This is a genomic window from Thioalkalivibrio sp. HK1 (assembly GCA_000583135.1).
Classification (GTDB): Bacteria; Pseudomonadota; Gammaproteobacteria; order HK1; family HK1; genus HK1.
In genome coordinates this window covers 1-115,343 of the sequence record JFBG01000019.1, presented here as the reverse complement: position 1 = coordinate 115,343, position 115,343 = coordinate 1, and the positions used below count along the sequence as shown (strand labels likewise).

The following is a 115,343-nucleotide window of genomic DNA, read 5'->3' as shown; positions in this document are numbered from 1 at the left end:
CGACATATCGGCAGCGGGAAAGATCCACCCTCGGTCAAGAAAAAAGGATGCAAGAACTCGATGTTCGGCCATCGAAACCTCGCCCGATCGAATTGTCGCTTTGTCCGCTCTTCATGGACGAGGACTCGGATCGAAGCCGAGACGGTCCGCAATTCGGCTCGAGTGAATGCGAGCGATATCGATCCTCGCCCCTTGAATAGCCAGCCGAATCTTAGGCAGATGCGCATCGAGCGGTGTATCCGCATCCGCCATCCATCGAAGGAAGGCCTCGTCATCGACCGGCCGATCCTTTTCATCGACGAGGGATTCGCAAAGGACTGCGAGATCGCGATCGTTCACAAGGCCCGGGCCGGGCTCGGCTTCCAAGATGAGCGAGCCGGTTTCGTCCATCCAAGCGTTGCACACGCAGCTCACCGGCCGACCCGTATGGGTGATCAGCCGGCCATTGCCATCCAACGAGTGAACGAAAGGAGTGCAATCGAGATCGACATAGACTCGCTGCGGGCCATTTTGGAAAAACCATCGTCCTTGCGAATCCGAGCGATAGTTGCGAGAGATATAATCGATAAGGGCGGGGTTGAGCACCCTCGATCCGCGCAAAAGCCATCGACCGCGACGATCCAGCGCGAGCCATCCATGAACCGCCGGTACATCCGGCCATTTCGCCACCGCTCTCGATAGATATTCGTCCACTGTCGATCCCCGAAGGTTTCGCATCCGATTCCCTTGATCGCTTGCCAAAAAGATTTCCATTTAGGAAAAAACGCGAAGCCTTGGAAGAGATCGATTCTCCATAAGAGGATCGCAACCGGAGACAAGGATGTGAGAAAAAGCGATATCGATGCCGAGCAAGTCTTGTCCTTCTGGTTCGAAGATACCACCTCGAATATCGAACGTTTGGAAAAACGAGGCCAGGTATGGTTCGGCGGCGGACCCGATTTCGACCGGCTATGCGCCGATCGGCTCGGACCTGCGCTCGAAGATGCGGCCGACCTTCGACTCGAGGCGTGGGGCGCCACCCCCCGCGGTCGGCTGGCGTTGGTGATCCTGCTCGATCAGATACCGCGCAATGTCCACCGTGCATCGAAGGCGGCGTTCATGCACGATGCCCAAGCCCTCGCCCATTGTCGGGCCGCGATCGAAAGCGCGCAAGATCGCGCCCTGCATCCGATCGAGCGCGTTTTCCTTTATATGCCCATGCAGCATGCCGAGGATATCGAGATACAAAAACTATCCGTCGAGCGCTACACCCTTCTTGAAAGCGAAGCCGACGATTCCTTGGGATTTCTCCTCGAAAAAAGCACCGAGTCCGCTCGTATCCATTTCGATATCATCGAGAGATTCGGGCGCTTCCCGCACCGCAATCGGGTGCTCGAACGCCCGTCCACCCCCGAGGAAATTCACTTCCTCGACGATGGCGGCCCCTCTTTCGGTCAATAGTCCTCGAACGATTCCTTCGATCATGGATATTCGATCATCGATATCCGGGATCGCACTCATCGAATTTTCGAGGGCGAAAAGATCGCTCTTTGTCATCCCTTGATTTGGGACGAGGATTTTCCGGGGCGAGATTTCGCGCCCGTCTTTTTCTCGGTATCGCCTTTCTCGATCGGGCCTTTCTCGATCCGGCTTTTCTCGCTTCGCTTAAGTGCCGGTCGGCGCTTGACCGATCGAGCGGCCTTCTCGCCGGATGGTGAGTCTTGGCGTATCTCGACTTCGTGAATCGGAGCCCCGCATCCGGTATCGTGCTCAATGGCGGCCTCGACGGCACGCCGAGCGATCTCCTCGGCATCGGCTTGCGATTCATAGAGGATATGGGCCGCCCCCAAAGCCAAATGCTCTCCGGATCCGATCGCGCAATATCGCTCGTAGCGAAGCACCGTGAGATCCGGTGCCACCCGGAAGATCCCTTGGGGAGAGACCACCAGAAAATCGTTGTATAGATTCGCAAACGGTGAGTTATGGCCATCGGGCTGGGGCTTGATATAGTGATAATTTTGCAACTCTTTCCAAAATCCGCTGAAAAACTTGAAGACATTCGCTTCGCTATCAAGGGACGGTATCTTGCGGTGGCGGGCGATGACCTCCGGCAAAATATTCGAATAGAGCGCGATGCCGGCATCGGCTATATAGGCCTTGCCGATCGGGATGAACTTCGGCGATGAATTATCCGCCGCCGGCACCCGCATCTCTCCCACGCTGGTCTGACTGTCCGATGCCAGTGCGATTTTCGCGTTCTTGCGCACCGCAATCGCGATGGTCATGATCTTCTCCTTGGTCGATAAGCGAGGGGCGTCGACGGTATCCGAAGCATCGAGATGCACGCCGGGGCCTTGAGAATGCAAGCCTCGAGCGCATGCTCGATCTCATACACCATGGAATCCGGCATCCGGTTTTTGCACTCGATCCGATAGCGTCGCTCGGGGGCGCGGGGCTTCGGCGCATCACTTGGCTATTTCGCACCCATGAGAGCGATCGTAATCGTTGATCGAAGGAGGGCTCCAATCCGCCAAGGCACCCTCTTTCGGGGCGAAGACTTCGACCTGCAAGGGATGGCACCGGGCGGCGTCGGATGAGTGATCGAAGGAGCAATCGCCTCCCGGGCAAGCCGACAGAGCCCCGAGCAGATCGATCTCGGCAAAGAATTCCAAATAATCGCCGGGGCGAACCGGGCTCGCCTTCATGAAATATCGCCCGGTATCGAGCGTAAACCCCGTACACATGAAAACATTGAGCACATCGTGTACATGCAACTCCGCCTCGTCAAGCGAACAATCCTTTCGACGAGCCAAGGCTCTCGTGAGATTCGAATGACAGCAATGATGGTAGGTCGTACCCCGCAGGAGATTCCCGGTGTAGGGATCGCAGCGCGATCCGATCGCATCATGCACCGAAGCCCCGTATTCATCCTTGCCGTACCACGCCAGACTATCCTCGACGATGGTCGCCATCGGGCGCATAAAGGGTAGATTCGACCACATTCGATCCCCGACCGTGATATGGGTACCGTGCAACGCCCGGGTCTTGGACGAATAGAATCGCTCGCCGATATCATGCGCATTCCAAAGATTCAGATCCCCGACCTGCGGACCCTCGATACAGGTGATGCGAAAAAATCGCCCGGCCTCGACCTCGAAACATGCGGCCTGACGGGGTTCGATCACGATCTCATCCGTCTTGTGCGCCCCTTCCCTCGCCCTTCGATATCGACGCAGGTCCGGCTGCGACAGGTTGTCAAGAGGGTAGACAATGACCGGCCGAACCGCCCTTCTTGCGGCGGCATCCGGCGGCTCGATCTTTGATGATTCGATATCCATGATCGCTCATTCCTTTTCTCGTTCTTGCTCGTTCTTGCGCGCCGGCGAGTTCGCCCGGCACCGATACGGCTTCGAGATGATCGGCGATTCGATCTCGCATCGATGCGATTCGATGCGATGCGAGGGTAGGGACGAAGAGGCGCCTTTCGATATAATGTCGAGTCCATTTTGCTTCATTTTGCGAAAAAACCGTATATCCTACCGATCGAGATTCCGATCGAGATTTTGATCGACACTCGATTTATCGTCGCTTTTGTCTTCTCGTCGAGATACCGCCGGCTATCCGTATCCCGGTTATCCGTATCAAGGATATCGACCATCGAAAGATACAAGATATATCAATCGGAAGACCCTGATATCATCGTTCCCTGTCGTATCCCGTCTTATCGCAACCGTGAGCCCTTAGCGATGCCCCTTCCGCCAAGCGAACATATCCACCCGAATCGGGCAGCGCTCGTTTTTTCAATCGCCCTCTCGTTCTTGTGCGCGCTGACACCCTCGACGAGCGAGGCCCAAGGCTCCCGTTCGATACCGGTGGTCTTGGCCGTCGCCGAGCGACGGGTACTCGCTCCCGTGGCCTGGTATCCGGCCACGGTGATCTCTCGCAATCAAGCGCAGATTTCGGCCGAAGCGACGGGGAGGATCGAGCATATCGTCGATGTCGGTACCGTGGTCGAGCCGGAAGAAGAGGTGGCGCGAATCGACGATACCTTGTTGCGAAAACAGCTGATCGAGGAGGAAACGGCGATCGCCCGAGAACAAGCGCGGGTGAATTATCTGGATGCCGAGGTTCGGCGCTTGGAAAGACTCCTTGCCGACAATATCGAAACCCGCAGCCGGCTCGACAAGGCGATATCGGATCGAGAGATCGGTCGCAGCGACCTGCGAGCGGCCAGGGCTCGTCTCGATACGACCCTCGAACACCTGGCTCGCCATCGCATTCGGGCCCCCTTTGCCGGAACGATCACCGAACGCTTGCAGCATCGCGGGGAGTGGGCACTAAGCGGCCAGGCGATGATGCACATCGTCGATACCGAATCGTTGGAAGTGCGAACGCATGCTCCGCTTTCCGCCCTCGACTTCGTGCGCAAGAACGATAGGCTCCAAGTCAAGGCATCCTCGCTCGACATTCCCTCCCGGGTGCGCGCCATCGTGCCCGTCGCCAGAGAGGATCGCTCGGGTATCTACGAGATTCGCCTTTCGATCGAGCCCCCCGATCTCGATATCGGACGACTCGATATCGGACAAAGCGTGCGGGTGGCCCTTCCCACTTCGATCGCCCGCGAGGTGGTGGCCGTTCCGCAAGACGCCTTGATCGTGCGTCGCGAGGGGATCTCGGTTTTTCGCATCGGCGAGGACAATGCGGCGGAGCGGGTGATGGTAACAACCGGGATCGCCGAGGGCGATCTGATCGAGGTCGATGGAGTGGCGGCCGGGGATCGGGTGGTCATCCGAGGCGGCGAACGACTCAAGCCCGGTCAGACAGTGGAAGCGATCGAACTTGGCGACAGGAAAAGACCTCCGGCATGAACCTGACCGGCCTTGCGCTTTCCAATCGCACCGCGACTTTGGTCGCGGTGCTGCTGGTCGTGCTTTTCGGATCTTTGAGCCTTTTGCGCCTGCCGATACAACTCTCCCCCATCGTCGAAAGACCCTCCATCCGCATCGGCACCAGCTGGTCGAAGGCAGCTGCGGAGGAGGTCGAATCGAATATCGTCGAAAGGCAGGAAAAAGCCTTGAGCGGACTGCCGGGCATGACCAAACTCGTGGGCACGGCCTATAACGGTACCGCCAGTTTATCGCTGGAATTCTCGGCGGATCACGATCTCAAGCGTGGGTTGTTGGACGTCATCACCCGCCTCAACGGCATCAGGCTACCGGACGATGCCGGCGATCCGAGGATTTCCACGAGCCGGAGCGGAGATCGGGCGGCCGCTTGGTTCATGGTCACCCCCGAGCCGGGAAACGATCGACCGATCGCCAGTTATCTGAACTATGTCGAAGATATCGTCCTATCCCGCCTCGAACGCGTCCCGGGAGTGTCCAAGGCCCGATCCATCGGTGGAGATTTTCGCGAGGTACGAATCACCTTCGACCCCTATAAAACGGCCATGTCCAAGATCGGTCTTTTGCAGGCGATCGACTCGGTGTCAATCAATCGGGGGGCCTCGGGCGGGAATGTCGATATCGGAAAACGCAGTTATGTATTGCGTTTCAGCGACTCCTTCGATCTCGATGAGTTGGGCGATACGGTCATCGAGTGGCGCGATGGCCGATCGGTGCGACTGCGCGACGTCGCCGATATCGAGATCGGCACCTCCGAAAAGCGCAGCTTCGCGCTCAACAACGGGACGAGGGCGATGGGGATCAACGTCTACCGTGAAAGCGGAGCCAACGTTCTCAAGATGATGAGCGGTGTCAAGGATACCGTCGCCGACCTCGGGCACTCCCTCGCCCAACAAGGAATTCGCCTGAAACAAACCTTCGACGAGACGACCTATATCTATCGCTCGATCGATATGCTGCGCAACAACCTCGGTTTGGGGATATTGCTTTCCATCGCGGCCTTATGGTGGTTCTTGCGCAAATTCTCGGCGACGATGGTGGTGGCGGCCGCCATCCCGATCTCCCTGCTGGCCACTTTCTCGGGACTGGATATCGCAGGACGCTCCCTCAACATCATTTCACTGGCGGGAATGGCGTTCGCGGTGGGATTGACGCTCGATGCCTCGATCGTGGTCTTGGAAAATATCGTGCGCTTGCGAGAGCGCGGCATGGGCATCTCCGAGGCGGTCGCCTCGGGACCCGTGGAGGTTCAAGGAGCGCTGGTCGCCTCGGCCTTGACCACCATCGCCATCTTCCTTCCCGTCATCTTCCTCTCCGACGAGACCGGGCAACTCTTCGGGGAATTGGCCTTGGCCATCTCGGTGGCGGTCGCGGCCTCGACATTGATCGCGCTGACGATGATTCCGGCCGCCGCCTCCCGCTGGCTGAGCGAGGAGAACCTTCGTGATGCCCATCGACACTGGTGGCAGTGGATGACGAGGGTGATCATGCGAGCGACCGATAACCCCATCGGGCGCTTCGGGTGGATCGTCTCGCTCATCGCCACTCCCATCGTCATCGGGGCATTGCTCATCCCGAGACCCTTCTTGGAAAGCATCCCCACGATACAGCGCTTGGCGGCGATCGTGCCCGAATCCCCCTTCGCCCTGCGGGCCGGCTACCTGCCCTCGGGCAAGCGTGAATATGTCTTCGTCAGCATCACCCCTCCGTCGGGGATCAATGCCGAACACTTGGAAAAGGAAGTGATATCGATCGTCGTTTCGCGCTTGCAGCCCTACGTGACGGGCGAAAAAGAGCCGCGGATCGACAACTACCACATGTTTGCCTTCTCCGGCAATATCACCATGGGGGTGCGACCGGGGAAGGGGGTGGATATGAACCGATTGATCTCGACCATCAACCAAGCCTTACGAGGGATCCCCGGCACCAACGCTTTCGTCTACCGAGGCTCTTTGTTGGGAGGAAGTACCGGAAGCAAAAGCATCACCGTCGATATTCAAAGTCGGGATATCGAAAAAGCGGCCGCGGCCGCCCAGCGCGGTGTGGATTTGATCGAGGAGATTCTGCCCGACGCCGATGTACGCCTCTCCTCGAATCTGAACGCTTTCGATCCGGAATTGCGCATGACCCCCGACAAACAACGCTTGATCGAGGTGGGGTTGAGCAGCCAGTCCATGATCCGACTGACCGGATTGCTGGGGGATGGAGAACGCATCGGGGATTATTTCGATGGCGAGGACAGCATTCCGATCTACGCCCGAATACCGGCTTGGAAAACGCTCGATGAATTGGGAGCGATCCCTCTTGCAACGCCCGCAGGCGAGGTGGTTCCGATCGGCGATCTGGTGCGAATCGAGCGCACCACCGGCCCGGCGCAGATCAAGCGCCTTGACTCTCGGCGCACGGTCTCTTTGAGCGTGCGCCCGCCGGATGACATGAATATCGAAGAGGTCATCGAAACCATTCGCACCCGGGCGGAACCCTATATCAGGTTGGAATTGCCCGCTAGCGGAGATGTGCTCTATGGCGATACCGCTTCCAAACTCGAGAATTCGCTTGGCAGTCTAAGCAGCGGTTTCTTGCTGGCGGTCACCATCTTGTTTCTACTGATGGCCGCCCTCTTCCGCTCGTTTTTGGACAGCTTCTATGTTCTTTTGGCCCTGCCTTTGGCCACCGCCGGAGGGTTGATCGCAATCTTGGGGATCAATACCTTGTTCGGTACGAGGCAATCGGTCGATCTGCTGACGATGATCGGCTTTATCATCCTGCTGGGCTTGGTGGTCAACAATGCCATCTTGCTGGTGCTTAGAACCCGGACCCTCGAGCGCGAAGGGCTCGCTCGTCGCGATGCGGTTTCCAACGCCATTTCGGGGCGCTTGCGACCGATCTTCATGAGCACCTTGACCAGCGTTTTCGGAATGCTGCCGCTGCTGATCTTTCCGGGAGCGGGAACCGAGCTCTACCGAGGTCTTGCGATGGCGATCGTCGGGGGGATATGCTTCGGCACCGTCTTCACCTTGATCTTGCTGCCGAGCCTGCTGCGCATCGGCGAGGAAAAAAACTCCGCCTTGGAACCCGCCGTCGCCGCCGGCACCTGAAAATCCCGTCGATCGACGAATACCGAAAAAACGAACCGATCACGATCAAAAGACGAACATGAAAGAACACTACTACTTTGACAACGCCTCGACCAGCTGGCCGAAACCCGAGCCGGTCTACCGCTTCATGGATGAATTCTTTCGCAGCTACGGGGTCAATCCGGGACGCTCCGGGCACTCCCTCGCCGTCGAATCCGAGCGGATGATCTTCGAGACCCGGCGACTGCTGGCGCAATTCTTCGGCTTCGCCGGCGATCCGATGCGGGTGGTCTTCACCCAGAACGTCACCGATTCGCTGAATCTCGCTCTTTTCGGCCTGCTCGATGCCGGCGATCACGTGATCACCACATGCATGGAGCACAATTCCGTTTTGCGGCCGCTCTATCACTTGGAGCGGGATCGGGGCGTTCGGGTGAGCCGGATCGGGGCCGACGATGAGGGCTTCGTGGACTTGGATGCGATCCGAGCCGCTTTGCGACCGGCCACGAAAGCGGTGGTGATCAATCACGGCTCGAATGTATTGGGCTCGGTACAAAATCTGGAGGCCATCTCGGCCATCGCCCGAAAAGCGCAAGCGATATTGATCGTCGACAGTGCCCAAAGCGCAGGGGTTTTGCCGATCGACATGGACGATCTGGGGATCGGCGTCCTGTGCTTTACCGGTCACAAGGGGCTCTTCGGACCGATGGGGGTCGGGGGAATGATCGTTGCCGAAGGGGTCGACATTCGCCACGGTCGGGTCGGGGGCACCGGGGTCGATTCGATCTCCGCCTTCCAGCCCGACACTTGGCCCCATCGTCTCGAAGCGGGTACCGGACCCTTGCCGGGGATCGCCGGGCTCAATGCCGCCCAGAAATGGTTCGCCGCCCTCGGTCGCTCGGTTGAATGCACGGCCGATAGCGAGGCCAAAGACGGCGAAAGCGATGCCGAGACGCTCGATCATGCCTTGGCTTGCCGCCGGGCCTTGGCGCGGATCGAAGCCGTGGAAGTCGAGCATATTCGTCGCTTGCGGGAGGGGCTCGAAGCGATCGACGGCGTCATCGTCTACGGGCCTCGGGGCAATCGCCCGCAACTTGCGACCCTGGCTTTCAATATCGGATCGATCCCCGCCGACCAAGCGGGAGAAATGCTCGATGCCGATTACCATCTATGCGTTCGCGCAGGCCTGCATTGCGCTCCGCTGGTGCACGAGCATCTGGGTACCGCAAAAATACGCGGGGCGGTGCGTATCTCGCCCGGCTATTTCACCGAAGCGGATGAGATCGAGCATGCCTTGACGGCCATCGCCGAGCTCGCCCGATAACCGCAACACCCAAGACTCCAAGCGATCGACGCTCCTTCTCGACAAAGCCTCGATCGAGTCGATCATTCCACCCATCGAGCCCTTCGATTCCTTTCCTTCCTCGGCCCATGTCCACTTCCCTCCCCTCCTTCCGGATCGCCCATCGACGCCCGAGCGTCGCCGTTCGTATCGGAGATATCGCCTTGGGCGGCGATGCCCCGGTGGTCGTGCAGTCGATGACCGATACCGATACCGCCGATATAAAGAGCACCGCGGATCAAGTCGAAGCCCTCGCCCGAGCGGGCTCCGAGCTCGTGCGTATCACCGTCAACACCCTGGAGGCGGCGCGGGCGGTGCCCGCCATCCGCGAGCGGCTCGAAGCTCGCCGGTGCACCGTACCTCTGATCGGGGATTTCCACTACAACGGCCATCGATTGCTCGCCGAGGTGGGCGAATGCGCCCAAGCGCTGGCCAAATATCGCATCAACCCCGGCAATGTCGGCTTCGGCGCCAAACGCGATACGCAGTTCGCTTCGATGATCGAAAGAGCGCTGGAATACGATCGTCCGATACGCATCGGGGTCAACTGGGGCAGCCTCGATCAGAGCCTGCTGGCACGATTGATGGACGAGAACGCCGCCCGCCCCCAACCGCTCGACGATCGCTCGGTGATGCGCGAAGCGCTGATCCGATCCGCGCTGGACAGCGCCTTGGAAGCGGAAAGGATCGGACTTGCCCGAGATCGCATCATCCTTTCGTGCAAGGTGAGCGCGGTGGCGGATCTGATCGCGGTCTATGGCGATCTCGCCTCGCGCAGCGATCACGCCTTGCATTTGGGGCTGACCGAGGCCGGTATGGGCTCGAAGGGAATCGTCGCCTCCACCGCCGGGATCGGAACCCTGCTCTGGCAGGGGATCGGGGATACCATCCGCGTATCGTTGACCCCGGAGCCCGGCGGGGATCGTCGCCAAGAGGTGCTCGTCGCCCAGGAAATTCTGCAAACCATGGGGATTCGCTCGTTCACCCCCCAAGTTGCCGCCTGCCCCGGCTGCGGCCGCACCACCAGCGTATTTTTCCGTGAGCTCGCAGGTCAGATCCAATCCCATCTGCAAGAGCGAATGCCCAAGTGGCGCGAGCGTTTCGCGGGGGTCGAGGATATGCGGGTGGCGGTGATGGGTTGCGTGGTCAACGGACCCGGCGAAAGCCGTCATGCGAATATCGGCATCAGTCTGCCGGGCACCGGCGAGGCTCCTGCGGCCCCGGTTTTCGTGGACGGCAAGAAAACGGTGACCCTTCGAGGCCGAACCATCGCCCGCGATTTTCACCGGATCGTGGACGAATATGTGGAAAATACCTATCCGCCGCGAGAGGGGGGTTCGAATTCGAATTCGAATTCGAAGGAGTCCGTGCCTTGACGATCCCTGTCGGATGCCGCACTTGGGATAGCGCACCGCTTCGATAGATTCGTCATCGATCGACTTTTATCCGGGATCGAACCCGAACCATCGACGAAAGCCCCCCTTGCAAGCCCTGCCCTGCAAAGGCCCTGACCTCCATCGATCCCGCATCGGATAGCCAATCGGATAGCCAAAGAGAGCCGCCATGTTAATTGCCGTTGTCCGCGAATCGCATCCGGAAGAAAGCCGGATCGCGATATCCCCCGACACCGTCGCCCGTTTTCGCGCCCTCGGCCTCGAGGTCGCGGTACAAAGCGCAGCGGGCGAACAATCGGGCTTTTTCGATCCGGCGCTGGAAAAAGCCGGCGCCCGCATCGAGGCCGATGGCGACGCCCTCCTTCGAAAAGCGGATATCGTCCTTGCGGTAAGGGCGCCCGATGCGAAGCGCTGCGAGTCCATCAAACGAGGTGCGAGCCTGATCGGCATGCTCTCCCCCCACGATCACCGAGAGGCGATGCAGGCTTGGGCGGCGGCGGGGATCGACGCTTTCGCGATGGAGTTGATGCCTCGGATCAGCCGCGCGCAGTCGATGGACGCCCTCTCTTCGCAATCGAATTTGGCGGGCTACAAAGCGGTGATCGATGCCGTCGCTCTTTTCCACCGCGCCATCCCGATGATGATGACCGCGGCGGGGACGGTGCCCGCAGCGCGCATCTTCGTTCTCGGGGCCGGGGTGGCCGGACTGCAAGCCATCGCCACCGCCCGCCGCTTGGGAGCGATCGTCAGCGCCACCGACGTGCGGCCGACGGTCAAAGAACAGGTCGAAAGTCTGGGCGCCTCCTTCGTGATGGTCGACGACGACGAATCCGGCAGCGCGGAGACCGCCGGCGGCTACGCCAAGGAAATGAGCGAGGATTACCGCCGTCGACAAGCCGATCTGGTGGCGGAGCATCTGAAAAAGCAGGATATCGTCATCACCACCGCCTTGATCCCCGGCCGTCCCGCTCCGACCCTCATCAGCCAAGAGATGGTTCGAAGCATGGCCCCGGGAAGCATCATCGTGGATTTGGCGGTCGAGCAAGGCGGCAACTGCCCGCTCTCTCGCCCGGGCGAAATCGTCGATCACCAAGGAGTGCGGATATCGGGTCAGGTCAACATGCCAGGCCGCCTGCCCGTCGATGCCTCCGCCCTCTACGCTCGCAACCTCTTCAACTTCATCTCCCCCTTCGTCGACGGGGAAAAGGGAATCGTGCGATTCGACGAAGAGGACGAGCTCGTCATCGGTACCGCCCTCACCCGAAAGGGCAAGATCGTCCATCCGCTCTTTCGAGATGAATCCGAATCCGGATCTTGAACCGGCATCGGACCTCGGCCGGCACCTTGGCATGCACGAATCGATGAAGAACGATCATGGCAAGTGATCATTGCCTGCGATCACGGCGAGCGATCTTTCGAAAAACCATGAACCCCCGCAAGCGATTCCAAGCAGCGAACCATCCATCCTTTGGGTAAAACCCGTCGAACGAGGATTTCCATCATGGCCGAAGCCGCGCAAATCGATCCCTCGATCTTTCGCCTCGCGATTTTCGTGCTCGCGATCTTCGTGGGCTACTACGTGGTCTGGAGCGTCACCCCCGCCTTGCACACCCCGCTGATGTCGGTAACCAACGCGATCTCCTCGGTCATCGTGGTCGGGGCGCTGCTGGCGTTGGCCGTCGAGTCCGGCGATGCCAATTGGCTTTCCCGCGCATTCGGATTCGTCGCGGTGATTTTGGCATCGATCAATATCTTCGGCGGCTTCTTGGTAACCCAAAGGATGCTCGCCATGTACCGCAAGAAATCCACCGGCAACTGATTCGAGGGAGAGTCTTCGCATGTCCGCCAATATCGCCGCTCTCGCCTACCTCGTCGCCGGGGTTCTGTTCATTCTCGCGCTGCGAGGGCTCTCCTCGCCGGAGACGGCGCGGCGGGGAAATCTCTTCGGCATGGTCGGAATGACCCTTGCCGTTTTCACCACCTTGGCCGTCGCCGGGATCGGCGACGGGCTGACGTGGGGGTTGATCGTCCTCGGCGTGGGGATCGGAGCCGCCATCGGCGCCCTGATCGCCCGGCGCATCCCGATGACCGCGATGCCCCAGCTGGTCGCCGCTTTTCATAGCCTCGTGGGATTGGCGGCGGTGCTGGTCGCCGCTGCGGCCCTCGAGACTCCCTCGGCCTACGGCATCGGCAACCCCGGCTCCATTCGGATCGGCAGTTTGGTGGAGATGTCGATCGGCGCCGCCATCGGAGCCATCACCTTCACCGGCTCGGTGGTGGCTTTCACCAAATTGCACGGTCTGGTCTCCGGCAGGCCCATAACCTTCGCCGGTCAGCATCCGCTCAACGGCCTGCTGGGCCTGCTGCTCGTGGGATTGACCGTATGGTTCTGCGGCAGCGAATCCCATCTCGCTTTTTGGCTGATCATCGCCCTTTCCTTCGCCTTGGGGGTCTTGATCATCATCCCCATCGGAGGGGCGGATATGCCGGTGGTGGTCTCGATGCTCAACTCCTACTCGGGGTGGGCGGCGGCGGGGATCGGCTTCACCCTCGAAAATACCGCACTGATCATCACCGGGGCCTTGGTCGGATCTTCGGGGGCGATCCTTTCCTACATCATGTGCAAGGGGATGAATCGCTCGTTCATCAGCGTGATCTTGGGCGGCTTCGGCGGCGAAACGGATCATGCGAGCCAACGCCCCGTCGAGCAACGCCCGATCAAACAAGGCAGCGCCGGGGATGCGGCCTTCATCATGAAAAACGCAGGTTCGGTGATCATCGTGCCCGGCTATGGCATGGCCGTGGCCCAAGCGCAGCACGCCCTGCGCGAGATGGTCGATCGGCTCAAGGCCGAGGGGGTCAAGGTGAGCTATGCCATCCACCCCGTCGCCGGAAGAATGCCCGGCCACATGAATGTCCTGTTGGCGGAGGCGAACGTCCCTTACGATGAGGTCTTCGAGCTCGACGATATCAACAGCCAGTTCGCCCAGACCGATGTCGCCTTCGTGATCGGGGCCAACGATGTCACCAATCCGGCGGCGCATAGCAACCCTCAAAGCCCGATCTATGGCATGCCGGTACTCGATGTGGAGCGCGCAAAGACCGTTCTCTTCGTCAAACGCGGGATGGGATCCGGCTATGCGGGGATCGAAAACGAACTCTTCTTCCGCGACAACACGATGATGCTCTTCTCCGACGCCCGCAAAATGGTGGAAGAAATCATCAAGGGGATGTAAGGGGATGATCAAGGAAATGACGAGGAAAGCGGGTGCGACGAGGGTTTGTTTCCCAATTTGTTGCATAAAAACAACAAAAAATCACTTTTGTGGCATTCATGGCAAAAATATTTTGCCCATCCCCCTTGACTTTGGTAATGTTCGCCCCGCTTCCGACATCGGCTTGCTTGATGTCCAACCGGAGGCTTCGTTGAAACTCCCTCGAAAGCGAGTGACTTTCGAAGGATCGTTTTTCCAATCGCACATCCTGATCAATAAGAGGATCCGATCAATCATGGACAAGAAGCTAATTGCCGCCGCGGTGGCAAGCGCTCTGGCAGTTCCGATGAGCGCCCAAGCAGTCGAGATTTCCGCCTCCGGTCATGTCAACCGGGTCATTCGCCACATCGATGGTCCCTCCATGGACGAAGGCTGGAACCATGACGACAGCGGCGTCTCCGGCTCTCGTTTCCGCTTCACGGGCACCGAGGACATCGCCGGTGATATGAGCGTCGGTGTCAACTTGGAGTTCGCCGGTGCCGGTGATACCAGCAACCGTCATGCCGCGGTCTCGTTGGGCGGCAACTTCGGTATGTTGACCATGGGGCATACCGCCACCGCCACCAACGGCACCACCCATGACGTCAGCAACTCCGGCCTTGCGGTTTCCTTCGGCTGCGGTCATGCGGAAAACAAGGGCATGGCCTGCGCGACCATGACCGAGGGTCGTACCGGCACCTTGCGTTATGACTCCCCCTCCATCGCCGGTGTCGGCTCGTTCAGCATGGCTTTGGCCAAAGATCTGTGGGATGCCAACTTCAAAGCATCGGGGAATCTGGGCAATGGCACGTATTCGGCCGGTATCTACTACGCCGACAACAGCACCCTTGATGACGATATGGGCACCGAAATGATGGACGATGACGTCTATCATGACGAAACTCGCCTGACGATGGGTGCGGGCTACAAGATGGGCTCCGGTACCAGCGTCAGCGTCCTTTGGGGTGATGTCGACAAGGCGGGAGATATGAACGACTTCTCCAACTTCGGCATCAAGGTCGGTCACGACTGGGGCGATAACGGCGTTGCCGTGATGTATCGTCGCACCGACATGAACGACGATATGATGGGCGACCCGAACGCTCTCGTCTTCGGCTTCCAGCACAAGCTGGCGGGCGGAGCGGCCGAGGTGCATGCCGGCTATCACATCGTCGACCCCGACGAAGCGATGAACAACCAGAAGACGAGGACCTTCGCCGTCGGTATGCGGGTGAAGTTCAAGTAATCGCTCTCGGCTTGTCGACCCCGCTTTTTTCGATGGGGTCGAAAGCGATGGCTTCGACCCTCCTCCCGATGCGGGGGGAGGGTCTTTTTATTATCATCCGATCGACTTTTATCGTTCGATCGATAGTGTTCGATCGACGTTCCATCGTTCCATCGTTTCACACCGATCGGGTTCGAGCGATGATTCGATCATCGATTCAATGTGAGTGAGCGAGCGAATCGATCTTCGCTCCCGAAGGAGAACCCGCCGATGGCGAAATCCGCAGGCAATGGCACCGAGTCCGAAGGATCCACCGCCGAAGGGCACCCCCCCCGCTCGGCACCCGATCAACTGCCGGATTCTTCGAACGAGAACTCGACATCCGGAACCGCCCGAAGCGAGCCCGCAGCCGGCCCGCATTTCGCGATCGAGCGGATCTTCATACGCGATCTCTCTTTCGAATCCCCTCGCGCCCCGGATGTTTTCTCCCTTCAAGGTCGCCCCCCCGAAATCAAGCTCGACGTACAAACCCGCGCCCGTCTTACAGAGCCGGTCTCGGGGCAGATGCAAGGGGCGGATCGATTCGAGGTCGTGCTGACCTTGACCCTCAAGGCGACCACCGACAACGAAGGGGAGTTGATGATCGTTGAAGTCCAGCAGGCCGGTCTTTTTCATATCCGAGGGATGGATGCCCCGACCCGACAACGCGTGCTGGCCGTGGTCTGCCCCGCAACCCTCTTCCCTTACGCCCGAGAAGCGATCGACTCCATCGCCGTCAAAGGAGGATTTCCGCCTCCCGCTTTGAATCCGGTCAACTTCGAAGCGCTTTACGCCCGCGCATTGGAAGAAGAGCGAGCGGGCAACGATGAGGCTCGCCCCCCATCTCCTGCCACGCAAGACAACTGAATACCGCATAGTTTCCAACGATATCACCTTCGAATATCACTTTCGAATAGTGCCTTCGACTCCCGGTGCGCCCGATATCGACCTCGAATCAACGCGGTTTTTTCGATCGTCGAATTGTCGGCTATCGGGCTCTTTTCCGCCCCCTTTGCGATTTCAAAAACCCGCAAGCACCGCTAGGCGGCGATGGCTTCGGTCGTTTCGGGCGCGCCCCCATCCCCTCACCCACTCCCCCCCCCCCTTTTTAAGAAAACGACCGGGGTCGATGGGTCTTTTCAAAAAAATCCCGACGAAAAAAAGCCGATAGGGATAAAAACCGATCTCGGGCAAAAACCGCACAAGCGGTGGACAACTCGGCTATCGGGAGAATCCATCGAGAGAAAGCCTTGCCTTCCGCCACGATGTCGCTTGTGGTAAAAAACGAACTCGTATTCCATCGGTTTTCGAACTTGCCAAGCGAGCATCGATGCCCTCGGGCTTCGCCGCCATATTGTTCGTTTGACACTGTCACTGACTTTGTCATTGACACATCGGCCTTGCGATACATCGCCGGAATCGAAAACGCACATCTGCCGGTCAAGAAAAACGATACCCGAGGCGATGCCCATCAAATTTTTGACACCTGCAAGAGACTCGAAAAAAATCATAATTAATGCTTGGACCGACCCGCCGATGCCGACGCAATGCGTCTTCGATGCTTGAGGTGACCTGAAGATTCGGCCATCCGAAACGATATCGGATACGATTTAGGGGTACAAAATCGAGGCGTTTTCGAAGTCGATCGGGCTTTATCGCTCGATCGCTATCCGAAAAGCGGAGGCGATGGCGACCGAAATAGCGCCGAACGGACACTTTCGAGATGATCCCGCTCGATAAGAATCATCGAAGAAAAAGCGAAGGAAAAATGAAAATACCGACGATCGAGACCCTCGATCAATGAAAAACGAGCGAAAACCCGGATGCGATTGACAGTGTAAAATCGACCGGTTCTGGTTTAGAATAACCCGATTGACAGGAGGCGTCGGAGGAGATCCTCCGAGCGAATCTCCCCTAAGGGAAGGAGCGATCACGGCTTTGGCAGAGCTGTCATGATCCCTTGCAAGCCTCCCGCTTGATTCGCATCGTCTCGTACCCGCCGGGCCCTCGGGCCGCTAGTACCATACTGACAAGGAAGTGACCATGGCCAGCCTGATCTCGCTCCCTCTTTCGTTCTTGCGCCGGATCTCCCGCATGAGAATCCCCGGGCTCGCACGAGGCATCGTTGCACCGAGCCTGCCTGCAACCTGGCATGCGCAATCTGCGCAAGACAACGAGGTCCGATCCACCCCCGCTTCGAGGCAATCCGGCACGCCGACGAGATGGCTTCGAATCTCCGGATACTCGGCGATTCTGGCGGCGGGCTGCTTGGCCATGCAAGGGGCCTTCGCGCATTCGGCTTCCACTGTCACCGATCATCATGATAGTGCGGATTCCACTAAAAGCCAGCCTTATGGCTTCGCCGATGCCTTTCCCACGGCGGATGATCGAGCACCCAACCCCGCAGTCCAAAATAGGGGCTGGGGTTGGGGCGTTCGGGCGACGGGCACCATCATAAAAAATCACTGGGATGGCAGCGGTCTGGACGGCATCTACGTCAAAGATGGCGTCGTCAGTCTATCCACCTCATCGGATCGCCCCAGCGCTAACCCTCCGACGGGCTTCAACGAAGCCAAGTCCTTTTCCAGTTGCGTTTGGGATAGCGCGACGACGGCGGGGAATAACAAGGCAAGCAAAGTCTCTCGCTTTTATATCTCGGGTCCCCGTCCCAATAGCAGCGATCCCGACATAGGAGCGCGTTTCGACTGGAATGCCGCCGGCGGAGGCAACGGTCAATTCGAGGGGCTGTTCGCATTCAGCAATACCAGCGAGATGGATTTGGCATTCCGCTTGGATGATGGGCATGACTGGCAAGAAGACGACAAGCTCGTGCTTCGTTGCTACCTCGATCAGCCCTCGAGCTGGGTCTTGGCCATCATGGTGCAAGTCGGTGAGCGGCTCGAAGCCTCTTCCGCCCACGAGGTCGTTTTCTCCCATAACGATTCGGCGAACAACTTCACAAAGGCCGTGGATGTCACTTACCCGACAGACGATCAAAGAGGCGTCGGTATCGGCGACGGCCAATGGAGGATCGTGGCCGCCGGAGACCAACATCAAAGTACCCGCTATATCAAAGGGCTCAACGGTTTCAGCATCGATAATACGAACTCGGTAGCGAAAGCCGTGGTCACGTACTACCGAAAAAGCCCTCCCGGTCTTTATTCCGTCTACAACGCTTTCCACGATCACAACCAAGGGGCGGTAACCGGAGCGACCACCTTCATCATCACCAACGTCGCCGGCAGCGGAGCCCTCACCGTCACCAACTCCGGGGTCAAGGTCGGTGAATCGGATCATCCGATCATCGAACACTCGACCTTTTATAGTCTGGTGACGATCGATATGCACCCCTCCAACCACAACCCGGAATTTCGCAAGGCCCCGGGTGATAGAACCGATACGAATATCGTAGATACGGCCAATAATCCCCCAACGAAGTGGCTTCAGCTGCAACAACAAGCGGTCAAGGTCGCCCGTGTCGAAGGTGCCTTGGTCAACGCCACCAAGAAGAGCATCTACGTCGATAACATCCAATACGAGGAAGGGGTCTACGCAAGCGATGGCACCTACACGAGGCGATCGAATGCGGTCGATCCCGACAACAACCACCTGAATATCCAAAGGTGTTCGGTGCGAGGACCGGGATTCAAGCATCGGGATATCAAAGGCTTCTTCATGGCCGACGATCGGCAAAGCGGCGGCCAACACCGGCGGGGCTCGTACTTCGTCCAGCAGGTCGCTTCCGGCATGGAAGCGGGAGGGCAGTTCACGATTACCGCCAACCCCAACTCGCAATCCGGCACTATTGCGAGGCATGCATCGGGTAACAATACCGATCTGATCTTTCGCCTCGACGATGACCATACCTTCCGCAACGGGGATAAGATCAAAATCTGGTGCTTCGATTCGAGTGATTACGGGGAAGATCGGATATCGGTGGAGTTCAATATCACCGTGCGCGATCTGACGGTGGAGGAAATCCCGGCATTGACCCTCAAAGGGTCCGTCCATCACGATTTTTCTCAATACATCGACGTCAACGGGCTTCGCAGCGAAACGACCTTTTCCGGGCTCGATCAGCTGACGGATTGCGGTGATGATGCGGTATTGAATCTCTCGGTGGATAACAATGTCCTGATCGGTCAGTGCCCCGGTGGACTCACCGACGAAAATCTCACCATCAATGTCGCCCTCAAACAGTGGGAAAATGCCGTTATCGGTGCGACCGTCAGCTCCAATAACCGCCATCCCAACTACTCGCATAGCAACGACACCGCATCCGTTGATGCCGTTTCCGCCACCGATGCGAGCGGCCAGGACCTTAACGACACTCCTGCCGTCAGGGATGCCGTCATCACGAAAACCATCACCCTTACCATCCCTTCGACCCGTCTGGGCACCGGGGACGGTAGCTTGGTGGGCAACAGCATCTATCTGAAAAGCGTCAGCTACAACCCTGCCAACGCCGGGGCGACGAGCTTTCCGAGGCATCAATTCTGCGACATCATCTCCGGTGGCACGAGCGGAATCAAGCATTTCTACCTCGCCAACGCTCGCAACAGCGGAACGGTGAAGCGCGGAGTGCTCTATATCCGGGATAACGCCATGACCGGAAACAGCAACCGTTTCATTCCGGTATCGAGTGACCGGAATACGAGCGATCCGGTTTGGGGGATGAATACGACCGGCACCGAGCTCCTCATCCGCTTGGAAGATGATCATTCATACAGCACGAAAACTTCCATCTACTTCCAATGCGGTAGCGGGTCGCTCACCGATGCCTCCCCCGATGATATCTCGGAGTATTTCGCCTTCGATATCAATCCATTTCGTTTCTCCCTGCCGGCCGGAGATCAGTCGCAGATCGCCTTCGAAAAGAGCGACTACCGCTATACGCTCAACCCCTTGGCCGCCGATCTTTCGGGGCAAAACGGTGCGTTTTTCAGCCTGTCGACGGAAAAAGGGTCCACCCAAGACTCCCTCTCCCTCGACCATACGGTCGGAAACGATGGGTCGGTGACCTTGACCTCCTCTGCTTTCACCGCCAACCAAGTGGGAACTCATACGGTCATCCTCGTCTACAAGGACGATCAAACCTCCTGCGTCGATGACAACGAGGCCAGCGTCAGCTGCACGGACGACGACGCCATGACTCGACCCCCGGTCTACGGCGCTACGTGGAGTTTGGACAGCAACGATCCCAACACATCCGGCAACGACAATCAACGACAAAGCAACGATGAGTTCAGCTTTGTCAACGAAGGATCGTCGGTCGCCGACGACAACGAGGTGGGAGGCTCGGATCACCCCGAGGAAGGCGAAGGGGTGGTGAGAATCGAGTTCACCTTGAGAGTGTTCGATTTCGCTACCGGCGAACAAGCGGCCCTTTGCAGCGACGATAACGGGAGTCCGAACTTCGATCAGCGTGTCGTCAACCGCACCGTCTATGCCCGCGAGATCTTCCGAACCGACGGGAGCGACCGGGTCATCATTCCGCCGCCGCACGATATGCCGAGATTCGTTCTCACGAGCCGCCTCACCTTCACCGGGCTGAGCCGTGGTGAGGTCAGCCTGAATCTCAACGGCGGGACTTTCAATGCTCCGATGACATTGGATCATGCCAAAGTCAAAAAGCTCGATGGAACGGTCAACGAAGGCATCGATATCAGCTTGGAAAGGGGCGGTAACCCGGGAAGCGATTTCGTGGTCTACGGCATCGAGATCAACGACGGCGATGACGTGAAGATGGCAAAGGGAGACTTTTTGGAGTTCACCTTGCCGCCTCTTTCCGGGGTCAGTTTGTTGAATGACAACGATACCGTCACCATCGATGCCTCGGTCATCGCCGTCACCGGCAACTTCCCCGGTGGATCGGGCAGCGTATCCAAGTGTCTAAGCGATCGGCATTCCGGCGGCAAGCCCTGCATCTACGCTCGCTCGATGTCGGTGGCCAGCCTGTCTTTGGGGCCGACCAACAACGGCGGCGGTCAGGAAAACTTGAGCGGTGCCATCGATCCCGACAATCCCGACCGACTCGTCGGTGGCGGGCCGGTGGTGGACATCACGGTTCCGGGTGGATTGGTCGGCGCCTCGACCAGCCAAGTCATCACCGCCCTTCGGGTCGGAGAGGTCGACTACGAATATAAATTCGCCGATCCGATCAACAACCCCGTCACCTTGGAAAATGGCAATATCTGCCTGCCGAACGAACGGGTCGAGCCCCGGGTGGAGCCGATCGGCATTCGGGGCGAGATCATGGGCTTCCGCAGAGGCGATGCCATCAATATCGCGGTTTCACCCGAACCATCGGAGAACAAGGGATTCTTGGTCATGCGCAACATGATCACCCAAGGCGCTCCGATCGTGAGGATGCCCGGTGGTGGAGTCTTTTCGAGAGAGCTCTCGCAAACCGTGTTGGCAAGCGGCAAATGGGAGTTCTTCTTCATCCCGAAAAGCGGGGTCAACCTGCAGTTCGCCGATACTTGGACTTTGAGTGCCGGTCTCGACTTCCTGCACCCCGATTTCACCGATATCGCTTCCTCTCCGATCTCTCGCACGGTCATCATCGGCCATCAGCGCAGCGGCAGCGCCCAAGCGTTGGCATACGCCATCCCGCCTCTTAGCGCCGCCGATGGATCCTTCATCCGGATTCGTTGCGAATTTCCGGATACCACCAACACGTGCCGGATCTCTTTGGAATGCTCGAACCAAAGCGGGGATGAGAGCTGGTTCGGACATGTACAAGATCCCATTCCCTATCACGGCACGACGGTGCTCAACGGTCAGGATATTGCCAGTATCCTCGAACCCTCCGGCTTCGATCCCCAATCGCACTGGGGCGGGGAATACAACGGGCGTCTTGCATGCGAGGTTTTCGTCCGCGAGAACTCGAGGATAACCCTGCAAATGCTGGTGAGATCGGGCGGGATTCTGACCAACAACACCGATGTCAACTGGGACTCCCCGGTTCAGTGATCGTCGGATAAGTTCGTTCGAGTCGAGGGATGTATTCGAGCATCCCTCGACTCGACGAGCCGATGGTCGGATGTGATCTTCAAAACTTCTTCAATCAAGCCTTCGAAAGATACGAAACAAGATCGAAAAAAACATTCCCCTGCCGTTTTTTCGTTTTATGATCTATTTGGAAGAATCGTCGTTCTCCAAGCGTTGTTCCGAAAGCCGTTTTCAAGGAGTGCTCGATGCATCTTGTTATCGCAATCCTCAAGCCCTTCAATCTTGACGATGTACGAGCCTCGCTGGCCGATATCGGGATTCAGGGCATGACGGTGACCGAGGTCAAGGGTTTCGGTCGCCAAAAAGGGCATACCGAGCTCTATCGAGGCGCGGAATACGTCGTCGACTTCCTGCCCAAAGTCAAGATCGAGATCGCGGTCGAAAGCGAGCGTCTCGATGAGGTGGTGGAAGCCATCACCACCGTCGCTCGTACCGGCAAGATCGGGGATGGAAAGATCTTCGTTACCCCCCTTGATAATGTGATCCGCGTACGCACCGGAGAGATGGGCAACGATGCGCTTTGAGCGCTCCCCTCTCTTGACCTTCTGATGCTTGCCGTTTTCCGCCCGGGAAGGCGGGCGAGAAGGCAGGCTTTCATCATCGGCGAAGATATATCGGATCGATCGCATCGGGTATGAGCAAACCACGCACGCTTTTCGAGAAGATCCGGGATTCCCATATCGTCTCGGTCGAGGATGACGGCACCTGTTTGCTCTATATCGACCGTCATCTGACTCACGAAGTAACGACCCCCCAGCCTTACGAGGGCCTGCGACAGGCGAATCGTCGGGTGCGCCGCCCCGACGCCACCATCGCGGTCATCGATCACAATATCGCCACCGATCGAAAGGCCGGCGATCAGGCCGAAGGGATCGAGGACGATTCGAAACTCCAGATCGACACTCTGATTCGCAACTGCGAGGAGTTCGGGATCGAACTCTTCCATTTCAACGATCCACGCAACGGGATCGTTCATATCATCGGCCCCGAACAAGGGTTCACCCTGCCCGGCACCACCATCGTCTGCGGCGATAGCCATACCGCTACCCACGGGGCCTTCGGGGCGCTGGCTTTCGGCATCGGTACCTCCGAGGTCGAGCATGTGCTCGCCACCCAAACCCTGATCCAACCGCCGGCGCGTGCGATGCGCATCGAGGTCAACGGCGATCTTCCCTTCGGCTGCACCTCCAAAGATCTGATCATGGCCATCATCGCTCGTATCGGCACCGGCGGCGGCACCGGGCATGTCATCGAGTACGCCGGACCTGCGATCGAATCGCTGTCGATGGAGGGCCGGATGACGGTCAGCAATATGTCGATCGAAGCGGGAGCGAAGGCCGGGTTGATCGCCCCCGACGAAAAGACCTTCGCTTATCTAAAGGGGCGCCCGATGTCTCCGAAGGGCGAGCAGTGGGAGCGAGCCCTCGCCTATTGGCGCACCCTACCCTCGGATCCGGGGGCACGCTACGCCAAGGAAATCACCCTCGATGTCTCCAATATCGTGCCCCTGACCACTTGGGGGACCAGCCCCGAGGATGTGGTGCCGATCACCGGCACGGTACCGGATCCCGACGAGGCCGACAGCGATGAAAAACGAATCGGCATGCAGCGCTCCCTCGACTATATGGGGCTCGTCCCGGGGACGAGGATGAGCGATATCGCCGTCGATCGGATATTCATCGGATCGTGCACCAATGGCCGCATCGAGGATCTACGCGAGGTGGCCGCCGTCGCCCGAGGGCGCAAGGTCGCCCACGGAGTGCGGGCGATGGTCGTTCCCGGGTCGGGGCTCGTCAAACAGCAAGCGGAAAGCGAGGGGATCGCCGATATCCTGATCGATGCGGGCTTCGAGTGGCGAGAGCCCGGATGCTCGATGTGCCTTGCGATGAACAACGATCGGCTCGAACCCGGCGAGCGCTGCGCCTCGACCACCAATCGTAACTTCGTCGGGCGGCAAGGTCGAGACGGGCGCACCCACTTGGTCAGCCCGGCGATGGCCGCCGCCGCCGCCATCAACGGCCGGCTGAGCGATGTCCGGGAAATGATGCCCAATCCCTCGAAGTGAGAATGGCTCGACCCTTGGGAGTCGGCGCTTCGACCTCCGGATTTCGATCGGGACTTCGATCCGGCTTTCGAATCAAGTCCTTGGAAATCGAATTCCGATAGTCGATTTCCTCGAGTCGATCGCTTCGATCCCGCTTCATCGGGGGGCGAGACGAGGCCGGGGCATTGAGGAGCGAATCGAGCCTCCTTGCCGAAATCCTTGTCGGGATCGATCCCTTCTTTTTCAGATATGCCTTTTTCCCCGCCCACCGCTTCGGAACATTCCAACCATGGAACAATTCATCCGTCTTCGCGGCATCGCCGCCGCCATCGATGCCATCAACGTCGATACCGATCAGATCATCCCCAAGCTCCATCTTCGCACCATCGAGCGCACCGGCCTTGGCAAGGTGCTTTTCGACGAACTCCGCTTCGAGCCCGACGGCAGCGAAAAGCCCGAGTTCGTCCTTAACCAAAAGCCTTGGCGCGATGCGCAAATTCTGGTGGCGGGGGATAATTTCGGCTGCGGTTCATCGCGCGAGCATGCGCCCTGGGCCCTGCTCGATTTCGGCATTCGCTGCATCATCTCGACCAGCTTCGCCGATATCTTCTACAACAACTGCTTCAAGAACGGTATCTTGCCGATTACCGTTGCCAAGGAAGCGCTCGACGCCTTGATGATGGATGCCAAGGATCCCGAGAATCCGGTGCTCGGGATCGACTTGGAAACCCAAGAGATCCAACGCCCGAACGGGGCGACGCTTCGCTTCACCATCGATGCCTTCCGGCGAGACTGCCTCCTCAAGGGGCTTGACGATATTGGTCTGACGATGCAGAAAATGGATCGAATCGAGGCCTTCGAAGCGGCGCAGCGCAAAGAGCAACCTTGGCTCTATCGCTGAAAAAACCGACCATCGGACTTGAAATTCCCCTCTTTCCTTGGTTGGCTTCACATCCAAGGCCTGCGTTTTTTCGAGGATGCAATCCATGCCCGCCTTGCGCACCCTCTTCGATAAAATCTGGGATCGCCATATCGTCGAACGCCAAGACGACGGTATCCATATCCTCTACATCGACCGCCACCTTCTGCACGAAGTCCTTTCCCCTCAGGCCTTCGAGGGATTGCGACTGGCCAAGAGAGGAGTGCGACGGCCCGATGCCACCTTGGCGGTGGCGGACCATAATGTCCCCACCACCGACCGCAGTCTGGGCATCGCCGATCCCGAATCCCGCCTCCAAGTCGAAACCCTGATCCGAAACTGCCGGGAGTTCGGCGTCGATGTCTTCGATATGGACGACCCTCGTCAGGGGATCGTCCATGTCATCGGTCCGGAGCAGGGTTTCACCTTGCCTGGGACCACCGTGGTCTGCTGCGACAGCCATACCGCAACCCACGGAGCCTTCGGGGCTCTGGCTTTCGGCATCGGCACTTCCGAAGGCGAGCACGTCCTGGCAACCCAAACGCTGCGCTGTGCTCGCCCGAAAAATATGCGGGTGGAGGTGACAGGCTCCTTGCCCTTCGGCTGCACCGCCAAGGATCTGATCCTTGCGATCATCGGTCGCATCGGCACCGCCGGGGGGACGGGGCACGTCATCGAATATACCGGCAGCGCCATCTCCGATCTTTCCATCGAAGGCCGGATGACGATCAGCAACATGACCATCGAAGCCGGAGCCCGGGCGGGGCTGATCGCCCCCGATGAAAAAACCTTCGCTTACCTCGAAGGCCGACCCTTGGCCCCCAAGGGCGAGCGATGGACGCAAGCCCTTGCGATGTGGCAAACACTCGTTTCCGACGAAGGGGCTCATTACGATCGGGAAGTGCGAATCGATGCCGACGAGATCGCTCCGCAAGTAACGTGGGGCACGAGCCCCGAGGATGTGGTGCCGATCACCGGCACGGTTCCGGATCCGGCAACCGCCCCCGACGAGGCGCGTCGCACCTCGATGCGAAGAGCCCTTGAATACATGGGGCTCGTCCCGGGAACGAGGATGTGCGACATCCCTGTCGATAATGTCTTCATCGGCTCGTGTACCAACAGCCGCATCGAGGATCTGCGAGCCGCCGCCGCCGTTATCAAGGGTCGGAAGGTGGCGGATCGAGTCGAGGCGATGGTATCCCCCGGATCGAGCCTCATCAAAAAGCAGGCGGAGCACGAGGGATTGGATCGGATCTTCATCGAGGCGGGTTTTCAATGGCGAGAATCCGGCTGCTCGATGTGTCTGGGGATGAATCCGGATCGGGTCGGAGCCGGAAAGCGGTGCGCCTCCACCTCCAATCGCAATTTCGAGGGCCGACAAGGCCGCGGCGCCCGCACCCACTTGGTCAGCCCGGAGATGGCCGCCGCCGCCGCCGTCAACGGTCGACTGAGCGATGTTCGAAGCATGCTCGGCTAGCCAAAAACCTCGATGAGCGATGAGTGAGGCTTGCCATCACCCAGCGATGCCTTTACCGATCGATAGACTCGAAAGCCCTAAGATCGAATCGAGAATCGAATCGAGAATCGAATCGAGAACGATATCAAGAGAGATATCGAGCGAAACAACTCCGGCATCGCCGATTTGCCTCCGCAGACACTTCCCTTTCACGCCATCCGATAGGCACGCCGCCCGACAAGCCATGAAAGCGAAAGCCGATCGACCCGCATCGAGCGAGAACAGAAGACCCGATGACGAAACCCGCTCGCCGCTCGAAGGCGCCGACAAACCCGCTTCCTTTCGCGTGTGGGATCGCCCGACCCGCATTTTCCATTGGCTTTTGGCTTTTCTTTTCGTGCTGTGCTACATCAGCGGGGATCGGGGCCACTTCGATATCCATCTTCTGGCCGGACAGGCCTTGACGGTCCTTGTCCTGACCCGCATCCTTTGGGGATTTCTCGGCAGCGACTCCGCCCTCTTTCGCAATTTCCTGCGACCGCCGCAAGAGATCGTCGCCTATCTATCGACGATGTTTTTCCGATCGCAACCGGATCGGGCGATCGGTCATAACCCTCTGGGAGGGCTTGCGGTGGCGGCGATGCTGCTCCTCCTCATGGTGCATTGCGCACTGGGGATCTTTGCCGAAAACGTCGACGGATACGCCTCCGGGCCGCTCGCCTTTCTCATCGATTACGAAAAGGCACAACAAATTGCGAAGTGGCACGAGGAAACGGCCAATGCGCTGCTGGTGCTGGTCGCCTTGCATCTTGCGGCGATCCTCTTCCACCTCCTCTACAAACGAGAAAATCTCATTCCCGCGATGTTGACGGGGCGCACCGCCATCGAGCGCTCCGCCGTTGGCGGGATAAAGAACGGTGATCCCATCCCCTCGTTGCGTTTCGCCTCCGAGCTTCGCGCCTTGGTATTGCTGATCCTCGTCGCCGTCTCGCTCTTCGGCGGATTCGCTTTGGCTGAACGTTTCCTTTGAAGCGAGGTTTCCTTCGAAGCGAAAGACCCTATACCGAACACCGTCGGCCGCATCACCGCCCTTCGATCGATGCGCTTGGCTTGATCGACAAAGATTCGAGACCGGATTTTTTCAATCCCGCTCTTCCCGGAATCGATTGTGGCAACCACCGCAGCCGTTTCTTCCGAGATCGCCGAAGGCCTCCCTGATTCGGCCTTGGTCCGCAGACTCGATCGCCGCCACCATCGCCGCCGCCTTTTCGGTCAACTGTTGCGAGGCGGCCGTGAACGCATCCCACTCCTCCCAGATCACTTCTTTCGCCTCGGAATCCAAAAATTCGTCGAGCCCGGTTCCGATGGGAAAAAGAGAGGGGATCTCGGTCGATGCTTTCTCGATATCGGAGGCGGCCATCACCGCCTCCTCGGCGTCTTTTCGACCTCGGGCAAAGTCCCTGAGAGTGCGCATCGACCTTCCGAGCCCTTTCATCGTCTGGCTGCGCATTTCCATCACTTTCTCCGCCTCATCATCCCCGGCCACTCGCTCTTGCGCCGAAGCGCCGCAAGCCCCGAAAACGAGTCCGACGATCAAAGCGATGCTCGCCGCTCGTGTTGAATGTTGACTCGCCATCATCGCAATCTCCGAGTTGATGAAATCATGGAAGGATTCATGAAAGGATTCGATACGTAAGGGATCGGGATCCACAAATGGTGCCGGCTGTCAGACTCGAACTGACGACCTGATGCTTACAAGGCAACTGCTCTACCAACTGAGCTAAGCCGGCATTCAAGTTCTCGATGGAGAGCGGGGGCTCGATCGACCCCATTCCCTCGATGTCGCTCTTATGCTATCGAGCGTACTATCGAGCGCTATTGTAAGAGCCCACCGGGGCATGGGCAAATTCCCCCTTCGAAAAACCCTCCGACTCGTCGCCTCGGGGGAGGCATCGAAAAAAGACGGAGGCGGATGGAAGTCCCTTGCTTTTTCAGCCCTTGCGAAACCCGATATCCTCTCCCCAACGCCGGGTGATGCCGGGATCGATATCGAAAAGATCGAGAGCCCGGCCCAGGGTTTGATCCACGATCTCCTCGACGCTTTGCGGACGGGTATAAAAAGCGGGCACCGGTGGCATGATGATGCCGCCGGCATCGGATAGCGCCAACATGCTGCGCAGATGTCCGCTGTGGAGCGGAGTCTCGCGCAGCAGCAATACCAAGCGCCGACGCTCTTTGAGCACCACATCCGCCGCCCGAGTGAGAAGATTCGAGGTCGCCCCGGTGGCGATCTCCGACATCGTGCGCACCGAACACGGAGCGACGATCATCCCCAAAGTGCGAAACGATCCCCCGCTCAATGCCGCTCCCACATCGGCGACGGGGTAGGAAACCGATGCCAGCGACCGAACTTGGGCGGGTTTGTAATCGCTCTCGAGGGCGATGGTCATTTCCGCCGCCTTCGTCATCACCAAGTGGGTTTCGATCGGCTGCTTGCGCAGAATTTCCAGCAGTCGAATACCGTAGATCACCCCCGAGGCTCCGGAGATGCCGACAACCAGTCTCGGTCGAGATTTCAAAGGGATATTTCCTTGTCGCTTATTCTTGGGAAGTCTTGGAGAAATCGCCGTCTTCGGGCATGGATCAAAGCCTCGGCACGATAGCACAATGCGCCCTTGCATCTTCCGCCGCGGCTTCGGATCCGAACGTGGTATTCGAATCGCTACAATCGACCTTCCCTTTGCGAGATCGCTTTTTCATGAATCTCGTTCTTAGCGCCCGAAAAGAGATGGAATCGAAGAGATCGAATCATGGAACGCTCACCGATCGATGTTCGCACCTCTCCCGATCGATATCGCCACTGGCGACTCGATCGACAAGGAAGGATCGCCACCTTGACCCTCGATGTCGACGAGGGCGGCGGCATCGTCCCCGGCCACGCCCTCAAGCGAAATTCCTACGATCTGGGGGTCGATATCGAACTCGCCGATGCCGTGCAGCGATTGCGTTTCGAGCACCCGGAGGTGGCGGCGGTGATCATCACCTCGAATAAAGAGCGGATCTTCTCCGCCGGGGCCAATATTCGCATGCTCGCTGCGAGCTCCCATGAAGATAAGGTCAATTTCTGCAAATTCACCAACGAGACTCGCTGCGCCATCGAAGATGCCGGCGCGATATCCGGACAATCCTACCTCGCCGCCCTCAACGGAACGGCCGCCGGGGGCGGCTACGAGCTGGCACTGGCCGCAGATTGGATCGTACTGATCGATGACGGGGCGAGCACGGTTTCGCTGCCCGAAGTGCCTTTGCTCGGGGTATTGCCGGCAACCGGCGGCCTGATCCGTCTGCTCGACAAACGAAGGGTGCGACGGGATCGGGCGGATATTTTTTGCACGATGGAAGAGGGTATCCGCGGACAACGCGCGCTCGATTGGAGGTTGGTCGATGAAATCGCCCCCGCCTCTCGTTTTTCCGAAGCCGTCAAGGAGCGAGCGAAGGCCTTGGCAGGCGCCTCTTGCAAGAGCCCGACCCCGATCGGAATCCGCCTGCATCCGATCGAACGCGAATTCGAAGGAGCCGATCTCCTGCGCTATCGCTCCGTGGAGGCGAGGATCGAACGCGATGACCGTATCGCGCATCTGACGATCAAGGGGCCGGAGCGAGATCCCCCGGCCGGGGCCGAGGAGACGATCCGCCAAGGGGATGCCTTCTGGCCGCTTTCGATCGCTCGAGAGATCGACGATCTGATCTTGCACCTTCGCCATAACGAAACGGGGATCGGAACCCTGGCCTTGCGCTCTTGCGGCTCATTGGAACGCGTCCTCGCCTACGATACCCTGCTTGCCCGACAATCCGAATCGAACTGGTTCGTTCGGGAAGTGCAAGCCCTTTGGAAACGAGTGCTCAAACGACTCGAATCGAGCTCCCGCAGCCTGATCGCCCTCGTCGAGCCCGGGAGTTGTTTCGCCGGATTCCTCCTCGAGACGGTGCTCGCCTCGGATCGCAGCTACATGCTTTGCGATGAATCACCTAAGCGAACAACCGAGGGCGAAGCGGAGGCCTGCGCTCTTCTTTGCTTGGGAGAAACGAATTTCGGAGCCTTCCCGATGGCGAACGGACTGTCTCGAATCGAGGCCCGTTATCTGGATGACCCGGAGGCGATCGCCGATATCCGGCGAATGATCGGGACCCCGATGGGGGCCAAAGGATCCGAGGCGCATCGCTTGGTCAGTTTCATCCCCGACGATATCGACTGGGAGGATGAAATTCGCTTGGCGCTGGAAGAGCGAGCGGGCTTTTCCCCCGATGCCCTGACCGGTATGGAGTCGACTTTGCGCTGCCCCGGGCAAGAAACGATGGAATCGCGCATCTTCGGGCGGCTGAGCGCCTGGCAAAACTGGATTTTTCAGCGCCCCAATGCCGGGGGGAAAGAAGGCGCCTTGTCGCTCTACGGCAGCGGCACCCGTCCCACATTCAATCGAGAGCGAGCGTAGATCTAGACCCTCTTGCGGGCTTTTCGGCGAATACCGGCAGCCCCTTCGCCTTCGTCGGCCGACTCGGCATCGCCTCGCTCTTCATCTTGCGCCGGTCGGCCTTGACATTCCAATTTCGGGCAAGGTATGTTAAAGTGTCTCGCATCGTTTATCGCTCCTCCGATATCGCCTGCGAAGGGGTCGAAAGAGAAATAAAGAGGCATCCCCCTCTTGCCATCCTCGTTCTTTTTTAAAAGCCGGTCACGGTTATGGATAGAAAACGGAGTCGGCCAATGAAGCGATTTCTTTTTCCGATCATCTTCCTATGCTCGTTATCGGCGATCGCGCAGGAAACCAGCCTCGAAGATCGGTTGAAGGATGCTCATCGGGGTTTTTGGGATCAATTTCCACGCACCGAGCACGGAGTGATCGTCTCCCCGAGAGTGTTGACGATGTTCACGGGGAAGACGGCATACGCCGAGGTAAGCCTCGCCGAAAAACCGAGCGAGCCGGTCAATATCGAGATATGGGACTGGTCCTACCTATACGATTACGAGACCATTCGCAATGTGGTCAACCGAGAGAGAATTCCGACTTTCACTTTTTTCGATACTCTCGTACCGAGTTTTTCTCCGAAATCGATGGTCTTTACGCCCGATAATTGGAATATTCCTCAAAAAATCATGGTCACCGCACCTTTGACCCCCGAACGCGGTATCAACACCAAACTCGAACACTTCTACACGATTTTGTTCCGGATAGATGGCGTGCAAAAAGCGTCTTGGCTACTGATCAACATCCAAAATCCTCCCAGCGAAACCACTATCGTACCCTCGACGACCTCCCTTAGAGTCGACGAAGGGGGCTCGACGAGCTTCGAGGTCAAACTCTCGAAGGCCCCGGCTAACAAGGCCCATTATGCCGCCGTGGATATCATGAGCGATAACCCGTATGTGCGTTTGGAACCGCGAAGATTGTATTTCCATCCCGGCATTCGGGAGGCCGACGAGTGGTGGAACAGGATCCCGCCTTGGAATCTTTGGAGCGAGCCGCAGACCGTCCAAGTCTTCGTGGATCACGATGCCGATGCCGAAAGCGAACGCTCCACGATCACCCTCGGCGTAAGAGAGATCGGCGATCAGTTCCTGTATTCCAACCACTCCAATCCCGATGACTGGAATCTCGAGATGCCCGCGCCATCGATCATCGCCCCCGATGAAACGATATCGCTGGACGTGATCGACGACGAGCGCGACGATCCCTTGCAGCGGATGCGCCTCATCCTCTCCGACAGATCCATGACCATCGAGGAGGGTGATTCGAAAAGTTTTTCCGTCCAGCTCGATGATCTGCCGACCTCGGAGGTCAGGGTCAACCTTTCGAGCGACAACCTCGATGTGACGATCTCCCCGAGATCGTTGATCATTTATCCCTCGATTTGGAGTGTCCCTCAATCGGTCTCGGTCTCGGCAAAGGTGGATTCCGATTCGAACGACGATCGCTCGTCCATCTTCCTCAATAGCCACGGGGGCGGGGCGATTTCAAGAGAAAAGATATCGATCCTCGTGAAGGATAACCACCCTACCGCGAGCACTCAGGTTTGGGGGGATATCGTTATTTCGCCGGACGAGCCTCTGCCCATCGACGAGGGAAAATCGGGAGTGGTTTTCATCAGCTTGAGCGATCGACCGAATGCGGATGTGACCGTCGATGTTTCGAGCGACAACCCGATATTGACGCTGTCTGCGGACAGGATGACCTTCGACACCTCGAATTGGAGACAGCCTCAAGCCATCGCCATCGGGGCGAAAGAGAATTCCGATCCGAAAACCGAATACGGCTCCGTCTTCATGACCGCCTCCGGGGGGATCACCGCTCCGAGAAAAAGACTGTCGGTGGTGGTGATCGATAACGATCCCCCTCCCTATTCCGAGGTCAGATCCCAATCCCTCGCTCTGCCCTCGTCCGCTTCGAGAGACTCGGCGACACTGCGGGTGCAATGCAAGCAGGATTCCCCCTGCCCCGTCAGCCTCGATTGCTCCACGCAAGACGGAACCGTCTTTAGAGGCGAACTACCCGAGCCGATAGCCCCGTGGGAAACGCGATCGCTCGATATGGTGGATATCGAGCGCTATACCGGGGGATTCTCGTGGTCGGGAAAGGGTCGGCTGGGCTGCTCCTTGCTCAGCACCGGGAATATCAGCTCCCAAATCTGGACTCGATCGGGGAACGGGGTTTTGGTCAACAACAGCGCCGCCGTGCGTAGCACCCTCATAGCCCCGGGGCTATTCCAAGCGGATATCGAATCGATCCCCTCTCCCGATTCCCCCGAGGAGTCGAATATCCGTCTAAGGTGCACCTCCCCTATCCAAGCGTGCATCAATACCCATGTCAACTGCTACGACGACTCCGGCAAGAAATACAGCGGATCTGTGGGAGCCATCGAGCCGTTGGCCACCCGGCATATACAAACGGAAGAGCTCGCAAGTCTGATCGGATACCGCTGGAAAGGCTTGGCTTTGAGCTGCGAGTTCCACTCTTCCAATCAGTTCACCGCGCAAGTGCTGACGCGTACCGGTGGCGGTGGCGGACTCGTCAACAACAGCGCGAGCTCGAATTTAGCGCAATAAAGACAAGCGCGGCGATTCGGCAAAATGAAAGCGAAGCGCCCCTTTGCATGATCGACCCATCGGGGGATCGGCTCACCGGCCTTTCCCCGATGAGGGTTTCCTGAAAGCCGCCTTCCTTTACTTGAGAGAATTCCCCTAAGCAGTGATGGTTCTTCTCGAGCCAATCATCCCCCGTCCCCTCTTCGCTTTCTCGCCTTTTTCTCGATCCCTCGTTGTCAACATCGGGCAACCATTTTTTCCCGGCCTCGATCCACCCCCATTCGCTTGGCCGCTTGGCCTACTTGCGCCCTTCGACGATCGGCACTGTCATATTTATGTCATGAATATGACCGATCATTGTCACGTCGTCGAGCGATAGTGCGCCCCGCCAAGAAGGGACAGGACATGGCCCTTCGATCTTCCAAGCAGAAGAAATCCAAGGAATTCGAAAGGAATCCGATCGGAAACCTCGTCCTTGACGAATCGGTTCGTTGCCCATCTCAACGGAGAAATCACGCATGAAACGCGCGCTCGCTCTCGCTGCGCTCTCGGGGGCTTTGTTCTGCACCCAAGCCTTGGCTCGGGATCAGATCAGTATCGTCGGCTCCTCGACGGTCTACCCCTTCGCCACCGTCGTCGCCGAGCAGTTCGGGAAAACCACCCCCTTCAAGACCCCGACCATCGAATCCACCGGATCCGGCGGGGGCTTGAAGCTCTTTTGCGCCGGTGTGGGAATCAAACATCCCGATATCACCAACGCCTCGAGACGCATCAAATCGAGCGAAGTCGAACGATGCGCCAAAAACGGAGTCGAGGAGATCGTCGAGGTCAAGGTAGGCTTCGACGGCATCGTTCTCGCCAACTCCCGCAAAGCGCCCCGAGCGAACCTCTCTTTGAGGCAAGTATTTCTCGCCTTGGCCAAGCAGGTGCCGGATCCGAAGGGCGGCGACAAGCTCGTGCCCAATCCCTATAAAAAATGGAGCGATGTGGATCCCTCCTTGCCGGATATCGAGATCGAGGTGATGGGTCCGCCCCCGACGTCGGGAACCAGAGACGCCTTCGTCGAGCTGGCCATGGAGGGGGGCTGCAAAAGCTTCGACTTCATCGAAAAGATGAAGCAATCGAAGGGCAAGCGCTACAAGGCGATCTGCCACGGGGTGCGCGAGGACGGTGCCTATATCGAGGCCGGCGAAAACGACAATCTGATCGTGCAAAAACTCGATGCCAACCCCGATGCTTTCGGTATCTTCGGCTATAGCTTCTTGGAGCAAAATGCCAATCTCGTCCAAGGATCGCTGATCGATGGCACCACCCCCGAATTCGAGAATATCTCCGATCAATCCTACCCCGTCTCTCGCGCCCTTTATTTCTACGTCAAGAAAGCGCATGTCGGCACGATCCCGGGATTGAAGGAATTCCTGGCCGAATTCACCCGCGACCGGGCATGGGGTCCGGATGGTTATCTCGCCGACAAAGGGCTGATCCCGCTGATCGATGCCGATCGCAAGCAATTCGCGCAGGATGTAAAAAATCTCTCGGACTTGATGCTCTGACCACCGGCCACTCGATCGATCGGATCGATATCGATGGGATCGACTCGCTCGACGATCCTCGTTGCAAGAACGATCACGCCGGATTAGAGCCTGCATACCGGCGAACGGACATTGGAATGCAAGGCTCGTTGCCGCACCGCCGATACCTAAGGGGAGATGAATCATGAGCGTCGGTCTTATGATTCTCATTTTGCTTGCGCTCACCGCCTGCGCCTTCCATTTGGGACGCAAGCGCGCGCTCGATCTTTCCCAGCGCGGAAAAAACGGCACGACCAAGAACGATTTACATTCCCTGCCGGTTCATTACGGGAGCCTTGGCGCGCTATGGTGCGCGCTCCCGGCCCTGATCGTCATGGTGCTTTGGATCGCTTTCGAAGGAAGCATCGTCGATGGTTTGGTGATCAAGTCCTTGCCGGAAGAGATCCGAGCACTTCCCGAAGAACGTTTGGATCTCGTTTTCAATAACATCAAAAACCTCGCCCAAGGCAATATCGTTGCCGGCGAAGTCGACCTCGTCATGCGCCGAGCCGCCGATCACTACCGGGATCTCAGGGGCATCGGAAACACCGCCTTGGGCATGACGGTATTGGTATTGGCATTGGGCGGAATCTGGCTGGCTTGGAGCCGGGTGCGACCGCAACTACGCGCGCGCAACCATATCGAGCGCATCGTCAAGATCGCCCTGATCGCTTGCTCGACCATCGCCATCTTCACCACCATCGGCATCGTCTTGTCGGTGCTCTTCGAGACCATTCGCTTTTTCGGGCATATCCCGGCGACGGATTTCCTCTTCGGGCTCGAGTGGAGTCCGCAAACCGCCATCCGAGACGATCAGGTCGGATCTTCGGGAAGTTTCGGGGCCATTCCTCTATTTGCCGGTACCTTGCTGATCTCTTTCATCGCGATGATGGTGGCGGCCCCGATCGGACTCTTCTCCGCCATCTATCTCGCCGAATACGCAAATCCCCTTTTCCGATCGGTGGCCAAGCCGGTGCTGGAAATCCTCGCCGGGATCCCGACCGTCGTCTACGGTTTTTTCGCAGCCCTGGTGATCGCTCCGCTTCTGCGCGATACGGGGACGATCATCGGATTGGATGTGGCCAGCGAGAGCGCCTTGGCCGCCGGATTGGTGATGGGGTTGATGATCATCCCCTTCGTCTCCTCCCTCTCCGACGATGTCATCAACGCCGTACCGCAATCATTGCGGGATGGTTCCTACGCGATGGGCGCAACCCGCTCGGAGACGATCCGGCAGGTCATTTTGCCGGCGGCCCTGCCGGGGATCGTCGGCGGATTTCTCCTCGCCATCTCGCGCGCCATCGGCGAGACGATGATCGTGGTCATGGCCGCAGGGCTGGCCGCCAACATCACCGCCAACCCCCTGCAAGCGGTGACCACGGTAACGGTGCAGATCGTCACCTTGCTGGTAGGCGATCAGGAATTCGATAGCCCCAAAACCCTCGCCGCCTTCGCCTTGGGGCTCGCCTTGTTCACGATCACCTTGTGCCTGAACGTGATTGCGCTTTATATCGTGCGCAAATACCGCGAGCAATACGAGTAGTTTCTCGTCTTCGACCTCGATACGCGCCGATATCGGCTCGAAAGCCCGGCAAAAAAATCACCGACTACGCGAAAAACCGATGCAATGAACGCTTCTTCGAACCCCAAGCCCTCCCCCGACGGACCGAGGCGGGTCGATGTCCATACCAGCCAAGCGATGAAACTCCGCTTAGCGAGGCGCCATGCCGCGGATCGGCGCTTTCGCGCCTTTGGCATCGCAGCGATCGCGATCGCGCTGATCGCCCTGCTGTCGCTTTTCATCAGCATCACCAGCCGCGGCTACACCGCCTTCGTGCAAACCCGAATCGCCCTCGATATCACCTACGATGCCGAGATTTTGGGGATCGGCGAGGAAGCGAACGCCCAAGACCTTGCGGTGGCCGACTACCGCGCCTTGATCCGCAAATCCATGCAAGCGCTCTTCCCCGATGTTCGCGAAAGGCGCGAGCGACGCGATCTCCTTCGCATCGTCAGCTCGGGGGCGGAATTCGAATTGCGCGCGCAACTACTGGAAGATCCGAGCCTGATCGGTCAAACCCGGCGGGTTTGGCTGACGGCCGATGACGATGTCGACATGCTGATCAAAGGCTATATCGATCGCAACGCTCCGGAAACGGAACGACGGCTCGGGGATCGACAAATCGCATGGATCGAATACTTGGAGGAAGCCGAAAGGATCGATACCTTCTTCAACACCACCTTCTTCATCGCCGGGGATTCGCGCGAGCCGGAGTTGGCGGGGATCCGGAGCGCGGCGACCGGCTCCCTCCTGACCTTGCTGGTTACCTTGCTGCTTTCCTTTCCCATCGGTGTCGCCACCGCGGTTTATTTGGAGGAATTCGCCCCCACCAACAAACTGACCGATCTGATCGAGGTCAACATCAACAACCTCGCCGCCGTTCCATCGATCATCTTCGGGCTGCTCGGCTTGGCGGTATTCATCAACTTCTTCTCCCTCCCGCGCTCGGCCCCCTTGGTCGGCGGTTTGGTACTGACTTTGATGACCCTGCCCACGATCATCATCGCCGGTCGCGCGGCTTTGAAATCGGTCCCGCCCTCGATCCGGGAGGCCGCCTTGGGGATGGGGGCTTCGAAGATGCAAACCGTCACCCACCATGTATTGCCGTTGGCGTTGCCCGGGATGCTGACGGGGGCGGTCATCGGGATGGCCCAAGCCTTGGGTGAATCCGCTCCGCTGCTGATGATCGGAATGGTCGCATTCATCGTCGATGTTCCGGGCGGGTTTTTCGATCCCTCCACCGCCTTGCCGGTACAGATTTTTCTATGGGCCGACAGCCCCGAGCGCGCCTTCTTGGAGCGCACCTCGGCGGCGATCATGGTCCTTCTCGCCTTCTTGATCGCGATGAACGCTCTGGCCATCGTGCTGCGGCAACGCTTCGAAAAGCGCTGGTAGAAAAACCGCCGAATCCGGATAGGAACGAGTCGCCTTCGGCTTTGCGATGCGAGCGACGACCATCGACCCCGCCGCCGGCGCCATCCACCGGATCTTAGCAACCCATCGATGCTTTGGAGATCACGATGACGACAGCCCTGTCTTTCGAAAAAATCGCAATGGAAGAGGAACCGCCGATGACTGTCGAGCCACCCTCCATCCATCTTCCAAGGCCCCTACCGGAGGATTGCGAGACCATCGGGGAAGCCACCGTCGACAACCCGCGCATGACCACTCGGGATGTGAGCGTTTACTACGGGGATAAGATGGGGATATCGAGGGTCAGCCTCGATATCGGAGCCGACCAAGTGCTGGCGATGATCGGGCCCTCGGGCTGCGGCAAATCCACTTTCTTGCGCTGCCTCAATCGAATGAACGATACCGTGGATATCTGTCGGGTCGAGGGCAGTATCGAGCTCGACGGGCGAGATATCCACGATCCGAGCCTCGATGTCGTCCAGCTGCGAGCCCGGGTGGGGATGGTCTTTCAAAAGCCCAATCCCTTTCCCAAGTCGATCTACGATAACGTCGCCTACGGACCTAAGATTCACGGCTTGGTCGGCAATCGCCACGAAACCGACGAGATCGTGCAACGCAGTCTGGAAAAGGCGGGGCTGTGGAACGAGGTGCGGGATCGCCTGAATCAGCCCGGGACCGGGCTTTCCGGCGGACAACAACAGCGCCTTTGCATCGCCCGGGCGATATCGATCAGCCCCGAGGTGATCTTGATGGACGAGCCCTGCTCGGCCCTCGATCCCATCGCCACCACCCGTATCGAGGAGTTGATCGACGAGCTGCGGGAGAACTACACCATCGTCATCGTCACCCACTCCATGCAGCAAGCGGCAAGGGTCTCTCAACGCACCGCCTATTTTCACCTCGGCAAGCTCATCGAGGTCGGGGAAACGAATCAGATCTTCACCAACCCCCGCCACAAGCTCACCGAGGATTACATCACGGGACGCTTCGGCTGATCGGGCTGATCGGCAAGGATGCTTCGTCGGCAAGCCGAAAGACCACCCCTCGGACTCACCTTATCACCATGGTCATGCAATGAACCAAGAAAAACATACCTTCAAGCGCTTCGATCAGGAGCTCGCAGCCCTCAACGGCACGGTGATGAGGATGGGAGGGATGGTCGAGGATCAGATCGCCAAGGCGATGATATCATTGCGAGATGCGGATATCGAAGGCGCTCGCAGCATCGTCGCCCGCGATCACGTGGTGAATTTTCTCGATGTCCAAGCCGACGAGCAGATCATGAACCTGCTCGCCCTTCGCCAACCGATGGGGAAGGATCTGCGCATGATCCTGTCGTTGGGCAAAACCGTGACCGATCTGGAGCGAATCGGGGACGAGGCGGAGCGAATCGCTCGGATGGCCATCGATATCCATAGCACCTCCTCGGCGCCACCGAGCCCGCGTTTGCTCAAAGATGCCTATCGGATGTCCAATCTCGCCACCAGAATGCTGCACGATGTCCTCGATGCCCTGGCCCGGTTGGATGTGGACAAGGCCATCGAGGTCGCTTGCTGCGATGCCGAACTCGACAGCGAATTCCAATCCGCATTGCGTCGCCTTTCCACCTACATCATGGAAGACTCTCGCAACGTCGGGCACGCCATCAACGCCACCTTCATCATCAAGTCCTTGGAGAGGATCGGCGATCACTCCAAGAATATCGCCGAATATGTCATCTTCCTCGCCAAGGGGAAGGATGTACGCCATGTAAGCCCGGAATCGATCGATAGCCAGGATCTGGATTGACAAGCGGGCTGGATTGACAAGCGAGATAGGGATCGTTCGCAGCGCCGAGCATCGCGGTTTATCCGAGATATCGGCAAGGCCGGACGATGCGACAACGCGAAAGCTCGGTGATCCGATCTTCGAGGCGAGGGGCAAGGCGAACGTCATTTTCGATATCGGATAAAGGGATCGCTCGACGAATCCCTCGGCGAATCGATCGCCCCCTTCTTTTTTCGATATCCCGACTCGTCTATCGGCCGCGCTTTCGGCCCCAAGTATCGCGCAGGCTCACCGTGCGGTTGAATACCGGTGAATCCGGGGCATGATCCTCGCTATCGGCCACGAAATAACCCGAGCGTTCGAATTGGAACAAAGCTCCCGGGGGAACCCGGGCCAGCGAGGGTTCCAATATGCAATCATCGATCTCCTCCAACGAGGCGGGGTTGATCTGCCCACCGAGCGCTTGCGGATCGGGGCTCGGCGCCGCTTCGTGAAAGAGCCGGTCATAAAGCCGCACCCTTGCGGGCACTCCGAAGCGGGCCGAGACCCAATGCACGGTTCCGCGCACCTTGCGTCCGTCGGGGGAGTTGCCGCCGCGAGAGTCCGGATCGTGGATCCCGCGAATCTCGACGACCTCTCCCGTCTTCGGATCCCGCACCACATCGGTGCAGGTCACCAGCCAAGCATAGCGAAGCCGCACCTCCTTTCCCGGCGCAAAACGATGGAATTTGGCCGGCGGATCCTCCATGAAATCATCTCTCTCGATGAAAACCTCGCGCGTGAAGGGCAACTCGCGCGTGCCCAGAGATGGATCGTTGGGATGATTCGGGGCCACCAGATCCTCCCTTCGATCCGGCGGAAAGTTCTCGATGACGAGCCTCAACGGTCGCAGCACCGCCATCGCCCGGGGGGCGATGGGCTCGCAAGCCTCGCGCACGCAATTCTCGAGCAGCTCGAGTTCGACGATATTGTCTTTTTTAGTCATGCCGATCCGGGCGCAAAAATCGCGCAGCGCCTCGGGGGGGAATCCTCGCCGCCGCATTCCCGCAATCGTCGGCATCCGCGGATCCGTCCAACCCGATACATGCCCTTGCTCCACCAAGTGCGTGAGGAGGCGTTTGCTCATGACGCTATGGGTCAGATTCAAACGGCTGAATTCGATCTGACGCGGCGGCGACGGTATCTCGAGGGTGCGCAAAAACCAGTCATACAACGGGCGATGATCCTCGAACTCCAATGTGCAAAGGGAGTGCGTGACCCGCTCGATGGCATCCGAAAGCGCCTGCGCGAAGTCATACATCGGATAGACGCTCCACTTCCGACCGGTCAGCGGATGGGGGGCGTGCATGATGCGATAGATCACGGGATCGCGCAGGTTGATATTGGGCGACGCCATATCGATCTTGGCCCGCAGAACGTGCGCTCCTTCCTCGAATTCCCCGGCGCACATCCGGCGAAAGAGATCGAGGCTTTGCTCGGGGGGGCGATCGCGCCACGGGCTATCTCGCCCGGCCTCGGTCAAGGTCCCGCGCGACGAGCGAATCTCCTCCTGCGAGAGGCTGCAAACATAGGCGTGGCCGGATTCGATCAGGCGCTTGGCATATCCATAGAGATCGTCGAAATAATCCGAGGCATGGCGCAGCCGATCCCCCCAATCGAAACCCAGCCAACGCACGTCCTCCTTGATCCGCTCCATGAAGTGGGCCCGCTCCCGACTCGGATTGGTATCGTCGAAACGCAAGTGGCAACGGGCATTGGGATAATCGCGGGCGATGCCGAAATTGAGGCAGATGGACTTTGCATGACCGATATGCAAATAACCGTTCGGCTCCGGCGGAAAGCGGGTGATCACCGCCCCTTGCGGCAATTTTCCCGCCGCGATATCGGCATCGATTTCCTGACGAATGAAGTTGGACGGCGCCGAATCGGGCGCCTTCGAAGAAGTGAAATCCACCGCGGACATCATCATCGACTCCGGTCAAAGGGATATTCGAAAAGGGAGGGCGGCGCCCAAAACTTCGGCGATCCGAGGGCGAGTCTCGATCGGATCGAAGGCCGCGATCGCGATCTCAGACATGCCCCAGGCTCGAAGGCGGCAACGAGTCCATCCCCTCGAGATGAGCGGTGCACGCAAGGCGGGTCACCTGCCATCGACCCTCGATGTCGCGCTCGATCTCGGTGACGCAAGTGTTGAGCCACTTGACCTCGGCGGGGTCGATCTCCGGCGGAAGATGCAGGTGATTGCGCAAAAGAACATCGCAGACCAACCCGTGGGAGACCACCGCCAACGCCGGAGCCGATTCATCACCCTCATCGTTGCCATCGGCCTCGACGGATCTCGCCTCGGCGAGCACCCTCTCCCACGCCACGGCGATCCGGGCTTCGAAGGCGGCCGCGCTTTCGCCATCGGGAGGAAGATGGTCGGGGGCGAAAACATCCTCTTCGAGATCGTCGTAGGCGACCCCCCGATAGGCTCCGAAATCGCGTTCTCGAAGAATGCGATCGACCTCCAGCGGGACCCTTCGCAAGCGGACCGATGCATCGGCTTGCGATCCTCGGGCGGCGCTCGATGATATCCGCTCATCCAAAGAGTCGATGATCGCCTTTCGTATCGCCTGCGCCGTGGTCAGCGCCCGCAAGTGATCGCTGCTTAGAATATGCACGATCCCGGCATCGGCCAGACGCCTTGCGACCCGCTCGGCCTGCTCGACTCCGCGTTCGCTCAAGGGGGTGTCGGGGAATTGAAGGATGCGGCGGGCATTGAAAATCGTTTCGCCGTGGCGCACGAGATAGATGGTCATAAGAATGGAATTCTCGAAAAAACACGAAAGAAACGAAAAGCGCATCCGGGTATTCTCGCCGCTTCGAAGCGGGCCCGCCAAAATCGATATCGAGGTCTCGACCGGGAGCGGCGAAGGATCCTTGAGCGCGCGAAGATCGTCGGCATGCGAAAATTACCGATCGAAAATTATCGATCATCGTCTCCGACCGAATCTCGATACGAGCGACCCCTCCGACAAGGCTTTGAAGAATAACACCGCATCATGAACCACCCGAACCCTTCTTCGCCCATCCGCTCCAAGAGCGATCCGCCCTTTGCGTCCGAGGAGAGGATATCGGCTTCGCCTTGGCCATCGAGCGGGCAAGCCCTGCTGACCGATCTTTATCAGCTGACCATGAGCGAGGTGTATTACGCCCGCAGGCACGAGGACAGCGCGGTCTTCGAGCTCTTCGTAAGACGCCTGCCGGAAAACCGCAACTATCTGATCTGCGCCGGGCTCGATCCGATCCTCGATTATCTCGAGGGATTCGCATTCTCCGCCGACGAGATCGACTGGATCCGACAATGCGGGCATTTCGGCGATGATTTCGCGCATCGTCTTTCCGATTTGCGCTTCACCGGTGATGTCCATGCAATGCCCGAGGGAACGCCCTTTTTCGAAAACGAGCCGGTCATCCGCATCACCGCCCCCCTGCCCGAAGCGCAGTTGGTCGAAAGCCGCCTGATCAACCTCTTTCATATCCAAACATTGATCGCTTCGAAAGCGGCGCGCATCGTCAACCGCGCCGAAGGTAAAACCCTGGTCGACTTCGGCTTCCGGCGGGCCCACGGGGCCGAGGCCGGGGTGCTCGCGGCCCGCGCCTCCTATATCGCAGGCTTCGATGGAAGCGCAACGGTCGAAGCGGGCAAGCGATCGGGCATCCCCCTTTACGGCACCATGGCCCATTCCTTCATACAGATCTACCCGCGCGAGATCGATGCCTTTCTCGATTTCGCACGGGTGCGACCGGATCGAATCACCCTTCTCGTCGATACCTACGAGATCGAGGCCGGGGTCATCGAAGCCGCCGACGCCGCGCGAGCGTTGCGCGAGCGAGGGGTGATGGTCACCGCCATCCGCATCGACAGCGGCGATCTCGAATCCGCGGCCCGCACCGCCCGCCGCATCCTCGACGATCGAGGATGCAAGGATGTGAAGATCTTTCTCAGCGGCTCGCTCGACGAATACGTGATCGACTCCTTGCTTGACAAGCACTGTCCGGTCGACGGCTTCGGGGTCGGCACCCGGCTGAATGTCTCCCAAGACGCCCCTTCCATCGATTGCGTCTATAAATTGCAGGAATATGCCGGTCGTCCGAGCCGCAAGCGCTCGCCGAATAAAACGACCCTGCCCGGACGCAAGCAGGTCTGGAGGCGCTTCGACGATCGAGGAGAGATCACTATGGATATCGTCGGACTCGAAAGCGATCCCATCGAGGGTGAGGCTTTGTTGGAGCCGGTGATGCGCAAAGGACGGCGGCTCGCTCCGCCGACGCCGCTCGACAAGATCCGGCGTCGCGGCCTCGATGGCTATCGCACCTTGCCCGAGCGCCTTTTGGCATTGCACGAAAGCCATCGGATCCCGGTCGAGGTCGCTCCCTCGATCCACGAACTCATGCGAACGATCGACGACGAACACCCCCCATCCAATCCTTCGAAGAATCGAAAGCGCCAACCCGTCGGGGACGATGGCAATGATGCGGGCGATGCGCCAAGAAGGGCCGTCGGATGAAGCGCGCGGCCGAAGTGGTCATCGTCGGGGCGGGGATCGCCGGCATCTCGAGCGCCTTCGAGCTGGCGGTGCGCAAAGGCCTTCGGGATATCGTCCTGGTCGAAGCCGGGGATCCGCTCTCGTTGACCAGCGACAAATCGACCGAGTGCTATCGAAACTGGTGGCCCGGACCCGACGATGCGATGCTCCGTCTGATGAACCGCAGCATCGATCTGCTCGAGACCGTCGAGCGTGAAAGCGGGGGGCGGACAAGGCTCAACCGCCGCGGCTATCTCTATGCCACCGCCGACCCCGATCGCATCGACACCCTCCTCGCCAACGGCCGAAGAGCAAAAGCCCAAGGCGCCGGACCCTTGCGAGTGCACGAAAAGGGCTCATCCGGATCCGATTGGATCCCCTCACCGGCCCAAGGCTTCGCCGGCGTCCCCGAGGGAGCGGATCTGGTGCTCGATCCCGATCTGATCCGCACCCGCTTTCCTTGGCTGACACCGGATATCGTCGCCTGCCTCCATGCTCGCCGCTGCGGCTGGCTGAGCGCCCAGCAACTGGGCATGTACCTGCTGGAAGAGGCGCGCAGGCATGGGGTCGAAGTGATCCGAGGGATGGTGCGGCAGGTCGATCTCAGCGGAGGGCGGGTACGCTCGGTACGCATCGCAAGCGCCGGCGGCGAGGATATCCGTATCGACAGCGAGCGATTGATCCTCTCGACCGGGCCCCATCTCGCAGCGAGCGCTCGCGACCTGCTGGGGATCGAGCTGCCGGTGGTCTGCGAGCGACATCTGAAAGTGGCCTTTCGGGACCATCGCTCGGCGATACCGGGGGATGCGCCTTTGATGGTCTGGACCGATCCCGTCACCTTGCCTTGGACGAAAGAAGAGCGCGCCGAGCTCGAGGCATCGCCGGAAAATGGATGGCTTTTGGATCCCTTTCCCGCCGGGGTCCATGGTCGCCCCGAGGGTCGACCGGGCGAGCACTGGCTACTCATCCTATGGACTTTCGATGCGCAACCGGTGCCGCCGATCTTTCCGCTTCCGGTTTGCGATTCGCTGCCGGAGATCGCATTGCGGGGTTGGTCGAAGATGATCCCTGCGCTTTGCGAATATTTCGAACGGCTGCCCAAGACCATCGTGGACGGCGGCTATTACGTCAGAACGCCGGAGAATCGCCCTTTGATCGGGCCGCTGCCGGTGGCGGGGGCATGGGTGAATGCCGCTTGGTCCGGTTTCGGGATCATGGGGGGCTGCGCCGGCGGGGAACTCGCCGCGAACTGGATCACCGGCGATCCGATGCCGCCTTGGGCAAAGGCCTTTCATCCCGCTCGCTTCGATGATCCCGCTTATCGGCAACGATTCGCGCACGGCGACGATGACGGACAACTCTAGATCCGATCCTCGATCGCCCTTGCCTCGATACGGATCCATCGATGCGAGCCGCCCTGTGCGCCCAAAGCCATCCTAGGAAAAACCCCGAGGCTCTCTGGAAGAGCTTTCGAGGATCGTTCGAAGATCGGTGGCGAGCGCTGCAGCGGGCAAGCGAAAAGCCCTGATAAACCTGATAAAAAAGAGCGTAAAAACCGATCCAAGGGAACCAAAGAGCCAAGATCGATCAGCCAAGATCGATCAGGAATGGATATGGTGGCTACGGGTGGGATCGAACCACCGACCTCACGATTATGAGTCGTGCGCTCTCACCAGCTGAGCTACGTAGCCTTCATCGATCGACATGACGATCAACGCGATCGGCATATCCATATAGAGTACCCAAAATCGCCTCTTTCAGGGGCAATCGCCCAAGGCGAGATCGAAGGGAATCGTCGGCGAAATCCGCCCCGAGCGAGCCTTGATAGTATACGCTCGAATCGGATCGATGCCGGCTTCAACGCTCTTAGAAACGGCCAAGACAACGGCCAAGAAACGACCAAGGATACCAAGCAAGCGATGCCCTCGTTCTCCGCCGAACTCCCCCACGATCATGCAAAGCCGGAACGCATCGGAGTGCTGATTACCAATCTAGGGACCCCGGATGCCCCGACCACGGCTGCCACCCGGCGTTATCTGGCCGAATTCCTCGCCGACCCCCGGGTGATCGAACTTCCGCGCTGGATATGGCGCATCATCCTTCACGGCGTCATCTTACGAACTCGCCCCTCTCGATCCGCCCGCGCCTACACCGAAGTTTGGACCCCCGAAGGCTCTCCGCTGCTGATCCACTCCAATGCCATCGCCCGGGGGCTCGAACGACGCTGGCAAGAGCGCCATCCGAATCGGGTGGCGGTGGCTTTGGGGATGCGCTACGGCCGCCCCTCGATCGCCGATGCCCTGCACGAACTGCGCCGCCTCGGCGCGGGCGAGCGCATCTTGGCGCTGCCGCTTTATCCTCACTATAGCGGAGCGACCGTCGGCTCGACTTTCGATCGGATCACGCAAGTCCTGCGTCGCTGGCGGCGAGTGCCCGCCTTTCGCTTCGTCGATCACTACCACGATCACCCTTTATGGATCGAGGCCATCGCCGAATCGATCCGCAAATCCCGGCTCGAAGGAAAGCCGCCGGATCGTCTGCTGTTCTCCTTCCACGGTCTTCCCAAACGCTATCTCGACGCCGGGGATCCCTACCACTGCGAATGCCATAAAACGGCGCGATTGGTCGCCGAGCGGCTCGGGCTTGAATCCGACACTTGGCAGGTCGCCTTCCAATCCCGCGTCGGACGAGGGGAATGGCTTCGCCCTTGGACCGACGAAGTCCTAAGGCGCTGGGGCGAAAAGGGCATCGATCGCGTCGATGTGATCTGCCCCGGTTTCGCCGCCGATTGCCTCGAAACCTTGGAAGAAATCGCATTGCGCGAACGCGACGCCTTCCTATCCCACGGCGGGGGCGAGCTGCGCTACATCCCCGCTCTCAATGCGGACGGGATCCATATCGAGGCCTTGGGGCAACTGGTCGAATCTGCGATCCCCGACTGGCTCGCCACTAGCCGAAGCGACCCTCAAGCGCTTGCCGCAAGCCTTGATCGCGCCCGCACGCTCGGGGCGAAAAGCTGATCCTGCATCCTTTGCGCACATCGAGACCGTGCACATCGAGACTGTGCACATCAAGGTTGTGCATATCGAAGCCAACCCGCCTCGATTCGACCGAATCACCTTGTAAAATACTCTTTTCAACACCCTTTGCGCCCTGCGCCGCCCGAAAATCCCGACGATCGAGTCGTTTTGACTCGCTTGATGCATTCATTACGCGCTTTTTTCCGGCGTTATCGCTCGTTTTTCTGTCAAAATAGCCCCCTGATAGACAAATTGATAGACGCATCGATAGTCACATCGATAGTCACGTAGAGCGATCGTTTTCGAGAATCCCCGGCAATGTCCGATCTTCCTCTTATCGTGGTTCGAGCACTTTCTTGCATCATCGGATCCCGTCCATCGAAGGCACTCGCCTCATCGACCTTGATCTTGGCGATCGGGTCCGGGGGATCGTTCCTGTCGCATCCGGCATTCGCCCAAAATGCCGCCTTGGATACCACGGGATTCGCCGGTCTTTGCGGCGGGGGATTGCACTTCCCGCCCCCCTTGGAATCGACGGCGGCGGACAAGGATCTCGATCCGGATACTTTATACCTCGAAGCCGATAACGCCGAAAATGCCGACGGTATTTCCACTTTGAGCGGCCGAGCCACGGCGATCAAGGGTGCCAAACGCTTGGAAGCCGACCGTCTGCGCTATGGACAATCCGACGATCGACTCGATGCCACGGGCAATGTCAGATTCAAAAACGAGGGTCTTTTCATCACCGGGGAGAGGGCCAACGCCCGCTTCGATATCGATCGCGCCGGCTTCGAGAACGCCGACTTCGCGCTGCAAGCGATACAAGGCCAGGGTCACGCCGCCGAGATCGCGATCGAAGGCGATGAACGACTCGAAGCGAAGGAAGTGGATTACACCACTTGCGATCCCTCGAATCCCGAATGGCGCATGAGAGCGAATCGGGTCGAACTCGATCGAAAGGATGAAACCGGCACCGCCCGCGGGGTTCGACTCGATCTATTCGATATCCCGGTGCTCTACCTGCCCTATTTGGAATTTCCGTTGGGCGATCGACGCCGCTCCGGATTCCTGACCCCCGATATCGGTACGAGCAGCGGCGGCGGACTCGATATCCGCATCCCCTATTACTTGAACCTGGCTGCGAACTACGATGCCACCTTGGCGATCCGAACGATGAGTCGTCGAGGCGTACAAGCCCAAGGAGAGTTCCGCTTTCTTACCCAAGGTTTCGGCACCGGGCGGATCAGCGCCAATTATCTGCCGAAGGATCGCAAATACGATGACGATCGGGGGTTGATCGATCTCGAGCACCGCCACCGATGGAAAGAGCGCTGGTCCAGCGATCTTCGCTTCGCCGATGTCACCGATAACGATTATTTCGAGGATCTGGGAAGCGAACGCTCGCATAGCGCTCGAGGAGCCATCGAGCGCCATTTCGATCTTCGCTATCGGGGGGATTCATGGTCCGCTCGCGCCCGAGTGCAGGACTACCGGATTTTGGAAAACCTCGCCCCCGAAGACCACCCTTTCGCTCGTCTGCCACAAGTGCTGCTGCAAACCCGAGGTTTCGAACGCAATCGAAGAATCAATATCCAAGCACAAGCCGAATTCGTCCGCTTCGAGCGATCGACGGGAATCACCGGCAGTCGCACCGATTTACAACCGACCCTTTCTTGGCCGTTCAGGAATGCTTGGGGATTCTTGGTGCCCAAAGCCACCTTGCATCTCACCCGCTACGAATTGGATCTCGAGTCGGATCTCGATTCGAGGGAAGGAAAACAAAGCAATCCATCACGGACGATTCCGGCTTTCAGCCTCGATAGCGGGCTTTTCTTCGAGCGTGAGATGGTCATCGGTGGGGCGGGGATGATCCATACCATCGAGCCGAGATTGCATTATCTGCGCGTGCCCTACAAAGACCAGGACGATCTGCCCGTTTTCGATACCGCCCTTGCGGATTTTCGATTCTCCCGACTTTTTAGAGAGAATCGGTTTTCCGGAAGGGATCGGATCGGGGATGCCGACCGACTGACCCTTGCGATCACCTCGCGCCTTTTGGCCCCCGACGGGCAGGAAAATCTGCGCCTGAGCGCCGGCCAAATCCGTTATTTCCGGGATCGGTTGGTACACCTGCCCAATGAATCGGAATCATCGATCGACCGCAGATCCGATCTGATCGCAGAGGTGATCGCCCAAACCCCATCGAATTGGCAGCTAAGAGCCGGGGTTCGCTACGATCCGCATCGAGATCGCACCGCCCGCAGCTCCTTGGCGGCGCACTATCGCCCGGATCGGCGGCGGATCGCCAATGCCGCCTGGCATTTCGCACGCGACCAACACGAGCAAATCGATCTCTCATTCGCTTGGCCCATCGACGGGAAATGGCGGGCGATGGGGCGTTGGAACTATTCGCTCGACCACCGCACCGAGATCGAGACCTTCGGCGGATTGGAGTACGCAAGCTGCTGTCTCGCTTTTCGCACGGTGGCGCGTCGTTTCTTGAACGGCGATGCGGACGATCACTCCACCGGTATCTTTTTCCAGCTCGAGCTCAAAGGCCTCGGCGGTGCAGGTCGTGGCGCCGACGACTTCTTCGAACGCAATATCCCCGGTTACGAGGACCCTCGTTGATGCGCCTTCCCCTTATGTACGAACCATCGATGCTTCCGATATGGCGGATTCCACCGAAAACGGGGCGCTCGACGATCGGCCATCGCCCTCATTGCAAGGGCGCGATCCCCATCGTCACACTACCGGTCTTGCTCGCATGCATCGCCCTTGCAAGCGCCCCGGTCTCGGTTCTCGCCCAAGGGACGCAAGCGGCTACCGCCGAGACGGCCCGAGAGCAAGGCGAAGGCCCGAGGATTGTCAAAGAGCCGTTGGGGGATCCGGATGAGGAGGCGACAAATGCCGAGCCCTTGGAAAAACTCAACCGCATCGTCGCCGTCGTCAATGACGAGGTCATCTTGCTCAGCGAACTCGATCGACAACTCGATAGGGTTCGCCGGGAGATGCGACAAAGCGGAAACTTTCTCCCGCCCGACTCCAATCTGATCCGACAGGTTCTGGATCGGATGATCCTCACCCGGCTGCAGCTGCAACTCGCCCGGAGCGTCGATATCAGCGTCGATGACGAGCAACTCAATCGCGCGGTGATGCGAATCGCGGAACAAAATCGCATGAGTCTGCGCGATTTGCGGGACCGACTGCGGAAAGAGGGCTTGAGTTTTTCCGAATTTCGCGAAAATCTGCGCCAAGATATCTTGATCTCCGAGATCCGGCGGCGCGAGGTGGATCCGCAAGTCCAAGTCTCCGGACGCGACATCGAACTTTATCTTTCGAGCGTACGCAATCGCAAACCGGAAAACGAGATTTACCGGATTCGTCATCTGCTGATCGCGATCTCCGAGGACGCCGCCGGCGAAGAAGTCGAAAAGGCCCGAATGCGCCTGCAAGATATCATCGAGAATATTCGAGGGGGGGCGAGTTTTTCGGAGATGGCGGCGAGCCATTCCGACGGACAACAAGCCCTACAAGGTGGGGATCTCGGCTGGCGCAAGGCCGTCGATCTACCGGCATTGATCAGCGATATCGTGCCCTCGCTGGAGGTCGGGGATATCTCGGATATCATCCGCAGCCCCAGTGGTTTTCATATCGTCACCTTGGTCGACAAGCGCAGCGACAGGCTCCATATCGTCGAGCAAACGAAGGCCCGCCATATTCTGGTCGTCCCCGACGAGATCACCGACGATGCGAGCGCCCGGCAACAACTCACGGTGCTGCGCGAGCAGATCCTCTCCGGAGCGGATTTCGCGGACATCGCCCGCGCCCGCTCGGACGATGTCAGTTCCTCTTCCAAAGGCGGGGATCTGGGCTGGATCAACCCCGGGGAGACCGAGCCGGAATTCGAGCAGATGATGCTGTCTTTGGAAAAAGACGAGATCAGCGCACCTTTCCAATCGCGCTTCGGATGGCATATCGTCCAAGTGCTCGACCGCCGAGAACATGACGATACCGAGGCTGCGCTGCGAGCCGAGGCGCAGCGCAATATCCGGCGGAGGAAATTCGAGGAAGCGCTGGATCTTTGGCTGCGTAGGCTTCGGGACGAGGCTTATGTCGAATATCGGCTCGATCGCTGATGCGTCCGCCGGTTCTGACCTTGGGGGAACCCGCCGGTATCGGTCCGGATATCGCTCTTGCGGCGGCTTCGAAGGGGATCCCCTTCGTCGCCTTCGCCGACCTGGAGATGCTTGGCGAGCGGGCGAAGATCCTCGGGATCGACATCACCCTTCGCCCCATCGACGAAGATGCGCTTCCTTGCAGCGACGATATCACCCCCAAAGAGCTGCCGGTGGTGCCCATACCCATCGCTCGCCTCCCGAAACTCGGCATCCCGGATGCGGCCAATAGCCCCTATGTGCTCGAATGCATCGACAAGGCGGTGCGGGCCTGTCATCGAGGACATGCCGGGGCGCTCGTCACCGCTCCGGTGCATAAAGGAATCATCAACGATGCCGGGATCGCATTCAGCGGGCATACCGAGTGGATCGCCCGACTGGACGGCGTCGCCCGACCGGTGATGATGCTGTGCAACGACCGGCTACGGGTGGCGCTGGCCACCACTCATCTGCCGCTGCGAGCGGTGCCCGATGCCATCGACGAGGCGATGCTGGTCGAGATCCTGCGGGTGCTCGAAGGCGACCTGCGAAAGCGCTTCGGGATCGAGGCGCCCCGCATCTTGGTATGCGGATTGAATCCGCATGCGGGCGAGGGCGGGCATTTGGGGAGGGAGGACATCGAATCGATCCAGCCTGCGATCGATCGAATGGTGATGGAAGGTCTTTCGGTCGAAGGACCGATACCCGCCGATACCGCTTTCACCCCCGCAAGGCTCGTCGGGGCCGATGCCGTATTGGCGATGTTTCATGACCAGGGTCTTCCGGTGCTCAAACACGGCGGATTCGGCGAGACCGTCAATATCACCTTGGGGCTCGGCTTCGTACGCACTTCGGTGGATCACGGCACCGCCTTCGATCTCGCCGGCAGCGGGAAAGCGGATCCCTCGAGCCTCATCCGGGCCTTGGAGATGGCTCGTCGGATGGCTCCGCATTGACGGGCCGTCGATAAAAATCGCTCATTGACGGACCCGTCCTTCTCGATCCCCTCATCGATCCCTTGGCGAAATGGCAACAAGCACCGGCGAGGATCGTCGAGGAGGGATGCCCCGGGCGCGTAAACGCTTCGGGCAGCATTTTTTGCGCGATCAGGCGGTGATCGGGCGCATCATCGACGAAATCGACCCGCAAGCGGATGATTGCATCGTCGAAATCGGCCCCGGACGCGGCGCCCTCACCCGCCCCCTCCTCGCATCCGGCTGCACCTTGCATGCGATCGAGATCGATCGGGATCTCGCCGACGACTTGGAAAGGCGAATCGGCAGTGCGGGCGCGGCCTACGCATTCGAATCGAGCGCCGCAAGACGAAGCGCAGCGCCCCCCGAGCGGCGATTGTTCGTTACCCAAGCCGATGCCCTCGATTTCGATTTCACCGCCGTCTCCCCGCCACCGCTACGCATCGTCGGCAACCTCCCCTATAACATCTCCACCCCGCTCATCTTCAAACTGCTGGCATCGCTGCCTTCGATCGAGGATATGCATCTGATGCTGCAAAAGGAAGTGGTGGAGCGCATCGTCGCTCTTCCCGGTAGCAAGGCATGGGGGCGACTCGGCGTGATGCTGCAAATCGATTGCGAGCCGGAGCCTTTGTTCACGGTCGAACCCGATGCCTTCACTCCGGCGCCCAAGGTCGATTCCTCGGTCATACGGCTAACCCCCCGCCCGCAACCGATGCTCGACCTGCGCACGAAAAGATGCCTCGAAATCATCGCCAAGGCCTGCTTTTCGAAGCGCCGCAAAATGCTGCGCAACGCCTTGGGCGATATCTGCAACGAGGAAACGATTCGCACCGCCGGGCTCGATCCGACGATGCGACCGGAAATGCTGAGCGTGGATGATTTTTCGGCGATTGCAAAAACGGTCCTCGAAGAGAACCCCGACCTTCCGATCGGCGACAACGATCGACGATCATCGCCGAGCAAGGGCTGAACGGCGCGCCCTCGTTTTTACGAGATGAGAGATAGCCTTCGGGCAAATCACTCGGCCGTCGATCAAACCCCGAGCGATGGGAACGATAAGCCAGTACGGGCCTAAACAAGGCCGAGGCGAAAGGCGGCCCCGGCCCTTATCCGATCGGATCAAATATCGAGGGTGCCGATCTGGATCAACTCGACCTTGTAGCCATCCGGATCATCGACGAAGGCGATGATCGTATCGCCGCCTTTGACCGGCCCCGCCTCGCGGGTGATATTGCCGCCCGCAGCCCGAATACGCTCGCAAGTGGCAGCGACATCATCCACTCCGAGCGCGATATGCCCGTAGGCATCCCCGAGATCGTAGCGATCGACACCGTGGTTGTATGTGAGCTCGATCTCCGCTTCGCCGTTGCGATTACCGCCTCCGAATCCGACGAAAGCCAGCGAGTACTTCTGCTCCGGACGCTCGGTGGTGCGCAGCAGATCCATCCCGATGACCTTGGTATAGAAGTCGATCGAGCGCTGCAAATCGCCGACCCGCAACATCGTATGCATCAATTTCATGGAAGCGTTCCTTATCGAGTGAATGGGCTTCGAAGGCGGCGGATCTCGGCGAGAGGATATCGGCAAGAACCGAGGAATCAGCCTTTGCCGGCGATCTTCTCGAGTTTTTTCGCCCGAATCACATGCCCGTCGAGACCGGCCTGTTTCGGGGTTTTGCCGTAGGCCACCGCCATCAACGTGCTGTAATAGGCGACCGGCATATCGAAGCGCGTGCCGTACTTGGCATTGATTTCATCTTGGTAGATCTCGACATTCATCTGGCAAACCGGACAGGGGGTGACGATCATATCCGCCCCGCCGTCATAGGCGGCCTCGATGATTTCCTTGATCAGCGCCTGGCTCTTCTCCGGCTCGGAAAAGGCCAGCGCCCCGCCGCAGCAGGAGACCTTTCGATCGTAGTCCTTGACCGATTCCGCCCCCAAGGTCTCGGTGAGTTTGTCGAGGTACATCGGATTTTCGAAGGACTCGCCCTCGATGCCGAAGGGTCGATTGGTCTGACAGCCCACATATCCTGCGATCTTCATCCCCTCGAGCGGCTTTTTGACATGACGGCCCATCTCTTCATAGCCGATATCCTCTATCAATACCTCGACCATGTGCCGGATGCGGGTGGTGTTCTCGAGCACCAAGCCCGCCTCGGCAAGGGCTTGGTTGGTCTCGCGCATCAAGTCGTCATCCTCTTCGAGACGCTCTTTCGTCTCGCGGGTGGCGAGCCAGCACGCAGCGCAGGTGGCGACGATATCCTGGCCGCGGTTGTGCTCTTCGGACAAGGCGATATTGCGAGCCGAGAGCGCAAGGCGTGGAAGTTCTCCGCCTCCGCAATAACCGATGGACGCCGAGCAGCAATTCCAGTCCGGAATCTCGTTGAGCTCGACATCGAGTTCGTCGCACATCGCCTCCACCGAGGTCAGGTAGTTCGAGGCCGATGCGCCTTTTTGGGAGGAGCAGCCCGGGTAAAACGAATATTGACGCTTAGGCATTTTGCATTCCCTCCAAGTGAGGATTGGCAAGGATTGTCGTTCGAGCGTTCGAAATCGCACCCCAAGGGCGTGATTCGATATCGCCGCTCATCGGCGTTTCGAGACTCACTCGGCGCCGGGGCGAGGGCCTTTTTCTATGCGAGCGCTTTCGATTTCCTCGGCTTTTTCGAGCATCCGATGAAAGCCTTTGCGATCTCGCACTTTATGACCGCCGAAAAACTCCATCGGATTCATCCGCTTCGTGCGTACCATGCCCAGACCGAGCGGCGCCTTTTTCAGCGCGGTCTTGATCCCATCCACGAAGCCGTGCATGAAATAAAGAGAGATTCCCAAGCGCAGTTCGTTGACTCGACCGTCGGCCTTCAAATTCTTCCAAAAGAGATCGGAGAATTTGCGGGTGGGTTGGTTTTTCGGTGCCAGACCCATGCGTACCGCATAGTGCGCAAGCCCGTGCATGATGTGGGTGATCGGCAATTCCCTGGGGCAGCGCACGATGCAGTTATAGCAGGAGGTGCACATCCACGGACCTTCGGCCGCCAACACTTCGTCTCGTTTGCCGGCGCGGATCATCATGAACAGGGTCTGGGGTCCGAAATCCCAGTGCGGACCCAAGGGGCACGATCCCGAACAGACCCCGCACTGCATGCACATCTTCACCCACTCCCCCTCTTCCACATTATCTTCCACCTCGCGCAGGAAATTGCCGCGATAGCGCTCGATCATCTCGTTGTTGTTCTCGCTCATCGAGACCTCACCCTCCTTGGAAAGCGCAAAACCCCTCGAACCCTCGAAGGGCCGAATCCGGAAATTCTCCGATCGATCGACCTGCCGGGCATCCGCAATCGATCGGCATCCAATCGATCCTCAGCCGAAGGCCATCGTCTCGAAAAAGCGGACATCGACACCCGTCCCGCCGACGCCGATCCGCAAGACAGCCCGGAGCCCTTAGAACTTCAAAGGACTCGGTCCGATACGAGCGATGGTCCGCTCCATCTCGTTGATCAAGCGCGGCGCCCGCTCGATATCGGTAATCGCCACCTCATGGGTGATGACCCGCTCCTTTTCGAGCCCGAGCTGCTCCAAGGTATCGTCGATTTTCGTCATCCGATACTGCGCCATCTCCGACCCTTTGACGAAATGGCATTGGTAGTTCTCGCCCGACTTGCATCCCATCAGCATCACCCCATCGTAACCGGCATTGAGGGCATCCGTCACCCAGATGGTGTTGACGCTGCCCAAGCAGCGGATGGGGATGACGCGAGCGAAGACGCTCCACGATCGGCGCAGGCGAGCCGCCATATCCAATGCGGGCCACGCATCGTTCTCGCAGGCCAAGACGAGGATACGCGGTTTGTTTTCGGTCTCGTCGGGGATCTCGACGCTCTTGATCTGCTGGCCCACGGTATCGATCGAATAGTTTTCAAACGATATCACCCGTACCGGACACGCCCCCATACAGGTACCGCAGCGGCGGCAGCGGCTCTCGTTGAAGAGCGGATAGCGTTTTTCGTCCTCGTCGATGGCCCCGAAGGGACACTCCACCGTGCAACGCTTGCACTGGGTGCAGCCGTCATAGCGAACCTTCGGAAAACTGAGATCGCCCGAGCGAGGATGGGCCGCCCGCCCCCGGCCTGCATTCTCTATCGCCTGGATCGCCTTCATCGCGGACCCGGTGGCATCCTCTCGGGCTTGGGCGATATCCATCGGCCGCCGCACCGGCCCCGCCGCGTAAATGCCGGTGCGACGGGTCTCGTAGGGAAAGCAGATGAAATGCGAATCGGCGAATCCGTGGGCGAGATGCGGAAGATCCGGCCCTTGTCGATAGGTGAGGTTGAGGATCGACTCCACCGGAATCTCGATCGCAGCGGGGGCGGAAGCGTTCGTATCGGGCTCATCCGTCTTCGTATCGTTCGCCTCGGAATCGACCCCGGCATTGGCAACCATTCCGGTGGCGAGCACCACGAGATCGAAATCCCGCTCGACCTCCTCGTCGAGGATCAGATCCCGATAGCGCACCCGAGCCCCGCCACCTTCGCCGGCGGCCGAAATCGCACTCGTTTCACCCTTGGTAAAGACGATCCCTCGGCTTTGGCCGCTACGGTAGAAATCCTCGCCGCCCGAGCCCGGGGTGCGCATATCGCTATAGAGCACCACGGTCTCGATCGAGGGATCGGCATCTTGGAAATACATCGCCTGCTTGATGCTCGCAGCACAGCAATAACCCGAACAATAGGAAAGATGACCCGGCTTGGAGCTGCGCTGCCCGGCGCACTGCACGAAGAGAACGCTCTTTATCGGCTTGGCATCCGAGGGCCGCACAAGAGCCTCGCCCTTGGCGGCAAGGGCCAAGGCTTCGAGCTCGCTCGATGTCACCACATCGCCCGAGGCGGCATAGCCGAGTTCGGGGATATGGGAGGGATCGAAGGGGGTGAATCCGGTCGCCTGGATAATCGCACCGAAGGTCTCGGTGCGGCTACCGGTAGAGCCATCGTCGCCGGAGGCGGGATCGCATCGTTCGATCGTGACCTTGAACTTCCCCGGAGAGCCCGATGTCCTGGATATCTTGGATGATGTCTCCACCGTGATGCGTTCATGAACGCTCACTTCGCTGACAAGCGTTGCAATCCCGGGGTCGACCGGAGCCTCGCAAGGGGATCGATCCGGGATGCGCTTCCACAGGCGAGCGGCGAATCCCCCCAAGGTCGCGCTTTTCTCGACGATGGTGACCGAATATCCGGCGCGGGCGGATTCCAAGGCGGCGGTCATGCCGCTTATCCCGCCGCCCACCACGAGGATGGTTCGGTTGAGGGTTTGCTCCAAACTGGGCGAGGGAGGGGTCATGAAGCGGATTTCGGTGCAGGCCATGCGGATATGATCGTCGGCCATTTCCTGCATCGTCTCTCGCTCGGAGGACGAAACCTCGGCCTCGCCGGTCGTCTCGCCGGTCTTTGCCGGGATCTCGCCTCGCTCCGATGAATCGGACGAGCCGGCATCCGCAAGCGCCGATGACTCGCCTTTTCGGGCGCGGGACCAAACCACTCCCTCGCGCAGATTCGCCCGCGCCACCGCCACGCCGTCGAAACGGAAAGTCGAGGTCATGGCGCGCCCGGAGCAGGCACAAACAACGACATCGCTCACCTCCCCCGAGGCGAGATCGGCACGAATGGTCTCGACGCCCTCGGGGGCGCATAAAAAATCATGCTGTCGAACCAGATTCGCGCGACCCTCGCGGGCGGCCACCTCCTCGAGGCGATCCGCATCGAGAGCCTGCCCGATCCCGCATCCGCGGCAGATATATGCGCCGATCTTTCTCTCTTTGGCCACCTTCAATCCCCCTTGGCGCCTCAATCCCTTCGCGATTCGAGACCGGGCATGGTCCCGGCATTGACCACCTGCACCGCCCGCAAAGCGGCGGCGGTTGCGCTTTGCACCGAGCGATTGACATCGAGAGCGTCCGTTGCGCAACCGGCGGCGAAGATCGCCCCGTTGCGCGGATCGGGCTCGATGAAACCGTCGCGATTGACCACCACCTCGAAGGGGAAATCATCGCCTCCCACACTCGGCTGCATCCCGATGGCGAGTACGACCAAATCATGCGGATTGGAGTAGCGTCGATAGCCCTCGGTATCCACACCATGCAATATCGGGTCGCCGCTTCGGGGATCGGCGGTGATATTGGCGACCTTGGATTTGATGAAACGCACCTTCGGATCGCTCTTGATCTTGCGGTAGAAATCCTCGAGACGATCGATGGCCCTGATATCGATGTAATAGATGGTGGCTTCGCCCTCGTCCCCGTAGCGCTCTCGGGTATAGGTGCTTTGCTTGAGCGAAACCATGCAGCAGATACGAGAGCAATGGCGCAAGTGATTGCGATCTCTGGAACCTGCGCACTGGATGAAGGCGACATTGCGCGCCGGAAGACCGTCCGAGGGACGCACCAACTTCCCCCCGGTCGGCCCCAGCGGATCCATCATGCGCTCGAGCTCCAAACTGGTGATGACATTCGGGATCCGACCGTAGCCGTAGGGCTGGATCTTCGCGGCATCGTAGGGCTTCCAGCCCGTGGCCCAGATCACCGCGGCGACTTTCAGCTCGACAGTCTCCTCGGTCATGTCGAGATCGATCGCCCCGTAGCGACAGGCATCGAATGCGCGGCGCGCATCCTCGGTGCCGATGATGCGCGGATCGAGCACGAATCGCTCCGGCCAAGCCATCGGATAGGGCAGATACGCCCCCTTGCGGCGAGCGGGCTTTAAGGGGCCGGTCGATGAATCACCGGATGGGTCAGCGCCGGATGAGTCACCGGATGAATCATCCGACGCGGCATGAGAGCGATCGGCGCTCGTCAACCCGAGACCGTCGTGGAATTCGTCGTTGAATTCGGCTTGCACCGCCTCGGCGCAGGCCCCGCAAGCGGTGCAGCGATCATTGACATAGCGCGGGGCGATGCGAACGCTCGCGGTGTAATCGCCCGCCGTCCCCCGCAACGATTCGAGCGAGGCCATGGTCAACACGCTCAGACGAGGGCTCGCCTTGATGCGACGCTGGTTGATTTCAAGGCCGCAAACGGGATGGCAAAGTTTCGGGAAATATTTATAGAGTTGGGTGATCCGCCCGCCGATGAAGGGACGTTTTTCAATCAGGATCACATCCTTGCCCGCTTCGGTGGCTTCCAAGGCCGCGGTGATCCCGCTGATCCCGCCGCCGACCACGAGGATGACGCCTTGGTCGGTACCGGCGCCCTCGATCCCGGGCACCGGCTCAGGCACCGGAATGTCCTTTGAGTTCCACTTTGATGTTCTCCTCATCGGAAAGACCCGCATAGTACTCGCGCAGGATGTCGAGCACTTCGGGGCGGCTGAAGGTCGACGGCACCGGCTCGCCCTCCGAGAGCATCTTGCGCAGCTTGGTTCCCGAGAGCAAAAGACGATCCGATGCTTCGTGAGGGCAAGTGCGCATCGATGCCATCTGATGGCAGCGATCGCACCAAAAGGTCCAGTCGATGCGGATCGGCTTCGTCAGCAGCGCATCGGGATCGATCTCGTCGAAGATATGATGCGAATCGAAGGGGCCGTAATAATCCCCCACTCCGGCATGATCCCGACCGACCAGCAAATGCGAGCAACCGTAGTTCTGACGAAAGAGCGCATGCAGCAAGGCCTCGCGCGGTCCGGCATAGCGCATGTCGAGCGGATAACCGGCATGCATGACCGTATTTTCGACGAAGTAGCCTCGGATCAGCGTGTCGATGGTCCGGGCCCGCACCGTCGCCGGAACATCGCCCGGTTTGAGATTGCCCAACAGGGAATGGACCAACACCCCATCGCAGATCTCGATGGCGATTTTCGCCAGATACTCGTGCGAGCGATGCATCGGATTGCGGGTCTGGAAGGCGGCGACGCTGCCCCAGCCCAAGGCTTCGAAACGAGCCCGGGTCTCGGCCGGGGTGAGAAAAAGAGCGCCGAATTCCTCGCGAAAACCGCCTTCGCTTAGCACCTTGACCGGACCGCCGAGATTGATCTCCCCTTGCTTCATCACCATCTCGACGCCCGGATGCGCCGGATCCTCGGTGCGAAAGACCGAGCGGCACTCGTGCGCTTTGTCGATGGAGTATTTTTCATCGACCCGCAAAATCGCCATCGGCTCCGATGCACCGGGACCGACCAAGGCGACCTCGGACCCCAAAGCCATGGACTGCGCCTTCGCCTTATCCACCGAGAGGGTGATCGGGATCGGCCAGAACGTTCCGTCGGCGGTTCGCATCTGCAGGCAAACCCCGTGCCAATCGGCCTGCCCCATAAAACCGGCCAATGGCGTGAATCCGCCGATGCCGAGCATCACGATATCCCCGGCTTCTCTCGATGTGATCTCGATCTTGGGCAGCTGCAAGGCATCCTTTCGCGCTTGAATCAGGGTTTTGCCCTCGGGCATCAAAGGGCGTAAGGAGCCACCGCCGTGGGGCCGAACCAAATTCGCCATCTATCCTCCCGCTACCGAGATCGTTTTCGAAAATGCGGATCAAGAAAAAAGTGAAGTCATCGAACGAGGGCGGTCAGCCGGCCCCCGATCACCGTAAAGCGTACGATACTTCTATTGGATAACAATAGAATGTTGTCGATGAAACGCCAACCAATTTTCTTTTGACCCGCCATAAACGATTTTTATCCGAAGGCGGACCCGGGGGTGTCTTCGAGCACGAGAGCGAATACGAGCGCGAGGGCGAAAGCGATGTTCGACAGCGGCACCGAACGAGGGCGTTTGGCCTTGGATGCTTGGATCGCCGCTCGGATCTCGATTCGGATCGATGCGCTCTCGCCGCGAAAACCCGGGCCGTTGATCGGATGAGGAGGAAGGCTTTTCGATGATCGATCGGCGCTTGCAGGTTTTTCATGCCGTTGCCGAGCTGCGGAGTTTCACCCGCGCCGGCCAACGGCTGCACATGACCCAACCGGCGGTGACTTTCCAGATCCGCCAACTCGAGGAGCATTTCAACACTCGACTGTTCAATCGCGAGCATAACCGGATCGAGCTCACCGAGGCCGGTCGACGGCTGGATGAGTACGCCAAGAGGATCCTCGCCCTCTATGCGGAGATGGACGGCTCCCTGCGAGAATTCTCCACCGGCATCGCCGGCACCCTCCTCTTGGGAGCCAGCATGACCATCGCCGAATACGATCTCCCGCGCCTGCTGGTGCGCTTCAAGAGGCAATTCGATGCCGTCGATATCAAACTCTCGGTCTCCAATACCGACGGGGTGGTGCAGATGGTGGTCGAAAACCGCATCGACCTCGGGCTCGTCGAGGGTCCGGTGCATAACCGAAGCCTGACGGTCAAACACTACGATATCGACCGTCTCGTCGTCGTCCTGCCTCCCGATCATCGGCTGGCCACCCGTAAAAAGATCCCCTTCAAATCCCTGCAAGATGTGCCGCTGATCTTGCGCGAAGAGGGATCGGGAACCCGCGAGGTCTTTTTGGAACATGCGAAACAAGCGGGATTCGAGTTGGAGGATTTCAATATCGCGATGGAACTCGGCAGCCCCGAGGCCATCAAGAGCGCGGTCGGGGCCGGACTCGGGGTCGGCGTGATCTCGATGGCCGCGCTGCGCAACGAAATCCGACTGCAAAGCCTGTTGGCAATCCCCCTCGACCCGCCCATCGAGCGACCCTTCTCCATCGTCCACCGCAAGCAGAAATTCCGAGTGCCCGCAGTCGAGGAGTTGCTCTCTTTCGCCACCGAAAAGGGTGATGACTGAAAGATGGGTGAGATGGCGGGGGAAGATGGCAAAGGGTGGATGACAAAGAGTGGATGACACATTGGCGCGCTCTTCGTTGCGAAGATGCTCTCGCTCTTGAAAGCATTCCCGCTACAAAGCGCCGGTGCCTCCTATCGGTTCATTGGTGGCGTCGGTGCGAGGACCAAGCCCTTTGGGAATCCTTCCGCTTATCCAGATAATCGCTATACCAAAGACCTCCCAAAGGTAGTCCCTCTTCCGTCATCGCCTTGACGATCTCGTTATCGCCGGCGCGGGCGATGGAGGAAAAACCGCTTTCGTCTTTTTCCAATATCCACACTTCCTCGGGGCTCAGCGCATCGACGAAATAAGGCTGATGGGTGGTCGCAAATATCTGGGTTCCCCTCTTGCCACCGGTGGCATGTTCTCGAAATTCATGGGCCAAGATGTCAAGTAGTTTGTGATACAGGCCGTTCTCCGGCTCTTCGATACAAATAAATGGAAATTATATCGGATAGTGCCGAGAAATATATCTTGACATTTCGATCGAAATAAAGTAAGGGTATAGGAACGGGTACACAAGTGATAACCACGGAGGAAGTAACCATGAAAAAGATAGCGATGATTGCGATGTTCTTCGGTTTCGTCGGTGCGGTGCACGCTGGCGTGTCCTGTACCGCCGAGGGCTGTCCGAGCCCGGATCCCCAAGCGAATTACGATGCGAACGAGGCTCTCGAAGCCTTGGATCGCATCGAGAAAACGATGACTGCCGATGGCTCTTGCCCTCACCCGCTCGGCTGCGGCTACATGAAGCCCGACGTCGAGGAAGAGAGCGGATGGATCGAGACCAAGCCGACCGACGATCCGATCATCACCGCCCAGCCGACTGGCAATGGCGGGTTCATACCTCCGCCCCAAGCCTTGGGATCGTGCGAGATTGAATGCAGTGACGTGATCGCAGACGATTACTACAGCGAGTGCATGAGCGATTGCGAGAACAAAAATCAGGCTTCGGTGGATCAAAATGTCGTTAATTTTCTGAACGACATCGCTCCTACGCCCGAGCAAGCCAACGAGTTGTTTGGCGAGCAGCACGCGTGGACGATTTGCGTCAATCTCATCTTCACGCCCACCTATTGCTTGTCGGGCAGCAAGGCGAGCATCGACGCGCCCACCCAGACCGCATTGGTGCAGTGCACCCCTGCGGGCAGCAAATGCTGCGTGACCAATCCCTTCGGGAAGGACTGGTGCTGGACGAACAAGTCTCGCCCCGAAGATGAGGGATTCGATGACATCGACAGCATCGAAGAGCAGCCGATGATGATGACATTGGGGTCGTGCGAGATTGAATGCCGTGACGTGCGCGAAGACGATTACGGCAAGTGCATGAGCGATTGCCAGAACAAAAATAAGGCTTCGGTCGAGCAAGAGCAGCCCACGATGACCGCCCTCATCGGGCGCGTGCCGCCGCCCCAAGCGAGCGGGGATTTGCAGCAGTGCGAGGCTGATTGCGACGCGCTCTATGTTCCCGGCGGGGCGACGCACGGGTCCTGTATGGAGGAATGTCATGTCTTTGTGGATGATGGAACCCGCGCGAGCACCGAGCAGCCGACAATGATCGCTGGCTATACTTGCGATGCAGTTTACTGCTGTTCAGACACCGGGTGCTGGCCGAACAAGGCTCATCTCGAAGTTGAGGAAATGGATGAGGGCATCAGCGAAGATGGATCTGTGCTCGGGTCTGCGGCTACCAAAGCGGACACGATGCTTGCGGGGCTGAGTGACTGCAAGTTCGATTGTGACGAGTATCATGACGGGTCGCAGTCTTGCTACGACACCTGCGACAAGTTTTTCCCGCAGGCGTCCATCGATGCAGGGCAGCCCACGACGATGATCGCTTCGTCGCCCGAGCCGGAATACGACATCAGGCTCGACACCGACCCGCTTTGCGGTACCGACCCGTACTCCTGCTTCCATCTAGCGGATAACGACGCTACCGTGGTGCGGGAGAATATGCAGGTTGCTATCCCGATTCTTATCTGGGTATTCAATCAACTCGCGGTCGATAACCCCTAAGTAGGCAAATAAGAGAGGGGCTCCATGCGAGCCCCTTTTTCTCGGTTATCTTTCGGCACTATTCGATATAATTCCCAAATAAATGGCGCCGGGGATGGATCGGCCAGCAACAATAGATAGGCGAAAACCTTCAAGGTTCCATCCGATATTTGCTGGGCATAGAAGGGATCGGAAAAACCGCTGTCGTTGAAGCACAACAATAATCGACCATCCTCGCTGCGCTTGGTATCGATGCTCTCGATGCCGGGGATGCGTTCTGCGATCTTTCTCAATACATCGCCGAACCTGCCTTTATGCTCTCGCTCCATGAACTCGACGACATTCGCCAAATTATCCCCTCGTCTATTCAGATGTCTTTGAGGACCGGCCATCGGCAAGTCGCGAGCCGCGAATGGAGTGAAATAACTCAGATACCAACCCTCGATGAATCTGCAAAAAGAGGCGAAGCGCGGGTGCTCCGCCAGCGATGCGATGGCAGCGATCCCCAGTTTGCGCTTATCCGAGAGATCGATCACTTGAGTATCAGGGCTCTCCTTATGCGATTGCTCTAAAAAGAAGTCCCGAATCATATCCCGCATCGATCCTTCTTTCTTGTCCACCTCCTTCGGTGCCAAACGATCTCCTTTCCAAGCGATCCCTTTGCCGTTTTCCAGCATCAAAAAAGAAAAAGGCCTACCCCTTGTCTGTCCCCGACGGCGCTGACGAAGACGCTCTCGCAATACGAAAGGACGCTGTTTCTCGTCCTTGTCGATCTCGAGTTCGTAGGTGATCGGTCTGGAATCTTTGTCTTCTCGGTAATAGATCTCGAAGGCGATCGGTAAATCCTCTCCTTGGGAGCGAATGCGATCGAATCCGCCCCTTCCTCGGGCATCGCAAGCCTCCTCGACTCCGGATTTCAGACAATCCGCCAAAAATCCGAAGGCATCGAAAAGGGTGCTTTTGCCCGCCCCGTTCTTGCCGATGACCACGGTCAGCGGCGTCAGGGGATCGATATGAGGCGTCGACCACAACTTGCCGAAGGTGATGTCCTTGAGGCTCCGGAAATTCTTGATCCGGATGCCTTCTATGGTCGCCATTTCACAAACGCCCGCTTTTTTAAGATTCGCAGCTTTCGCTTCGCTCCAAATCGATGCGCCACCAATCATCGCCGAGTCGATGATCGAAACGATGGTCGAGGCTCCGATCACCTTCGGCCCATTCGATGGTGAGGGTTTCTTCCAAGACATACTCCCGATGGGCGTCCAAGGCCGCACCGACCGCCTGCGAGCCCTCGATACGCAAGACGATGCGATCCGATACCTCGTATCCGGCCTGCTTGCGCGCCTCTTGCACGGTGCGCACCAATTCCCGGGCGAGCCCCTCTTGCACCAAAGACTCGTTCAATGTCAGGTCCAGCCCCACGAGATATCCGTTTTCTTCCGCGCTCGCATAGCCCTCGGCGGAAACCGACTCCACCAAGACATCGGGCGCCTCGAAAGAGCGCATTTCGCCCTCGACATCGATCTCGAAGGATTCCCCGGCGGCGACCTTGGCTGCGATGGCCGCCGCATCCGCAGCGAGAAGGGCATCGCGAATCGCCGGCACCTGCTTGCCGAAACGCTTGCCGATCCGGGGCAGGTTCGGCTTGATGCGATAGCGCACCAACTCGGCCCCGGGAGCGAGAATCTCCACCGCCTTGATATTCAGCTCTTCCAATAGCTGGTGTTCATGGCGCTGCACCACCTTGGCCGCATCCTCGATATCATCGGGCAATCGCACCAACAAGCGCGGTAGCGGTTGGCGCACCCGAACCTCGCTGCGATTGCGCGCCGCCCGACCCAAACCGACCAGCCGTTGCACGATATCGATTTCCTCGATCAGACGATCGTTCGCCGCCGCCGGATCGGCAAGCGGCCAATCATCGGCATGAACGCTGAACGATGCTTGGGGGTCGATATTGCAAACGAGATTTCGATGCACCGCCTCGGTGATGAAGGGCATGATCGGAGCCATCAGACGATTGGCGGTATGCAAGCATTCATAGAGGGTGAGATAGGCGGCTTGTTTATCCCGGCCCGGAGCCGCTTTCCAAAATCGGCGTCGATTGCGCCGCACATACCAGTTGCTCAGCTGATCGACGAAGGATTCGATGGTTCGCCCGGCGCGCAAGGCATCGTAGGATTCCAAGGCATCGGTCACTTGCGCAACGGTACGATGCAAAAGCGCCAAGGCCCAGCGATCGATCTCCGGGCGCTCATCGAGCGGCACATCGTTTTTCGGATCGAAGCCGTCGAGCTTGGCATACATCACGAAGAAAGCGTAGGTATTCCACCAAGTATTGATGAAGCCCGAAGCCACTTCCCGGACGAAATCCACCGAAATTCTTTTTTGCCCCTCGGGAGCGATACGGCAGGCCAGATACCAACGCAAAGGATCGGCACCGACATGATCGAAGACATCGTAAGGGTCGATGATATTGCCCTGCGATTTCGACATCTTGCGCCCGTCCTTGTCGACGATATGGGCAAGGCAGACGCAATTGCGATAGGCGACGCTATCGGAAACCAAGGTGGCGATGGCATGCAAGGAATAGAACCATCCGCGGGTCTGGTCGATCGCCTCGCAGATATAGTCGGCGGGAAATCTCCGCTCGAAGAGTTCCTTGTTCTCGAAGGGATAGTGAAACTGCGCGTATGACATCGCCCCCGAATCGAACCAGCAATCGATCACCTCCGGGACGCGGCGATAGGTGCGTTTATTCTGCGGGTGCTCGAATACGATCTCGTCCACCGCCGGACGATGCAGATCCAAATCGCTCAACGAACGCCCGCACAGACTCTCGAGTTCGGCGACCGAACCGATGCAAAGATAATCGCCTTCGCCGTCGGTCCATATCGGAAGCGGAGTTCCCCAAAAACGCTCGCGCGAAAGCGCCCAGTCGACATTCCCCGCCAACCAATTCCCGAAACGACCCTCCTTGATCGTTTCCGGCACCCAATTGATGGTGCGATTCAACTCCACCATGCGATCCCGAAAACGGGCGGTCTCGATATACCAAGCGTGCTTGGCGTAGTAGATCAGAGGATCGCCGGTACGCCAGCCGTGGGGATAGTTATGGGTGAACTTCTCGGCTCGATACATCGATCCGCGTTCTTGCAAAAGACGGATCAGGATCGGATCGGCCTCTTTGAAAAACATCCCGGCGACCGGCTCCACCTCGGGCAAGAAGCATCCATCGAGCCCCACCGCATGCACCACCGGCACCCCCTTATCCCGACATAGACGAATATCGTCCTCGCCGTAAGCGGGGGCGCAATGCACGATGCCGGTGCCGTCCTCGATGGTGACGAAATCCGCGGTCCAGACTTGGCAAATCGGCCCCGAGGCCTCCAGATAATCGAAGAGCCTTCGATAACGCATCCCTTCCAAATCCCGGCCTTTGAAGCGCTTTTCGATCACCGCCGGGGCATCGCGCAAGGCGGCTTCGATCAGGGCTTCGGCGAGAATCAAGGATTCATCGCCGGTGCGCACCTGAACATAGTCCACATCCGGATGCACCGCAAGAGCGAGATTGGCGGGCAAGGTCCAAGGGGTGGTGGTCCAAACCAGAAAAGAAACGCCCTCTTCGGACTCCAAGGAGAAGCGAACGTAAATCGACGGATCTTCGACTTCCCGGTAGCCGAGCGAGACCTCGTGCGAAGAAAGGGTCGCGCCGATCCGCGGATCGTAGGGAACGACTTTATGCCCCTGATAGATAAGACCCTTATCCCATATCTGCCGCAACAACCACCATACCGATTCGATGAAATCATTGTCGAGGGTGTAATAGGCATCGTTCATATTGACCCAAAAGCCCATGCGCTCGGTCATCTTTTCCCAATCGCCGATATAGCGCATCACCGATTCGCGACAGCGGCGGGTGAACTCCGCGATCCCCACTTGTCGCTCGATTTCACCCTTGTCGAAGATGCCGAGTTCTTTTTCGATCTCGTGCTCGACCGGCAATCCATGGGTATCCCAACCGGCTTTGCGCGGGCAGTGATAGCCTTGCATGGTCTTGAAGCGCGGAAAGATATCCTTGAAGGTCCGCGCCAAAACATGATGGATTCCGGGGCGACCGTTGGCCGTCGGCGGACCCTCGTTCCAGCAATAAAGGGGACGTCCCTCGCTGGCGCGCTGCACCTTGTCGAAAACATCGCGTTCGCGCCATACCGAAAGGACCTCCTCTTCCAACCGAACGCCATCGTAGCGAACCGGCACGTCTTCGAATTCCCTCACTGTTGACTCCTTGGTGGTAGCGATATTTAGCGGCGGCGATACTTCCTTTACTATCGGATCTTATGCCCCTTGAAGATCCGATGCGGATGGCGTCTTCCAGTCGAAGCGAAAACGCGACAACCCCGAAAGCAACCCGATCGCGGCGAGGATCAACGCCGGGATATCCCCGATCTTGACATAAGGCGTCGCTCCGCGCATCGGCACGATCTCGAAGGATTCCGCCGCCACCTCGAATTGGGGGAGGATACCGGCCACCTCTCCGGCGGGCGAGACCACCGCGCTGATACCGGTATTGGCGGATCGCACCAGCCAGCGCCCGCTCTCGATGGCCCGAGCGCGGGCAATCTCGAAATGCTGGTGCGGTCCGATGGAATCGCCGAACCAGGCATCGTTGCTGATCGTCACCAAGAACGCGGCCTCCGGCAGGCTGCGACGCACCTCCTTTGCGAAAGCGATCTCGTAGCAGATCGACACCCCGAAGGCATGATCGCCCAAGCGCAACGGGGTTTGATCCTCGGCTCCGGGCTCGAAATCCGCCAACCTGATACCCAAAGCGTTCATCACCGGCCGGACCAACCACGCCAAGGGAATGTACTCCCCGAAAGGAACGAGGTGGCGTTTGTGGTAGATCGCCCGATCCGCCCCGATGGTCATCGCCGAGTTGAAGTAGCGAAGGTCCGCCCCGCTTGCGCTGCGCTCTCGCACCAGCATTCCGGTGAGGATGGTTCTCTTTTGGAGCGATGGATCCGCGCGCGCCCTTTCCATGAAATCCGAGAGATTATCAAGAAAACCCGGCAAGGCCGTCTCCGGCCAGACCACCAGATCCGCTTGCGGATATCGACGGGTGAGATCGAAATAGCGATCGATGGTCGGGGCGCGCATCTGCGCAAGCCATTTTTGATCCTGCGCGATATTGCCCTGAGCGATCGCCACTTCGATCGGCGACCCGGCAGGACGGGTCCACTCGATGGGGCTAAGCGCCGCCCCGCCGCCCCATAACAAGATCGCCGCCCCCACCGGCCAGAGCACCGCTCCTATGCTACGGCGAAGGAAAAGCCAAGCGATGCCTCCGGCGAGCAGCGCCACCAAGATGCCCACACCATGGATACCGACCAACGGCAACCATGGCGCCGCCGGGGTGTCGATTTGCGAATACCCAACCTGCAGCCAAGGCAAGCCGGTGAACAGCGTACCGCGCAACCACTCCCAGAGCGTCCACGACGCCGGGCAGACCCCGAGCAAAAAAGAGGCACCTGCAATTCGCTTGGATGACCCGTCTTTGGTCTTGGTCGCCAACGAAATCAAGGCTCCCAGTAGCGCCGGAAAGAGCGAAACCAAGGCGACGAAGCCCAACGCGAGCACCGGGGACACCACCTCCGGAACATCGGAGAAAGCGAAACTCTCGCGCACCCAAGAAAGACCGATCCCGAACATCCCCAGCCCGAAAAGCCAGCCGCGCAAAAAAGCCCGACGAATACCCGATCCATCGTGCCAAGCAAGGAAAAGCGCAGCCAAGGCCAAGGGGGCGAGCGGAAAAAGATGGAAAGGGGCGAAAGCGAAGGGCATCGCCGCTCCCGCCAAGGCACATCCGGCCTCGATCCGACATCGAAAGAACCATCCCGAGGGCCGGGCACGATCGGGCGTGGATGGGCGAGGCGAGCCTCGGTCGGCATCGCTTGCGCTTTTTGAGGGCTTGGGCGCTCGATCCGGCTTCGATCCGCGAGCGGACATCGCGCCGATCGCACTGAAAAGCGCTCGGAAATGCGCACGATGAGCGCTCGGATCGGTATGGCTTTCGAAAGGCATCTTCAAAAGACCCGGAGGGTCTCGTCGGATCCGATCTCATCGAGTGGGCGATTCCCGGATGCGGTGCCAAGACCCGTTTGATGAGCGATTGCAAGCCGGGATCTTCGGATCGGAATCGAGGAAACCCGCCTCATCGGCGGTTCCCTTCGAAGAGGAATTCGAAAGAACGATTCATCTCGCAAGCAGCCTCGGCCGGTGGCCCGAATTGACGGGACCCGAGAATAGCGAGCGGTCGCGGCATCGAATAGGCTCGTTTTTTTCATCGCAAAAGGGATGTTCTTCATATCTTTTTCGGATTCGATCCTTGCCCTGAGATTCTGAAAAGCCCGCCTTTTCATGGACTTCTCTTCGAGAGCCTCCATGGTTTCGCCGAAAGCGATGACGGCTTGCGCCGAACGATATCGACGCTCGGCACGAGGGGCTTTTTTCGATGAGGTTTGGACCTCGGCAAAGATCGAGAACGGCGCACTGCCGACGATACGAGACGATCCTCACAAGGCAATCGCCTTGACCGGACTCGATAGGCATCGAAAAAATAGCGTTCGACCGGCGGCTCAACCGGCGAAGGCGGGTTCGGGCAAACCGACGACCGGCGATTGTGCCACCAACACCCTACCGGCATGATCGGGATATCGGGCGAGCTCGGCTTCGGGATCATCACCCAAGGCGGAGGTGACGACCAAGTAGTCCAGGTCGGGACCGGCGAAACAGGGCATGGTCGGAAAGGAAAGAGGCAGCCTTTGTTCGAAGACGATCTCACCCTTGGAATCGAAGCGCACGATACTCGAGCCCTCGTAGAGGACGGTCCAATAGCAATGCTCGTCATCGAATACCGCTCCGTCGGGCCGCCCCTTTTGTTCGCGCGACCACTCATGGAGCGGCTTGCGGGGGCCGATGGCTCCTCGCTCCAAGTCGAAATCGGAACGGTACACGCTCCATTGCTCCGAATCGGCATACCAGACTTCCTTGGCATCAGGGTGGAAGGCCAAACCGTTGAAGGTGGAAAACCCCTCCTGCACGGTCTCGATCTGCATGGTTTGCGGATCGAGCATATACAGCGCCGCCCCGCCTCGGACTTCGAAGTCGATCGTGCCGACCCACAGGCGTCCTAATGCATCGCAGCGTCCGTCATTGAAACGACCTCCTCTGGCGACAAACGCCGGATCGGGATGCGCACAGAGCCGCTCGAGCCGCTCGCCTGCGAAAGGATCACCGGCATAGATACCATCTTCCATCGCCAGCACGAGCCCACCTCGCTCCCGCAGAACGAGACAACCGGCTTTTTGCTCCAGATCGCAACGCTCGGCGCCGCTTCCATCGAGATGCATGCGCCATAACGTCCGAGAATCGATATCCGTCCAATAAATCCGCTCTTCCCCCGCATGCCAACGAGGACTCTCACCGAGCCGACAAGGCCTATCGCCTAGAACAGCCCATCGAAGTTCTTTCATGGATCGATCCCCCTTGGGTGTTCGAAATATCCCCGATATCCTTGGCCGATCTCGACACTGCGAAACCGACTGCACTGTGCCGCTCGGCTCGAAAATTCTAGCCTACAAGGGATTTTAGATGACCATGCAAGGACGGTCACATAATAAAGACGAGAATCCGCCGCCGAGCGTCTACCGGCTCATCACCCATACCTCGAACTCGCCCTACAGCCCGAGGCGATAACAAGACATCAACAGCGAAATAATGCACGGACTTCGAATGAAAAGCGGATTCATCGAAAAATGCCGATGAGATGATGGTAAAACCTTTGACCCAAGGCGAATACCCCAAACGAAGAATGACGCCAAATCGTCCAAGTTGTGGGAAATTTGATGGATATTCCAAAAATTAGCGATTACGAGCAACAAAGTACGATGCAAGCATAATCGGCGATTTATTACATTCGGGTATGTCGGCAAGCCGAAACCAACGATATCGGAGAGGCAATAGAGGAAAATACCCTGAGGAACCATCAACTCGCCATCTAGGACCATTTCTTTCCTTTGCACAGTACTTTCAGTGCTTCCTCCATCATCTCGGCTCTTTTTTTGATAAATTTCTCATAATTTCCATTCCGTCCGGTTTTCACATTCAATTCATCATAAGGAATCAGATGTGATTCAACTCGCTTCCTCACATCTTTTTCCTTAGTATTTCCTACTATTCTTTGGGATAAGTAATCTTCGGGTTTTTTCGCAGCAATCTTTTTATTTGAATTTGCCTGAATCAAAATGAAATTCAATGGATGATCTATTTCATCGTCCCTTCTGTTCTCACTTTTCAGCATCTTTTGCGGAAAGAGATGATGATATTCACGAGATTTTATGTTGGAGAAATCTATTACTCCGCCAGATGCAAGATCCCAAGATCCCTTTTTCAAACTCAAAATCAACAATGCTCTTGAGAGTTTATCCTTCGATTTAGGACTTTTAAGAGCGTCTTCTATATTAGACAGAGCCTTACTATCTGGAATCGGATGTTTATTTGCATTGAAAACATACTCGGTACGCTTAGCAAAATGGCCATTCTTGACAATTTCTTCTATCATGGTTCGCAACATTATATAATCTTGGTGCAGATAAGATTCCGCCGAGCTATCATACCTATCAGTAACAAAACTAAGCCACAAATAAGAACGAATCAATTCGTCTATCTGACCTTCATTATCGGAATCTACATTCATCGGAATATTTGCATAAAGTGCAGGCAAAACTCGCAATGGCACCTCAGAAGGCAAACGTTTTTCATCATAGATAGACTCTCGTTCTAAAAATTTCAATGTCTTATCTATAGAATCAATAATTCTATCCCATTTATTAACAACCGTCATCACTACATCTGAATCTGTATAATTACTTTTCTTAGGTGAAAGTGTTATAACTTCTCCATTATCTCTCTTTTTCTTTTTAGTCAGAAGACAAGCAACTTTCAAAATCAATTCCACCAATTTATTCATTCTTCCTCTAAGAGGAAAAAATCGTTCTATCCGTTCTTTTTCAATTTCAATTTTTTCAATTTTATCTCGAAAGCGTTCCCATGAACTACCTTCAATATTTTCACCTTCAATAAGCGCTATCGCAATTTCGGGCTGCGTCATTTTAATGGAAGATGTGTTTATTGTAATGAAAGTATCGATTACTTCTTTGGGATCTATATCTTTTAATCTCTCATCTTCTGGGATAATATGATAAGAAATATCTCTTGCGTTAAAATCGACATTATACTGATCTATTTTTCTATATAAATTCTCCAAATTATCGCTATCACTACACATTCTTTCAAACCAAGGCTTTATTTCGTACCTCAATTCCTTAGATAAAAATCTTGCAGGAATAAGATCTTCACCACAAAAATAGATTTTCTCATCTGATTCTCTACTGCCTTCATTGATTTTCTTGCATACTATATTCATAATAAAATTCTGTTCGTCTTTTTTGTTTATTTTCATAAAAAACTCCCTTTTTTTATTTCCTTCATCGGGAACTTTATTATTCAAAACACACCAGATAGCAGTAAGCCTCTGCTGTCCATCCAAAATCACCTTATCGCAGTGGTTTTCATCAAAACAATCCTCAGATCCAGCAATTGAATGCGGTTTAAATAATTTGTATTTTCCATCATATCTAAATAACAATATCGTGCCAACCGGCTTCTTTCTGATGATAGCAAGAATCAGCTTAGAAATTGTCTCGTCTTTCCATACGAATTTTCTCTGAAATCTAGGTAGACCAATTTTTCCGTGTTTGATTTCATCCATCCATCTTTCGATAGTACTATTGGTCGGTTGGCCGCTGCTCATGCTCTTATCCTCAGTTTGCGAATGCCGGATTGAATGATGGTGATCGCCCGCCGGATTTCCTCTTCGGTGGTGAAACGGCCGATGCCGATTCGAAGAGAGGAGTCGGCTTGGGCGTTGGATAGACCGTAGGATTTGAGGACGCTCGAGGCCTTGGTGCTCGCCGAGGTGCAGGCGGAGCCCGTCGATAGTTGCAAGCCCTCGAAGGCTTGTAGGTATTGCTCGCCCAAGGCACCCTCCAAGCACACGCTGAAACTGCCCGGAGCGCGCTGCTCCTCGCTGCCGTTGAGCCTGGCTTTGGGGTGCGCCTGTCGAATGCCCTCTATCAGCATGCCCGCCAATTGGCCGATCCGTTTCATATCCTTTGGGAGATCGGCTCTGGCGATGCGGCAGGCTTCGCCGAAGCCGACGCATAAAGGAACCGGCAGAGTTCCCGAGCGCAGACCACGCTCTTGTCCTCCTCCCAATACGAGCGGCTGGATCGGCACCTTCGGGCGGGGGCGTACATAAAGCGCCCCGATCCCTTTGGGGCCATAAGCCTTGTGGCTGGAAAGGGTCATCAGATCGACCCCGATCTTGCGCACATCGAGCGGAATCTTGCCCAAACTCTGGGCGCAGTCGGAATGAAACAATGCCCCGGCCTTGTGACAAAGATCCGCAATCTCCGCCAAGGGCTGTACCACCCCGGTCTCGTTATTGACATGCATGACCGATACCAGTAGCGTATTGCGATCGATCGCCGCCGATAACTTATCGATATTGACCAGCCCCGAGCGACCCACCGGAATCACCACTGCTTCGAAACCCTCTTTTTTGAGAGCGCGCACCGGTTCCAAAATCGATTTATGCTCGCTGGCCAGCGTGATCACCCTCTTTCTACCCTTCGAAGCGGCGCGAGCCACTCCGAAGACGGCGAGATTGTTCGCCTCCGTCGCCCCCGAGGTGAAGGTGATCGATCCCGACACCGCTCCGACCGCCTTCGCCACCTCGCGTCTGGCCTTGTTGACAGCGTTGCCGGCATCGATGCCCGCCATATAGTCATTGACATGCGGGTTGGCGAAAGAACGCTCATCCCAGTCGCTCATCGCCTTGCCGACGCGAGCATCCACCGGGGTGGTGGCTTGGTAATCGAGGTAGATCTTTTTTCCGGCGGCCATCTTCGTTATTCCGTGCAATCGCAAGGCATGGCTTCGTATCCTTCGGTCACTTCTTCAGACGCATGAGATAGGCTTCTGGCACGAAGCGATCGATAGTCGATGATCGATATCTTCTCGGCGGGTTGCTCCGTAGGTTTGTCTGAAAGGGTCTCGGTACCCCAAAATCCGATGGCCACTTGCTTGGGGCTAGAACGCCCCCTACCGGAATCACGCTTATCGACCACCCGCTTGTATTTCTCTTCGATATCGACCCACCAGTTGATATCCGAGGGAGTCCTATCGATGCTACGAATATCCTCGGGCAATCCATCATCGATATTTCGGCGGTTGGCGATGATCTTTTGCAGGGTATTCGTCCCCTTCATGAAGCAATAAACGCAGTTCGAGAGATTCGCATCGCTCGGCAAGCGCAGGTCGAAATCGCGTTTTTCCCAAAAAGCCTTGACCTCTTCTTTGCCGATACCGCTATCGGCCAGCGGGGTGCATATCATTTCGCCATCGCACAGGCCGGTGCTGCGGCGCTCCGAACTATCTCGATCCAACTCGTTTCTTTCCTTGACGCGGGCCACCCTACGAGGCTCGTCGGCCCGAAGCCCTATCAAACTGACGAACTCGACCGCAGACTCTCCGCGCATCGGCTTGAAATCCCAAGGCGATCTAGCATCTCCTCGTGCAGCCATCATCGGGGCCGAGCCGATATGCGAGTAGTCGCAATAACGCTGCGCCGGTCGAAAGAGCGAACGAGAGCGCACATATTCCTTGCGCTTGAGAAATACATCCCGTTCGAATTTTCCGCCGGCGGCGCGGTGCGCCCGATGCAGATCGTCATCGTCGAGTTTGGAATCCGGATAATGATGACCCAAGCGTAGGGTTTCTCCCTTGGCGGCGAACCATTCGGATAGAAAATCGACGGTCACCCCGAGTTTCAACAGGCTCGTGCAACTTCGGCTATGACGGCTGGGCAAAAAACCTTGCTGGCTGATCATCTCCTCGAAGACCTCGCCGGAAAAGCGATAGCCGAAAGGATTGCTCGCTCGATTGTATGGAGTCGGTTTGGCCAGCCGATAAGAGACCTGTCGCCGCCAGATCCCATTGGAACAATCCTCATAAGTGGCATATTCCGTCCACAAAAAGGGAATGCCGTATTTCACCTCGCATTCCTCGGTACACCGGCGCACGAATTCATAGGTCGCCGGATGCTCGGCCGTGGTGTTATTGAAAACCACCACATCCCCTCTCTCGGCATCGAGCCTTCCCTGCTCCAACAATGCCATCAACAACAACCCGCTCGATCGCCCGCCGGAAAACTTGACGACATGGGGCAACCGCCGGTGCTCCGGCGATTCATACTCGAGCCTGATCTTTGCCGATTTCTTCATCGGACGGTGTTTTCCTGTTTCAGTAGAGGGAAGATGTCGCTACGAATGATCTCGAATACCTGCTGGGGCGACAAAGAACCCAAAGCCTGGATCTCCGATCGGCGTCCGATCAGGCGAATCAGATGTTCCATTTCCTTCTTGGTCAAATTATCCAGATCATTCGCTTCGGAGCCGAGAAACGAAATCAAGCTCGGACGGATACTGGAATCACCGATCAGTGTCAAAGAACTAGTCATCGCTGGAATCAACGCATTCCATATCGGTTTTTTTCTCAAAAGATCGGATAGATCTTTGATATTATCCCGCTGGAATATTTCCTTGGTTTCATAAGCATACCAACGCCGCCACCACGCAATTGCTACCGGACAATTCTCATATACTGTTCTTCCTCCGCGCTCTAAAACACCTCCGAGTCGACGCAAAATTCTCCGAACGCATTGATCCACCTTGTCTGGTTCATCTTTCTTTTCCAAGATATCGGAGATGTAATCACGTCCTGTACTCCCCTGTTCCGCTGCCAAATAAGAACTCTCAATCACACCTTTCTCAATCATTGTCAAATTGATCGAATACCAAATTCCTGGACGGGAAGCCTCAGCTGGAGTGAGATCTTTCCATGTATCAAAAATAATTTTCTCGGTTTCCGAAGGTGGATCAATAAATTCTTTTTCGCTCCATTTATTACTCGGAATCGGTGGCTCTATCTCTTTCTTCCTTTTTTCATCCCATGATCGAATCTCTCCACAGAAATCCCAAGGACGATCTCGAGCCATCAACAAAAAATTGACCTGAGCATCTCCCCCTCTTTCCTGCGATCCTTTAGATGGAAGAAGATTCTTCTGCGCTTCATGGATTTTTCGAAATTCAATCGTTCTAATCATTTCTCATAACTCCATCAATAGGACAAAGAGTCGTGGCAATTTTCCCAGGATTGAATTTTTCACCATCCCAGGCATTGAGTCCCTCTTTAACAATCATGTCATGAAGAATTCGCAAAGCTGGAAATTCTTTCCATTTTTCTTCATCTACTAGGCTCTCTCGATAGACAATGCTTAATCCTTCTGAGAGTGCAAAGGTTAAGATTGTCTTTTTCAAATCATATTGACCTCCCTGCTTATTAATCATAATTTGGTAGATGTCTGAAGCAAATTCAACTCTGAAATAATAACCTTTCTCAGGAATTCCCATGACCTCAAAAGATCCTTTTCTCAGACTTTTTTCCTCGGCTATTTGAAATAAACTCATCTTATATTCACTAGGATTCCAAAAATTATCTTTAGCAAGTATCATGCCAGGAAGAATTGGCATATCCTGACCATAAAACAATTCGTGCACTCCATGTTCTCTTTGCAGATTAATTTTTTCATTTTCATTGCTAACTGATTCTTTTATCACCACCAATGGTCGATAATAAAAAGGATCGATTACCTTTTCTTTTTCTATATTGACTTTTTGCTCTACATTCAACGAGGCTCTCAATGACCCTTCGTGTTTGAATATTTTTCTATAAGTGGAATGAGGAGACACCACTTCTGTAGCGAAAACCGCTTTTCCCTCCTGAATGTATTTACTAACAAGGTTTTCACCGGTCACTCTATGCTGAACCCTGATGGAGCTTGTATCGATATCGGATTCAATATCGACATTATACTCGCCATCTATATAATCAATCGATCCGGGCTGCATCATCGGAAATTGACCGATGGCTTTTTTAGTCATTTTTGGCATGATTATTCTCTCCTCGTCTGATGACCTGCACTTCAACCCTTGAATCATTCGGGTGATTGCATGGAACCCAAATATCAATCTCACCTTCTTCAGGATCGAGCTTTCCAAGAACAATGGTGCGAATTTTACCGCTATCGTCCTTTTTATAATCTTTATCAAGAATCGGCTTACCAGCCAGAGATGCACTTGGCTCAATTTCAATAAATTCGTCGGGTATCGGCTGATCACAAGAAGCATCTGTACCGGAAACCAAAGATAACCGAAGTTCGGCATTGCGCACTTTTTCCATCGCTTTCAATCGGATCTGATATCCTCCTTCGCGTGTCACTAGCAGAGATTTCGTTTCTAATCGATTCCCCTGTCTCTTAAATTTCCATGGGCTATCGGAACGAATCGCCCTCTTTTTATCAGCACCTTTCCCGGATCGATTGCCCGGGCCTGGGCTTGACTGCTGATCAGCCCGCTTCGGCTTGGAGTTTTTCAAATTGGATTCACTTCCGGAGAGAACGAAAAAATCGGAAAAGAAAGCAGTCTCTGAATCTTGCCGAGAAGGTGCTATCTTCAATAATTCTTGTTTTATTTGATCGAAGAGGCTCGCCAATCTTTGTCGATCTGCCGAGTCATCTAAGGCAGTGATATCAATGCTAGTGTGTCTTGGTCCCTCGGCCTTACGTACGATATCACAAGCATCCCGACAAACATCCGGATCAAGAAGAAGGAGTGCGTTGAAAGGATCGCTGCGATTGAATTCACTAAGAGATCGTGATAATCGAGGCAGATCTTTCTCTATCCACATGCCATTTCGATAAAGATGAATTCTTGTTCCTGATCTCTCATCTAAGTCTTTCAAAAATCGGAAATATAACGACACTTCTCCAAAGGATGTCGAAATAACTTGGTATTTGGGATGCGGATTTTTCAGTGTGCAATACGCATCCCAAATATTACTCCCTGACGGACCAACAGAATTTTTTCTGCTACGAGTCTTATTACGATAACGTCCGAGAATATCTTGCAATCTCGAACTATCTATTTTAGAACAACACTCGCCATCTAGATAAATTTCAACTTTTAGCTTTTCTTTGAAAACCAAAGGCAAAAAGTGACTTGCAATCGCTCTTTCAATGTTTTCGATATTTTCATCATCGTTATCAAATCGACGAAAACTATTGAAAGCGAGGATACCGACGACTGAACCTGTTTCAAAAATATTTTCTATCGTTTCAAATTTTTCAAGAAGAATATCTGGACATTTTTCCTTACGATAGAATTCATAAGGATCAAGTAAATCATCTGCAATAGATTTGACCAGATATCCATCTTTACTACATGATTTAGATCTTACCCCCCCCCCCCCAGATTTTTCTGATGCCCTATAAGATTCATTTATCGGATACTGATGGGCAGCGAGAATAGCCTGCCCAGAGAAAATGCGACTTTTCTTGGAAGCCTTGTTTTTCTCGGTGTCGGTATCGGCATCAGATATTCCGCCATAAAGCACATATCGAATATTTGAAGCAGGAAAAGATACCAAATGACCTACGCCGAAAGAACCCGCTGAATCTTCTTTCTTACTCCCGTCACCATCTCCTAAAAGACGTTCCATTCGTTTTTTATCAAGTCCTATACCGTTGTCCAAAAACCACATCACCCGCAATTCGGTATCGCTTTCAATAGATGAGCGAATCGCTTTAACAATACCTTCAGCCTGCTTTAGACTCCCATTTTCATCATGAAATCTACAGGCGCTTTCAAAATGTGAAATATAGCTTTCAAGTGCCGGAATATCCTTAAGCGATAGAGATTCAATCTCAATACGAATCTGTGTGACCTCCCGCTTTGCATCCCGGGCAGCATCCAGAGCATTCTGGGTCAACTCTCTGAGAATAATATCTGGGTCAGCATCCGCCTTATCTGCCAACGCAGAGCTACGAAAGCCTTCCTTACCACTTGCTGAGGGAAAATTGATTTTGAGACTCATCGATCCACCATCCTTGTCAAAGGGTCGATTTTCGTAAAGCCGTGGAAAAAGGGACGGCTCACCGCTTTCGGATCGTCGAAACCGTTATCAGGCGAGCCTGTCACTTATTCGCTTGCAGGCTCACAACGAGTTCTCGGGATCCGCAGCCCCACCCACCGAGGCGTGCCGCGAGTTTATAGCGCATTTCAACCAAATACAAGAAGGGTATCGGATTTTTCCCTCCAATCCCTCTCTACTATGGTCGATGAAGACGGGCTTGGCTCGATGGCAAAGCCGGTTTCCGCAGACCCCTAAAACGCCGAGAATTCAAGTGCTTCGCCTACCGAACGAATCTCCCTTCAAGGCTCTTGCCGTCGGCCTCTGGGCTTTCGAAGGGATAAGCCCCACCATCGGCATCGAGCGATCCGGGGCGAGGATTCGCTATGGGTTTTCCGATGAATCTGCGCCCGATTCATCGGTCATCGGCAATCGTTGTCCCCTTAGCTGGTAAATGCGACGCTTGTCGGCCCTTAGGACGGTGAACTGGAAAGCGCCGATTTGTGTCCGCTCTCCCTTGACGGGTAGGCGCTTGAAGGCATGCACCACCAATCCGCCGATGGTATCGAACTCCTCCTCGTCGAGATCGCACCGGAAGTATTCGTTGAAATCCTTGATCGGGATTCGGGCCTCGAAGGTGAAGGTGCCGTCGGAATGCTCGTTGATCGAGGTCTCTTCGATGTCATCGTGCTCATCGTCGATCTCGCCGACGATCTGTTCCAATACATCCTCGATGGTGACCAACCCGGCAACGCCTTCGTGCTCGTTGACGACGATCGCCATGTGATTGCGACTTCTGCGAAAGTCCCGCAATAGATGATAAAGACGCTTGCTTTCGGGAATGAAAGCCGCCGGCCGCATCATCTGATCCATGGAAAAGGGAGTGCCTTTATCCGCAAGGCCGACGAAATGGGCCAGCAGATCCTTGGCCAGCAGGATTCCTCGCACATTATGGCGATCCTCCCGGATCACCGGAAAGCGCGAATGGCCGGATGCAATCACCTCCTGAATGAATTCCTCCGGCTGTCGATCCTCTTCGACGACCACCATCTGCACTCTGGGCACCATGATATCGCGCACCCGGATATCCTGGACATTGATCGCGTTTTCCAAAATGGTCAGCGTATCGGAATCGATCAGTTTTTTTTGCCGCCCCGATGCACGCAGGATCTCGATCAAGGACTTGCGATCCCGCGGCAACGACCCCGGCTTATCCGATCTCGCTTTCGTCAGTCGCTCCAACAACGCGCGATAGGTGATCGGGATACGGGCAAGAGGACCACCGGAGGTCCCGGTGCCCGAGGGTCTACTAGGAGGTTCTTCGGGGGATTCGTTCACGGTTTCACCTCATCCGATGGGTCGAGGAAGGTCGGGGTGGATTCGAGTCGTTTCGGGTCGGTTCGGGGTGGGAGTGCGGCATCTGGCCGCATCTCCCTTTCTTTGCGCTTCATCCGCCTCGTAGGGGTCGGGATATCCGAGCGCAATCATCAAATCACACTCGAGGGCTTCCATGACGGCGGCGGCATCGGGCTGTTCGTGATCGTAGCCCAGCAGGTGCAAGGTGCCGTGTACGACCATCAGCGCCCAATGCGCTTCCAATGATTTGGATTGGCTGATCGCCTCGCGGGCGACCACCGGGGCGCAGATCACGACATCGCCGATTTCCCGATCCGCAGATGGCGCGACACCCGGCGGATCGAAAGGAAAGGCCAAGACGTTCGTGGCGCGGTCGATGGATGAATCGCGCAAGCGATAGCGCGCATTGAGCATCGACCCCTCCGCTTCGTCCACCACCCGGACCGTCATGCGAGCGGCGGGCGAGTGCCCGGCAAGGGCCGCTTGCGCGAAACGAACGAGCTGAGAGGATGCAGGTATGCCGGGCATCTTGCACACCCGTTGCACGGTAATGCCGCCGTTCATCGCCTCATCCGACCTCTTGCTTCCCTCGGACTCGATGGCTCGGGGATCTCGTCTTTGGATTCCATCGCCTCGTAGGCATCGAGGATCTTGGCCACCATCGGATGGCGCACCACGTCCCGGCTGCCGAATGATGTCCAAGTGATGCCATCGACCTCTCGCAGAGCATCCATCGCATGGCGCAACCCCGAACGCTGCGATGCGGGCAGATCGATCTGGGTGATATCGCCGTTGATCACCGCCGTGGAGCCGAAACCGATACGGGTCAAAAACATCTTCATCTGCTCGATGGAGGTGTTTTGGGCTTCGTCAAGGATGATGAAGGATTCGTTGAGGGTGCGGCCACGCATATAGGCAAGGGGCGCGACCTCGATGATATTGCGTTCGATCAGCTTCGCCACCCGCTCGTAGCCGAGGGTCTCGTGCAGCGCATCGAACAGGGGGCGAAGGTAGGGGTCGACCTTTTGCTGAAGATCGCCCGGGAGAAATCCGAGCCTCTCTCCGGCCTCGACCGCAGGGCGCACCAGCACGATCCGGCTGACCCGATCGCTTTCCAAGGCCTCCACCGCGCACGCCACCGCAAGATAGGTCTTGCCGGTACCCGCAGGCCCGATTCCGAAGTTGACATCGTGGGTACGGATCGCATGCAAATATCGTTGCTGGTTGCGACCGCGACCGCGCACCACCTTCCCCCGCCGAACGCGAATTTCATTGCGAGCGCTATCGTTCTCGTCTTCGCTTTCAAGATCGCCTTCGGACTCGTCAGCGATCCGCGATCGCCATTCCTGCAGGAAAAGATGCACCCGCTGATCGTCGAGGGATGTCTCCCCGGTGGCGGCATAGAGATCGAGCAAAAGCCTGCGAGCCCCTTGCACCGCCGCCGGAGCCCCGGTCAGATCGAAGGCATTGCCGCGCGTGACGATCTCCACGCCCAAGCGATCTTCCACCTGACGCAGGTGCCGATCCAAAGGACCGCAAAGATTCGAAAGACGCACATTATCCGCAGGCTCCAAGACGATACGGGCCTTATGCGTCGGAGCCGCCCCGTCCCCTTGCGCGGGAGGCACCAAGGGAGCGACCTTCGAGTGCGGGTCGTTCAAAAGGGAATCGGAGGAAGCCACAAGGGGATCGTTCTATCCATGCACCGAAATGTCGATCGTTTCCCCAAGAGTGCCATCGACGCAAGATGGCTTCTTCGGAAAATCGAGGGGTCGGAAAAATCGCCTTCGAGGGTTTTTCATTCGATATCCGTTATTTCGATATCCGTCATTCGATGGCTCGCCATTCGAAGGCCTATCAATCGATAACCCATCATTCGAGAATCAGGGGATCCGATCCGCGCAGGGAATTCGCAAACGCATCGACGATCTCGATATCGACGAATCGTCCGACAAGATGCGCCTGATCGAAGCGTTCCGGGCAAGGAAAATTGACCACGCGATTATTGCCGGTGCGCCCGCGTAGTTCTCGATGATCCTTCTTCGACGGGCCTTCCACCAAAATCCGGTAACGAGAGCCGACCATCGATCGGGAAACCCCCGCCGCCAGCTCGCTCAGTCTGCCTTGGAGGCGCGAAAGACGCTCGCGCTTGATCGAAAGGGGCACCGCATCCGGCAGTTCCGCCGCCGGGGTTCCGGGGCGGGCGCTGTAGATAAAGGAGAAGGAAGCATCGAAGGCGACCTCCTCCACCAAATCCATGGTCGCTTGGAAATCGGCTTCGCTCTCGCCCGGGAAACCCACGATGAAATCCGATGAGAGCGAGAGATCGGGGCGGTTTTCGCGTAATCGCCGCACCTTGTCAAGGTAATCATCGACCGTATAGTTTCGCTTCATCCTTCGCAAGATCTCGTCGCTACCGCTTTGCACCGGCAGATGCAGATGCTCGGCAAGGGCATCGACCGATCCATGGGCCTTGATCAGGCTCTCGCTCATTTCGACTGGATGGGAAGTCGTATAGCGAATCCGCCCGATCCCCGGAACGGCCGCCGCATAGGCAATCAACTCCGCTAAGTCGCATTCGCCGCCATCGTACATCGCCCCCCGCCAAGCGTTCACATTCTGACCCAATAACGTGATCTCGCGCACTCCCTGCTCGGCGAGTGAGACGATCTCGGCGATCACCGCATCGAAGGGGCGGCTGAACTCCTCCCCGCGGGTGTAAGGCACCACGCAGAAAGTACAGTATTTGCTGCATCCTTCCATGATCGAAACGAAAGCGGTGGGTCCATCGGCTCTCGGCTCCGGCAATCGATCGAATTTTTCGATCTCGGGGAAGGTGATATCGATCGCCGGGCGGCGTTTGGATTCGATATCGACACTCCCCGACGTCTTCGGCTCCGGCAACATCTCGGGCAAGCGATGGAGGGTTTGGGGGCCATAAACGACATCCACCCAAGGAGCCCTCTCCCGAATCGCTGCGCCTTCTTGACTCGCCACGCAACCGCCGACCCCGATGACGAGATCCGGGCGCTCTTTCTTCCACTGCCGCCAGCGACCGATCTCGGAAAAGAGTTTCTCCGCCGCCTTCTCCCTGACGGAGCAGGTATTGACCAAGAGCACGTCAGCATCCTCGGGGCGATCGACACGCTCGAGCCCTTGGCTCTCCTCGAGGAGGTCCGCGGTACGCGCGGAGTCGTACTCGTTCATCTGACAACCGAAGGTGCGGATATAAAGTTTGCGGGGCATGAGCCGAAATGGACCGAAAAGAGATGGGAATGATGTGAGGGTTTCAGTGTACGGGAAATTTCCCGAACGTGGATGAAAGTGTGGACGAAGGCGGCGACGAAAGCGAAGACGAGTATGCGCGATCGAATAGGGCCACGCCAACCGATACCGCAAAACCACCCTCGCCCTGACCGGATCTGCAGGTCATGTAAGGGCGATAGCGGGCAATGCAAGGGATTCTATCCAAAGTGCGAATCCATAAGAAGACGAATCGGGCACGGCATCCGATGCGATGATTCGGGATATCCCTTTCGAGTCGGAACGCGATTTCAAAGCGCGATTCTATCCTGTCTCGGGAGGCTTGCGCCCCGCCGAAGAGCCAACCGGTGAGCGAGACCTTGGCTCTGGGCGGATCTGCGAAAACGACCCTCGCAAAGAGATCCGAGCGCTTTCGAATCGATGAAAGACGATCTCCCACCCTTTGCCAAAGCCAAAAAGAAGACAGCCTGACGGGGCGGGCTGTTTCTCGCACCTGTGATTTTCGCATGCGCGTTATCGCACCCGGTAAGAGCCTCGGGCAACGAAGCCTATCCAGCCTTCTACCGGGCCTTGCTTCTCTCGCCGAGGATCGGGCACCGAAAGGAGCTTTTCGATTCGAAGCGAGCGATCTTCCATGCAATCGTGGATCGCCCCTGTCTATCGATGCGATTGACGATATCGCGATTGACGATACCGGGTGAATATTCGTTCGAAAGGATCGAGACGATATCAAAGCCTTGGGAATGGAACGATCATAGGAACGATCACTCGGATAGGATTTGCGAGTAATCGCTTCGCACCCGCTCCGATAGCGAGCGCAAGGTGATCCCTCGAGGCCCGATATCGCCCACGATGAACTGAAAAATCAACGCATCGCCCACCCCCATACGCAGATCGCCGACCACGATCGAGTCGTCCTGCACCCGTATGCGATAGAAGCCGCGCGAAAACCACTGCAACTGCCGGAAGGCCTTCGATGATTCCAGTTCGGCAATCAAATCGGTGCGGCTGGTTCGATAACGCCATTGCGTCTCCTCGTTCGAGAATACCCGGATATAACCCTCGTAATAGCCATCGGGGGTCATGACCACCGCGCGCCAAAACAGCGTATTGAAAAATATCGGGGTGGAGATATAACGGGTATAGGAAAACCCTTCTTGCGCAAGGGCGTCTTTGATTTGACCATCGACGACCACCTTGGCGACCACCGACCAAGCCAAATAGACACAAGTCAACCCCAACGCCCACAGCGGGGCGCGCGAGTGGATTCTCGTCCCTCTTGGCCGGTATCGACGCAAGGCAATCACCACGCCGACAATCAAGGGCAGCGTATATAAGGGATCGATGATGAATATGGTCGCCCACAGCACCGGTTCGCTGGAAAAAGGCAGCCATAACCTCGTACCGTAGACCGTGAAGGCATCGAGGATCGGATGGGTCGCCAATACAAGCCACATCCCCAGCATCCATAATCGATCGAATGCCGTGCGAAAGATCAAAGCCATCATCAACGCCACGGCGGGGGCCGCCAGCGTCAGCCAGAACAACGAGTGCGTGAAGCCTCGATGCTCCGCATAATCGGCGATCGGATCTCCGTAGGAGATCAAAACATCAAGATCGGGCAAAGAACCGCAAACCGCTCCGGCGGCGGCTGCCTTCCAACCATGACGACGACCGGCAACGGCATAGCCGATGGCCGAGCCCAGCGCCGCTTGCGTCACCGAATCCATCGATACTCGCTCATCAATCGCTCCTGATCGGGGCTCGAACAGCCGGTTGCACAGTCATCGGGCACCGGGCCGCTTTCGAAAATGACGTCTTATCCACAAACCCGGCACCGCTCGTTTGCATATCGCTCGAAAATTGCCATCGAATCCAACCCTATCGACAATATCGACCGAATGGATAGAGTGAATCTCCCATCTATGATGAGAAAACATCCCACCGATGCAAGTTCAAGTAAAACAAAGCAATAGACCCTTGTCGTTCTTTATAAAGGACTTGGCACTTGTCTTCGAAAACTATAAAATCTCGCCATGAGCGATTTTTATCTCATCATCAATGGATGGATCACGCTCTAGCCGGAAGCCGATACGGCGCCGCTGATCAAGTTTTTGCGCATCAACACCGAATTCATATCTTCGATGCTCGGCGAGACCGACCCGATATCGTCGGTAAGTTCTTGAATCCTAGCCTCCATATCCCGCCGGATCCGTTCGGCCTCATCGACTTCGATCGCTTTGAAACGTAATTTCTGCCCGGGCAGGGCCCGCCCCAAACGAGGCAGATCGGCCGATATCACCGTTGCGATTTTCGGATATCCGCCCGTGGTTTGACGATCGACCATCAAGATGATGGGCATTTGGTTTCCCGGCACTTGGATCGATCCGTTCACGACCCCGTCGGATGGAATGTTGAAACCCTTGGCATGGGTGAGCGGCGGTCCTTCCAGCCGCAGCGCCATCCGGCTCGACATCCGGGAGATCTCGTAAGCCTCGCTCGCAAAAGTATCGAATGCCGCTTGCGTGAAGTAGTCGGCCTGAGGACCGGGGACGATGCGAATCGGCGCCTGATCGTTCCACTCGAAAGAGCGCATCAGCATTCGATCCGGACCGAGAGGCGGGGTGTCGACGATAAGATCGATCTTGTCTGCATCTTGAATCGCACGCCCATCCACGCCCCCGATCCCCGATGTCTGAAAGGTCGCCATGCTCCCGAACAACACCGGGAGGTCGAAGCGGCCGGATATTGCAAGATAGCAGCACGATGTATCGGCAACCCCTCCGATCCTAAAGACCTGTCCATCGGCGAGCGTCACGCTTCGACCCGATGGAATCCGTAGAGGCGTCGGTTCGAGAATGTCGATCGACGTTTGGGTACCGACCAATGCGATCCGGATCGGCCCGCCTTCGATCCGGATCTTCGGGCCTAAAAACCGCAACTCCAAGCCTGCGGCACCTTGCGGATTGCCCACCAAAGCATTGGCCAAACGCAGCGATATCGGATCCAAAGCGCCGGATATGGGGATTCCCATCCCTTGAGCCCCGTACCTGCCCAGATCCTGGACCGTCGTCATCGGGCCGGATGAATCGAACTTCAAAGAAGCCTTCATACCCTCACATCCGCCGTCATACCCGGGCATCGCTCATCGGATCATAGCGACCGGCAATGATTCGCTCTCGAATCGACTCGAACTCATAGCGATCGACAGCCCTCAAGGAAACGCTGTCCCCGGCATGCAGAAGAACCGGATTCTCCTTCGATCGATCGAATATCGGAACCGGCGTTCGCCCGACAACATACCAACCCGTCGGATTCATAACCGAGTAGATCACCGTTTTGCCGGTTGCGATCACGACCGACCCTGCTTCGATACCTGAGATCGGATCCTTTCGGCGGGGAATCGCAATCCGATCCGGAAGGTCGCCGATATATGGCTGCCCGGGAGCGAATCCGATCATATAAACGAACTGATCCGCACCGACGATATCCGAAATGACATCCTCCGGTGCAAGGCCCGCCCATTGCGCAACGGTCTCGATATCCGGTGCGAAATCTTCCCCTTCGAAGCAAACGGGAAAGGACCACGCCTTAGGTTCCACCTCGGCTATCGATACCGTCGATTCATTCAGCGCTTCGATCGCCTCGATCAACTCGAACTGGCCGGCTTTGAGTGGATCGTAGTGAACGAGCAACGAGAGATAGGCGGGAACGATCTCGATCACCCCGGGAAGCGCCGCAGCCTCGATTGCCGAGCGCAGCCGCATGACAGCGGCGCTGGTCTTCTTGTCGATATCGGTACCGACTTGGACCGTGAGCCCCGTATCCCCGCTAGGAAGGAATTTCAGCGACGTCCCCATTTGCCTCACCGCCCCAAGGATAAAAACGACCCGACCAAGACCAAAGCACCGGCTCGATCAGTTCAGCCTTTGCGCCATCGGAGCGATTTCGATACCGGCAGAAGTCAAGGCTTTGCGCACCTCGGCCGCCATCGCAACCGCGCTGGGGTTGTCTCCGTGGACACAGATGGTATCGATATCGACCTCGATACGCTTGCCGGACTGGCTTTGGATCGCACCGTCTTCGACGAACCGAGCCACTCGAGATGCGGCCTCGTTCGCATCTTCGATCATCGCTCCCGGTTGTCCTCGAGGCACCAACATGCCATCATCGTCATAAGCGCGGTCCGCAAAGATCTCTTTCGCGATCTTGAGACCCAGACTCTCGCCCGCCCGCTCCAACTCGCTACCCGGCAGGACAACGAATATGAGTTCCGGCGCCACGGCTTCGATGGCCCGGGCCGCCGCCATTGCCAGATCGGCATCGACGCATGCCATATTCCCCAATGCGCCGTGGAGTTTGTAGTGCACCAGCGGCACACCGCAGGCCCGCGCCATCCCTTGGATCGCACCGACCTGATAGATCAGCATCTTCTCGATCTCACCGACATCCTGCACGCGAATCTGACGGCGCCCGAATCCCCATAAATCGTTGAAACCCGGATGAGCACCGACCCCGACCCCGTTCTCCCGAGCCAATTCCAAAGTGCGATGCATGACCAAGGGATCGCCACCATGAAAGCCGCAAGCGACATTGGCGGATGAAATGATCTTCAACATTTCCGGGTCGTTCCCGATGGTATAGGGTCCGAAACTCTCACCGAGATCGGAATTCAAATCGACTTGACTCATATCGTCCTCCTTGAAAAATCGGTTGGATGCTAGCCGCGAAACTGCATGATGCTTGGCAGATAGGTCACGATCTCGGGGAAGATCGTGATCGCAATGACCATCATGACCATGATCGAAAAGAACGGGAGGATGGCCCGCGCGATACGACCGATATTCTCACCGGTCAGCCCTTGAATGACGAAAAGATTGAACCTGACCGGCGGCGTGATCCGCGCCATCTCCACGACGATGACCCCCTTACCCTTGGGTTGCTTGAGTCACTGATTAAGGCGTGATCATAGGGGATAACGGAGATATTTCATAGCCAAGCAAAAAGCCCAAAGAGCAAAAGAACGTATGCTCCCCAAAAACCGAGCCGAAATCGGTACCGCGGCAAGGGCTTCCAGCATCGACCAGTATGAGCGGGTAAAACCGCAATACTTCGTGTAATCGGCAATCGGATCGCAGTGATGGATCAAGACATCCAAATCAGGCAACTAACCGGAAACTCTGTCGCCGCGACCTTCCAGCCATGATGACGACCGGCGACGGCATAACCGATGGCCAAGCCCAACGTCGCTTGCGTCACCAAACCCATATAAAGGCCTTCCGTCCGCCCCGGGGAGCGAACGGAAGGTAGCGATTGACAAGTGGGGTCAGGATGCTCTTGAGAAGCACACCCTCTCCCATAGAAAAAGCCCCTTTCATCGAGATGATGTTATAAAAAATCATCACCTGCATGTTGCGTGAAAGCGTCTGCATCCCTGATGTATTTGAGCACCGTAGTTGGGTTGGTGTGGCGCGTAACCTCCATGATCTTGTCCAACCGAGCATTATGAGCCGCGGCACTGGTCACGAAACCTGCGCGCAGCGAATGGCCGGCAATGTTCTTCGGATCCAAACCAATTAGCTTACCGTAGTGCTTCACCAACCGCGGGATGTCCGAATGGTGAAGAGGATTGCCACGCAATCCTCCACCCCGTTTCATCGTCTGAAATAGATACCCTGACTTAATCCCGGAAACCCTCAGCCATTCACATACCCGCTGTATCGGTTTGATACGCTTGCCTGGGGGTATCGCGATTTTCTGCCCTCGACCCTCTTGATCGGTCTTAGACTTGCGAATGTAAATAAACATTCCGCTCGGTGTCCTCGAATTCCTTGATTTAATGATCCGGATATCCTCGGCACAAAGACCGCAAGCCTCCGACCGACGCAGAGCCCCAGCAAAAATGATCGCCAAAAGAGCGGCATCGCGTATGCCAATCGGCGTCTTAGGACAAAGTTTGAGCATTTTTAAAACCTGATGCTCTCTTAGTGCTTCGACTCTTCTGACTTTCGTACCACATACCCGCATCAAGCCACGCAGCGCCATGATCACCTCCGGATGGGAACCCGGCGAGGCAAATCCCGAATGTATGTGCTTATGGTTGATCGCACTGCTGTAGAGAGAAACGGTTCCCATCGACAGCGGATTGCCATTACGCCCTACGGGCTGAGTAGCATGCGTAATCAGGAAATCAATCACTGTCGAGGGAGCCGCAGGCAAGGCTTTAAGGAACTTGTAATGACAAAATTGCTCAAACCTCTGCCAGCCCTTTTGATACGCCAGTCGAGTATTCTCGGACAGTGCCGACTGCATGATCTTGCTATACTGTTCATCCATTGGACAGATCTCCTTGTGGTTAGAAAAAAGGGTTCTGATCATGCCATAAAAACTCACTACACTTCATAAATCCATTTACTACGGAATAAAAACCGGCTACAACGATGCTTTTATCATTGATAAAGAGACTAAGGATGCACTTATCCAAGAAGATCCGCGATCTGAGGAAATCATCAAACCGATACTGAGAGGTAGAGACATTGGAAGATATAAAACAGAGGAAATAAAAGAATATTTGATTGGAACTCATAATGGATATCGTAATGCTCCAAGGATAGATGTAAAAAATTATCCCGCTATTAAAAAGCATTTGGATAAACACTATCATGAAATCAATATTAGACAAGATCAGGGGGCAACTCCCTATAACCTTCGTAATTGTGCTTATTACGGAGAGTTTGAAAAGGAAAAAATCGCCTATTCAGATATATCCACATCTCCTCGATTTTATCTTGATCGTAAAAATATATATTTTACAAATACTGCGTATATATTAACAGGTCAAAATTTGATTTTTTTACTTGGAGTATTAAATTCTAAATTATTTACATTTATATTCAAACAATTTTATGCTGGTGGTGGTTTGGGAGATCATGGATATCGTTACTTCAAGTTATTTTTAGAAAATGTACCTATTCCTTATCCGTCTAAAAGAAAAACAATAATAAAAAAGCAGGTCGAAAAATATGTGGAATGCATTATGGATGATGTGAGTATTGGTCAGAGGAATGAAATTTTGGATTCTAGAATTGATCAGTTAATTTATGAATACTATGAACTAACAGATAAAGAAATAAATTTAACAATTAAAGGCATGAAAAATTGATCGATGTGAATTGTAACACCTTCCACACTAGTGTGATTTAGGGCATTGGTCAATACTCGATTGTAAGAGAGAATCTGGATAACCCGTGGCAAAAAAGCAAGCGGAGAGGCGGACTTGACCCGGGAAGCGATCGGTGGCGAATGCAAGTAAGATATTATGAATCTAGCGGATCTAGGCGAGCCTATCCAGTCAGTAGCCAGAAGCCCCAATATGACTGCGACCGAGGTCAGCTGCTAGTGAGAAAAAGCAGGTAAGATGCGCAGATTACCAAAGTTATCTAGCCCATATCCATAGCGAAAAACACCTCAAAGTGATGGATGCGCGCTTGGCACATGCAAAGGCATTTATACATCGAGAGTGCGGATCTTGCGGCTCATGTGTGGAACAACTGTTTGTTCGCTAAGTCTTGTCGGCGACACTGCCTCATGGCCCGCGGCCGAACCATTATTCCCGTCAATGCATCAATGAGATGTGGGATACCAACACGACGACGATCACTTTGAGCACATGAAAGATTAGTCGCCGTCCTCGTATCTATCGACCATCAATCTGTATGAGGATATATACGGGGCCTAAGCGTGATACGCGCTTTGAAGCGTTGCAGCCCATTCGCTAATGGGCGAAAGAGCGCTTCAGAGATATCGGCCAAGGAGTGGCTGACGGACTCCATCCGCCATGATAATGGATCCTAGTATGTCAGCCATGACTTCCAAGAAGAGGTCAGTTGGTTGGGAATCGACTCGTCGCCGTCCTTCGTTTGCTCACGTAAGGCAGTGGCTGCGCCGAGCGACTCACCCGCACCATCAAAGGAAAATCTGCTTTGGTTGGAAACGTATTGGTGCACCGAGGAACGGCTCTCACCTCACCCGTCCAGTGGTCTGGGATGCCGAGAATGGGCTGTTTTCCTGCGGGTCCGCGACCTTTCCCCCTTTTCTTGTCCGCGTGCTTGGTTAGCCCTCCTTGCCGCCGATGTAAGTCGCATCCATCTCGACCTCGCCCGACAACTTCGCCAACTGACCGGAGCACGCTTGACGCACGCGCAGGAGCATGTGCCATGCCGATGGCTGCATGATGCCCAGCTGCCTCGACAACTGCACCGAGGAGATGCCTTTGCGAGAAACGTGCCACAGATAGAAGACATACAGCCAACTGCGCAGAGGTATCTTGCTTGCGTGAAAAATAGTGCCGTGCTTCACCGAGTAGACCTTCCGACATCCCTTCCCCTTGCATCGATAGTACCCTTCGCGAGATTTCCAGATACCGTGGCGTTGGCTTTTACACTTGGGGCAGGTCGGCTTCCCATCTTTCCAAAGCCGCTTCTCGATGAACGCTCGAGCGGAGGCTTCGTCCGGAAACCGCTCGAAAAACTCAGGCACACTGAGGATGATTTATATTTTGCTTAGAGATCTTTCGATTATTCGTATCTCTGACTTACTTAGATTATAATGGCCATATATTAGATGATTCAGCTTAGAGTGAGGCTTTTCTTCCATTTTCATAACTTTATCGTACTGAGAAATATATTTCTGCATCTCTTGATTGGAAATTTTTAATATTGGCATTTTTTCTACCATGTAATTATCCATTTGAAAACCAGTACTATCTTGCATATTTGCAACTGTTTTCCAATAATACTTAATTATGTTGCTTTCTAAGATGGTTTTTATGTATTTCAGCCCTGATTTTGCTGTAATAAACCGCATAGGTGCTGATATATAAATCCCAGTTTCTACTAGAATAAATCGCCATTTTCTGTTGATTCCCGGAAAGGCGATTTTTTCCTTTTCAAACTCTCCGTAATAAGCACAAGTATCCTGCAGTTCATACCATCGGTGTGGTGTGTGCTTTCTAGCGCGAGATCCATCCTGTAAAACGCATCCCGATTGCTCCAAACGATCTTGTCCAAATGAAAGCAGATGCTTTTTGATTGCTGGGTAGTCATCGATGCAAAGATTTTTTGACGGGAGGGTTGCAATGAGATATTTTTTGAATGGAGTAAGATGATACCTTCCAATATCTCTCCCTTGCAAAACAGGCCTAATGATGTCTGCAGATTTCGAGTCCTCTTCGATCAATGCATCCTTAGTCTCTTTATCGATGATAAAGGCTTTATTGTAGCCGCTCAAAACTCCTCGATAAATGGATATATCCCATTCTTTCAAAGGAGTGCCTATTCGTTCAATTTTTTCTTTTAATGCCATTTCTTCTGGATTTAGCAAAATCCAGCTATCATCATTCTTTGGAGTCGACATTTGCTCAAATCTAATTTTTGATAAATTCAGAGATTTTTTATTCTCATGCTCAAAAGATGCATAATCAATCGACATCTTTCTCTGTATCTTACTAAATAAAAGAATGTTGGTATCGACAGTCGCTGTTTCAAATACATCAGCACCCAGATCCAAAATTTTGATGTCACCAACTTTTTCGCCTAAGAATTTACGCATATTTTTTCCATAGTCCGTTCTCATCCATTTATTTGAAGTGATAAAGCAAAGGCAGCCATGCAAATCTAGTAGTTCCCATCCACGCTCATAAAATAGTTGATATATATCACCAGTTCGAGCAAAAGCAGAGTAATTCAAATTTTTATAGCGATCTCCATATTTCTCACTAGATTCATTTGAGATCCTTTGTTGCAACTGGATATAGGGAGGATTACCTATAACCAAATCGAATCCATCAACATTGAACATCCACTTAGGATCAAACCATTCCGCGCTATGATTTTTATCATAAGGCAGCCAAGAGCAAATTTTATTGAATTCTTCTTTCTCATCCTCCGATATATTTGAAGTTTGAGCAATGTAACTTCTCATATCTTCTCTTAATTTACTATCTTTATTTCTGCATTTTGATTTATTAATATCATCGTTAGCATAAAAATATTCCTCTCTTATTTTTAAAATTTCTTTTTGAAAATTACTCAGCTCATCCCCTCCAAATATTCCCACTTGCTTTAATCTGTTCTTATTAACTAATGACTTAATCTTAAGTAAAGTATCTGCTACAATGAGATTGGTTTCTAGATTCGGTAAGGAATTAATTCCATAATTGATTGACATATCTTGTTCTGGCTTCTGTTCAATTGCCAATGATATAAAAAACCTCAACTTCGCAATCTCGACTGCAATCTGCTGTATGTCAATCCCATAAATATTATTTTTTATTAAGTATAGCTTTCTAGAGTAATCACCATGATCATTGGATTTAGAAAACATTTGTTCAATCTCACTAATTGCTTGATTTCTAAGATCAATATCGGGGATTTGTTTTGCAATTTCAATATTTTTATTTTTCCATTTGTTATTATTTGGATCCACAATTTTCAAAATAGTCACCAATCTATGTAGAACTCCCATAGGAAACGCCCCTGAACCTACCGCTGGATCGATAATTTTCATACTATATATCGCGGAAATTAATTTCTCTGTTTCATGTTCGTCAAAACAAACGTCAGCGATACCTTCATCCAAATCTTCGTCCAAACTGTCGATTAATCGAACAATTTTATTTTTCCATTCGGATCGCTCATCATGCTTAGAGAGTCTAAGCTTCAGCGCCTCATCAATGATGTAATTAACAACCTGACGGCTTGTGTAGAAACTTCCTGTTTTATTTCGTGCCGACTCGCTGGTTTCTGGATTATGACGCGCTAGCAGATTTTCGAATACTTTTCCTAAAAGCTCGGGATCAAGTGCTACATCTACATCTAGAGGTGTAGATTCTTCTGCGGTAAATCGATATTGCTCAAGAATCTGAATCAGCCCATTTTCTTCATTATCGAAGAAAAGATCATTAGGTACAATAATTCTATTTGAATCTTCAACGGAAAATCCATCTTCAGGGTGGCATTCAAATAAACCACCATTTAGAAATGGAGATTGTAGAAACAGATTTTTGACCTGATCGTCAGAGATCCTAAATAATGGCATAGAGCTATCTAGATAATAACTATATGACCTTGAGTCTTCTTCATCCATTTTTCTATCACTAATTTCTTGATTCAATGTTGCGAAGAATAAATTTTGCAAAATAGCTTTGTAATAACTACTAGGCTTTTTATAGTCAATGTAGTCTTTTACCTTAATTTCATCAAATAGATATTGATTGATCAATCCTTTTTCTTTGATAAACCAGACAAATAATAGCCGCGTAATCATCCGAATAACGCTATTGGATTTTTGAATGGATGTTTCTCCAACTCGAGGGAGGGAAATGGTTCTGATAGCTTTATCATACCACTTCTCGAGTTTCTTATAAAACTCCTTATTCAATTCTTCCACAGAAAATACTTGCTCAATGCTATCCAGTGATTTCTCTTTGTCTGATATCATGTTGAATCTTTCGGTTGCAGTCCGAACATTCTGACCTTCACCGAGCAGATATGTGAACCGCTTACTACCAGATCGCTTTTTCTCAGAGTCTTCTAAATAATCCATTCTCACAAAACTCAATCGCCAAGTCTTTTCCATACCGTCTACATCATGATAGATCGCCAAAGCTCCATCCAGCCCGTAGTCTCTACAAGCCTTTGCTATCACACTTCTCAGATTTACTCGATTTCTGCGAATCTTAGTTTGAGGTTTTATCTTGACCTCGAAGAGACCAACTTCCTCACCATGGTCTTCATCAAGCATCAAATTACCCCACTGGATACAAGATTTCACGTTCGCACTGTCTATTTTTTTATCCGAACGAAATCGCTTCAATCGATCACGACCAAATGCTTGGTCTAACACCTCAATCCACTGGTCGCGATCATAAGACCCTTTGAATAAATCACTAATTTTTCTTGACATTGTCAGGCTCCTTATAAGCAATTGTAGCGCACTTGGGTTATGGGGCACTCTACGGAGGTCAGACGGATGTCTGCATCCATCTTGTCGCGTATGAACTGGCTTGGCGAGCCGATGTCATCAACGATTGATCAGCCATTGTTCTTTGTATTCGTCCTTGAACCGCTGAAGGGCTTGCGGAGTATAGCCTCAGACAACCGACCGAGCGATGTCGATGTCCGCGAAGACGGCAATCAAGATCGGTCATCGTCAATGTCGGTGCCCCACATCTCATCAACCTTCAAAGGGATGATGGGGCCATCATGAGAGCACATACCACAGGCCGGTCTCCGGCAAGGTTCACGAGCAGACCATTCGTTTTCTCGCATGAGATGTAAGACCCGCGCTCTCAATGTGCAAATGCTATTGTATCCTAGCCGCACATCCACTTCTCGGTGACTTTCGCTATGGAAAGGGCTTTCCTTGATGGCCTGTTTGATGGCCTTCTTCGGTCATCTGTACATCCGGCAGGAATCAGCTAGGCCCCACCGACGACAATGACGGGGGCGCGCAAGTTCGAGTCTACTGTGTGAGTGATTGGAGGTGATTCCATGGAACCGGTCGCCCGGTGCCTCGAAGTGATAGCCGCCGATGTCAGTCGCTGGTACGAGTCGTTCTTCGAAAGAGCCGAGTGTGCTTTCGAAAGAGAAGAAGTCGGATCCTGCGACCAAGAAGGTCGGCAAGCTGGGATCCTTGTCGGCTTCGACCACCATGGACAACAAGTTGCTGCGCGAGAAGATCGAGAGGATGGAAGCGGGTCGTCCTTTTGTGCAGTGGAGGTCGAGGCAATGAGCGCCGCCATCTTCTTCTCGGCCTGTTGCGGGTGTACCAAGTGTGGAAGATCAATCGCTCCGGGGTATATCGTCTCATCTGCATGCAGCCAAGATCGGTCGTCCTCGCCGGAAACCAGGACCACACGGTGAGATGCTGCGCCAATGACCGAAGCCATCGAACAGGTCATCAAGGACAGCCCGTTCTATGGCGAAGGGTTCCGCAAGCGGGGCTCTTTCAGGAGAGGCTAAAAGCCCCGCGACCCGAAACCCGCCCCTTCTTCGGAGGAGGCATCTCCGCCCCGATAGGGGCTTTCAGCAAGAGGATGTGAAGATGATTATCGACATATAAAAGTACCGAATCGGGGAGGCTTACCCTTTCAGCCTCTATACGAATCATAGGAATATCGAAGGACTCCTGATTGCCAAACCGGAGGGCGAAGAGTTCTATCAGGCTTTCGCTCCCGAGGACTTCGGAGATCCAACCTTCCGCCTCTTGAAAGGCGGAGGGCTTTCTCGCCTCGTTTCGAGATTCGATCTCTACGAGGTCAAGCGATCAGGCAATCCCCCTCCTCCGATATGCAAGATCGTCCTTCTCCAGAGAGCCGACATGAATGCCCCGAAGGCAACCGGAGGGATAACACCCTTCCTTGCCTATCCGAGGGGCGAGAGCCCTTCCTGACTGACGGAGGAGCCCTAGTACTCCCCCTCCTCCCCTATTATCATCTCTCCACCATCTCCCTCTCTCCTCGCTCCGAGGAGGGCTCTCTTTCAGCCCCTCCGCCTTGCCGGGTGGAGAGGCTCACTCTTCGGGGGTCTACAATGAATATCCAAACATTCAAGGCAAGCCTTGCCGGGAAGATGCACGCGCGTCTGCGATACAACGGTATTCGTACATCGCCGGTGCGGGTCTTGCGACTGATGCGAGAGAACGGCTTGATCGCCAAATCCTGTCGGGGACCGGCTCGTGAGCTGCGTGCTCACGACGGAACCATCATTCCCGCCGATCAATCGATGAGATGTGGGGCACCGACATGACGACAACCGCTTTCGAGTACCGGTAAGATTGACCGCCATCTTCGTGGCCATCGACCATCTCTTAGCGAACTGCGTTCGGGCCTCAAGTGGCCTAAGCGCGGAGTTGTCTCAATAACTCTAATGCGCTTATCTAGGGCGAAGGCAATATGACTGGGCAATAACTACGCCGGGGTTGGTGTTCTTCGAAGGCATTGATTCATACATCGCACTATCATCCACGTCAGATAGCATATCAAGGGGATATTCCCCCAAGAGATTCAAGACTGAATCAAGTTGTCGTTCATTTAAGATCGACATTTTTTTCGATTTCGTTCTCAATTTGTTTACTTCCTGCTTTAGACTTTGAATACGATCGAGTTTGATCGATTCAACCGCTTGTCTTAATTTTATTTTTTCATTTTCATTTAGATCTTTTATGCTTTTCATCAGACTTTTCAAATACTCAGTCGCTCGTTGCTGCTGTGGATTCAATTTCGGAGACCGATACGCGTTGGCAATAGATCCTTGCACTTCCTTTTCGAAGCATCGAAGAGCCTCTTGAACGTGTTGATAATGCTTGTCATGCAGCGGCATCGTCTTGGTTTCAGGTTTGCATTCCAGTATTTTCGCACTCTCTACGAAGGTCAACCTTGACGATTTCAATCCCTCCTTATCCGACATTACTATTGAAAAATACTCACACGATTCATCGCGCAGAAATACAAAAGTGCCTCCTTGATATCGAGTATTACTCACACATCCTCGAATTTTTGTCGGCATCTGCTTCACTCGCCTGAAGTCTTCTGGATGATTTTCCCTAAAATTCCTGACCACCTGAAGATATCCTAATTCCTCTGACGTTTCATCATCTGCCATGATATCTTTTTCGAACAATCCAAAACTACCCACTTTTTCATCAGGGAGGAATATTTGCGAATCCTCGCCTAACGCTGTGTGAAATGCTTCCAGTTTCATTCTAGCCCTACGTTTCAGATTAATATCTTCCTCAACTTTCTCAGTGGGTAGAAAATTGTAGATGAAAATCTCACCTGCTTTGCTTCCAATTCGATTGATTCTACCGATGCGTTGCATCAGCTTGGTAGAATTCCAAGGGGTGTCGTAATTCAAGATAATATTGGCGCGATGAAGATTGATCCCCTCGGACAAAACTTCAGTCGTAATGATAATGTTGTAATCGGATCGCTGCTCCTTACGAGATATATTGGCATCGAAATTTTCTTTGATCTTGTCTTTGAGTTTCTCCCTTGTCGATGAGTTGACTTTCAGTATTTTATTAAAACCATTTTTTTCTAGCCGAGATTCAAGATCATCGGTCGTATCCATTGATTCAGAAAAAATAACCAGCTTTTGTTCCGGATTCTTGGCTTTATCAAATAATTCTTTATTCATGACATCAACCAGTCGATCTGACTTTGGATCGACTTCGCTATCGATAACTTGCTTCCATCTGCCCACCAAATCAATCAGTATCTCATGATCTCGCTCTACCAGTTTCCAATAGTTGGGTTCAAAATCCTTGCGTTGAAAATAATTTTCATTTTTATCGGTAAATATTACATCAAGCTCATCTTCACTCTCGCTTTCAATATACTCGGAAATCTTTCTAGAAGAAGCCAAGTAAATTCTATCATTGTCCCGCATCTTCAATAGTTCTTCGGATGATTTCAAAAATCGTTTTAATGTCTGATATATTGCACTGATACTACTATCCAATCTCTTGACCATCAGCGTTTTCATAATTCCTGTCAACATTTCGGATATGAAATCTGCGCGATTGTATCTTTTTTTGAATTCATCTCGCAAAAATTGAATCATTCGATGACGTGCATAGTGAAGTCTTTTGCCTTCATTTTCTCCATGCCCTGCAATTCGAATAAGTGTTTCGTCGTAAAGTGTATTTAGATTATCCGGAAGTTGATATAGCAGGTTTATAGGTGGGTTGGATTTCGGAAATAAAATACCCTGTCGCTTCAAATCTTTCGAATAAAACTCGTTATCTTGAAGATCTTGTCGAGTTCGGCGAACTGTAATCGGTTCGATTACGCACTTACGGATTTTTTCATAAATAGGAGTAATTTCATCTTTATCGGACGATGATGATCGTTTCATTAGATTTGCATACTCCTTATTGATCGAAGCAAAGAATCTATTCAGACTTCCACATTCAAGTGTGCTCTTGTTTCCATCTTGAAACAGCAGAACCTGATTGAGAATGTCTTCAGGTTTATTATTCAGCGGAGTAGCTGAAAGCAAAATCACTTTCTTTTGACGGCCTGATTTTGTCAGTGTCTTACAGATACGCTGCATATAATCATAAGAGTCAGAATTCTTATTGCGAAACTTATGCGATTCGTCGATGATGATAAGATCGTATTGCTCAGGATTACTCACTTTATGAAGGCTTCCACTGGAAATGATCTTATGTGAAGGAAAAGAAAGATCGTCTACAGTTTCTTCCCAGTTCTGTTTTATAGCTGGCGGCGAGATAATCAATGTCTTAAATGCCACACTTGATGCTTCTTGAAAAGAGATTCGCCTTGCCAGCAAAATGGCAATGACAGTTTTTCCTAGCCCCACAACGTCAGCAAGAAACACCCCGTTATGCTTATTAATGATACCGAGTCCTTGCTCAACCGCGTCCAACTGGTAATTGAGTTTCTTGTATCCTTTCGGCAGATCCATGGCATTTTTAGGATCGAACTCAATTCTTTCGCCAAAATGCTCGATCAGAAATTTGATGTAGAGATCATAAGGCGTGATATCTTCTCGAAGGAAAGTTTTATTCTTCGCTTGATCGATATCATCCGGCAAAATCTCGACACCTTGTTCCCAAAGACTTTCGAACTCCTCGGTGGCGAATTTGATATCGTCATAATCTCTCAAGGAAACATTGAATTCGTAATTGGAACTTATCTCTCTGACGCCTAATCCCGGTTCAGTCAAATTGGATGAGCCGGTAATGACTTCACCGCTGCTATGCTCATTAAAATTTTGTGGACGAAAGATATATATTTTGGCATGCAATTTACGACTGGTATGTACTCTTAGCTGCACTTTTCCGGAGCCGATATCTTCGATGAATTGACGAATGCTCTCTTCTGGTTCTTGTCCATAGTCCACTTGGTTGATTTCATTGGCAAGATCGATTTTATACATATTCTTTGCCTCGTCCTTATTGGCACCAATGACAGGTATCAGGCCTTGTTTTTTATAGTCTTGAATGACTTTATCCATATTGATTCCAACTAAGATTCGAATCTGATTGACTTTCTCTAAAGAAGGGCGCAATCTGAAATAGCCTGTTGATCGGAAGTATCCGACCAAAACATCGAATTCTTGAATGCTTGCATGCTCGAAGACACCTTTGAATTTATCGAGAACCGTGCCGGTATCCTTGTTGGTAAAAAATTTGCTACTCATCGAAAATATCTCCTTATCGATTTGTTTTTCGGATCGATTTCTCGACTTGGTCTTGCCGTCTTTGCAATCAAAATCGCCGAGATGCTGCCGTCAGCCCAAGGCCGCTATTCGGGGATCGGCGATATCGATATATTCTCCGGACCATTCTTTCTTTGCGAACAGGGCGAGGGCCGCGAGTCCTTTTCCGACTTCGTCGGCGTCTCGTAATCCGCCCTCGGCGTAGGTGCGTTGGAAGAACGAAAGTTCTTCCGATGGCATGCCTTTATCTCCTTGGTCTCGGATCTGGGCTTGCATGTCGGTGTCGGTCATTCCCGGGGAAAAGGCGATGGCGGTGACTTCCGGGACATCGGCGGCGATGACTCGGGTGAGGTGGTTCAATGCGGCTTTGGCGGCGCAGTAGGTCGCCCAGCCTCGAATCACCCCGTTTCCCGCTCCGCTCGATACGTTGATCAAGCGTCCTTTGGAGGCCCGAAGTGCCGGTAGTGTGGCTCTTGCCAATAATGTCGGGCCGACGATATTGACGGCCAATGCATATTCGATGGCTTGGGCATCGCAAGATTCGAGGGAACCGAAAGGGGTGAGGATGCCGGCGTTGGCGATCACCGCATCGATCCGACCGAAGGCTTCTTGCGCTCGGTCTGCGAGGGCGCAGGCGGTTTCGTTGCGGGCGACGTCTCCGACCACGGTTTTTACTTGCGCTCCTTGGGCCGAACACTCGTTTGCCGTGGATTCAAGAACCAAATCGCTACGCGCTGCAAGCACCAGATTCGCCTTGGGTGAAAGGGCCCGGGCACATGCCGCGCCGATTCCGCGCGAGGCGCCGGTGATGATCACGACCGGGCGATCCGATGTCATGGGATGCTCTCCTCGAAGAGGGTTGACGAACGATAAGGATATCGGCGCTCATGAAAGGTGCGGCCGCCGACGAGTGGATGGCCTGTCCATCTCGTCATCGTATTTTAGCGAAGACTTTTTTCGGGGAGGCTCGGGGGCGAGAGTCCTTGCAGGAAGAGCCTCCATTCGAAAATCCCTCCACGAAGGGCAAGGGTTATTGCAAGGTGCGGCGTGGGCTTCGGGTGGATCGATGATAGGGCACCTGAGTATGGGGTATCAGATCGAGGCTGGCTCCCAGTGTTCGTTCGCCATCATCGCCGGGCGCATCGTTCCGTTTGCAAGGCGTACTTGGAGTTTTTTATCTCGATGCTCGGTTGCGAGCATCGCCAGAGCGATGTTGCGGCCAAGTCGAGGGGAGTGGACCGCGCTCGAAACGAAGCCCGCCGGGGCGTGATCGGGGGCGAAAAGGGGGCGGCGGTCGGTGTTGGGCTCGATCGGATCGCCATCGATCACCAAACGCTCCAAGCGCCTTGCCGGGGGGCGATTGCGACGAGAATCGAGTGTTTGCCGCGCAAGATAGGCCGCAGGCTTGTCGAGATCGCAATAGGCTTCCAAACCGGCTTCGAAGGGATCGTCTTGGCGCGTCATGTCGCTACCGTAGGAAAGCAGGCGGGTTTCGATTCGATCGATCAGATTCGGAGCCCCGGCACGAATCCCGTGCACCTCGCCCGCCGACCAGATTCGATCCCACAGCGCTTCGCCTTTCTCACTGTTTCGAAGGTAGATCTCGAAGCCCCCCTGCCCGCCCCAACCCGAACGGGCCAAAACCACGGGGATGCCATCGATTTCAGTGTCGCGAAAGCGGAAAAAGCGCAAGGAGCGAACCCAAGATCCGAAGAGGGCTTCGGCCACCGTATCCGCCACCGGGCCTTGCAAAGCCAAGGGCGATACATCCGGTTCTTCCACCTCGACATCCATCTTGCCCCCCGCCGCCAGTCCCCTCGCCCACAGCAACACATCGGAATCCGCTACCGAAATCCAAAAATGGTCCGCTGCGAGGCGAAGGATGACGGGATCGTTGACGATACCGCCGTCGCTATCCACCAAGGGGGCGTATTTACATTGTCCGACGGCGCAGCGGGAGATATCGCGCGGAGTCATCAGCTCGACCAAAGACAAGGCGTCGGGGCCGCGAATTTCCACTTGGCGTTGCGCCGATACATCCCATAACTGCACGCTTTGACATAAATGGCGGTAATCCTCTTCCAGCGAATGAAGATATGTCGGCAAAAGCATGTGGTTATAGACGGTGAAATGCTTGATCCCCGCCGCTCGCACCCGCGATGTGAAGGGGGTGGAGCGCAATCTCGGGGTCAATGAAAGTGCGATGGGATCGGGCATGGTGTTTTTTTCGAAGAGGCGTTGGGTGAGAAGGGGCAAGCCGATGCAACGACGGAATCGACTGCCGGCGAAGGGGATCTTTGCCGATGCGCGCCACACCATCGACGCTCGATGATGGGGGCTATCCTTCGGGATCGGCGCACACGAAGCCTATTATGAGCCCTCTTGCCGCTTTCCTCAGGCAAGCCTCTATCGCTTCTTAGTCTTGGGCGCCTTCGGGGGCTTGGCGATGTTTGATACCGGCTCCCGCTGCCAAGGAGGGTTTCGCACCGGCATGGTCAGTTGCACCGATGAGTGAATCTCGCAAGCGCCTCGATTCGTTTGGGATGATCGATTCGAGTGTGAGAGATTCTTGGATATTGCTTGCGCCCGATTTTACCTACGCATCCGATGAAGATCGTGCGCTTGGTTCCCGAGGCGATCCCGAGCGGTCTTTTCATCCGCATTCTTATCAAAGCGAAGCGAGGCAAAGCGGATATCAAGAATATTGGCGGGGTGGATCGGAAAACGATTTTGAAAGTGAGCGATCACTTTCTTTGTTTTTCACTTTATCGATATTGACAGGATCCAATTGCCATTGGCTTCGGCTCCTTGCGGACCCATATTGCGTACGAGGATTCGAAGAACGCTCGAAGCGGCGGCAATGATCGTCGATCATTCCATAAGTGAGCGATCACTCTTTACATGATTGCCTTCGTACGGGCACTAAAAAGGCCCCGATGCGCTTGGCTTCGGCTTTCGGGTTTGCGTTTCATTCAAGGATTCACCCAAGCGACAGGGTTTGGCAAAAGGCCTTTTTCGGCTTCGATGATCGACGGCTCTTCGAAAAATCACCGGCTTGCCCGGCTTTTAGGGTATTACAATCGCATGATCGGCATTTCGATATGCCTTGGCTTGGAGGCGCCGGCAACGATATCAAGGGATCGTTGGCTGGCTATCTTGCGATCGCATCGAGATCCAGCCTGCCTTGAAAAAGGAATAGCCTCATCGAGGATCTTGAAAAAGGCATCGACGATCGCTCGCCTCGAAGATCCGGTGCCCTATCCGGCCACCCGAATCCCTCTTTTATTCGCCCATCCATCGATGGAATAACGCACCATGCCCCGAATCACGCTGCCCGACGGCTCGGTCCGTCAATTCGACGCCCCGGTGAGCGGCACTGAAATCGCCGCCGATATCGGCTCCGGGCTCGCAAAAGCCGCCCTTGCCATCCAAGTGGACGGCGACTTGCGCGATCTCGCCGGTGTTATCGAACAAGATGCGAATGTCGCCATCATCACCCGCGAAAGCGAAGACGCGCTCGAGCTCTTGCGCCATGATGCCGCCCATGTTCTCGCCGAGGCGGTCAAGGAGCTCTATCCGGAAACCCAAGTAACCATCGGCCCGGCGATCGAAAACGGCTTTTATTATGATTTCGCGCGGGAGCAACCCTTCACGCCGGAGGATTTGGAGCGCATCGAGACCCGCATGCGCGAGATCGTCGATCGCAACGAGACCATCGTCCGCGAGGAGTGGGATCGAGACGAGGCGATTCGCTTCTTTCGCGACTGGGGGGAGGAATACAAAGCCGAGATCATCGACAGCATCCCCCAAGGCGAGGTCGTTTCTCTCTACCGCCAAGGGGATTGGATCGATCTTTGCCGCGGCCCCCACCTGCCATCGACCGGCAAGCTCGGCAAGGCCTTCAAACTGCTGCGCATTTCGGGAGCCTACTGGCGCGGCAATTCCGACAACGAGATGCTGCAGCGCATCTACGGCACCGCTTGGCCCAGCGAAAAGGAACTCAAAGCCTACCTTCACATGCTCGAAGAAGCCCAGCGGCGCGACCATCGTCGACTCGGGGTGGAGATGGATCTCTACCACTTCCAAGAGGAATCCCCGGGTGCGGTTTTTTGGCATCCCGGCGGCCAGCGCCTGTTTCAGCGGCTGATCCGTCATATTCGCGAACGCCAGGAGGAAGCGGGCTACGTCGAGGTGGATACCCCGCAGATCATGGATCGCAGCCTATGGGAGGCATCCGGGCACTGGGAGGCCTTTCGGGAGAATATGTTCACCTCGCAGACCGAGGACGGACGGCTTTTCGCTTTGAAGCCGATGAACTGCCCGGGGCATGTGCAGATTTTCAAGAACGGCCCGGTCAAGAGCCATCGCAGCCTTCCCCTTCGCATCGCCGAATTCGGCAAGGTGCACCGCTACGAGCCCTCGGGGGCGTTGCACGGGCTGATGCGCGTGCGCGCCTTCACCCAAGACGACGCCCATGTCTTTTGCACCGACGAGCAAATCACGCAAGAGGCGACCGCGATGTGCGACCTCATCCTCTCGGTCTATCGTGATTGCGGTTTCGAGGATGTGCGCATCAAGTTCGCGGACCGCCCTCCGCTAAGAGTCGGGACGGACGATATCTGGGACAAGGCGGAGCAAGCGCTGCGCATCGCCATCGACTCCACCGGCCTTCGCTATACCCACAACCCCGGGGAGGGCGCCTTCTACGGGCCGAAACTCGAATTCGTGCTGCGAGACGCCATCGGGCGCGATTGGCAATGCGGCACCGTGCAGGTGGATTTCAATCTGCCGCAGCGCTTGGGGGCCTCGTATGTCGGCGAGGACGGAGCCCGTCACACTCCGGTGATGTTGCATCGGGCGATGCTGGGCTCGATCGAACGCTTCACCGGGATCCTCATCGAGCATTTTGCCGGACATCTTCCGCTTTGGCTCTCCCCCAAGCATGCGGTGATCTGCACCATCACCTCCGCCGCCGACGATTGGGCGAGGGAGGTTCAGGCATCCTTCCGCGCCCGCGGCTTGCTCGCCGAGATCGATCTTCGCAACGAGAAGATCTCCTACAAAGTTCGCGAGCATTCGAAGGCCAAGGCACCGGTGATCCTCGCCTTGGGCAAACAAGAGGCCGATATGGGCACGGTATCGATGCGGCGATTGGGTAGCAAGGAGCAGCGCGTTCTCACTCTCGACGAGGCGGTGGATCTTCTGGCCGCCGAGGTCGTCGGCCGCGTGAACCCTTGAGATCTTGCGCCGATGGTGGCGCGTCCTTGAGCGAATCGGTAGAAAAAAATGGCGCAGAGCGAAGGTCTTTCGAAAGCATCGGCGGGATCGGATGCGAATACGCCTTCGGCAACGCACGATCCGGTCTGCGGTATGAAGGCGGATCCCGCCACCGCCTCTTGGACCCATATCCATGAAGGCCGGGTGATAGGATTTTGCGCATCCCGATGCAAGGAACGATTCATCGCCGATCCATCTCTTTATGCAAGCGAGATCGACCCCGTTTGCCATGCGCAAGTGGATCGGATGCGGCCGGGGGAGACCGTGGTCCACGCCGGAGCGAGGTATTGGTTCTGCGCGGATAAGTGTCGGCAGAGATTCGAGGAAAACCCCGAGCGATTCGGTAGCGGCGCCGTAAAAGAACAAGCCGGCTCCTCGATGGCCCCGGATCCCGCCTTGGATTCGATGGGCGGGCAGGTCGCATACATTTGTCCCTGCCATCCCGAGGTACGCAGCGAAGAGCCCTCGATCTGTCCCGAATGCGGTATGGCGTTGGAACCGCAGATCTCCCTTGCCACCGAAGCCGTTCATCCCGAGCTCGTCGACCTCAAGCGCCGATTGATCGCGGCGGTGATATTGACCCTACCGGTCTTTTATCTCTCGATGAGCGAGATGATCCCCAATCTGGATGCCCGTCCCCTGCTCGGCTCATTTTGGTTCGGCTGGCTCCAAGCCATCCCCGCGAGCGTGGTGGTATTGGGATGCGGGCTGCCTTTTTTGGTGCGCGGGGCCAGGTCGATCATCCGCCGGCGCTTGAATATGTTCACCCTGATCGCCGTGGGCACCGGCAGCGCTTGGCTTGCCAGCATGATCGCCTTGCTCTTCCCTCATCTGATGCCGGATGCCTTCAAAAGCCACGGCTCCCCCATCCTCTATTTCGAAGCCGCGGCGGTGATCATCACCTTGACCATCTTGGGCCAAATGCTCGAACTCAAAGCAAGGGTGCGAACCTCGCACGCCCTGCGGGGTCTACTCGATCTCTCCCCGCCGACGGCGAGAAGAATCGACGATAACGACGAGGAGCACGAGGTGGACTTGGATCGGGTGCGCATCGGGGATCGATTGCGGGTGCGCCCCGGCGAGCGGGTGCCGACGGACGGTATCGTGCTCGAAGGCGAAAGCCGCATCGACGAATCGATGATCACCGGCGAGCCGATACCGGTGGAACGCACCTCGGGCGATGCCGTCACCGGAGGCACCGTCAACTTGGCCGGCGGGTTCACGATGCGAGCGCTCAAGGTGGGCTCGCAGACTCTGGTGGCGCGCATCGCGACCTTGGTCGCCCTTGCCGGGCGCTCTCGCGCGCCGATTCAGGCGACGGCGGATCGGGTTGCGGGCGTTTTCGTTCCCGTCGTGGGTGCCGTGGCGTTGGCGGCGGCGATCCTTTGGGCATCGTTCGGTCCGCCCCCGACCCTCGCCAATGCCTTGGTGGCGATGGTTTCGGTGCTCATCATCGCCTGCCCTTGCGCCTTGGGGCTGGCAACGCCGGTGTGCGTGATGGCGGGTATCGGGCGAGGAGCGAACGATGGGGTGCTAGTGCGCAACGCCGAGGCCTTGCAGCGCATGGAAGGGGTCGATACCTTGGTCATCGACAAGACCGGCACCTTGACCGAGGGGCGGCCGGAGCTGTGCACCACCCTCTCCTTGGGCGAGATGCCCAAGGAGCGGTGGCTCGCTTTGGCGGCTCGGGTCGAGGGGGCGAGCGAACATCCGCTCGCCGGGGCCATCGAACGAGGTGTTCGCAAGATCGAAGAAAAAGCGGGGGGAGAAAAACGTAAAGGAAGTGATATCTCCGGCGATGTCGCCGCCGATGTCGCCGATGCGACCGATGCCGACCGCTTCGCAACCGCTCCCGTCGGGGATTTGAGCCGCTTCAAGAGCGTCACCGGCCGGGGCGTGCAAGGCGAGGTCGACGGCCATCGCGTCGAGGTGGGAAACGAGGCGATGATGAAAGAGGCGCAAATCGAGATCATCGATGAGGCGAAGGCCCGCGCCGACGCCTTGCGAGCGCGCGGCGAAACCGCCCTTTGGGTCGCCGTCGACGGGAAATTGACGGGGCTGGCGACGGTTGCGGATCCGATCAAGCCCGATGCGGCGCAGAGCCTTCGGGCTTTGGAAGAAGCCGGACTTCATATCCTGATGCTAAGCGGGGATCATGAAACCACCGCGCTTGCGGTCGCCGCCCAACTCGGTTTGAGTCCGCAGGTCGTGCATGCCGGGCTCGACCCGCAGCAAAAGCACGATGCGATCCGCGATTTACAAGAGGGCGGGCGTTTCGTGGCCATGGCCGGAGACGGCATCAACGACGCTCCCGCTTTGGCCCGCGCCGATGTCGGTATCGCGATGGGCAGCGGGGCGGATATCGCCATCAAGAGCGCGGATATCACATTGATTCGGGGCAATCTTCGCGGGATTGTCAAGGCCCATACGCTCTCAGAACTCACCATGCGCCATATCCGACAGAATCTTTTCTTCGCCTTTGCCTACAATGCCGTCGGCATTCCGATCGCGGCCGGGGCGCTTTATCCCTTCTTCGGATTGCTGCTTTCACCGATGATCGCAAGCATCGCCATGAGCGCAAGCTCCCTTTCGGTGATCGCCAACGCCCTGCGCCTGCGCCGAGCGAGGCTTTGAAAAAGGGCAAGAGGCTTTCAGGTGGGAGGAGAGGCGATGGTTCATGCAAAACACTCGGGATCGGGCTCGGCGTCTTGACGGACTCAAGCGGCATTCGACGCGGGATTCGATGAGGATTCAACCACGATGAGGAAGGGCATCGGACGAACGCTTTCCCTGTTTTGCATCATTTTGCTGGGGCCTTTGCTGAGCGCCTCTTGCAGCTCGGTGCGACTGGGGCAGGATTGGCGCAATGCGGATCGATCGAGCGCAGGCATCGTCCCCGATCCGAGCGAGACGAACGATGCGATCGTGCAGGTATGGGCGGCGCGGGTCTTCAACTGGCGAGGGCTCTTGGCGGTGCATACATGGATCGCCACCAAGCCGGAAGGGGCCTTGCATTATGACGTCCATCATGTGATCGGCTGGCGAGGGCGATACGGTCGAAGCGTCGTCGTTTCCGGACCGGATCTGCCGGATAGAAAATGGTTCGGACAACCGCCGATCATGCTCCATGAGTTGCGCGGGGAGCGGGCCGCTAAGGCCATCCCCGATATCATCCAAGCCGTCGACGATTACCCTTGGGACCATGACTATCGAACATGGCCCGGACCCAATAGCAATACCTTCACCGCCTTCGTCGTGCGTCGAACGCGCGGGCTCGATCTCGAGCTCCCATCGACCGCCATCGGCAAGGATTATTTGGGTGAGGGGAAATTGCTCGCCCGCCCCCCGGGCGGAAGGGGCTGGCAATTCTCTCTTTTCGGCCTCTTCGGGGGGATTGCGGGAATCGAGGAGGGTTTGGAGATCAATATCTTGGGGCTGGTTTTCGGCATCGATCCGATCCGGCCTGCGATCAAACTGCCGGGGATCGGCAGGATCGGATCGGGAGCGAGCGGGGTTTGAGTTCGAAGTCGGATGGGAGTTCGGTAGGGATTCGATAGGGATTCGATGACGCTTCGAAGCATGGGGGCATCGATGCCCTCTTGTCGAGCCGTCGAGCCTTCTGATCGATCTTCGACCCGCCCGAAGTCCAGCGGTGAAAGCGTACCGTGCGCCGCCGACGACCGCGCGAATCCGCACCGAGCCCGTCGCTCGACTCGGTGCGGATTTTGCGATGCCTTTTTTTCGATCCCGCTCTATTCGGATGCCGCTCCATTCGAAGGATCGATATCGTCGATGCGTTCCGAATCACGCCCTCGGGAAGCGCCGCTCCTCTTCCAAGGCATTGAGATCGAGATGACTGTCGACGAAGCGCCCGGAACCATCGTCCGACGAGCGATAGATCCAAGGATGGTATTTACCCTTCCTTAGCGCTTCGTAGACGATATGCCGTCGGCGCTGGCTTTCGCGCACCTCCCGATCGAAACGATCCAAATCCCAATATTCCTTCGCCATCGCTTGGAAATGTGCAAGTTCCGGTGGAGGCGAATCGCCCTTGGCCAGATTGTCCATCTCGCAAGGATCGGACTCCAGATCGAAGAGTTGATCGGGGTCGAGCGAGCATCGGTTGTATTTCCAACGATCTTTTCGAATGCCGACCATCGGGGCATACGAGCCCTCGGCGGCATATTCCATCAGCACCGGAGTCGTGCGCTCGCCGCCCTCGATCAGCGGCAGCAGGCTTTCGCCGACCACTCCGGATACCGATTCGTCTTTCGATATCCCCGCAAGATCGCTCAAGGTCAAGGGGATATCGACCATCGAAACCGGGGTCGATATGCATCTCGGTGAAAAATCCGAAGCGGCGATCATCAACGGCACCCGAGCGGATCCCTCGTAAAACGACATCTTGAACCACAATCCCCGCTCGCCGAGCATATCGCCGTGATCCGCAACGAAGACGATATTCGCCTCCTGCCCGGTGTCGCGCAGTATTCGCAGAATCGTTCCGATGTTCTCGTCCAAATAGGAGATATTGGCGAAGTAGGCGCGGCGGGCGCGGGCCACCATCTCCTCGTCGACGGTGTACGAGCGCCAATCGACGGCATCGAGGAGTCGCTTCGAATGCGCATCCTGATCCTGATAGTCGATGGCCTTGACCTGGGGCATCGGATATTGGCCGTCGGCGTAGAGATCCCAAAATTCCGGGCGCGCGACATAGGGATCGTGGGGGTGGGTGAAGCTGACCGTCAAGCACCACGGGGAGGCATCTCGATCCCGGGCCAAATCATAGAGTTTTCGCTGCGCTTTCCACGAGACCTCGTCATCGTATTCGAGCTGAGTGGTGATCTGCGCCACCCCGGCTTGCCCCACGGATCCCAGATTGTGATACCAGCCATCGACCCGTTCGCCCGGATTTCGATAATCCGGCGTCCAACCGAAATCCACCGGATAGATATCGGGGGTCAATCGCTCCTCGAATCCATGCAACTGCTCGGCGCCGACGAAGTGCATCTTGCCCGCCAGACAGGTGTGATATCCCGCCCGCCGAAGGCGATGCGCGAAGGTCGGAATTTCGCAGGCGAACTCCGCGGCGTTGTCATAGACCCGATTCTTCGAAGGCAGCATCCCGGTCATGAACGAGGCCCGAGACGGTGCGCAAAGGGGGCTGGCGGTATAGGCATTGGCAAAGCGCACCGAGCGATCGGCCAGCGCCCGTATATTCGGACAATGCAGCCACGGCGCCGGGCCATCGGGGAAGAATGTCCCGCTGAGCTGATCCACCATCAATATCAGAATATTCGGCGCTCTCATCATGATTCTCCTTTGATTCTCATAAGAGGTCGATTAGCGATTGGCGAGGGTCGTTCGACAAGAGTCGATCGATATCGGAAAGCGAGATCCACCGATATTCGATTCTTGGAGACGGCGAGCCCTCGTCGATCGCCGCCGAGAGGCGAAGGCGCTCCTCGGCTCGGTTTTGCACTTGGGATCCTTTCGCATCGATGGGCGAAATCGATGCGCGATTCCCGCTTCCATCGTCTTGTCAATGGTTATCAACAAAACAGGCTCAGTTGATCGTCGGGCGGGCGAGGCGGCACGAATCCGGATCGATCCAGAACGGGGAATCCGGGGAAGCCCAAACGCTTGACCGCCAACTTGAAGCGGCGCGCGAGCAACTCCGCCACCGGTCCGCTGCCTCGCATCCGATCGAAGAATGTCGAATCGTAATCCTTTCCGCCCCGGGTATCGCGCACCCGCTCCATGACCCGTTGCGCCCGATCCGGATAGTGCTCGGCCAGCCATTCGCGAAAGAGATCCGCGATTTCCATCGGCAGACGCAGCATCGTATAACTTGCGCCGATCGCCCCCGCGGCGCGGCCTCGCTCCAAGATCTCCTCGAGTTCGGCATCGTTGATGAAGGGGATCATCGGCGCGGCGAAGACCCCGACCGGGATCCCCGCATCGCTTAGATGACGCACCGTCTCCATGCGACGATGGGGCGAGGATGCCCGGGGCTCCATCCTTCGGGCGAGCGAACGATCCAAGGTGGTGATGCTCAAAGCGACCATGCAGCGCCCGGCCTTGGCCATCTCGGCCAGCAGATCTCTATCGCGCTCCACCCCCGAGGATTTGGTGACGATGGTCAATGGATGGCCGCATTCGGCAAGGACTTCGAGGATCGAGCGGGTGATGCCGAGTTCGCGCTCGACCGGCTGGTAGGGATCGGTATTGGTGCCGAGCGCGATCGGGGCGCATCGATAGCCGGGCTTGGCGAGCTCGGCGCGCAACGTCGAGGCGGCGTCCGGTTTGAATACGAGACGGCTTTCGAAATCGACCCCCGGGGAAAACCCGAGCCACGCATGACTCGGACGGGCATAGCAGTAGATGCAGCCATGCTCGCATCCGCGATAGGGGTTGATCGAGCGATCGAAGGGAAGATCGGGGGAACGATTCCATGAGATGACGGTGCGACTCGTATCCGGGGTCAAGGTGGTGCGCAACCGCGGGGGTTCGCTCGGATCCTCGCTCGGCTCGTGATTCGCACCGTCATTCGCACCGTCGATCGGATCGCTCGGCGACGGTTCGCTCCACCCGTCATCGAAATCCTCTCGCGTGTAGCGCTCGAAACGCCCCGCGGCATTGCTGAGCGCTCCTCGGCCCTTGCGGGCGATGGGTCCGTGGCGAGATTGCATGATCAAGACCATTCGCTATCGAAGAAAGCCCTCTCGCTCGAGGGCTTGTCGGGAGAAGGCTTCGGGCCTTCGAAAGACGCCGACTATATGCCGACGGGCATCAGGGAAAGCAGCGCGCCTCCCGAAGCGAAAAGACCGACCACCGACCACGGCGGCCAGCGTCGCCAATATAACAGGGCGAAGGCCAAAAGGACGCCCAAGCCATCCATCGGATCGCCAACGCTCTCGATGATGATCGGATTGCAAAGAACGGCAAGAAGCAGCCCGACCACGGCGGCGTTCACCCCGGCCAAGGCCGCGCGAACCTTGCGCTTTTCCCGCAGCCGCTCCCAAGACGGCAGTACCCCGAAGAGCAGCGAAAAAGAGGGAGCGAAGATCGCGACCAAGGCGATCAGGGCGCCGACGGGGCGCCCCTCCAGACCATCGACGCTGGCCCCGAGGAAGGCGGCGAAGGAAAAAAGCGGACCCGGGAGCGCCTGCACCAAGCCATAGCCTGCAAGGAAGGTATCGTGATCCACCTTGCCGGTGGCCACCACCTCCGATTGCAATAAAGGCAATACCACATGACCGCCCCCGAAGACGAGCGATCCGGTGCGATAGAGAGCATCCGCAAGTTCGATCTCCGGATTGGCGAAACGGGAGGCCAAGATCGGCAAGGCGATGAGTGGAAGGGCGAACAGGACAAGCCACGAGTAAGCGCCTCGCATCGAGGGCGATGAGCCGGGAACGCCCAATGCGCTGCGAGCGAGGCTCGGGGCGGGTGATGAGGGCGCAAAAGGTGCAGGCGGGCTCGACATG

Annotated in this window: 83 protein-coding genes and 2 tRNA genes; 39 read left to right on the top strand and 46 right to left on the bottom strand. The window is 56.3% G+C overall.

The features are described from left to right. Positions 1 to 111 precede the first annotated feature (111 nt). The gene (locus BF99_RS0107030; RefSeq protein ID WP_197019063.1) at positions 112 to 717 is read right to left on the bottom strand and encodes a DUF2946 family protein; all 606 of its coding nucleotides are present in this window, start codon (positions 715 to 717) and stop codon (positions 112 to 114) included. Positions 718 to 822: 105 nt separating this feature from the next. Here BF99_RS0107030 and BF99_RS0107025 point away from each other — a divergent pair, with 105 nt between their 5' ends. Continuing rightward, positions 823 to 1,440 carry a DUF924 family protein gene (locus tag BF99_RS0107025; RefSeq protein ID WP_051482808.1) on the top strand — a complete coding sequence of 206 codons (618 nt, stop codon included), beginning with the start codon at positions 823 to 825 and terminating at the stop codon, positions 1,438 to 1,440. A 92-nt stretch (positions 1,441 to 1,532) separates the two neighbouring features. On the opposite strand, the gene BF99_RS0107015 is transcribed toward BF99_RS0107025, so the two are convergent. Together BF99_RS0107015 and BF99_RS0107005 are read right to left on the bottom strand one after the other, a co-directional pair. Beyond that, a complete protein-coding gene (locus BF99_RS0107015) occupies positions 1,533 to 2,264 on the bottom strand; it encodes a hypothetical protein (protein ID WP_156013206.1) in 732 nt (243 codons plus the stop codon). A gap of 180 nt (positions 2,265 to 2,444) precedes the next feature. Beyond that, positions 2,445 to 3,317 carry an urea carboxylase-associated family protein gene (locus BF99_RS0107005; RefSeq protein ID WP_038097563.1) on the bottom strand — a complete coding sequence of 291 codons (873 nt, stop codon included), beginning with the start codon at positions 3,315 to 3,317 and terminating at the stop codon, positions 2,445 to 2,447. A gap of 408 nt (positions 3,318 to 3,725) precedes the next feature. On the opposite strand from BF99_RS0107005, the gene BF99_RS0106990 reads away from it, so the two are divergent. From BF99_RS0106990 to BF99_RS0106955, 7 genes are all read left to right on the top strand, one after another. Further along, entirely contained in the window at positions 3,726 to 4,847 is a 1,122-nt protein-coding gene (locus tag BF99_RS0106990) for an efflux RND transporter periplasmic adaptor subunit (protein ID WP_025770312.1), read from the top strand. Further along, positions 4,844 to 7,981, top strand: a complete 3,138-nt coding sequence (locus tag BF99_RS0106985; RefSeq protein WP_025770311.1) for an efflux RND transporter permease subunit — start codon at positions 4,844 to 4,846, stop codon at positions 7,979 to 7,981. The genes BF99_RS0106990 and BF99_RS0106985 overlap by 4 nt, the downstream gene beginning before the upstream one ends. A gap of 58 nt (positions 7,982 to 8,039) precedes the next feature. Beyond that, the gene (locus BF99_RS0106980; protein WP_025770310.1) at positions 8,040 to 9,284 is read left to right on the top strand and encodes an aminotransferase class V-fold PLP-dependent enzyme; all 1,245 of its coding nucleotides are present in this window, start codon (positions 8,040 to 8,042) and stop codon (positions 9,282 to 9,284) included. A 107-nt stretch (positions 9,285 to 9,391) separates the two neighbouring features. Continuing rightward, a complete protein-coding gene (gene ispG / locus BF99_RS0106975) occupies positions 9,392 to 10,678 on the top strand; it encodes a flavodoxin-dependent (E)-4-hydroxy-3-methylbut-2-enyl-diphosphate synthase (RefSeq protein ID WP_025770309.1) in 1,287 nt (428 codons plus the stop codon). A 187-nt stretch (positions 10,679 to 10,865) separates the two neighbouring features. Continuing rightward, complete coding sequence (locus BF99_RS0106970) at positions 10,866 to 12,014, top strand: Re/Si-specific NAD(P)(+) transhydrogenase subunit alpha (protein WP_025770308.1); 1,149 nt, start codon at positions 10,866 to 10,868, stop codon at positions 12,012 to 12,014. 183 nt (positions 12,015 to 12,197) lie between these two features. Continuing rightward, positions 12,198 to 12,515, top strand: a complete 318-nt coding sequence (locus BF99_RS0106960; RefSeq protein WP_025770307.1) for a proton-translocating transhydrogenase family protein — start codon at positions 12,198 to 12,200, stop codon at positions 12,513 to 12,515. Between the two features lie 19 nt (positions 12,516 to 12,534). After that, on the top strand, positions 12,535 to 13,932 hold the full coding sequence (locus BF99_RS0106955; protein WP_025770306.1) for an NAD(P)(+) transhydrogenase (Re/Si-specific) subunit beta: 1,398 nt from the start codon (positions 12,535 to 12,537) through the stop codon (positions 13,930 to 13,932). Here the strand turns inward: BF99_RS0106955 and BF99_RS23335 are convergent. After that, positions 13,919 to 14,110, bottom strand: a complete 192-nt coding sequence (locus BF99_RS23335) for a hypothetical protein (protein ID WP_197019062.1) — start codon at positions 14,108 to 14,110, stop codon at positions 13,919 to 13,921. The two genes, BF99_RS0106955 and BF99_RS23335, sit on opposite strands and share 14 nt — an antisense overlap. A 96-nt stretch (positions 14,111 to 14,206) precedes the next feature. Here BF99_RS23335 and BF99_RS0106950 point away from each other — a divergent pair, with 96 nt between their 5' ends. The 8 genes from BF99_RS0106950 (at position 14,207) to BF99_RS0106865 (ending at position 27,677) form a co-directional block, all read left to right on the top strand. Beyond that, positions 14,207 to 15,196, top strand: coding sequence for a porin (locus tag BF99_RS0106950; protein ID WP_197019061.1), 990 nt, complete (start codon positions 14,207 to 14,209; stop codon positions 15,194 to 15,196). A 249-nt stretch (positions 15,197 to 15,445) separates the two neighbouring features. After that, a complete protein-coding gene (secB, locus tag BF99_RS0106935; RefSeq protein ID WP_025770304.1) occupies positions 15,446 to 16,081 on the top strand; it encodes a protein-export chaperone SecB in 636 nt (211 codons plus the stop codon). Between the two features lie 1,176 nt (positions 16,082 to 17,257). After that, positions 17,258 to 22,189, top strand: a complete 4,932-nt coding sequence (locus BF99_RS0106910) for a hypothetical protein (RefSeq protein ID WP_025770300.1) — start codon at positions 17,258 to 17,260, stop codon at positions 22,187 to 22,189. Between the two features lie 224 nt (positions 22,190 to 22,413). Next, positions 22,414 to 22,752 (top strand): P-II family nitrogen regulator, encoded by a 339-nt coding sequence (locus tag BF99_RS0106900; protein WP_025770299.1) that lies wholly within the window; start codon positions 22,414 to 22,416, stop codon positions 22,750 to 22,752. A gap of 110 nt (positions 22,753 to 22,862) precedes the next feature. Then, the gene (leuC, locus tag BF99_RS0106890; protein ID WP_025770298.1) at positions 22,863 to 24,293 is read left to right on the top strand and encodes a 3-isopropylmalate dehydratase large subunit; all 1,431 of its coding nucleotides are present in this window, start codon (positions 22,863 to 22,865) and stop codon (positions 24,291 to 24,293) included. Positions 24,294 to 24,561: 268 nt separating this feature from the next. Continuing rightward, positions 24,562 to 25,173, top strand: a complete 612-nt coding sequence (gene leuD, locus BF99_RS0106880) for a 3-isopropylmalate dehydratase small subunit (RefSeq protein ID WP_025770297.1) — start codon at positions 24,562 to 24,564, stop codon at positions 25,171 to 25,173. A gap of 76 nt (positions 25,174 to 25,249) precedes the next feature. Beyond that, positions 25,250 to 26,668: a 3-isopropylmalate dehydratase large subunit gene (leuC, locus tag BF99_RS0106875; protein WP_231471333.1), complete on the top strand. Its 1,419-nt coding sequence runs from the start codon at positions 25,250 to 25,252 to the stop codon at positions 26,666 to 26,668. 223 nt (positions 26,669 to 26,891) lie between these two features. Beyond that, a complete protein-coding gene (locus BF99_RS0106865) occupies positions 26,892 to 27,677 on the top strand; it encodes a cytochrome b/b6 domain-containing protein (RefSeq protein ID WP_025770294.1) in 786 nt (261 codons plus the stop codon). Between the two features lie 111 nt (positions 27,678 to 27,788). Here BF99_RS0106865 and BF99_RS22420 read toward each other — a convergent pair whose 3' ends face one another. From BF99_RS22420 to BF99_RS0106850, 3 genes are all read right to left on the bottom strand, one after another. Beyond that, on the bottom strand, positions 27,789 to 28,286 hold the full coding sequence (locus BF99_RS22420; RefSeq protein ID WP_231471331.1) for a c-type cytochrome: 498 nt from the start codon (positions 28,284 to 28,286) through the stop codon (positions 27,789 to 27,791). A gap of 75 nt (positions 28,287 to 28,361) precedes the next feature. Then, positions 28,362 to 28,437: transfer RNA gene (locus BF99_RS0106855), tRNA-Thr, on the bottom strand. Positions 28,438 to 28,638: 201 nt separating this feature from the next. Further along, positions 28,639 to 29,226 (bottom strand): UbiX family flavin prenyltransferase, encoded by a 588-nt coding sequence (locus BF99_RS0106850; protein ID WP_231471329.1) that lies wholly within the window; start codon positions 29,224 to 29,226, stop codon positions 28,639 to 28,641. 231 nt (positions 29,227 to 29,457) lie between these two features. On the opposite strand from BF99_RS0106850, the gene boxC reads away from it, so the two are divergent. Then, the gene (gene boxC / locus BF99_RS0106840; protein WP_025770291.1) at positions 29,458 to 31,140 is read left to right on the top strand and encodes a 2,3-epoxybenzoyl-CoA dihydrolase; all 1,683 of its coding nucleotides are present in this window, start codon (positions 29,458 to 29,460) and stop codon (positions 31,138 to 31,140) included. Here boxC and BF99_RS0106835 read toward each other — a convergent pair. Then, positions 31,121 to 31,285, bottom strand: a complete 165-nt coding sequence (locus BF99_RS0106835; RefSeq protein ID WP_156013205.1) for a hypothetical protein — start codon at positions 31,283 to 31,285, stop codon at positions 31,121 to 31,123. The genes boxC and BF99_RS0106835 overlap by 20 nt on opposite strands. A 127-nt stretch (positions 31,286 to 31,412) precedes the next feature. Between BF99_RS0106835 and BF99_RS0106830 the strand changes: the two genes are divergently transcribed. The 6 genes from BF99_RS0106830 (at position 31,413) to phoU (ending at position 40,061) form a co-directional block, all read left to right on the top strand. Next, positions 31,413 to 33,749 (top strand): hypothetical protein, encoded by a 2,337-nt coding sequence (locus BF99_RS0106830; protein ID WP_025770289.1) that lies wholly within the window; start codon positions 31,413 to 31,415, stop codon positions 33,747 to 33,749. A 497-nt stretch (positions 33,750 to 34,246) separates the two neighbouring features. Next, positions 34,247 to 35,281: a PstS family phosphate ABC transporter substrate-binding protein gene (locus BF99_RS0106815; RefSeq protein WP_025770287.1), complete on the top strand. Its 1,035-nt coding sequence runs from the start codon at positions 34,247 to 34,249 to the stop codon at positions 35,279 to 35,281. A gap of 163 nt (positions 35,282 to 35,444) precedes the next feature. Continuing rightward, positions 35,445 to 36,842, top strand: coding sequence for a phosphate ABC transporter permease subunit PstC (gene pstC / locus BF99_RS0106810; RefSeq protein WP_025770286.1), 1,398 nt, complete (start codon positions 35,445 to 35,447; stop codon positions 36,840 to 36,842). An 84-nt stretch (positions 36,843 to 36,926) separates the two neighbouring features. Further along, entirely contained in the window at positions 36,927 to 38,255 is a 1,329-nt protein-coding gene (gene pstA / locus BF99_RS0106805) for a phosphate ABC transporter permease PstA (protein WP_025770285.1), read from the top strand. Positions 38,256 to 38,431: 176 nt separating this feature from the next. After that, on the top strand, positions 38,432 to 39,268 hold the full coding sequence (pstB, locus tag BF99_RS0106800; RefSeq protein ID WP_051482817.1) for a phosphate ABC transporter ATP-binding protein PstB: 837 nt from the start codon (positions 38,432 to 38,434) through the stop codon (positions 39,266 to 39,268). Between the two features lie 79 nt (positions 39,269 to 39,347). Beyond that, positions 39,348 to 40,061, top strand: a complete 714-nt coding sequence (gene phoU / locus BF99_RS0106795) for a phosphate signaling complex protein PhoU (protein ID WP_025770283.1) — start codon at positions 39,348 to 39,350, stop codon at positions 40,059 to 40,061. Positions 40,062 to 40,290: 229 nt separating this feature from the next. Here the strand turns inward: phoU and BF99_RS0106785 are convergent, their stop codons facing one another. Both BF99_RS0106785 and BF99_RS21885 read right to left on the bottom strand, forming a co-directional pair. Then, positions 40,291 to 42,003 (bottom strand): glutamine--tRNA ligase/YqeY domain fusion protein, encoded by a 1,713-nt coding sequence (locus BF99_RS0106785; protein WP_025770282.1) that lies wholly within the window; start codon positions 42,001 to 42,003, stop codon positions 40,291 to 40,293. Positions 42,004 to 42,109: 106 nt separating this feature from the next. After that, positions 42,110 to 42,841 carry a histidine phosphatase family protein gene (locus BF99_RS21885; RefSeq protein WP_025770281.1) on the bottom strand — a complete coding sequence of 244 codons (732 nt, stop codon included), beginning with the start codon at positions 42,839 to 42,841 and terminating at the stop codon, positions 42,110 to 42,112. Between the two features lie 243 nt (positions 42,842 to 43,084). On the opposite strand from BF99_RS21885, the gene BF99_RS0106765 reads away from it, so the two are divergent. Together BF99_RS0106765 and BF99_RS0106760 are read left to right on the top strand one after the other, a co-directional pair. Next, a complete protein-coding gene (locus tag BF99_RS0106765; RefSeq protein ID WP_025770279.1) occupies positions 43,085 to 44,593 on the top strand; it encodes a nicotinate phosphoribosyltransferase in 1,509 nt (502 codons plus the stop codon). After that, positions 44,590 to 45,975: an NAD(P)/FAD-dependent oxidoreductase gene (locus BF99_RS0106760; protein ID WP_025770278.1), complete on the top strand. Its 1,386-nt coding sequence runs from the start codon at positions 44,590 to 44,592 to the stop codon at positions 45,973 to 45,975. The genes BF99_RS0106765 and BF99_RS0106760 overlap by 4 nt, the downstream gene beginning before the upstream one ends. 250 nt (positions 45,976 to 46,225) lie before the next feature. On the opposite strand, the gene BF99_RS0106750 is transcribed toward BF99_RS0106760, so the two are convergent. Then, positions 46,226 to 46,302, bottom strand: a tRNA-Met gene (locus BF99_RS0106750). Positions 46,303 to 46,530: 228 nt separating this feature from the next. On the opposite strand from BF99_RS0106750, the gene hemH reads away from it, so the two are divergent. The 5 genes from hemH (at position 46,531) to rsmA (ending at position 53,735) form a co-directional block, all read left to right on the top strand. After that, the gene (hemH, locus tag BF99_RS0106745; protein WP_025770276.1) at positions 46,531 to 47,631 is read left to right on the top strand and encodes a ferrochelatase; all 1,101 of its coding nucleotides are present in this window, start codon (positions 46,531 to 46,533) and stop codon (positions 47,629 to 47,631) included. A gap of 408 nt (positions 47,632 to 48,039) precedes the next feature. Then, positions 48,040 to 50,262, top strand: a complete 2,223-nt coding sequence (locus BF99_RS0106740) for an LPS-assembly protein LptD (protein WP_197019060.1) — start codon at positions 48,040 to 48,042, stop codon at positions 50,260 to 50,262. Continuing rightward, complete coding sequence (locus tag BF99_RS0106735; RefSeq protein ID WP_025770274.1) at positions 50,262 to 51,770, top strand: peptidylprolyl isomerase; 1,509 nt, start codon at positions 50,262 to 50,264, stop codon at positions 51,768 to 51,770. Before BF99_RS0106740 ends, BF99_RS0106735 begins: the two co-directional genes overlap by 1 nt. Beyond that, positions 51,770 to 52,744 carry a 4-hydroxythreonine-4-phosphate dehydrogenase PdxA gene (gene pdxA, locus BF99_RS0106730; RefSeq protein ID WP_038097559.1) on the top strand — a complete coding sequence of 325 codons (975 nt, stop codon included), beginning with the start codon at positions 51,770 to 51,772 and terminating at the stop codon, positions 52,742 to 52,744. Before BF99_RS0106735 ends, pdxA begins: the two co-directional genes overlap by 1 nt. A 70-nt stretch (positions 52,745 to 52,814) precedes the next feature. Then, positions 52,815 to 53,735 (top strand): 16S rRNA (adenine(1518)-N(6)/adenine(1519)-N(6))-dimethyltransferase RsmA, encoded by a 921-nt coding sequence (gene rsmA / locus BF99_RS0106725; protein WP_231471327.1) that lies wholly within the window; start codon positions 52,815 to 52,817, stop codon positions 53,733 to 53,735. Positions 53,736 to 53,884: 149 nt separating this feature from the next. Here the strand turns inward: rsmA and gloA are convergent, their stop codons facing one another. The 6 genes from gloA to sat form a co-directional block, all read right to left on the bottom strand. Beyond that, positions 53,885 to 54,286: a lactoylglutathione lyase gene (gene gloA, locus BF99_RS0106720; RefSeq protein ID WP_025770271.1), complete on the bottom strand. Its 402-nt coding sequence runs from the start codon at positions 54,284 to 54,286 to the stop codon at positions 53,885 to 53,887. 77 nt (positions 54,287 to 54,363) lie between these two features. After that, the gene (locus tag BF99_RS0106715) at positions 54,364 to 55,266 is read right to left on the bottom strand and encodes a CoB--CoM heterodisulfide reductase iron-sulfur subunit B family protein (protein ID WP_025770270.1); all 903 of its coding nucleotides are present in this window, start codon (positions 55,264 to 55,266) and stop codon (positions 54,364 to 54,366) included. A 105-nt stretch (positions 55,267 to 55,371) separates the two neighbouring features. Next, positions 55,372 to 56,010, bottom strand: coding sequence for a 4Fe-4S dicluster domain-containing protein (locus BF99_RS0106710; RefSeq protein WP_025770269.1), 639 nt, complete (start codon positions 56,008 to 56,010; stop codon positions 55,372 to 55,374). 201 nt (positions 56,011 to 56,211) lie between these two features. Next, entirely contained in the window at positions 56,212 to 58,590 is a 2,379-nt protein-coding gene (locus tag BF99_RS0106700) for an FAD-dependent oxidoreductase (RefSeq protein WP_025770268.1), read from the bottom strand. 20 nt (positions 58,591 to 58,610) lie between these two features. Continuing rightward, a complete protein-coding gene (locus tag BF99_RS23715; protein WP_231471325.1) occupies positions 58,611 to 60,038 on the bottom strand; it encodes an FAD-dependent oxidoreductase in 1,428 nt (475 codons plus the stop codon). Continuing rightward, on the bottom strand, positions 60,031 to 61,248 hold the full coding sequence (sat, locus tag BF99_RS0106690; RefSeq protein ID WP_025770266.1) for a sulfate adenylyltransferase: 1,218 nt from the start codon (positions 61,246 to 61,248) through the stop codon (positions 60,031 to 60,033). The genes BF99_RS23715 and sat overlap by 8 nt, the downstream gene beginning before the upstream one ends. Before the next feature lie 382 nt (positions 61,249 to 61,630). Here sat and BF99_RS0106680 point away from each other — a divergent pair, with 382 nt between their 5' ends. Beyond that, entirely contained in the window at positions 61,631 to 62,524 is an 894-nt protein-coding gene (locus BF99_RS0106680; RefSeq protein ID WP_025770265.1) for a LysR family transcriptional regulator, read from the top strand. A gap of 139 nt (positions 62,525 to 62,663) precedes the next feature. Here BF99_RS0106680 and BF99_RS0106675 read toward each other — a convergent pair whose 3' ends face one another. Then, the gene (locus BF99_RS0106675; protein ID WP_306699633.1) at positions 62,664 to 62,993 is read right to left on the bottom strand and encodes an AAA family ATPase; all 330 of its coding nucleotides are present in this window, start codon (positions 62,991 to 62,993) and stop codon (positions 62,664 to 62,666) included. Positions 62,994 to 63,109: 116 nt separating this feature from the next. Here BF99_RS0106675 and BF99_RS0106670 point away from each other — a divergent pair, with 116 nt between their 5' ends. Then, entirely contained in the window at positions 63,110 to 64,579 is a 1,470-nt protein-coding gene (locus tag BF99_RS0106670; protein WP_156013202.1) for a hypothetical protein, read from the top strand. Here BF99_RS0106670 and BF99_RS0106665 read toward each other — a convergent pair. The 20 genes from BF99_RS0106665 to BF99_RS21880 form a co-directional block, all read right to left on the bottom strand. Continuing rightward, positions 64,576 to 65,655: an AAA family ATPase gene (locus BF99_RS0106665; protein ID WP_025770262.1), complete on the bottom strand. Its 1,080-nt coding sequence runs from the start codon at positions 65,653 to 65,655 to the stop codon at positions 64,576 to 64,578. The two genes, BF99_RS0106670 and BF99_RS0106665, sit on opposite strands and share 4 nt — an antisense overlap. A 19-nt stretch (positions 65,656 to 65,674) precedes the next feature. Beyond that, on the bottom strand, positions 65,675 to 68,836 hold the full coding sequence (gene ileS, locus BF99_RS0106660; RefSeq protein WP_197019059.1) for an isoleucine--tRNA ligase: 3,162 nt from the start codon (positions 68,834 to 68,836) through the stop codon (positions 65,675 to 65,677). A gap of 60 nt (positions 68,837 to 68,896) precedes the next feature. Next, positions 68,897 to 70,417: an apolipoprotein N-acyltransferase gene (lnt, locus tag BF99_RS0106655; RefSeq protein ID WP_231471323.1), complete on the bottom strand. Its 1,521-nt coding sequence runs from the start codon at positions 70,415 to 70,417 to the stop codon at positions 68,897 to 68,899. A 779-nt stretch (positions 70,418 to 71,196) separates the two neighbouring features. Further along, a complete protein-coding gene (locus BF99_RS0106645; protein WP_081759139.1) occupies positions 71,197 to 72,093 on the bottom strand; it encodes an SMP-30/gluconolactonase/LRE family protein in 897 nt (298 codons plus the stop codon). A 524-nt stretch (positions 72,094 to 72,617) separates the two neighbouring features. After that, positions 72,618 to 74,432 carry a DUF262 domain-containing protein gene (locus BF99_RS0106640; protein ID WP_081759138.1) on the bottom strand — a complete coding sequence of 605 codons (1,815 nt, stop codon included), beginning with the start codon at positions 74,430 to 74,432 and terminating at the stop codon, positions 72,618 to 72,620. Then, on the bottom strand, positions 74,429 to 75,586 hold the full coding sequence (locus tag BF99_RS0106635; RefSeq protein ID WP_025770256.1) for a cysteine desulfurase family protein: 1,158 nt from the start codon (positions 75,584 to 75,586) through the stop codon (positions 74,429 to 74,431). The genes BF99_RS0106640 and BF99_RS0106635 overlap by 4 nt, the downstream gene beginning before the upstream one ends. 5 nt (positions 75,587 to 75,591) lie before the next feature. Continuing rightward, entirely contained in the window at positions 75,592 to 76,965 is a 1,374-nt protein-coding gene (locus BF99_RS0106630; RefSeq protein ID WP_025770255.1) for a hypothetical protein, read from the bottom strand. After that, the gene (locus BF99_RS22855) at positions 76,962 to 77,846 is read right to left on the bottom strand and encodes a hypothetical protein (RefSeq protein WP_156013200.1); all 885 of its coding nucleotides are present in this window, start codon (positions 77,844 to 77,846) and stop codon (positions 76,962 to 76,964) included. The genes BF99_RS0106630 and BF99_RS22855 overlap by 4 nt, the downstream gene beginning before the upstream one ends. Continuing rightward, the gene (locus BF99_RS0106620; RefSeq protein ID WP_156013199.1) at positions 77,839 to 78,693 is read right to left on the bottom strand and encodes a hypothetical protein; all 855 of its coding nucleotides are present in this window, start codon (positions 78,691 to 78,693) and stop codon (positions 77,839 to 77,841) included. Before BF99_RS0106620 ends, BF99_RS22855 begins: the two co-directional genes overlap by 8 nt. After that, entirely contained in the window at positions 78,677 to 80,674 is a 1,998-nt protein-coding gene (locus BF99_RS22850; RefSeq protein WP_156013198.1) for a hypothetical protein, read from the bottom strand. Before BF99_RS22850 ends, BF99_RS0106620 begins: the two co-directional genes overlap by 17 nt. 420 nt (positions 80,675 to 81,094) lie before the next feature. Then, positions 81,095 to 82,048, bottom strand: coding sequence for a transporter associated domain-containing protein (locus BF99_RS0106610; protein ID WP_025770252.1), 954 nt, complete (start codon positions 82,046 to 82,048; stop codon positions 81,095 to 81,097). 9 nt (positions 82,049 to 82,057) lie between these two features. Continuing rightward, the gene (ybeY, locus tag BF99_RS0106605) at positions 82,058 to 82,630 is read right to left on the bottom strand and encodes an rRNA maturation RNase YbeY (RefSeq protein WP_025770251.1); all 573 of its coding nucleotides are present in this window, start codon (positions 82,628 to 82,630) and stop codon (positions 82,058 to 82,060) included. Continuing rightward, the gene (locus BF99_RS0106600; RefSeq protein ID WP_038097584.1) at positions 82,627 to 83,646 is read right to left on the bottom strand and encodes a PhoH family protein; all 1,020 of its coding nucleotides are present in this window, start codon (positions 83,644 to 83,646) and stop codon (positions 82,627 to 82,629) included. Before BF99_RS0106600 ends, ybeY begins: the two co-directional genes overlap by 4 nt. A gap of 292 nt (positions 83,647 to 83,938) precedes the next feature. Then, positions 83,939 to 85,312, bottom strand: coding sequence for a tRNA (N6-isopentenyl adenosine(37)-C2)-methylthiotransferase MiaB (gene miaB / locus BF99_RS0106590; protein ID WP_025770249.1), 1,374 nt, complete (start codon positions 85,310 to 85,312; stop codon positions 83,939 to 83,941). 782 nt (positions 85,313 to 86,094) lie between these two features. After that, entirely contained in the window at positions 86,095 to 87,060 is a 966-nt protein-coding gene (locus BF99_RS0106575; RefSeq protein ID WP_025770246.1) for a metal-dependent hydrolase, read from the bottom strand. A 347-nt stretch (positions 87,061 to 87,407) separates the two neighbouring features. Then, positions 87,408 to 88,406 carry a 5-oxoprolinase/urea amidolyase family protein gene (locus BF99_RS0106570; protein ID WP_197019057.1) on the bottom strand — a complete coding sequence of 333 codons (999 nt, stop codon included), beginning with the start codon at positions 88,404 to 88,406 and terminating at the stop codon, positions 87,408 to 87,410. A 52-nt stretch (positions 88,407 to 88,458) separates the two neighbouring features. Then, positions 88,459 to 89,190: a 5-oxoprolinase subunit B family protein gene (locus BF99_RS0106565; RefSeq protein WP_038097553.1), complete on the bottom strand. Its 732-nt coding sequence runs from the start codon at positions 89,188 to 89,190 to the stop codon at positions 88,459 to 88,461. Between the two features lie 57 nt (positions 89,191 to 89,247). Beyond that, positions 89,248 to 90,021, bottom strand: a complete 774-nt coding sequence (locus BF99_RS0106560; protein ID WP_025770243.1) for a LamB/YcsF family protein — start codon at positions 90,019 to 90,021, stop codon at positions 89,248 to 89,250. Positions 90,022 to 90,050: 29 nt separating this feature from the next. Then, positions 90,051 to 90,245 carry a TRAP transporter large permease subunit gene (locus tag BF99_RS0106555; protein WP_306699619.1) on the bottom strand — a complete coding sequence of 65 codons (195 nt, stop codon included), beginning with the start codon at positions 90,243 to 90,245 and terminating at the stop codon, positions 90,051 to 90,053. A gap of 473 nt (positions 90,246 to 90,718) precedes the next feature. Further along, positions 90,719 to 91,666 (bottom strand): site-specific integrase, encoded by a 948-nt coding sequence (locus BF99_RS21880; protein WP_025770241.1) that lies wholly within the window; start codon positions 91,664 to 91,666, stop codon positions 90,719 to 90,721. 73 nt (positions 91,667 to 91,739) lie between these two features. Between BF99_RS21880 and BF99_RS22415 the strand changes: the two genes are divergently transcribed. Next, positions 91,740 to 92,492: a TaqI-like C-terminal specificity domain-containing protein gene (locus BF99_RS22415; protein WP_081759135.1), complete on the top strand. Its 753-nt coding sequence runs from the start codon at positions 91,740 to 91,742 to the stop codon at positions 92,490 to 92,492. Between the two features lie 950 nt (positions 92,493 to 93,442). Here the strand turns inward: BF99_RS22415 and BF99_RS0106535 are convergent. Then, positions 93,443 to 93,868, bottom strand: a complete 426-nt coding sequence (locus BF99_RS0106535) for a transposase (RefSeq protein WP_025770239.1) — start codon at positions 93,866 to 93,868, stop codon at positions 93,443 to 93,445. 12 nt (positions 93,869 to 93,880) lie between these two features. Beyond that, a complete protein-coding gene (locus tag BF99_RS20350; RefSeq protein WP_081759133.1) occupies positions 93,881 to 97,294 on the bottom strand; it encodes an Eco57I restriction-modification methylase domain-containing protein in 3,414 nt (1,137 codons plus the stop codon). A 66-nt stretch (positions 97,295 to 97,360) separates the two neighbouring features. Here BF99_RS20350 and BF99_RS22845 point away from each other — a divergent pair, with 66 nt between their 5' ends. Beyond that, complete coding sequence (locus BF99_RS22845) at positions 97,361 to 97,597, top strand: hypothetical protein (RefSeq protein WP_156013197.1); 237 nt, start codon at positions 97,361 to 97,363, stop codon at positions 97,595 to 97,597. 324 nt (positions 97,598 to 97,921) lie between these two features. Further along, complete coding sequence (locus BF99_RS23710) at positions 97,922 to 98,122, top strand: hypothetical protein (RefSeq protein WP_156013196.1); 201 nt, start codon at positions 97,922 to 97,924, stop codon at positions 98,120 to 98,122. Between the two features lie 1,142 nt (positions 98,123 to 99,264). On the opposite strand, the gene BF99_RS0106505 is transcribed toward BF99_RS23710, so the two are convergent. Together BF99_RS0106505 and BF99_RS21875 are read right to left on the bottom strand one after the other, a co-directional pair. Then, positions 99,265 to 102,558, bottom strand: a complete 3,294-nt coding sequence (locus BF99_RS0106505) for a helicase-related protein (RefSeq protein WP_025770235.1) — start codon at positions 102,556 to 102,558, stop codon at positions 99,265 to 99,267. Positions 102,559 to 102,648: 90 nt separating this feature from the next. Then, positions 102,649 to 103,413 carry an SDR family NAD(P)-dependent oxidoreductase gene (locus BF99_RS21875; RefSeq protein WP_025770234.1) on the bottom strand — a complete coding sequence of 255 codons (765 nt, stop codon included), beginning with the start codon at positions 103,411 to 103,413 and terminating at the stop codon, positions 102,649 to 102,651. 50 nt (positions 103,414 to 103,463) lie between these two features. Here BF99_RS21875 and BF99_RS0106495 point away from each other — a divergent pair, with 50 nt between their 5' ends. Next, positions 103,464 to 103,646: a hypothetical protein gene (locus BF99_RS0106495; protein WP_025770233.1), complete on the top strand. Its 183-nt coding sequence runs from the start codon at positions 103,464 to 103,466 to the stop codon at positions 103,644 to 103,646. Positions 103,647 to 103,668: 22 nt separating this feature from the next. Here the strand turns inward: BF99_RS0106495 and BF99_RS0106490 are convergent, their stop codons facing one another. Beyond that, complete coding sequence (locus BF99_RS0106490; RefSeq protein ID WP_025770232.1) at positions 103,669 to 104,793, bottom strand: dimethylsulfoniopropionate demethylase; 1,125 nt, start codon at positions 104,791 to 104,793, stop codon at positions 103,669 to 103,671. A gap of 1,098 nt (positions 104,794 to 105,891) precedes the next feature. On the opposite strand from BF99_RS0106490, the gene thrS reads away from it, so the two are divergent. From thrS to BF99_RS0106455, 3 genes are all read left to right on the top strand, one after another. Then, on the top strand, positions 105,892 to 107,814 hold the full coding sequence (gene thrS / locus BF99_RS0106465; protein WP_025770229.1) for a threonine--tRNA ligase: 1,923 nt from the start codon (positions 105,892 to 105,894) through the stop codon (positions 107,812 to 107,814). 48 nt (positions 107,815 to 107,862) lie between these two features. Then, on the top strand, positions 107,863 to 110,487 hold the full coding sequence (locus BF99_RS0106460) for a heavy metal translocating P-type ATPase (protein WP_025770228.1): 2,625 nt from the start codon (positions 107,863 to 107,865) through the stop codon (positions 110,485 to 110,487). Positions 110,488 to 110,613: 126 nt separating this feature from the next. Beyond that, positions 110,614 to 111,372: a DUF3750 domain-containing protein gene (locus BF99_RS0106455; protein ID WP_025770227.1), complete on the top strand. Its 759-nt coding sequence runs from the start codon at positions 110,614 to 110,616 to the stop codon at positions 111,370 to 111,372. Between the two features lie 285 nt (positions 111,373 to 111,657). Here the strand turns inward: BF99_RS0106455 and betC are convergent, their stop codons facing one another. The 3 genes from betC to BF99_RS0106430 all read right to left on the bottom strand — a co-directional run. Further along, positions 111,658 to 113,163 (bottom strand): choline-sulfatase, encoded by a 1,506-nt coding sequence (gene betC, locus BF99_RS0106445; protein WP_025770225.1) that lies wholly within the window; start codon positions 113,161 to 113,163, stop codon positions 111,658 to 111,660. Between the two features lie 242 nt (positions 113,164 to 113,405). Further along, positions 113,406 to 114,545, bottom strand: a complete 1,140-nt coding sequence (locus tag BF99_RS0106435; protein WP_038097569.1) for a PA0069 family radical SAM protein — start codon at positions 114,543 to 114,545, stop codon at positions 113,406 to 113,408. Between the two features lie 83 nt (positions 114,546 to 114,628). After that, the coding region (locus BF99_RS0106430; protein WP_051482806.1) for a chromate transporter at positions 114,629 to 115,343 on the bottom strand (715 nt) is incomplete at its 5' end.

Bases quoted from the DNA above. Each gene is read 5' to 3' on its own strand.
- BF99_RS0106680 (WP_025770265.1), top strand. From the start codon at position 61,631: ATGATCGATCGGCGCTTGCAGGTTTTTCATGCCGTTGCCGAGCTGCGG.
- BF99_RS0106560 (WP_025770243.1), bottom strand. From the start codon at position 90,021: ATGAGTCAAGTCGATTTGAATTCCGATCTCGGTGAGAGTTTCGGACCC.
- BF99_RS0106460 (WP_025770228.1), top strand. From the start codon at position 107,863: ATGGCGCAGAGCGAAGGTCTTTCGAAAGCATCGGCGGGATCGGATGCG.
- BF99_RS0106835 (WP_156013205.1), bottom strand. From the start codon at position 31,285: ATGCGAGACACTTTAACATACCTTGCCCGAAATTGGAATGTCAAGGCC.
- BF99_RS22420 (WP_231471331.1), bottom strand. From the start codon at position 28,286: ATGATGGCGAGTCAACATTCAACACGAGCGGCGAGCATCGCTTTGATC.
- BF99_RS0106570 (WP_197019057.1), bottom strand. From the start codon at position 88,406: ATGACGACGGTCCAGGATCTGGGCAGGTACGGGGCTCAAGGGATGGGA.
- BF99_RS0106495 (WP_025770233.1), top strand. From the start codon at position 103,464: ATGAAAGGTGCGGCCGCCGACGAGTGGATGGCCTGTCCATCTCGTCAT.
- BF99_RS22845 (WP_156013197.1), top strand. From the start codon at position 97,361: ATGTCTGCATCCATCTTGTCGCGTATGAACTGGCTTGGCGAGCCGATG.
- BF99_RS0106985 (WP_025770311.1), top strand. From the start codon at position 4,844: ATGAACCTGACCGGCCTTGCGCTTTCCAATCGCACCGCGACTTTGGTC.
- BF99_RS0106910 (WP_025770300.1), top strand. From the start codon at position 17,258: ATGGCCAGCCTGATCTCGCTCCCTCTTTCGTTCTTGCGCCGGATCTCC.
- boxC (WP_025770291.1), top strand. From the start codon at position 29,458: ATGGAACGCTCACCGATCGATGTTCGCACCTCTCCCGATCGATATCGC.
- ybeY (WP_025770251.1), bottom strand. From the start codon at position 82,630: ATGAACGGCGGCATTACCGTGCAACGGGTGTGCAAGATGCCCGGCATA.
- BF99_RS0106715 (WP_025770270.1), bottom strand. From the start codon at position 55,266: ATGCCTAAGCGTCAATATTCGTTTTACCCGGGCTGCTCCTCCCAAAAA.
- BF99_RS0106980 (WP_025770310.1), top strand. From the start codon at position 8,040: ATGAAAGAACACTACTACTTTGACAACGCCTCGACCAGCTGGCCGAAA.
- BF99_RS22850 (WP_156013198.1), bottom strand. From the start codon at position 80,674: ATGAGTCTCAAAATCAATTTTCCCTCAGCAAGTGGTAAGGAAGGCTTT.
- rsmA (WP_231471327.1), top strand. From the start codon at position 52,815: ATGGCAACAAGCACCGGCGAGGATCGTCGAGGAGGGATGCCCCGGGCG.
- BF99_RS0106435 (WP_038097569.1), bottom strand. From the start codon at position 114,545: ATGCAATCTCGCCACGGACCCATCGCCCGCAAGGGCCGAGGAGCGCTC.
- BF99_RS20350 (WP_081759133.1), bottom strand. From the start codon at position 97,294: ATGTCAAGAAAAATTAGTGATTTATTCAAAGGGTCTTATGATCGCGAC.
- BF99_RS0106760 (WP_025770278.1), top strand. From the start codon at position 44,590: ATGAAGCGCGCGGCCGAAGTGGTCATCGTCGGGGCGGGGATCGCCGGC.
- secB (WP_025770304.1), top strand. From the start codon at position 15,446: ATGGCGAAATCCGCAGGCAATGGCACCGAGTCCGAAGGATCCACCGCC.
- BF99_RS22855 (WP_156013200.1), bottom strand. From the start codon at position 77,846: ATGATTAGAACGATTGAATTTCGAAAAATCCATGAAGCGCAGAAGAAT.
- BF99_RS0106665 (WP_025770262.1), bottom strand. From the start codon at position 65,655: ATGGCGACCATAGAAGGCATCCGGATCAAGAATTTCCGGAGCCTCAAG.
- BF99_RS0106455 (WP_025770227.1), top strand. From the start codon at position 110,614: ATGAGGAAGGGCATCGGACGAACGCTTTCCCTGTTTTGCATCATTTTG.
- BF99_RS0107005 (WP_038097563.1), bottom strand. From the start codon at position 3,317: ATGGATATCGAATCATCAAAGATCGAGCCGCCGGATGCCGCCGCAAGA.
- BF99_RS0106640 (WP_081759138.1), bottom strand. From the start codon at position 74,432: ATGAGCAGCGGCCAACCGACCAATAGTACTATCGAAAGATGGATGGAT.
- pstB (WP_051482817.1), top strand. From the start codon at position 38,432: ATGACTGTCGAGCCACCCTCCATCCATCTTCCAAGGCCCCTACCGGAG.
- ispG (WP_025770309.1), top strand. From the start codon at position 9,392: ATGTCCACTTCCCTCCCCTCCTTCCGGATCGCCCATCGACGCCCGAGC.
- BF99_RS0106505 (WP_025770235.1), bottom strand. From the start codon at position 102,558: ATGAGTAGCAAATTTTTTACCAACAAGGATACCGGCACGGTTCTCGAT.
- BF99_RS0106990 (WP_025770312.1), top strand. From the start codon at position 3,726: ATGCCCCTTCCGCCAAGCGAACATATCCACCCGAATCGGGCAGCGCTC.
- BF99_RS0107030 (WP_197019063.1), bottom strand. From the start codon at position 717: ATGCGAAACCTTCGGGGATCGACAGTGGACGAATATCTATCGAGAGCG.
- BF99_RS0106955 (WP_025770306.1), top strand. From the start codon at position 12,535: ATGTCCGCCAATATCGCCGCTCTCGCCTACCTCGTCGCCGGGGTTCTG.
- BF99_RS21875 (WP_025770234.1), bottom strand. From the start codon at position 103,413: ATGACATCGGATCGCCCGGTCGTGATCATCACCGGCGCCTCGCGCGGA.
- BF99_RS0106900 (WP_025770299.1), top strand. From the start codon at position 22,414: ATGCATCTTGTTATCGCAATCCTCAAGCCCTTCAATCTTGACGATGTA.
- BF99_RS0106865 (WP_025770294.1), top strand. From the start codon at position 26,892: ATGAAAGCGAAAGCCGATCGACCCGCATCGAGCGAGAACAGAAGACCC.
- betC (WP_025770225.1), bottom strand. From the start codon at position 113,163: ATGAGAGCGCCGAATATTCTGATATTGATGGTGGATCAGCTCAGCGGG.
- phoU (WP_025770283.1), top strand. From the start codon at position 39,348: ATGAACCAAGAAAAACATACCTTCAAGCGCTTCGATCAGGAGCTCGCA.
- pstC (WP_025770286.1), top strand. From the start codon at position 35,445: ATGAGCGTCGGTCTTATGATTCTCATTTTGCTTGCGCTCACCGCCTGC.
- BF99_RS0106785 (WP_025770282.1), bottom strand. From the start codon at position 42,003: ATGTCCGCGGTGGATTTCACTTCTTCGAAGGCGCCCGATTCGGCGCCG.
- BF99_RS0106620 (WP_156013199.1), bottom strand. From the start codon at position 78,693: ATGCCAAAAATGACTAAAAAAGCCATCGGTCAATTTCCGATGATGCAG.
- BF99_RS0106630 (WP_025770255.1), bottom strand. From the start codon at position 76,965: ATGAAGAAATCGGCAAAGATCAGGCTCGAGTATGAATCGCCGGAGCAC.
- BF99_RS0106765 (WP_025770279.1), top strand. From the start codon at position 43,085: ATGAACCACCCGAACCCTTCTTCGCCCATCCGCTCCAAGAGCGATCCG.
- BF99_RS0106565 (WP_038097553.1), bottom strand. From the start codon at position 89,190: ATGGGGACGTCGCTGAAATTCCTTCCTAGCGGGGATACGGGGCTCACG.
- miaB (WP_025770249.1), bottom strand. From the start codon at position 85,312: ATGCCCCGCAAACTTTATATCCGCACCTTCGGTTGTCAGATGAACGAG.
- leuD (WP_025770297.1), top strand. From the start codon at position 24,562: ATGGAACAATTCATCCGTCTTCGCGGCATCGCCGCCGCCATCGATGCC.
- BF99_RS0106575 (WP_025770246.1), bottom strand. From the start codon at position 87,060: ATGGATTCGGTGACGCAAGCGGCGCTGGGCTCGGCCATCGGCTATGCC.
- gloA (WP_025770271.1), bottom strand. From the start codon at position 54,286: ATGAAATTGATGCATACGATGTTGCGGGTCGGCGATTTGCAGCGCTCG.
- leuC (WP_025770298.1), top strand. From the start codon at position 22,863: ATGAGCAAACCACGCACGCTTTTCGAGAAGATCCGGGATTCCCATATC.
- BF99_RS0106735 (WP_025770274.1), top strand. From the start codon at position 50,262: ATGCGCCTTCCCCTTATGTACGAACCATCGATGCTTCCGATATGGCGG.
- BF99_RS21885 (WP_025770281.1), bottom strand. From the start codon at position 42,841: ATGACCATCTATCTCGTGCGCCACGGCGAAACGATTTTCAATGCCCGC.
- BF99_RS0107015 (WP_156013206.1), bottom strand. From the start codon at position 2,264: ATGACCATCGCGATTGCGGTGCGCAAGAACGCGAAAATCGCACTGGCA.
- pdxA (WP_038097559.1), top strand. From the start codon at position 51,770: ATGCGTCCGCCGGTTCTGACCTTGGGGGAACCCGCCGGTATCGGTCCG.
- thrS (WP_025770229.1), top strand. From the start codon at position 105,892: ATGCCCCGAATCACGCTGCCCGACGGCTCGGTCCGTCAATTCGACGCC.
- leuC (WP_231471333.1), top strand. From the start codon at position 25,250: ATGCAATCCATGCCCGCCTTGCGCACCCTCTTCGATAAAATCTGGGAT.
- BF99_RS0106815 (WP_025770287.1), top strand. From the start codon at position 34,247: ATGAAACGCGCGCTCGCTCTCGCTGCGCTCTCGGGGGCTTTGTTCTGC.
- BF99_RS0106960 (WP_025770307.1), top strand. From the start codon at position 12,198: ATGGCCGAAGCCGCGCAAATCGATCCCTCGATCTTTCGCCTCGCGATT.
- pstA (WP_025770285.1), top strand. From the start codon at position 36,927: ATGAACGCTTCTTCGAACCCCAAGCCCTCCCCCGACGGACCGAGGCGG.
- BF99_RS0106830 (WP_025770289.1), top strand. From the start codon at position 31,413: ATGAAGCGATTTCTTTTTCCGATCATCTTCCTATGCTCGTTATCGGCG.
- BF99_RS0106950 (WP_197019061.1), top strand. From the start codon at position 14,207: ATGGACAAGAAGCTAATTGCCGCCGCGGTGGCAAGCGCTCTGGCAGTT.
- BF99_RS0106710 (WP_025770269.1), bottom strand. From the start codon at position 56,010: ATGAGCGAGAACAACAACGAGATGATCGAGCGCTATCGCGGCAATTTC.
- BF99_RS23710 (WP_156013196.1), top strand. From the start codon at position 97,922: ATGTCAGTCGCTGGTACGAGTCGTTCTTCGAAAGAGCCGAGTGTGCTT.
- BF99_RS0106970 (WP_025770308.1), top strand. From the start codon at position 10,866: ATGTTAATTGCCGTTGTCCGCGAATCGCATCCGGAAGAAAGCCGGATC.
- BF99_RS0106645 (WP_081759139.1), bottom strand. From the start codon at position 72,093: ATGAAAGAACTTCGATGGGCTGTTCTAGGCGATAGGCCTTGTCGGCTC.
- sat (WP_025770266.1), bottom strand. From the start codon at position 61,248: ATGGCGAATTTGGTTCGGCCCCACGGCGGTGGCTCCTTACGCCCTTTG.
- BF99_RS0106670 (WP_156013202.1), top strand. From the start codon at position 63,110: ATGAAAAAGATAGCGATGATTGCGATGTTCTTCGGTTTCGTCGGTGCG.
- BF99_RS0106490 (WP_025770232.1), bottom strand. From the start codon at position 104,793: ATGCCCGATCCCATCGCACTTTCATTGACCCCGAGATTGCGCTCCACC.
- BF99_RS21880 (WP_025770241.1), bottom strand. From the start codon at position 91,666: ATGGATGAACAGTATAGCAAGATCATGCAGTCGGCACTGTCCGAGAAT.
- hemH (WP_025770276.1), top strand. From the start codon at position 46,531: ATGCCCTCGTTCTCCGCCGAACTCCCCCACGATCATGCAAAGCCGGAA.
- BF99_RS0106635 (WP_025770256.1), bottom strand. From the start codon at position 75,586: ATGGCCGCCGGAAAAAAGATCTACCTCGATTACCAAGCCACCACCCCG.